Source organism: Pseudomonas sp. 2822-17, from assembly GCF_002742485.1.
Lineage (GTDB): Bacteria > Pseudomonadota > Gammaproteobacteria > Pseudomonadales > Pseudomonadaceae > Aquipseudomonas > Aquipseudomonas cyclaminis.
In genome coordinates this window covers 112,746-225,150 of the sequence record NZ_LJRZ01000926.1, presented here as the reverse complement: position 1 = coordinate 225,150, position 112,405 = coordinate 112,746, and the positions used below count along the sequence as shown (strand labels likewise).

The 112,405-nt window shown below is 59.6% G+C and carries 111 protein-coding genes and 1 pseudogene (2 of these 112 only partly in view); 56 read left to right on the top strand and 56 right to left on the bottom strand.

Features of this window, described 5'->3' with window-relative positions:
• Positions 1-340 carry the final stretch of an HNH endonuclease gene (locus AOA60_RS30870; RefSeq protein WP_099587487.1) on the top strand. Its footprint begins 344 nt before the window's first position, so only the last 340 of its 684 coding nucleotides appear in the window; its start codon lies off the left edge, out of view; the stop codon is at positions 338-340.
• Between the two features lie 273 nt (positions 341-613).
• On the opposite strand, the gene AOA60_RS30865 is transcribed toward AOA60_RS30870, so the two are convergent.
• The 3 genes from AOA60_RS30865 to AOA60_RS30855 all read right to left on the bottom strand — a co-directional run bounded on the left by AOA60_RS30865 (position 614) and on the right by AOA60_RS30855 (position 1,843).
• Complete coding sequence (locus AOA60_RS30865) at positions 614-1,240, bottom strand: recombinase family protein (protein ID WP_099587486.1); 627 nt, start codon at positions 1,238-1,240, stop codon at positions 614-616.
• A 133-nt stretch (positions 1,241-1,373) separates the two neighbouring features.
• Positions 1,374-1,589 (bottom strand): hypothetical protein, encoded by a 216-nt coding sequence (locus AOA60_RS30860; protein ID WP_099587485.1) that lies wholly within the window; start codon positions 1,587-1,589, stop codon positions 1,374-1,376.
• Positions 1,590-1,621: 32 nt separating this feature from the next.
• The gene (locus AOA60_RS30855; RefSeq protein ID WP_099587484.1) at positions 1,622-1,843 is read right to left on the bottom strand and encodes a helix-turn-helix domain-containing protein; all 222 of its coding nucleotides are present in this window, start codon (positions 1,841-1,843) and stop codon (positions 1,622-1,624) included.
• A gap of 100 nt (positions 1,844-1,943) precedes the next feature.
• Here AOA60_RS30855 and AOA60_RS30850 point away from each other — a divergent pair, with 100 nt between their 5' ends.
• Entirely contained in the window at positions 1,944-2,264 is a 321-nt protein-coding gene (locus tag AOA60_RS30850) for a DUF4234 domain-containing protein (protein WP_065877084.1), read from the top strand.
• A gap of 580 nt (positions 2,265-2,844) precedes the next feature.
• On the opposite strand, the gene AOA60_RS30845 is transcribed toward AOA60_RS30850, so the two are convergent.
• A complete protein-coding gene (locus tag AOA60_RS30845; RefSeq protein ID WP_099587483.1) occupies positions 2,845-3,717 on the bottom strand; it encodes a helix-turn-helix domain-containing protein in 873 nt (290 codons plus the stop codon).
• 662 nt (positions 3,718-4,379) lie between these two features.
• On the opposite strand from AOA60_RS30845, the gene AOA60_RS30840 reads away from it, so the two are divergent.
• Positions 4,380-5,099: a hypothetical protein gene (locus tag AOA60_RS30840; RefSeq protein WP_099587482.1), complete on the top strand. Its 720-nt coding sequence runs from the start codon at positions 4,380-4,382 to the stop codon at positions 5,097-5,099.
• A 22-nt stretch (positions 5,100-5,121) separates the two neighbouring features.
• Here AOA60_RS30840 and AOA60_RS30835 read toward each other — a convergent pair whose 3' ends face one another.
• On the bottom strand, positions 5,122-6,591 hold the full coding sequence (locus AOA60_RS30835; RefSeq protein WP_099587481.1) for a tyrosine-type recombinase/integrase: 1,470 nt from the start codon (positions 6,589-6,591) through the stop codon (positions 5,122-5,124).
• Positions 6,592-6,989: 398 nt separating this feature from the next.
• Between AOA60_RS30835 and AOA60_RS30830 the strand changes: the two genes are divergently transcribed.
• The 3 genes from AOA60_RS30830 (at position 6,990) to AOA60_RS30820 (ending at position 10,062) form a co-directional block, all read left to right on the top strand.
• Positions 6,990-7,244, top strand: a complete 255-nt coding sequence (locus AOA60_RS30830; RefSeq protein WP_099587480.1) for a hypothetical protein — start codon at positions 6,990-6,992, stop codon at positions 7,242-7,244.
• Between the two features lie 171 nt (positions 7,245-7,415).
• Positions 7,416-9,041: a methyl-accepting chemotaxis protein gene (locus AOA60_RS30825; protein ID WP_099587479.1), complete on the top strand. Its 1,626-nt coding sequence runs from the start codon at positions 7,416-7,418 to the stop codon at positions 9,039-9,041.
• 118 nt (positions 9,042-9,159) lie between these two features.
• A complete protein-coding gene (locus AOA60_RS30820) occupies positions 9,160-10,062 on the top strand; it encodes a LysR family transcriptional regulator (protein WP_099587573.1) in 903 nt (300 codons plus the stop codon).
• On the opposite strand, the gene AOA60_RS30815 is transcribed toward AOA60_RS30820, so the two are convergent.
• Positions 10,054-10,812 (bottom strand): substrate-binding domain-containing protein, encoded by a 759-nt coding sequence (locus AOA60_RS30815; protein ID WP_099587572.1) that lies wholly within the window; start codon positions 10,810-10,812, stop codon positions 10,054-10,056. The genes AOA60_RS30820 and AOA60_RS30815 overlap by 9 nt on opposite strands.
• Positions 10,812-12,116 carry an MFS transporter gene (locus AOA60_RS30810; RefSeq protein WP_099587478.1) on the bottom strand — a complete coding sequence of 435 codons (1,305 nt, stop codon included), beginning with the start codon at positions 12,114-12,116 and terminating at the stop codon, positions 10,812-10,814. Before AOA60_RS30810 ends, AOA60_RS30815 begins: the two co-directional genes overlap by 1 nt.
• 245 nt (positions 12,117-12,361) lie before the next feature.
• On the opposite strand from AOA60_RS30810, the gene AOA60_RS30805 reads away from it, so the two are divergent.
• Positions 12,362-13,285, top strand: coding sequence for a LysR substrate-binding domain-containing protein (locus tag AOA60_RS30805; RefSeq protein ID WP_099587477.1), 924 nt, complete (start codon positions 12,362-12,364; stop codon positions 13,283-13,285).
• 45 nt (positions 13,286-13,330) lie between these two features.
• Positions 13,331-13,693, top strand: coding sequence for a 5-carboxymethyl-2-hydroxymuconate Delta-isomerase (locus tag AOA60_RS30800; RefSeq protein ID WP_099587476.1), 363 nt, complete (start codon positions 13,331-13,333; stop codon positions 13,691-13,693).
• A 16-nt stretch (positions 13,694-13,709) separates the two neighbouring features.
• On the opposite strand, the gene AOA60_RS30795 is transcribed toward AOA60_RS30800, so the two are convergent.
• The 4 genes from AOA60_RS30795 to AOA60_RS30775 all read right to left on the bottom strand — a co-directional run bounded on the left by AOA60_RS30795 (position 13,710) and on the right by AOA60_RS30775 (position 19,494).
• Positions 13,710-14,645, bottom strand: coding sequence for a LysR family transcriptional regulator (locus AOA60_RS30795; RefSeq protein WP_099587475.1), 936 nt, complete (start codon positions 14,643-14,645; stop codon positions 13,710-13,712).
• Positions 14,646-14,782: 137 nt separating this feature from the next.
• Entirely contained in the window at positions 14,783-15,970 is a 1,188-nt protein-coding gene (locus tag AOA60_RS30790; protein WP_099587474.1) for a cyanate transporter, read from the bottom strand.
• 459 nt (positions 15,971-16,429) lie between these two features.
• A complete protein-coding gene (locus AOA60_RS30780) occupies positions 16,430-17,872 on the bottom strand; it encodes an aldehyde dehydrogenase family protein (protein ID WP_099587473.1) in 1,443 nt (480 codons plus the stop codon).
• The gene (locus tag AOA60_RS30775; RefSeq protein ID WP_099587472.1) at positions 17,869-19,494 is read right to left on the bottom strand and encodes a 5-guanidino-2-oxopentanoate decarboxylase; all 1,626 of its coding nucleotides are present in this window, start codon (positions 19,492-19,494) and stop codon (positions 17,869-17,871) included. Before AOA60_RS30775 ends, AOA60_RS30780 begins: the two co-directional genes overlap by 4 nt.
• 110 nt (positions 19,495-19,604) lie before the next feature.
• Between AOA60_RS30775 and AOA60_RS30770 the strand changes: the two genes are divergently transcribed.
• A complete protein-coding gene (locus tag AOA60_RS30770) occupies positions 19,605-20,483 on the top strand; it encodes a LysR substrate-binding domain-containing protein (protein WP_099587471.1) in 879 nt (292 codons plus the stop codon).
• Positions 20,484-20,537: 54 nt separating this feature from the next.
• Here AOA60_RS30770 and AOA60_RS30765 read toward each other — a convergent pair whose 3' ends face one another.
• Positions 20,538-21,152, bottom strand: coding sequence for an NAD(P)-dependent oxidoreductase (locus AOA60_RS30765; RefSeq protein ID WP_099587470.1), 615 nt, complete (start codon positions 21,150-21,152; stop codon positions 20,538-20,540).
• Positions 21,153-21,186: 34 nt separating this feature from the next.
• Positions 21,187-22,053, bottom strand: coding sequence for an MBL fold metallo-hydrolase (locus AOA60_RS30760; protein WP_099587469.1), 867 nt, complete (start codon positions 22,051-22,053; stop codon positions 21,187-21,189).
• Positions 22,054-22,160: 107 nt separating this feature from the next.
• Between AOA60_RS30760 and AOA60_RS30755 the strand changes: the two genes are divergently transcribed.
• Entirely contained in the window at positions 22,161-23,066 is a 906-nt protein-coding gene (locus tag AOA60_RS30755) for a LysR family transcriptional regulator (RefSeq protein ID WP_099587468.1), read from the top strand.
• Positions 23,067-23,166: 100 nt separating this feature from the next.
• On the top strand, positions 23,167-23,343 hold the full coding sequence (locus AOA60_RS33130; RefSeq protein ID WP_177411513.1) for a hypothetical protein: 177 nt from the start codon (positions 23,167-23,169) through the stop codon (positions 23,341-23,343).
• On the opposite strand, the gene AOA60_RS30745 is transcribed toward AOA60_RS33130, so the two are convergent.
• Entirely contained in the window at positions 23,336-24,214 is an 879-nt protein-coding gene (locus AOA60_RS30745) for a helix-turn-helix domain-containing protein (RefSeq protein ID WP_099587466.1), read from the bottom strand. The two genes, AOA60_RS33130 and AOA60_RS30745, sit on opposite strands and share 8 nt — an antisense overlap.
• Positions 24,215-24,403: 189 nt before the next feature.
• Between AOA60_RS30745 and pobA the strand changes: the two genes are divergently transcribed.
• Together pobA and AOA60_RS30735 are read left to right on the top strand one after the other, a co-directional pair.
• A complete protein-coding gene (gene pobA / locus AOA60_RS30740; protein WP_178075441.1) occupies positions 24,404-25,588 on the top strand; it encodes a 4-hydroxybenzoate 3-monooxygenase in 1,185 nt (394 codons plus the stop codon).
• Positions 25,589-25,654: 66 nt separating this feature from the next.
• Positions 25,655-27,172: an MDR family MFS transporter gene (locus tag AOA60_RS30735; RefSeq protein WP_099587464.1), complete on the top strand. Its 1,518-nt coding sequence runs from the start codon at positions 25,655-25,657 to the stop codon at positions 27,170-27,172.
• A gap of 71 nt (positions 27,173-27,243) precedes the next feature.
• On the opposite strand, the gene AOA60_RS30730 is transcribed toward AOA60_RS30735, so the two are convergent.
• A complete protein-coding gene (locus tag AOA60_RS30730) occupies positions 27,244-28,083 on the bottom strand; it encodes a cache domain-containing protein (protein WP_099587463.1) in 840 nt (279 codons plus the stop codon).
• Positions 28,084-28,131: 48 nt separating this feature from the next.
• Positions 28,132-28,905, bottom strand: coding sequence for a transporter substrate-binding domain-containing protein (locus tag AOA60_RS30725; protein WP_099587462.1), 774 nt, complete (start codon positions 28,903-28,905; stop codon positions 28,132-28,134).
• A 343-nt stretch (positions 28,906-29,248) separates the two neighbouring features.
• Here AOA60_RS30725 and AOA60_RS30720 point away from each other — a divergent pair, with 343 nt between their 5' ends.
• The 5 genes from AOA60_RS30720 to AOA60_RS30700 all read left to right on the top strand — a co-directional run bounded on the left by AOA60_RS30720 (position 29,249) and on the right by AOA60_RS30700 (position 33,906).
• On the top strand, positions 29,249-30,619 hold the full coding sequence (locus AOA60_RS30720) for a glutamine synthetase family protein (protein WP_099587461.1): 1,371 nt from the start codon (positions 29,249-29,251) through the stop codon (positions 30,617-30,619).
• Positions 30,620-30,720: 101 nt separating this feature from the next.
• Positions 30,721-31,320 carry a class I SAM-dependent methyltransferase gene (locus AOA60_RS30715; RefSeq protein WP_099587460.1) on the top strand — a complete coding sequence of 200 codons (600 nt, stop codon included), beginning with the start codon at positions 30,721-30,723 and terminating at the stop codon, positions 31,318-31,320.
• A gap of 122 nt (positions 31,321-31,442) precedes the next feature.
• On the top strand, positions 31,443-32,576 hold the full coding sequence (rnd, locus tag AOA60_RS30710; protein ID WP_099587459.1) for a ribonuclease D: 1,134 nt from the start codon (positions 31,443-31,445) through the stop codon (positions 32,574-32,576).
• A complete protein-coding gene (locus AOA60_RS30705) occupies positions 32,573-32,866 on the top strand; it encodes a YcgL domain-containing protein (protein WP_099587458.1) in 294 nt (97 codons plus the stop codon). The genes rnd and AOA60_RS30705 overlap by 4 nt, the downstream gene beginning before the upstream one ends.
• A gap of 107 nt (positions 32,867-32,973) precedes the next feature.
• A complete protein-coding gene (locus tag AOA60_RS30700; protein ID WP_099587457.1) occupies positions 32,974-33,906 on the top strand; it encodes a D-2-hydroxyacid dehydrogenase in 933 nt (310 codons plus the stop codon).
• A gap of 47 nt (positions 33,907-33,953) precedes the next feature.
• Here the strand turns inward: AOA60_RS30700 and AOA60_RS30695 are convergent, their stop codons facing one another.
• On the bottom strand, positions 33,954-34,538 hold the full coding sequence (locus AOA60_RS30695; RefSeq protein WP_099587456.1) for a nitroreductase family protein: 585 nt from the start codon (positions 34,536-34,538) through the stop codon (positions 33,954-33,956).
• Positions 34,539-34,691: 153 nt separating this feature from the next.
• Between AOA60_RS30695 and AOA60_RS30690 the strand changes: the two genes are divergently transcribed.
• On the top strand, positions 34,692-35,141 hold the full coding sequence (locus tag AOA60_RS30690; RefSeq protein ID WP_003172524.1) for a YcgN family cysteine cluster protein: 450 nt from the start codon (positions 34,692-34,694) through the stop codon (positions 35,139-35,141).
• A gap of 13 nt (positions 35,142-35,154) precedes the next feature.
• Positions 35,155-36,375, top strand: a complete 1,221-nt coding sequence (locus AOA60_RS30685) for a hypothetical protein (RefSeq protein WP_099587455.1) — start codon at positions 35,155-35,157, stop codon at positions 36,373-36,375.
• 60 nt (positions 36,376-36,435) lie between these two features.
• On the opposite strand, the gene AOA60_RS30680 is transcribed toward AOA60_RS30685, so the two are convergent.
• The 3 genes from AOA60_RS30680 to AOA60_RS30670 form a co-directional block, all read right to left on the bottom strand.
• The gene (locus AOA60_RS30680) at positions 36,436-36,786 is read right to left on the bottom strand and encodes a DUF2892 domain-containing protein (RefSeq protein WP_099587454.1); all 351 of its coding nucleotides are present in this window, start codon (positions 36,784-36,786) and stop codon (positions 36,436-36,438) included.
• Positions 36,787-36,853: 67 nt separating this feature from the next.
• Positions 36,854-37,321, bottom strand: coding sequence for an RNA methyltransferase (locus tag AOA60_RS30675; protein WP_003189607.1), 468 nt, complete (start codon positions 37,319-37,321; stop codon positions 36,854-36,856).
• A 96-nt stretch (positions 37,322-37,417) separates the two neighbouring features.
• Positions 37,418-37,792 (bottom strand): YajD family HNH nuclease, encoded by a 375-nt coding sequence (locus tag AOA60_RS30670; protein WP_003210675.1) that lies wholly within the window; start codon positions 37,790-37,792, stop codon positions 37,418-37,420.
• Between the two features lie 101 nt (positions 37,793-37,893).
• Here AOA60_RS30670 and AOA60_RS30665 point away from each other — a divergent pair, with 101 nt between their 5' ends.
• A complete protein-coding gene (locus tag AOA60_RS30665) occupies positions 37,894-38,814 on the top strand; it encodes a ParB/Srx family N-terminal domain-containing protein (RefSeq protein ID WP_099587453.1) in 921 nt (306 codons plus the stop codon).
• A gap of 85 nt (positions 38,815-38,899) precedes the next feature.
• Here AOA60_RS30665 and AOA60_RS30660 read toward each other — a convergent pair whose 3' ends face one another.
• Positions 38,900-39,586, bottom strand: a complete 687-nt coding sequence (locus AOA60_RS30660) for a spermidine synthase (RefSeq protein WP_058411058.1) — start codon at positions 39,584-39,586, stop codon at positions 38,900-38,902.
• A 78-nt stretch (positions 39,587-39,664) separates the two neighbouring features.
• On the opposite strand from AOA60_RS30660, the gene AOA60_RS30655 reads away from it, so the two are divergent.
• Positions 39,665-39,943 carry a hypothetical protein gene (locus AOA60_RS30655; protein ID WP_032888738.1) on the top strand — a complete coding sequence of 93 codons (279 nt, stop codon included), beginning with the start codon at positions 39,665-39,667 and terminating at the stop codon, positions 39,941-39,943.
• On the opposite strand, the gene AOA60_RS30650 is transcribed toward AOA60_RS30655, so the two are convergent.
• Together AOA60_RS30650 and AOA60_RS30645 are read right to left on the bottom strand one after the other, a co-directional pair.
• Positions 39,940-40,413: a cyclic nucleotide-binding domain-containing protein gene (locus AOA60_RS30650; RefSeq protein ID WP_099587452.1), complete on the bottom strand. Its 474-nt coding sequence runs from the start codon at positions 40,411-40,413 to the stop codon at positions 39,940-39,942. The two genes, AOA60_RS30655 and AOA60_RS30650, sit on opposite strands and share 4 nt — an antisense overlap.
• Before the next feature lie 59 nt (positions 40,414-40,472).
• Positions 40,473-42,515 (bottom strand): S9 family peptidase, encoded by a 2,043-nt coding sequence (locus AOA60_RS30645; protein WP_099587451.1) that lies wholly within the window; start codon positions 42,513-42,515, stop codon positions 40,473-40,475.
• Positions 42,516-42,539: 24 nt separating this feature from the next.
• On the opposite strand from AOA60_RS30645, the gene AOA60_RS30640 reads away from it, so the two are divergent.
• The 3 genes from AOA60_RS30640 to AOA60_RS30630 are packed head-to-tail and all read left to right on the top strand — an operon-like array spanning position 42,540 to position 44,425.
• Positions 42,540-43,073 (top strand): MFS transporter, encoded by a 534-nt coding sequence (locus AOA60_RS30640; RefSeq protein WP_099587450.1) that lies wholly within the window; start codon positions 42,540-42,542, stop codon positions 43,071-43,073.
• A 21-nt stretch (positions 43,074-43,094) separates the two neighbouring features.
• Complete coding sequence (locus AOA60_RS30635; RefSeq protein ID WP_024074057.1) at positions 43,095-43,871, top strand: class II glutamine amidotransferase; 777 nt, start codon at positions 43,095-43,097, stop codon at positions 43,869-43,871.
• An 11-nt stretch (positions 43,872-43,882) separates the two neighbouring features.
• On the top strand, positions 43,883-44,425 hold the full coding sequence (locus AOA60_RS30630) for a DUF2937 family protein (RefSeq protein WP_032888750.1): 543 nt from the start codon (positions 43,883-43,885) through the stop codon (positions 44,423-44,425).
• A 74-nt stretch (positions 44,426-44,499) separates the two neighbouring features.
• Here AOA60_RS30630 and AOA60_RS30625 read toward each other — a convergent pair whose 3' ends face one another.
• From AOA60_RS30625 to AOA60_RS30615, 3 genes are all read right to left on the bottom strand, one after another.
• Positions 44,500-45,678, bottom strand: coding sequence for a VWA domain-containing protein (locus AOA60_RS30625; protein ID WP_099587449.1), 1,179 nt, complete (start codon positions 45,676-45,678; stop codon positions 44,500-44,502).
• Positions 45,678-46,523, bottom strand: a complete 846-nt coding sequence (locus AOA60_RS30620) for a MoxR family ATPase (RefSeq protein ID WP_003210690.1) — start codon at positions 46,521-46,523, stop codon at positions 45,678-45,680. The genes AOA60_RS30625 and AOA60_RS30620 overlap by 1 nt, the downstream gene beginning before the upstream one ends.
• Before the next feature lie 105 nt (positions 46,524-46,628).
• On the bottom strand, positions 46,629-47,705 hold the full coding sequence (locus AOA60_RS30615) for a DUF748 domain-containing protein (protein WP_099587448.1): 1,077 nt from the start codon (positions 47,703-47,705) through the stop codon (positions 46,629-46,631).
• 125 nt (positions 47,706-47,830) lie between these two features.
• Here AOA60_RS30615 and cysK point away from each other — a divergent pair, with 125 nt between their 5' ends.
• Together cysK and AOA60_RS30605 are read left to right on the top strand one after the other, a co-directional pair.
• Complete coding sequence (gene cysK / locus AOA60_RS30610; protein WP_099587447.1) at positions 47,831-48,805, top strand: cysteine synthase A; 975 nt, start codon at positions 47,831-47,833, stop codon at positions 48,803-48,805.
• A gap of 85 nt (positions 48,806-48,890) precedes the next feature.
• Positions 48,891-49,829, top strand: coding sequence for an aspartyl/asparaginyl beta-hydroxylase domain-containing protein (locus AOA60_RS30605; protein ID WP_099587446.1), 939 nt, complete (start codon positions 48,891-48,893; stop codon positions 49,827-49,829).
• 274 nt (positions 49,830-50,103) lie between these two features.
• Here the strand turns inward: AOA60_RS30605 and acnA are convergent, their stop codons facing one another.
• Complete coding sequence (gene acnA, locus AOA60_RS30600; protein ID WP_099587445.1) at positions 50,104-52,845, bottom strand: aconitate hydratase AcnA; 2,742 nt, start codon at positions 52,843-52,845, stop codon at positions 50,104-50,106.
• 190 nt (positions 52,846-53,035) lie between these two features.
• On the opposite strand from acnA, the gene rlmM reads away from it, so the two are divergent.
• Positions 53,036-54,112, top strand: coding sequence for a 23S rRNA (cytidine(2498)-2'-O)-methyltransferase RlmM (gene rlmM / locus AOA60_RS30595; protein ID WP_099587444.1), 1,077 nt, complete (start codon positions 53,036-53,038; stop codon positions 54,110-54,112).
• 13 nt (positions 54,113-54,125) lie between these two features.
• On the top strand, positions 54,126-54,377 hold the full coding sequence (gene tusA / locus AOA60_RS30590) for a sulfurtransferase TusA (protein ID WP_099587443.1): 252 nt from the start codon (positions 54,126-54,128) through the stop codon (positions 54,375-54,377).
• Here tusA and AOA60_RS30585 read toward each other — a convergent pair.
• The gene (locus AOA60_RS30585) at positions 54,374-55,768 is read right to left on the bottom strand and encodes an MATE family efflux transporter (protein ID WP_099587442.1); all 1,395 of its coding nucleotides are present in this window, start codon (positions 55,766-55,768) and stop codon (positions 54,374-54,376) included. The two genes, tusA and AOA60_RS30585, sit on opposite strands and share 4 nt — an antisense overlap.
• Positions 55,769-55,933: 165 nt before the next feature.
• Between AOA60_RS30585 and pdxB the strand changes: the two genes are divergently transcribed.
• Positions 55,934-57,076: a 4-phosphoerythronate dehydrogenase PdxB gene (gene pdxB, locus AOA60_RS30580; RefSeq protein ID WP_099587441.1), complete on the top strand. Its 1,143-nt coding sequence runs from the start codon at positions 55,934-55,936 to the stop codon at positions 57,074-57,076.
• Between the two features lie 53 nt (positions 57,077-57,129).
• On the opposite strand, the gene AOA60_RS33125 is transcribed toward pdxB, so the two are convergent.
• Positions 57,130-57,303, bottom strand: coding sequence for a PA1571 family protein (locus tag AOA60_RS33125; protein ID WP_032888780.1), 174 nt, complete (start codon positions 57,301-57,303; stop codon positions 57,130-57,132).
• A gap of 236 nt (positions 57,304-57,539) precedes the next feature.
• Between AOA60_RS33125 and AOA60_RS30575 the strand changes: the two genes are divergently transcribed.
• Together AOA60_RS30575 and AOA60_RS30570 are read left to right on the top strand one after the other, a co-directional pair.
• On the top strand, positions 57,540-59,315 hold the full coding sequence (locus AOA60_RS30575) for an ABC transporter ATP-binding protein/permease (RefSeq protein ID WP_178075440.1): 1,776 nt from the start codon (positions 57,540-57,542) through the stop codon (positions 59,313-59,315).
• A gap of 63 nt (positions 59,316-59,378) precedes the next feature.
• A pseudogene (locus tag AOA60_RS30570) lies at positions 59,379-60,143 on the top strand (Fic family protein); the annotation flags it as partial.
• Positions 60,144-60,211: 68 nt separating this feature from the next.
• Here the strand turns inward: AOA60_RS30570 and AOA60_RS30565 are convergent.
• A complete protein-coding gene (locus AOA60_RS30565) occupies positions 60,212-62,140 on the bottom strand; it encodes a transglycosylase SLT domain-containing protein (RefSeq protein ID WP_099587439.1) in 1,929 nt (642 codons plus the stop codon).
• A gap of 213 nt (positions 62,141-62,353) precedes the next feature.
• On the opposite strand from AOA60_RS30565, the gene AOA60_RS30560 reads away from it, so the two are divergent.
• Positions 62,354-64,273, top strand: coding sequence for an ATP-binding cassette domain-containing protein (locus AOA60_RS30560; protein WP_099587438.1), 1,920 nt, complete (start codon positions 62,354-62,356; stop codon positions 64,271-64,273).
• A 181-nt stretch (positions 64,274-64,454) separates the two neighbouring features.
• On the opposite strand, the gene AOA60_RS30555 is transcribed toward AOA60_RS30560, so the two are convergent.
• On the bottom strand, positions 64,455-64,895 hold the full coding sequence (locus AOA60_RS30555; protein ID WP_099587437.1) for a universal stress protein: 441 nt from the start codon (positions 64,893-64,895) through the stop codon (positions 64,455-64,457).
• Between the two features lie 105 nt (positions 64,896-65,000).
• Here AOA60_RS30555 and AOA60_RS30550 point away from each other — a divergent pair, with 105 nt between their 5' ends.
• The 7 genes from AOA60_RS30550 to AOA60_RS30510 all read left to right on the top strand — a co-directional run bounded on the left by AOA60_RS30550 (position 65,001) and on the right by AOA60_RS30510 (position 73,465).
• Positions 65,001-65,438, top strand: a complete 438-nt coding sequence (locus AOA60_RS30550) for a hypothetical protein (RefSeq protein WP_099587436.1) — start codon at positions 65,001-65,003, stop codon at positions 65,436-65,438.
• 482 nt (positions 65,439-65,920) lie between these two features.
• Positions 65,921-68,068, top strand: a complete 2,148-nt coding sequence (gene fadB / locus AOA60_RS30535) for a fatty acid oxidation complex subunit alpha FadB (RefSeq protein WP_099587434.1) — start codon at positions 65,921-65,923, stop codon at positions 68,066-68,068.
• Positions 68,069-68,097: 29 nt separating this feature from the next.
• Entirely contained in the window at positions 68,098-69,273 is a 1,176-nt protein-coding gene (gene fadA / locus AOA60_RS30530; RefSeq protein WP_026136849.1) for an acetyl-CoA C-acyltransferase FadA, read from the top strand.
• Between the two features lie 97 nt (positions 69,274-69,370).
• A complete protein-coding gene (locus AOA60_RS30525; protein WP_099587433.1) occupies positions 69,371-69,607 on the top strand; it encodes a DUF1653 domain-containing protein in 237 nt (78 codons plus the stop codon).
• Positions 69,608-69,721: 114 nt separating this feature from the next.
• A complete protein-coding gene (gene topA / locus AOA60_RS30520; protein WP_099587432.1) occupies positions 69,722-72,343 on the top strand; it encodes a type I DNA topoisomerase in 2,622 nt (873 codons plus the stop codon).
• Between the two features lie 248 nt (positions 72,344-72,591).
• Positions 72,592-73,113 carry a DUF6586 family protein gene (locus AOA60_RS30515; protein ID WP_099587431.1) on the top strand — a complete coding sequence of 174 codons (522 nt, stop codon included), beginning with the start codon at positions 72,592-72,594 and terminating at the stop codon, positions 73,111-73,113.
• A gap of 118 nt (positions 73,114-73,231) precedes the next feature.
• The gene (locus tag AOA60_RS30510) at positions 73,232-73,465 is read left to right on the top strand and encodes a hypothetical protein (protein WP_032889274.1); all 234 of its coding nucleotides are present in this window, start codon (positions 73,232-73,234) and stop codon (positions 73,463-73,465) included.
• Positions 73,466-73,572: 107 nt separating this feature from the next.
• Here the strand turns inward: AOA60_RS30510 and sulA are convergent, their stop codons facing one another.
• Positions 73,573-74,046 carry an SOS-induced cell division inhibitor SulA gene (sulA, locus tag AOA60_RS30505; protein ID WP_099587430.1) on the bottom strand — a complete coding sequence of 158 codons (474 nt, stop codon included), beginning with the start codon at positions 74,044-74,046 and terminating at the stop codon, positions 73,573-73,575.
• A 10-nt stretch (positions 74,047-74,056) separates the two neighbouring features.
• Positions 74,057-74,665 carry a transcriptional repressor LexA gene (lexA, locus tag AOA60_RS30500; RefSeq protein ID WP_003172575.1) on the bottom strand — a complete coding sequence of 203 codons (609 nt, stop codon included), beginning with the start codon at positions 74,663-74,665 and terminating at the stop codon, positions 74,057-74,059.
• Between the two features lie 263 nt (positions 74,666-74,928).
• Between lexA and AOA60_RS30495 the strand changes: the two genes are divergently transcribed.
• Positions 74,929-75,636, top strand: coding sequence for a TetR/AcrR family transcriptional regulator (locus tag AOA60_RS30495; RefSeq protein WP_099587429.1), 708 nt, complete (start codon positions 74,929-74,931; stop codon positions 75,634-75,636).
• Between the two features lie 144 nt (positions 75,637-75,780).
• A complete protein-coding gene (gene nagZ, locus AOA60_RS30490) occupies positions 75,781-76,791 on the top strand; it encodes a beta-N-acetylhexosaminidase (protein WP_099587428.1) in 1,011 nt (336 codons plus the stop codon).
• A gap of 80 nt (positions 76,792-76,871) precedes the next feature.
• On the opposite strand, the gene AOA60_RS30485 is transcribed toward nagZ, so the two are convergent.
• Genes AOA60_RS30485 through mfd form a run of 3 tightly spaced genes read right to left on the bottom strand, consistent with a single transcriptional unit; the run spans position 76,872 to position 83,599 of the window.
• Positions 76,872-79,562, bottom strand: coding sequence for a DEAD/DEAH box helicase (locus AOA60_RS30485; protein WP_099587427.1), 2,691 nt, complete (start codon positions 79,560-79,562; stop codon positions 76,872-76,874).
• Between the two features lie 9 nt (positions 79,563-79,571).
• Positions 79,572-80,138: a CsiV family protein gene (locus AOA60_RS30480; RefSeq protein WP_099587426.1), complete on the bottom strand. Its 567-nt coding sequence runs from the start codon at positions 80,136-80,138 to the stop codon at positions 79,572-79,574.
• Positions 80,139-80,149: 11 nt separating this feature from the next.
• A complete protein-coding gene (mfd, locus tag AOA60_RS30475; RefSeq protein WP_099587425.1) occupies positions 80,150-83,599 on the bottom strand; it encodes a transcription-repair coupling factor in 3,450 nt (1,149 codons plus the stop codon).
• Positions 83,600-83,939: 340 nt separating this feature from the next.
• On the opposite strand from mfd, the gene AOA60_RS30470 reads away from it, so the two are divergent.
• Positions 83,940-85,403: a glyceraldehyde-3-phosphate dehydrogenase gene (locus AOA60_RS30470; RefSeq protein WP_099587424.1), complete on the top strand. Its 1,464-nt coding sequence runs from the start codon at positions 83,940-83,942 to the stop codon at positions 85,401-85,403.
• A 174-nt stretch (positions 85,404-85,577) separates the two neighbouring features.
• Here AOA60_RS30470 and AOA60_RS30465 read toward each other — a convergent pair whose 3' ends face one another.
• Positions 85,578-86,111, bottom strand: coding sequence for a chalcone isomerase family protein (locus AOA60_RS30465; RefSeq protein WP_099587423.1), 534 nt, complete (start codon positions 86,109-86,111; stop codon positions 85,578-85,580).
• A 214-nt stretch (positions 86,112-86,325) separates the two neighbouring features.
• Here AOA60_RS30465 and sthA point away from each other — a divergent pair, with 214 nt between their 5' ends.
• Positions 86,326-87,720, top strand: coding sequence for a Si-specific NAD(P)(+) transhydrogenase (gene sthA, locus AOA60_RS30460; protein WP_003189670.1), 1,395 nt, complete (start codon positions 86,326-86,328; stop codon positions 87,718-87,720).
• 42 nt (positions 87,721-87,762) lie between these two features.
• Here the strand turns inward: sthA and AOA60_RS30455 are convergent, their stop codons facing one another.
• Both AOA60_RS30455 and AOA60_RS30450 read right to left on the bottom strand, forming a co-directional pair.
• Positions 87,763-88,485, bottom strand: a complete 723-nt coding sequence (locus AOA60_RS30455) for a glycerophosphodiester phosphodiesterase family protein (RefSeq protein ID WP_099587422.1) — start codon at positions 88,483-88,485, stop codon at positions 87,763-87,765.
• A gap of 44 nt (positions 88,486-88,529) precedes the next feature.
• Positions 88,530-89,108, bottom strand: a complete 579-nt coding sequence (locus tag AOA60_RS30450; protein WP_099587421.1) for a PilZ domain-containing protein — start codon at positions 89,106-89,108, stop codon at positions 88,530-88,532.
• 94 nt (positions 89,109-89,202) lie between these two features.
• Between AOA60_RS30450 and AOA60_RS30445 the strand changes: the two genes are divergently transcribed.
• Genes AOA60_RS30445 through AOA60_RS30435 form a run of 3 tightly spaced genes read left to right on the top strand, consistent with a single transcriptional unit; the run spans position 89,203 to position 92,449 of the window.
• The gene (locus tag AOA60_RS30445) at positions 89,203-90,453 is read left to right on the top strand and encodes a lipoprotein-releasing ABC transporter permease subunit (protein WP_099587420.1); all 1,251 of its coding nucleotides are present in this window, start codon (positions 89,203-89,205) and stop codon (positions 90,451-90,453) included.
• A gap of 7 nt (positions 90,454-90,460) precedes the next feature.
• On the top strand, positions 90,461-91,144 hold the full coding sequence (lolD, locus tag AOA60_RS30440) for a lipoprotein-releasing ABC transporter ATP-binding protein LolD (RefSeq protein ID WP_024074097.1): 684 nt from the start codon (positions 90,461-90,463) through the stop codon (positions 91,142-91,144).
• 60 nt (positions 91,145-91,204) lie between these two features.
• The gene (locus AOA60_RS30435) at positions 91,205-92,449 is read left to right on the top strand and encodes a lipoprotein-releasing ABC transporter permease subunit (RefSeq protein WP_099587419.1); all 1,245 of its coding nucleotides are present in this window, start codon (positions 91,205-91,207) and stop codon (positions 92,447-92,449) included.
• A 53-nt stretch (positions 92,450-92,502) separates the two neighbouring features.
• Here AOA60_RS30435 and AOA60_RS30430 read toward each other — a convergent pair whose 3' ends face one another.
• Together AOA60_RS30430 and AOA60_RS30425 are read right to left on the bottom strand one after the other, a co-directional pair.
• Entirely contained in the window at positions 92,503-93,858 is a 1,356-nt protein-coding gene (locus AOA60_RS30430; RefSeq protein ID WP_099587570.1) for a heavy metal sensor histidine kinase, read from the bottom strand.
• Positions 93,855-94,535, bottom strand: a complete 681-nt coding sequence (locus AOA60_RS30425) for a heavy metal response regulator transcription factor (RefSeq protein ID WP_099587418.1) — start codon at positions 94,533-94,535, stop codon at positions 93,855-93,857. The genes AOA60_RS30430 and AOA60_RS30425 overlap by 4 nt, the downstream gene beginning before the upstream one ends.
• A gap of 156 nt (positions 94,536-94,691) precedes the next feature.
• Between AOA60_RS30425 and AOA60_RS30420 the strand changes: the two genes are divergently transcribed.
• Together AOA60_RS30420 and queF are read left to right on the top strand one after the other, a co-directional pair.
• The gene (locus AOA60_RS30420) at positions 94,692-95,204 is read left to right on the top strand and encodes a plastocyanin/azurin family copper-binding protein (protein WP_099587417.1); all 513 of its coding nucleotides are present in this window, start codon (positions 94,692-94,694) and stop codon (positions 95,202-95,204) included.
• Positions 95,205-95,329: 125 nt separating this feature from the next.
• Positions 95,330-96,160 (top strand): NADPH-dependent 7-cyano-7-deazaguanine reductase QueF, encoded by an 831-nt coding sequence (queF, locus tag AOA60_RS30415; protein ID WP_099587416.1) that lies wholly within the window; start codon positions 95,330-95,332, stop codon positions 96,158-96,160.
• Positions 96,161-96,219: 59 nt separating this feature from the next.
• On the opposite strand, the gene AOA60_RS30410 is transcribed toward queF, so the two are convergent.
• Both AOA60_RS30410 and AOA60_RS30405 read right to left on the bottom strand, forming a co-directional pair.
• The gene (locus AOA60_RS30410; RefSeq protein WP_099587415.1) at positions 96,220-96,486 is read right to left on the bottom strand and encodes a DUF4404 family protein; all 267 of its coding nucleotides are present in this window, start codon (positions 96,484-96,486) and stop codon (positions 96,220-96,222) included.
• 110 nt (positions 96,487-96,596) lie between these two features.
• A complete protein-coding gene (locus AOA60_RS30405) occupies positions 96,597-97,205 on the bottom strand; it encodes a phosphatase (RefSeq protein WP_099587414.1) in 609 nt (202 codons plus the stop codon).
• Positions 97,206-97,400: 195 nt separating this feature from the next.
• On the opposite strand from AOA60_RS30405, the gene AOA60_RS30400 reads away from it, so the two are divergent.
• Positions 97,401-98,090 carry a VacJ family lipoprotein gene (locus AOA60_RS30400; protein ID WP_099587413.1) on the top strand — a complete coding sequence of 230 codons (690 nt, stop codon included), beginning with the start codon at positions 97,401-97,403 and terminating at the stop codon, positions 98,088-98,090.
• A 63-nt stretch (positions 98,091-98,153) separates the two neighbouring features.
• Here AOA60_RS30400 and AOA60_RS30395 read toward each other — a convergent pair whose 3' ends face one another.
• Positions 98,154-98,450 (bottom strand): PilZ domain-containing protein, encoded by a 297-nt coding sequence (locus AOA60_RS30395; protein WP_099587412.1) that lies wholly within the window; start codon positions 98,448-98,450, stop codon positions 98,154-98,156.
• Positions 98,451-98,727: 277 nt separating this feature from the next.
• Between AOA60_RS30395 and rssB the strand changes: the two genes are divergently transcribed.
• Together rssB and rssC are read left to right on the top strand one after the other, a co-directional pair.
• On the top strand, positions 98,728-99,909 hold the full coding sequence (gene rssB / locus AOA60_RS30390) for a two-component system response regulator RssB (protein ID WP_099587411.1): 1,182 nt from the start codon (positions 98,728-98,730) through the stop codon (positions 99,907-99,909).
• The gene (rssC, locus tag AOA60_RS30385) at positions 99,909-100,391 is read left to right on the top strand and encodes an anti-sigma factor antagonist RssC (protein ID WP_003172602.1); all 483 of its coding nucleotides are present in this window, start codon (positions 99,909-99,911) and stop codon (positions 100,389-100,391) included. Before rssB ends, rssC begins: the two co-directional genes overlap by 1 nt.
• A gap of 192 nt (positions 100,392-100,583) precedes the next feature.
• Here rssC and tal read toward each other — a convergent pair whose 3' ends face one another.
• Complete coding sequence (gene tal / locus AOA60_RS30380) at positions 100,584-101,510, bottom strand: transaldolase (protein WP_099587410.1); 927 nt, start codon at positions 101,508-101,510, stop codon at positions 100,584-100,586.
• A gap of 286 nt (positions 101,511-101,796) precedes the next feature.
• Entirely contained in the window at positions 101,797-102,816 is a 1,020-nt protein-coding gene (dusA, locus tag AOA60_RS30375) for a tRNA dihydrouridine(20/20a) synthase DusA (RefSeq protein WP_099587409.1), read from the bottom strand.
• A 102-nt stretch (positions 102,817-102,918) separates the two neighbouring features.
• Here dusA and AOA60_RS30370 point away from each other — a divergent pair, with 102 nt between their 5' ends.
• The 3 genes from AOA60_RS30370 (at position 102,919) to AOA60_RS30360 (ending at position 105,555) form a co-directional block, all read left to right on the top strand.
• Complete coding sequence (locus AOA60_RS30370; protein ID WP_099587408.1) at positions 102,919-104,049, top strand: site-specific integrase; 1,131 nt, start codon at positions 102,919-102,921, stop codon at positions 104,047-104,049.
• Between the two features lie 80 nt (positions 104,050-104,129).
• Positions 104,130-105,059 carry a hypothetical protein gene (locus tag AOA60_RS30365; RefSeq protein ID WP_099587407.1) on the top strand — a complete coding sequence of 310 codons (930 nt, stop codon included), beginning with the start codon at positions 104,130-104,132 and terminating at the stop codon, positions 105,057-105,059.
• A 1-nt stretch (position 105,060) separates the two neighbouring features.
• On the top strand, positions 105,061-105,555 hold the full coding sequence (locus tag AOA60_RS30360) for a hypothetical protein (protein ID WP_099587406.1): 495 nt from the start codon (positions 105,061-105,063) through the stop codon (positions 105,553-105,555).
• Positions 105,556-105,594: 39 nt separating this feature from the next.
• On the opposite strand, the gene AOA60_RS30355 is transcribed toward AOA60_RS30360, so the two are convergent.
• The 9 genes from AOA60_RS30355 to AOA60_RS30310 all read right to left on the bottom strand — a co-directional run bounded on the left by AOA60_RS30355 (position 105,595) and on the right by AOA60_RS30310 (position 110,851).
• The gene (locus AOA60_RS30355; protein ID WP_093527508.1) at positions 105,595-105,864 is read right to left on the bottom strand and encodes a pyocin activator PrtN family protein; all 270 of its coding nucleotides are present in this window, start codon (positions 105,862-105,864) and stop codon (positions 105,595-105,597) included.
• The gene (locus tag AOA60_RS30350) at positions 105,861-107,606 is read right to left on the bottom strand and encodes a DNA cytosine methyltransferase (RefSeq protein WP_099587405.1); all 1,746 of its coding nucleotides are present in this window, start codon (positions 107,604-107,606) and stop codon (positions 105,861-105,863) included. The genes AOA60_RS30355 and AOA60_RS30350 overlap by 4 nt, the downstream gene beginning before the upstream one ends.
• On the bottom strand, positions 107,603-108,292 hold the full coding sequence (locus AOA60_RS34105) for a hypothetical protein (RefSeq protein ID WP_256592908.1): 690 nt from the start codon (positions 108,290-108,292) through the stop codon (positions 107,603-107,605). Before AOA60_RS34105 ends, AOA60_RS30350 begins: the two co-directional genes overlap by 4 nt.
• Positions 108,289-108,831: a phosphohydrolase gene (locus tag AOA60_RS30340; protein WP_099587404.1), complete on the bottom strand. Its 543-nt coding sequence runs from the start codon at positions 108,829-108,831 to the stop codon at positions 108,289-108,291. The genes AOA60_RS34105 and AOA60_RS30340 overlap by 4 nt, the downstream gene beginning before the upstream one ends.
• Positions 108,828-109,049: a hypothetical protein gene (locus AOA60_RS30335; RefSeq protein WP_044286771.1), complete on the bottom strand. Its 222-nt coding sequence runs from the start codon at positions 109,047-109,049 to the stop codon at positions 108,828-108,830. The genes AOA60_RS30340 and AOA60_RS30335 overlap by 4 nt, the downstream gene beginning before the upstream one ends.
• Positions 109,046-109,447 carry a hypothetical protein gene (locus AOA60_RS30330; RefSeq protein WP_099587403.1) on the bottom strand — a complete coding sequence of 134 codons (402 nt, stop codon included), beginning with the start codon at positions 109,445-109,447 and terminating at the stop codon, positions 109,046-109,048. The genes AOA60_RS30335 and AOA60_RS30330 overlap by 4 nt, the downstream gene beginning before the upstream one ends.
• A 46-nt stretch (positions 109,448-109,493) precedes the next feature.
• Positions 109,494-109,820 (bottom strand): pyocin activator PrtN family protein, encoded by a 327-nt coding sequence (locus AOA60_RS30325; RefSeq protein ID WP_099587402.1) that lies wholly within the window; start codon positions 109,818-109,820, stop codon positions 109,494-109,496.
• A 155-nt stretch (positions 109,821-109,975) separates the two neighbouring features.
• Entirely contained in the window at positions 109,976-110,260 is a 285-nt protein-coding gene (locus tag AOA60_RS30315; protein ID WP_099587401.1) for a phage antirepressor KilAC domain-containing protein, read from the bottom strand.
• Between the two features lie 9 nt (positions 110,261-110,269).
• On the bottom strand, positions 110,270-110,851 hold the full coding sequence (locus AOA60_RS30310; protein WP_044286775.1) for a hypothetical protein: 582 nt from the start codon (positions 110,849-110,851) through the stop codon (positions 110,270-110,272).
• 383 nt (positions 110,852-111,234) lie between these two features.
• Between AOA60_RS30310 and AOA60_RS30305 the strand changes: the two genes are divergently transcribed.
• Positions 111,235-112,257, top strand: a complete 1,023-nt coding sequence (locus AOA60_RS30305; protein ID WP_044286776.1) for a hypothetical protein — start codon at positions 111,235-111,237, stop codon at positions 112,255-112,257.
• A gap of 8 nt (positions 112,258-112,265) precedes the next feature.
• On the opposite strand, the gene AOA60_RS30300 is transcribed toward AOA60_RS30305, so the two are convergent.
• Positions 112,266-112,405: the end of a LexA family transcriptional regulator gene (locus AOA60_RS30300; protein WP_044286778.1), read on the bottom strand. The gene runs 592 nt beyond the window's last position; the window shows 140 of its 732 coding nt (coding positions 593-732); the start codon falls outside the window, past its right edge — the gene reads right to left on this strand; it ends in the stop codon at positions 112,266-112,268.

Below are 112,405 nucleotides of genomic sequence, written 5' to 3'. Positions count from 1 at the left end.
TGATCCTTATGTCAAGACACCGTCTGACCATTTTCGAATAGTTGGTCCGCTTATTTTCGGCGTGCCCGGCGACGATGATGCACGGCTTACGGAACTTACTCTTAAACTAAATAGGCCTGCTCTTATAGAAAGGCGTCAACAAAAAATAAATTATCTTCGCGAGCAAGTTGAAGTGATCGCCCGAGCCCCGGCCCGGTTACAATCTTTGCTAAAAGAAAATTTACAGGCGGAAATATTGGGTGATCAGGAGTATTCTGCTATTGCGAGTGAATACCTAGCTCCATATATTAGGCATAGCCCACCACCAGTATCGATTGCCTTGGGGGCTGCTGCTCCGTAATTTCGCGTAATAAGAGAATGTAGCGGCATAAAATAAGTGCCGTTACATTATATGCGGTATTATAAAGTTTGCTTTTAGGGTTAGGCTCTTCTCCGGTTTTTTCGCTGCGTCGGTTCTAGCGCTAAAATATGTTGGTTAGGAGTAATGTTGGATACAAACCTGTGGTGCTAAGCGAAGGGCCACGGCTTAGTGAAGCTCGGGCTGTAATTTTAAATAACTTTAAGCTATTGGCGCCACCGCTATTGGTGCGAGCAACGGGGTGATTATCGCTTTTCAGAAGGGTTTCGTTTCTTTCTTGATCCTGTACACCGTAGCGACACCACAGTCTGCCAGCTTAGCGATCTGGTCGGCAGACATGGTTGGATGTTTTTGCATTAGGGCCTGTACCTCGGCCCACTTGGCAGCGTTCCTGCCTTTGCCTGACGGCTTCCAATCAGGATCAGCAGCCTTTTTGTTTTCCAATCCTTGCTTGATGCGCTCCACACGCTTCTCTTGATCCAGTCGTGCCATGGTTGCCATCAGGTCAATCAACATGTTGTTGATCACATCCATGATTTGGCCGGTGATTCCTTTCGCTTCAACCAGCATGTGACTCGTAGGTAAATCAGCAACAACCAGACGCAAGCCTTTGGCCTTGATAGTGGCCTTGAGAGTGTCCCAGTCTGCTTGTGAGAGGCGGCTCAGGCGGTCTACGGACTCAACCAATAGCACGTCTCCACCTTTCGCTTTACCAAGCAAGGCGAGCAGCTCGGGACGGTTGAGCTTGGTGCCGCTGATGTTCTCGGCATACACGCCAACGATGTTCAAACCCTTCTCGGTAGCGAACGATTCCAGAGCAACTCTCGCACGGTTGGCATCTTGATCTTTGGTCGATGCTCGGAGGTACAAGTGGGTGTTCATGGGGTGCTATCCTTTGTCATTTTATTTGATAGTCTAATGATAATATGATCGTATAGCTTTCAGCAATAGACTATTGATAGTTATTGCCTGACAGTGCTTGGACTACCGTATAGGTCTACTTCTTTGATAGCGATTATTGCCGAAGCTTAAGAATTCCAGCTGTGATGGCGGAGGCGTTCGCATCGAGAGTCTGCAATGCAGTGACGGCGTTCTCATGGACTTCGTTTGAACCACTGGCTCTAGCCCATAGAGCCACTTCTTCGATTGCGGCGGCTAGCGCGTGCTGGTTGTGCAGCAGAAGGGTTAACACGTCTGCTGTTGCTATGCGGGCATCTGTTTTATCTGGCACGGCTCATTCCTTGAGTTTGTCTTTGGAGGTCGTCAGAGCCCTTTCAGCAGCTCCGACAGTGTCATCCCCAAACCCCCAGCAAGCACGTTGGTAGCTTCAAGGCTGGGGTTGGCTGTGCCCGTCTCAATGCGAGACATATAGGTGCGAACAAAGCCGCACTTGTCGGCGAACGCTTCTTGGCTGAGGCCTTGGCTGCTGCGAAGCTCGCGGATTCGCTGGCCAAAGGCTTTTCGTAACTGTTGGTTTATCTGCATTCACGAATGATGGTGGGATGTGCCCTGATCGTGAACACACTGAGTGATGACACACTAAGTGATACAATCATTCCATCAGTCTGGCACGAGGTATGTCCCCATGAACGAGAAAATCTTTGTACTCGCAAATCAGAAGAAAACGACCAGCCACGTGCTGCATCTCGTTCTCTCAATTATTACCTGTGGTATCTGGTTGATCGTTTGGGCTGCTATCGCGGCGAGTAACAGTCGCCATAACAAGAAGATCGCTGGAGAAATGAATCACATTCTCTATTACAAGGAGCGAGGGCTCGATGATATAGCTGCCGCTAAACAGGCGAGGGATGATATTGCTCAGGCCGCAGCAGTCCATCGTAGAGCCTTGATTGTTGTTACAGTGGTCGTTCTGCTATACCTGTTGTCGACACAAGTGAAGCACTGAGCCCGTTCGCCAGTGCGGTGGTATGCAGTACTACCTGTGATCGTCGTTATACGTTGAAAGCGCAGCTTTGAGCTAGATGCCCTGATCAGCTTCGCTGGTTAATCGCACCGAAAGCGTCAAGCTTTCAGTGGTCCATGATCAATGATTAGGCACTGCTGACCTGACGGTCGAAGAGAGCACCAAGAACAAATCATCACAAATCCAGCTTTTGCCTTTGATCTTGATTGTTGGTGCAAGGTGGTTAGCGACAGCTAACGATGGTATCCCGTTCAAGCTTCGCTTGGCTGGTTGCACGTCAAGGCGGCAAGCCTTGGAGAAGTGAGGGGGTGAAATTTACAAATCATTCACCCACCTTCCATTTCAGTAGAGTCAACGCTGTAAGCGTCGCTTAAACGGGGTACCCATCCAAGTACATCAAGGTCAAAAGCGAGAAGCTTTGGAGTGTGCTGATGCTATTGGATTGGATGGTGTGCTGAGCCAATATCGGGACGATACGGTATTTGTATCTCTTATTTATCTGTCGTTAATTAAACTTACTGACCCCCTAACGATCTTCTCGTCAGGGGCGAGCAGTGTTGATTTACGCGGCCTGCAACTCTACTTGCCACTTCTTGACAGTGGTCTTGGATACGCCGGTTTGTCGTGCAATCGCTTTTATCGCCTCACCTTCGCTCAGCAGTTGTAGCACTTCCTTTCGCTTCGGGTGCTCTACCCGCATAGTCTGCTTTTCCTCGATCACGTTGGTCGGCCAGAGCTGGTCAAAGTCAATCTTCAAGTCAAATTGAAGAAGAGTCTCTGGGTGGCGCTCAACGTACAGTGCAATGCCCCTCAGGGCGACCCTTGCGGCTTCTACGACCCGTTGAACCTGTCTTACGCTCATCAGTTCGTGATCGTGATTCAGCAGGTATTTTGAGGCGCTCTCTACTGAAAGTTCAGGCAGGTAAAGCAGCTTGGTGACATCAGTAGGAGAAACGCTGTACTTACCGTTTATCAAGCCCGGCCCCATGTTGATAGCTCCATGTACGTAGTGGTCCAGCCAAGGCAGACGAACCTCTTCGATTTTGGCTGCCCACATCAGCTCGCACAGTCCACTCTCGATGACTCGTACTTTTCTTCCTTTGCCAGTCTTCGTCTCAGGGCGCGCAGCGACGGTGGCTTTGGGGAAGCTGAGAACTGGTGCTGTGAGTCTGGCATTCACAACTGGAGAGTGAACTGCGACTGGACTACCGTCTTCGACTATTACGAACGTAGTGTTTTCTTGAGCTGAGATGGCTGGGTAATCAAACGGCGCTGGAGTGTAATCGGAGCGGGTGTAGCTTCCCAATACCTCACCGGTTGCCTTGTCGATGACGAAGCTGTCGACGTTGGTGGTGCGGTACTTGGTCAGTGTGGGGCGAATGTCGTTAGCAGGTGTAGCGGCGGGAAGTGCTTTGTTACGGACGAGTTTGGTCATCGTTTTCTCCTTTGTTAGTTCACTGCGATAGGCGTTACCTCGGGTATTGCCGGTTGGTTTGGTGAGTCCCAGACACGAGGAAGCCTCCTTACAAGGGCACCAATTCGGTGGTTGCAGTGGAGGCTTCTGAGCTATCTGTCTACCTGCTGGGTAGACGACGAATTATACATTTTTTCGACGGATGGTCAAGTTAATTATTGACTTTGATGTTTTTTTCAGAAACTTGTTTTAATGGTGGGGAGCGCCCTCTGCTTAGTCCAGACTGCCAATGATCCCTGTAAACATTGGGCGGAATGGAGGTGGGTGATTGGAGCCTAACGAATTCAGTGCAGGTTATTCTGGAGTTTATGGAGGGTTTTTAACGAGTTTCCGGTGTCGTTTTGAGCCCCAACAAGACGCTCACTTTCTCCGCAGACGAACAATTTCCGAAGCATCTCGGCGATAGTCTCAACAGTCACACCGCAACCTTAGACATCAAAAGCTCTCGTGCCCGGCGAAGGGCAGCCCTTGCTTAGCTTTTTGTTTCCGGGGTGGCGGGTCGGATATGGGCACTCGTGACGCTCAATAGTTGTGTTCCCTGGATGCGCCGCTCTGGTTGGCTTTCAGACGATCGACTCAGTTAACATCCGCGACCTTAGGCGGGTACAGGAACAGGTGAAGAGATGCAGACGGACAACGCAAAGCAGGGCTCAGGATTGAAGAAAGTTGTAGGTTGGACGATAGCAACTATCGCGGCTGTCCCTGTGACAAAGATGGTCGAGAGCTACTTCGACGTTTCGTTTTTTACCTCAATGTTCGCGGCGGTGGGTGCGTGGTTAAGCCAGACGATACCGATACATCTGTGGTTGTTTTGGGTTGCGGGTATCGGTTCAGCACTGGCGATCGTGTTCGGGGTATGGGCGCTTTCGGAAAAACGTCTCGCGGTAGGCGTTGCAAAGGCCGAAGAGGAAAAGGCATATGCGAAGGCGAGGGAGGCTATCGGGAAGCTGAACGCCGTAGATGCCACGCTGAACGCGACCATGAAGGAGCTGAAAGTCACACGTGAGAAACTGGAAGCTGCTGAATCGGAGCGAGCTGAAGCCATCGAGAAAATTGCTGAGCTACAGACTCCCAAGGAACAAGTTCTAACTGAGCATCAACGTATCGTCCTTGCTGCCGTCGCGTATTACGACAACTCCAACGAGGAGTGCGATGTGATAGGCCTCAGCCAAAGGATCAAATTTACTGTGGTTCAGACTGAAGGTGCCGTTGATGTGCTGGTTAAACGTAAGCTCATTGATGAGTACTACGCCAGCTACGGCGGTAGGCTCATTTCCTTGTCTCCAGACGGTCGGGAACACGTACTTCACCCGGATTTTGACATGTCTTTCTTGCCTGCGTGATGAGGTCCGATGACAGGCGTTCTCATGCTGTGAAGGACGGGAGCTTGGAGATTGCTGCCAGCTTTTGTAGCGCGCTCGCGCCTTGTGAGTATACGTCGAAGGTCACCGTTCCAGTTTCATGACCTACCAGCTCGGCGATCAGAAGCCCTTGTACATCAGCCCTGTGAAGCTGGGTAATGACAGTTTTACGGATGGAGTGGAAAACGTGTTGGGGGCCATAGCCTTGGGCCTCCTTGAGTCTGCCAAAAGCCTTTGAGAGCGCGTCAGATCGTATGCCGTACTTGTTCTTGCTGTCAGAGGGGATCAGGTAGCCGTCCTTCGAATCCTTCTTTAAACGCTCGACAATGCTCGACAGGGCAGGGTGTACAGGTACGACGCGAATGCCCGCTGCGGTCTTCGAATCAACAATGTCGAAGCTCTCGATTCCATCTGGCTCAATCAGGTGCTCAACCCTTAACTGGCAAAGCTCTTCAATGCGTGCGCCCGTGTACGCACCCAAAAGGATCAAGTCAGCCAGTGTCGCGTGTTCAGCGGCTGACGCAGCAGCGTGAAGCTCTGCAATTTCTTTCGGCTGGAAGTCCTTTCGCTGACGGTCTGCACGTTCCTTACCTCGGGTTTGCGGCAGTTCATGATTTTCAAAAGGGTTGGCCTTGTCCTTGTAGTCTTCACGCCAGCGAATGTCGTGCTTCATTGCCCACTTCCAGAATACGTTGCCTGCCAAGAGGTATTGGGTGAGGGTCTTGCTTGCCAGCTTGAGGGAGTCGAGCCACGCTGATACGGCGTCGAAGTCGAGCGGTTTGCCTTCTTTTGTCAGGTATGCCGACAGTTTTTCTAGCTTCGACTGCTGCTGATCTACCGTCTTGGTCGCGACATTCCGCGCTTCACGATACTGGCGGAACGTGGCTATACGCTGCTTGGTGATCGGTGACCGAACTTTACGAATGCCGTCACCACCAGCCGCAATCATCCTGATCTGTTCCTTCTGATCGGCGTTCGGCGTGTAGTGAGTTTCAAATCGCTGAGCTACTGCGGTTTTGAACAATCCCCCCAATTCATCATCAAGCTTGAATAGACCCATGGGGGTTTGGCGTGCTTTCTGAATCATTACCTTGAGAGCGTTCACCATGGCAGGGTTGTCTTCCATGAACTTCGCCATTTCCGCTGGATCGGGTACGACATAAGGGGCAGGACCTGCTTCACCTATGCGGGTCATCTTGGAATGCTTCGTTACTCTATCCACCGTTTCGAGCATCCCAGTCAGCGACTCTTGCCAGTCCATTGGCAATGGCTTACCAGTCCGAGCCGTCGCGATATTAGCTTTCCAACCAGCGAGAACGGAGAGGCGTCGGGTCATTGCCTCTGATCGAAGGCCGGTCTTCAGTGACTGAATAAATGCTGCCTTTCCGCCGAACGCTTTACGCACGTCGGCAGGGATTGCGAGCTTCACATACCACGTGGATTCGCCCTTCTTCTGGATCAAATTGTCAGCCATGGGCACGCCACTGGAAAATGAGAGGTATATACCGAATTGTACTACTCATTTGTACTACCGTTGAAGCTGTAAGGCGCGTATTGCCGTGGATTAAGGGGTTGGTGGTAATATATGGTGAGTCCCTATCTCTCCGCCATTACACAGAACAAGCCCCGTAGCTGAATAAGCTACGGGGCTTTTTCGTTTCCGGCGTTTGCTTGGGCCGTTTGCCATTCGAAATTCGTACTACTCAACGGATGCATCTTTCTTCTGTGTTTCCACGATGCTGCCTACAGGTATACCGTTGTGGCCCCGCCTGCGCTTCACTATCGTTTGGTTTGTGCGAGACAGGCCCTACGTTCAGGGCTCTGGCTTCGTTGTCACGTGCGTCTCACCTCAAACGGCAAAGGAAATGCGTAATGAGCAAGAACACAAAACAAACCTCCGAAAAAATGGCGACCCTCGCAGCTGAAACCCTCGGTAATCCGAAGGCTTCAGCCATCGCCAAAAGTCTTGCCGCGTCAGCACTGGCCCAGAGTGGTACGTATAAGCAGACAAGTGCGGAGATGGAGGCGAAAGCTGGCAAGGCGCTTCACAGTGATAAGTACAGCGATGAGACGAAAGCCCTTGCCGCCTCGGTCCTCTCTCAATCCAATAAAGAGCGCAGAAGCTGAGCTAAGACCCTCTGGCCAAAGAACTCTTTACTCATGGACTGCCTTACTTGGCTAAGGCTGTCCATTTTTCACTAGGAATGCTCATCAGTTTCCGTCCCGCCTAAAGTCCTCCCTCACGCGGCCGAAATGCTGTCATACGATGTCGTATCCCTAATAAGAGTGCCCCCCTAAATGTCCCTTCGCAGCCTGTCCATCGCCCGCCGTGCGGGTTTGGGTTTTGCCTTGATTGCTTTGCTCGTGGCCCTGCTGGGTTTTTTTGCGCTGTCGAACATGGCAAGCATCCGCGCCAGTGCGGTGCAGGTGGAAAGCGGGCTGGTGCCGAAGATGCGGCTGGTGGCTGACATTCGCGAGATTATGTTGCGCATTCGTACGATTTCTTTGCGGATGGCGTTGGACCCCAGCCCTACGAGCCTCCCGCAATACCGCAGTCAGATGGATACCCGCAGCCAGGACCTGACGAAACGGCTGGCCGACCTCGATAAGGTGATCGACACGCCTGAGGTGCGCACGCTCTATGACCAGTTCCAGGTTTCGCTACGCCAGTACCAACAGGGCTTGGCGCAGTCGTTCATCCTTGCCGATAAACAGCAGGGCGCCGAACTCAACAAGCTGCTGCTGGTGGACATGAAAACTGTGGTCGATGGCTCCGGCGCCCAGCTCAACGCACTCGCCGACTACTACAACGCCCAGATCAACCAACAGGGGCAGGTGGCAGAGTCGCAGTACAGTCGTTCGCGCACCATGGTGTTTGGCTTCGTGATCCTGGCGGGCCTGAGCACGGTGGCCCTGGCCTGGCTCCTCACGCGTAGCATTGTCGGTCCGTTGGGGCAGGCCATGCGCGCAGCCGAAAACGTGGCCCGAGGCGACCTGACCCAGACGGTGGAGGTCAGTGGAAACGACGAGGTAACCCGCCTGCTCGTAGCCCTGCACTCCATGCAAGGCAGCCTGCGCAGCACCTTGCAACTGATCCGGCAGTCGGCGGCACAGATGGCGGCCTCTGCCACCGACCTCAACGGCATTACCGACCAGAGCAGCCGCAGCCTGCAACAGCAGACGGCTGAGATCGAGCAGGCGGCGACGGCGGTCAATGAAATGACTTCGGCCGCTGAAGAAGTCGCGCGCAATGCGGTATCCACCTCCGAATCCACCCGCCTGTCCAATGAAACCGCGCGTGAAGGCCAGCACCGCGTCGGTGAAACGGTCAGCGCGATTCAGGCCCTGAGCAGCAATATCGGCGAGACTTCGACCCTGGTGCAGAACCTGGCTGAGCAATCGCGGGACATCGGCAAAGTGCTCGATGTAATTCGTTCCATCGCCGAGCAGACCAACCTGCTGGCACTTAACGCCGCCATCGAGGCGGCGCGGGCCGGTGAGTCCGGGCGTGGCTTCGCGGTGGTCGCCGATGAGGTTCGTGCACTGGCCCATCGCACCCAGCAATCGACCCTTGAAATCGATCAGATGGTCACTGCCATGCGCACCGGCTCCAACGATGCATTGACCTCGATGCAGTCGAGCTCCCAGCGCGCCGCCGACACCCTGACCCTGGCCGAAGGGGCGGGTGGCGCCTTGAGTCAGATCACCAACTCCATCGACCAGATTCACCAACGCAACCTGGTCATCGCCAGCGCTGCCGAGGAGCAAGCCCAGGTGGCCAAGGAAGTGGACCGCAACATCGTCAATATCCGCGACCTGTCGGCGCAGTCGTCTTCCGGCGCCGGGCAGATCAACGGCTCAAGCCAGGAGCTGGCGCGGTTGGCGGTGGCGCTCAACGACGCGGTCGCACGGTTTCAGTTGTAGTGAGGTCAGGTTGAGGGCGTGCAGCCTACGCAGGTGCGTTTTTTTTCAATGCGCGTGGGCCATGCGCTAGCGCATTCGTAAGATAATGCCGGTCAAATCGACCACACTGGCGACTCCCGTGATCATCAACTTCGACCTCAACGACCTCCAAGCCTTCCGCGCCGTGGTGGACAAGGGCAGTTTTCGCGGCGCCGCCGAGGCCATCCGTATCTCGCAACCGGCCCTCAGCCGACGCATCGAAAAACTCGAATCCGCCCTCGACGTGAAGCTGTTCGAACGCACCACGCGGCGGGTCAGCCTGACCATGGTGGGCCGTGCCTTCCTGCCGCAAGTCGAGCGCATGCTCGACGACCTCGACATCGCGCTGATGGGCATCAGTAACGTCGCGTCCACGCGCATGGGCAATGTCACCATCGCCTGCGTGCCCTCGACTGCGTACTACTTCATGCCCCATGTGATCTCCGAATTCCACAAACTGTATCCGAAGATTCGCCTGCGGGTGCTGGACGCCAGTGCTGGCGAAGTGTGCCAGGCGGTGGAAAGTGGCGAGGCGGATTTTGGCGTGAGTTTCAGCGGCAGCCTGGCCGATGAAGTGGAGTTCGAATTGCTGTTGCAGGAGCGCTACGTGTTGGCCTGTCGGCGTGATCATCCGTTGGCAGAACGGGACAGCGTGACCTGGGCCGAAGCCTACGAGCACGACTACATCACCGTGGACAAGACCTCGGGCAACCGCTTCCTGTTGGACCAGGCCTTGCGCGGCGTGCGAGTGAAGAAGCCGAGTATCTGCGAGACGCACCACGTGACCACCATGATTGGTCTGGTGGAAGCGGGGCTGGGGGTGGCGATGGTGCCATCGATTGCGATGCCAGCGTGCGAACACCCGATTCTGGTCAGTGTGCCGCTGGTAGAGCCGCAGGTGATGCGCAATGTGGGCTTGATCAAACGCCGCGGGCGGACATTGCCGCCGGCGGCGCTGGAGTTGGAGCGGTTGGTGCGGGAGATGCCGTTTCGGTCAGCGTGACACCGAGTCCAGGCCGGTGGATTGCACCACCGGTTGCGCCTCGGGCGACGCCAGGTACTTCAGCAGCGCCTTGGCCTGCGCGGGGTGTTCGGCGTTCACCGGAATGCCTGCGGCAAAGCGCGTCACTGATTGCACGTCTTCGGGAATTTTTCCCACATAGGTCACGCCGGCTACCGGTAACAATTCCGCTACCTGCTGTAGACCCACTTCGTAGTCACCTTTGGCCACCTGTTCAGCCACCGGGATGCGTTCGATCATCGTGCCCTTGGCCGGCATGCCGAGCTTCTTGAACAGCTCTTTCTCGACATACACACCGCTGGCACTGTCCGAGTAGGCCACTGATTTGGCCTTGCTCAGCACCGCTTTCAATTCTGCGTCGGTGCTGATGGCGGGTTTCGCCGCGCCTGCCTTCACCACCAGGCCGATGCGCGAGTCTGCCAGTTCCACGCGGGACGCCGGGTCGACCTTGCCTTGTTTGATCAAGTCATCCAGTGCGTAGCCGACCATGATCACCACATCGGCGTGTTCGCCCCGGGCCAGGCGATTGGGAATCGCTTCCGGCGCCTTGCCCATGGACGGGCCGAGAATGGTATCGAGGGTGTCACCGCTGCGCTGGGCATACTGCGGGCCGAGCAATTTATAGGCGGCGGTGAAACCACCGGAGGTCATCACCTTGAGCTCCTCGGCCTGGGCCGTCAGCGCCAGCGCGCCAAGGGCCAGGCCCGCCAGGGTCTTGAACAGAGGCTGCATCATGCCGCCCCCTGCATCACTTGCCCGCGCGTGTTGGCGCGGCGGTACAACGCCAGGGTCGAACACAGCGCACACACTGCCGCAAACATCATCCAGTAGGCCGGCGAAGCCTTGTCTTCGGTGATGTGGATGAACCAGGTGGAGATCGCCGGGGTAAAGCCACCGAAGATCGCGGTTGCCAGGCTATAGGCCAGGGAGAAGCCCGCCACGCGCACTTCCACCGGCATGATTTCGGTCAGCGCCGGGATCATCGCGCCGTTGTACATGCCATAGAGGAAGGAGAACCACAGCAGGGTCTCCAGCATATGGCCGAAGCTCGGTGCATTTACCACGTAGGACAGAGCTGGATACGCGGTAAGAACCGTCAGCGCAGTCATGGCGATCAGTACCGGCTTGCGGCCAAAGCGATCACTCAAGGTGCCGCCGATGGGCAGCCAGACAAAGTTCGACACCGCCACCAACAAGGTCACCAGCAACGCGTCGGAGGTGCTCAATTGCAGCACGGTCTTGCCGAAGGTCGGCGCGTACACGGTGATCAGGTAGAACGCGGTGGTGGTCATGGCCACCATCAGCATGCCGCCGATCACGACGGTCCAGTTTTTTACCAGGGTGGCCAGCACTTCGCGCATGGTCGGGCGATGCTTGCGGTTGGCGAACTCTTCGGTTTCCTGCAGGTTGCGACGCAGCACAAAGATAAACGGGATGATCACGCAACCGACGGCAAACGGAATGCGCCAGCCCCAGTCGGCAACCACCGCCGGTTCCATCCACACGTTCAGGCCGTAGCCCAGCGCAGCGGCGACCACGATGGAGATCTGTTGGCTGCCCGACTGCCAACTGGTGTAGAAGCCTTTGCGGCCGGGGGTGGCCATCTCGGACAAGTACACCGACACGCCGCCCAGTTCCGCACCGGCCGAGAAGCCTTGCAGCAAGCGGCCAAGCAACACCAGCAGCGGCGCCCACAGACCAATGGTGTGATAACCCGGCACCAGCACGATCAGCAGGGTGCCGCTGGCCATGATCGACAGCGTTACGATCAGCCCTTTGCGGCGACCCACGTCGTCGATATAGGCACCCAGAATGATCGCGCCGAGGGGGCGCATCAGGAACCCTGCGCCGAACACGGCGAAGGTCATCATTAATGACGCAAACTCATTAGCGGCCGGGAAGAACGCCGCCGCGATGTAGGTGGCGTAGAAGCCGAACAGAAAGAAGTCAAACTGTTCGAGGAAGTTGCCCGAAGTAACGCGAAATACCGCGCCAATTTTCGAGCTGGCAGCGTCGGGCCGGGAAGGGCTAGTCATGGTTGTGTGTCTCCAGCGTTCTTTTTAAAGTGCTTGTTTCGCTTAAGACTGAGGATAGTGGCTGACACATTTAGAAATGATAAGTGAAAGATTTGGATTTATTGATGCGTTCAAGTTATCAATCGAAAATGCTGAAGCGTTTTGTGTGGCTGTCATTGCAGCGAGGGAGCACCCCACGATGCGCATAGACGCCGCACGCCGCGCTTTCTACACTGCGACCTGTCTTGGGGAAAGGGCAGGCGCCGATGAATCGCAATGAATTACGCAAGGCCGACATCAATCTGATGGTGGTCTTCGAAGCACTGATGCTGGAGCGCAATGTGACGCGGGTGGCCGAGAAGCTGTTTCTCGGCCAGCCGACCATCAGTTCGGCCCTCAACCGCCTGCGTACCTTGTTCAACGACCCGTTGTTCATTCGTGTCGGCCATCGCATGGAGCCCACCGCGCGCGCCGAGGAAATCATCCAGCATTTGTCGCCGGCCCTGGATTCGTTGTCGTCGGCCTTGAGCCTGACCCACGATTTCGACCCGTCCATCAGCACCATGACCTTTCGTATCGGCCTGTCCGATGATGTCGAGTTCGGTCTGTTGCCGCCGCTGCTGCGCGCATTGCGCCAGGAGGCGCCGCAAGTGGTGTTCGTGGTGCAGCATGTGGATTACTGGCGCATTCCCGACCTGCTCGCGTCCGGCGACATCACCGTAGGCATTACCCAAACCCGTGGCCTGCCGGCGAATGCCAAGCGCAAGTTGCTGCGCCATATCCGCCCGCGACTGCTGCGCGCCGATGCCTCGGACACGCCGCTGACCCTCGATGAATATTGCTCACGACCCCATGTGCTGGTGTCCCACACCGCCAACGTGTCAGGGTTTGCCGATGAGTGGCTGGCCGAGATCGGCCGCAAGCGCCACGTGGTGCTGTCGGTGCCGCAATACAGCGCGTTGCCTGCCTTGCTGGCCGGCACCGACCTGATCGCCAGCCTGCCGGACTACACCGCCGAAGCCATGGCGGTGTCGGGCAATCTGTTTTGTGAGCCGTTTCCGTTCGAGACGCCGACGCTGGATTTGTCCATGGTCTGGCTCAGCCACGTCGACACCGACCCGGCCGAGCGTTGGGTGCGCTCGCGACTGGAGGCATTCATGAGCGATAGAGGCTTGGGCACCAAGGCCTGACGCGATATATTCAAGAATCTTCCTACAACAAGCTCGGAGCAACCCATGCCACACCTGCACCTGGAATACACCGCCAACCTGACAGACCTGGCCGTCGATAAAACCCTGTTGCGGCTCAACAATGTGCTGATGGCGTCCGGTCAGTTCGGCTCCGAGCTCGATATCAAAAGCCGTGCGGTAAAGCTTGAGAGTTTTCAGGTGGGCACTTCCCTCAATCCGCGTGGCTTTATCGCGGTGAAGCTGTCGCTGCTCAGTGGGCGGTCACCGCAGGTCAAGCAGCAGTTGTCGCAAAGCCTGCTGGCGGCGTTGCAGGATCTCGGCGATTGGCCAGCGGCTTTACAGGTTCAATTGAGCGTCCAGTTGGTGGATATGGACCGTGATTCCTACAGCAAAGCCGCCATCGGCTGACACCCTTGCGCAGGGCTTAGAGTAATCCTTGGTCTGCGCAGACTTTCACCACCTGCTCGCGAAACCAGGTATTGGCACTGTCCTGTTCACTGGTTTCGTTCCACTGCATGTCCAGGGTGAACCCCGGCAACCCGTTGGGCGCCTCGCAATGGCCGAACACCGCCGCTGGCGCCAACAGCTTTTGCACGCGGCGCGGCAGGGTGACGATAAAGTCGGTGCCGGTGATCATCTTCAAGGCGGCGCTGTAGCTGTTGGCCCGGGCAACCACATGACGCTTGTGGGCCTGGCGCGCCAGCCAGCCGTCAATCATGTTGGTGTCGGAGGTCCACGGCGTGGGGAACACGTGGCGTCGTTCGACGAAGGATTGCAGGCTGAATGCCGGCTCCCTGGGCGCCGAGCGTTTATCGAAGACGCACACCAGGTCGTCCTCCAGCAGCATCTGGGTCTTGAAGTCTTTGTGGGCGCGATGAAAGTGCGGGCCGAAGCAGATCACCAGGTCCAGGCGGCCTTCGCGCAGGTCATCGGCGGGGATCTGGGTTTCCAGCTTCTGCACATTGACGATCACCGGCAGGTCAGCACGGTCGAAGCTTTTCAGCAGGCGCGGCAGGATCAACTGTTCGAAGTATTCCGGTGCACAGACGTTGAAGGTCACCGCCTTCTGGGTCGGATCGAAGGCCTGGCCACCGGCGTGGCACAGGTTGATGCTTTCGAGGATTTTCTGCACATGGCCGTACATGGTGGTGGCCTTGTACGTAGGACGCATGCCCGCCCGGGTGTTGATAAACAGCTCGTCTTCAAAGCTGGTGCGCAACTTCTTCAGGCTGTAGCTCACGGTGGACTGGCTGACGAACAGCGTTTCGGACACCTCGGTAACGCTGCTCTGGTCGTAGACGGCGATAAACACCATCAAGTCCTGCATATCGAGTTTTCTGAGCAAGTTACTGTTTAACATCGGTTTCGTCCGTAAACCCTTTGTACCGAATTCAGTACAAGACAGCGCAAAAGCTTAACGGAACGTACGTGCCAATAGAAAGCTCTGTAGGGCGTTTCTATGTTTGCCGTGGGACAAATAATGTTTGCAACACGACCTCAGCGGATATGGTGCGCGTAGTGCCTTGGGTTGAAGCGCGTGACGATCAGCAGCATCAGTACAACCACCGCGGTCAGCGACCACCAGGCCCATTCGAAACTGCCCAATTGGTCACGAATCATCCCGGCGATCAGCGGCGACAAGCCTGCAATCAGGTAGCCGATGCCCTGCACGAAGGCCGTGAGGCCGCCGGCACGGCGCGGGTTGTCCAGGTGATCGAGGGACAGGATCAGGCTCATGGGGAACAGGCCGCCGATGCCCAGGCCGAGCAGGCACGGCCACAGCAAACTCAGGGCTTGCGGGCTGAGAATCAGGCCGCAGAAACCGATGATGATCAGCACCAGCAACACCGCCACCACGCCGCGTTTATCCCGGCGACGGTTGGCGATGGCGGGTGTGATCAGGCCGGAGACCACTTCCATGGCCGTCAGGAAGCCCAGCAGCAGCCCGGCGTTCTGCTCGCTCCAGCCTTGCTCCACGTAGTACGGCGCCAGCCACGCAAGAACACAGGTGTAGGACGCGGTGCCCAAGCCAAAAAAGATCGCCAGCAACCAGGCACGACGGTTGCCAAAAAATGACGCCTGCGGACCGGAACCGGCCTGGGGCAATGGCGGCATAGTTGAGCGCTGGGCGAGCCAGAACACCAGGGCGAGCAACGCCAGCACGGCCCAGATCGCCAGGCCGATACGCCAGCTGCCGGTGCGCATTTGCACGAAAGGGGAGAACGAAGCCGCCAGCGCCGCGCCGCCCATGATGGCGGTGACGTACAGGCCCATGAACAGTGACACGTTATCGCTGAAGCGCGACTTGATCAGCGCTGGCATCAACGCCTGGATCATTGCAATACCGACCCCCGCTGCAATGGCGCTGACGATCAGCTCCAGCGCCGAATCCAGAAACAGCCGCGACAGCGTTGCCCCGCCAATCACCAGCAGCGACAGCACAATGCTGCGGTGCTCGCCGAAACGCCTGGCCAGGCCCATGCCTAGGAACATCGCCAGGCCCATGGCCATGACCGGCAGCATGGTCAACAACGCCGCGCTGCTGAAACTCAACGGCACATCGCCACGAATCGACGACAACAATGGCCCCACGGCCGCCATCGACGGGCGCAGGTTAAGGGCGACCAGCACCACGCTGATCATCAGCCAAACGGCGGTGGTGGGTTTTGCCTGAACGTTTTCCATGGGCCGACCTTGAGTGAACAAGGGCGAATCAGGCCACGCATGGAGGCGGGGGGCAAATGAGAAAGTCGCAGGGAGTATCTAAAAAATGCATTTCCCACAAACACCGCAAATCGAAATGTGGGAGGGGGCTTGCCCCCGATAGCCGTGTTTCAGTCTAAGCATCTGTAACTGATCCACCGCTATCGGGGCATGGGTATCTACACAACTCTCAAAGGCTTATACATAACGCTGTGGTGAGCGGGCTTGTCCCGCGCTGGGCTGCGCAGCAGCCCCAAAACCAGGCAACTTGGTTTTTCTGAAAAAACGCGGTGGCTTTGATGGGGCTGCTTCGCAGCCTAGCGCGGGACAAGCCCGCTCACCACAACAGCCCAGTTGCCATAGATTCAGCATCCACGGGAAGTTGTGTAGATACCTATGGCTATCGGGGTCAAGCCCCCTCCCACATGGGTCGCAGCGGTGTCAATTAGACCGAATCACATGCTTGATCTCCTGGAACGCCGCCAACCCCCACGGCCCCAACTCGCGGCCGATGCTGCTCTGCTTATAGCCGCCCCACGCGGTCTGCGGGAAGATCACTTGCGGTGCGTTGATCCACACCAGCCCGGCCTGCAAGGCATTCGCCACCCGTTCGGCGGTCCCGGCGTCGGCGCTGACCACACTGGCCACCAGGCCGAAATCGCTGTCGTTGGCCAGGGCAATCGCCTCATCCTCAGTCGCGAAACGTCGTACACACAGCACCGGGCCGAAGATTTCCTCGTTCCATAACGCGCTGTCCAGCGGCACCTCGGTGAACACGGTCGGGCGGATGAAAAAACCTGTCGCCAGAGCTGCCGGACGTTCACCGCCGCACAGCAATCGCGCGCCGTCCTCGATGCCACGCTGGATATGCGCCTGTACCCGTTGATACTGCGCGCGGTTGATCAGCGCGCCCATTTCCACGTCCTCGGCAAACGGGTCCGCCACGTGAATCCCTTCAGCCCGCACCTGCAGGCGTTGCAGGAATTCATCCGCCAGGCTGTCGGCCACCAGTACGCGACTTGTCGCGGAACACATTTGCCCGGCATTGAAAAATCCACCGCCACACGCCAGTTCTACCGCCAAGTCCAGATCAGCATCCGCCAGCACCAGCAACGAAGATTTTCCGCCCAGTTCCAGGCTGACGCCCTTGATGGTTTCGGCGGCGCGTTGCATCACCTGCACGCCCACTGCATTGCTGCCGGTGAAGGAAATCTTCGCCACGCGACGGTCCGCTGCCAGTGGCGCCCCGACCGCCAGGCCCGTGCCGCAGACCAGGTTGAACACGCCGGCGGGCAGCCCGGAATCGGCGATGATCCGCGCCAATTGCAGCTCCGTCAGCGGCGTGACCTCCGAGGGTTTAAGCACCACGCAGCAGCCGGCGGCGAGGGCGGGGGCGAGTTTCCAGGCGGTGGTTACCATGGGGAAATTCCACGGCACGATCAGCCCCACCACGCCACAGGGTTCACGGCGCAGGCGAGCGCTGAAATCATCGCCGGGCAGCGCCACCGGGCGGTCTTGCCCGGCGTCCAGGTCCTCGGCGACAGCTGCGTAGTACTCGAAGGTGGCAATCACGTCGTCCACATCGATGCCGGCCTCAAACAGCGGCTTGCCGTTGTTGCGCGACTGCAGGTGCATCAACGGTTCGCGCTGTTCGCGCACGCCCTGGGCGATGTTGCGCAACAGGGCACCGCGTTCGTGGCCGGTGGTTTTTGACCACTCGGTAAACGCCCGGCTGGCGGCGTCGACGGCCTGGGTCACGGCAACACTGTCGCCTGCGCTGACCTCGGCCAAGCGGGTTTCGGTCGCCGGGTTGATCACCTCCAGCACGTCATGGCCTGCACGCCATTCGCCGTCGATATACACACCGTTTATGACTGCGTTCATACCGCGACCTCCTTCATCCAAAGCCCCTGGTCGATTTCAATCAGCGTCGGCCCTTGGCGCTCAGCGGCGGCCAGCAGTGCGCTGTGCAAAGATCCGACGCCCTGGATGCGTTCAGCCGCGCAACCCAGGGCCTTGGCCACGCCGATAAAGTCCGGCGTGTAGATGTCTACGCCGACCGGCTCGATGGCGCGGTTGAGCATGTATTTCTTGATCTCCTCATAGCCCTGGTTATTCCACAGCAACACGATGATCGGCGTGCGGGCTTCCACCGCGCTGGCCAGCTCCGGCAGGCTGAACTGCAGGCCGCCGTCGCCGATCAGGCACACCACCGGTTGCCCATCGCCGCGCCCCAGCCAGGCGCCGATGGCGGCGGGCAAAGCGTATCCCAAGGTGCCGTAGCCGGTGGAGGAGTTGAACCAGCGGCGCGGGTGGTCGAGGTTGAGGGTCAGGTTGCCGCTGTACACCGGTTGGGTAGAGTCGCCGACCATGACGACGCCGGGCAGTGTCTCCAGGACCGTGTTGAGCAACAGGGTTTGCGCGCGGGTCGCGGCGTCCCAGGTGGGCGTCAGTTCAGCCCACAAACGGGCGACGCGCTCGCCGCCCCAACTGCTGCAGCGCGGCGGTAACGATGTGCTGTCCAACTCGGCCAGCAAGGCTTCGGCGGCGATTTGCGCATCGGCGACCAATGCAACTTGAGGGGGGTAGTTGCGCACGGTCTGGTCGGGGTCGATGTCGATGCGCAGCAGCGCGCCGGGAATGTCAAAGCCGCCGGCGAAGGTCACGTCGTAATCGGTTTCCCCAAGCTCCGTGCCGATGGCCAGCACCACGTCGGCTTCGGCGACCAATGCGCGGGTGGCGACCAAAGTCTGTGTCGAGCCGATCAGCAACGGGTGCGCGGCGGGCAGCAGGCCTTTGGCGTTGATGGTCAGCGCCACTGGCGCGCCGAGGGTTTCGGCGAGGCGGGTCAACGCGCAGGCGGCATCGATGGCGCCGCCTCCGGCGAGAATCAGCGGACGCTTGGCGCAGGCCAGTAACTGAGCCATCTGTTTGATCGCCGCAGGTGCGGCACCCGCACGCGCCACGTTGATCGGCTCGCTGCCCAGCAGGGCGTCGGCGTTTTCCACCAGTACATCCAACGGGATCTCGATATGCACCGGGCGCGGCCGACCTGCCTGGAACAGCGCAAACGCCCTTGCCAGCACACCTGGCAACTCCGCCGCCGACATCAAGGTATGGGAGAACGCCGCCACGCCCGCGATCATCGCGCTCTGGTTCGGCAGTTCATGCAACTTGCCGCGCCCGCCGCCCAACTGGCTGCGTGATTGCACGCTGGAAATCACCAGCATCGGGATCGAGTCGGCGTAGGCCTGGCCCATGGCCGTGGTGATGTTGGTCATGCCGGGGCCGGTGATGATGAAACACACGCCGGGCTTGCCGCGGGTACGCGCATAGCCGTCGGCCATGAACCCGGCGCCTTGCTCGTGGCGCGGGGTGACGTGACGGATGCTGGAACGGGCCAGGCCACGATACAGTTCCACGGTGTGCACGCCGAGGATGCCAAACACCTGGTCCACGCCGTAGCCTTCGAGGAGTTTGACCAACACTTCGCCGCAGGTCGCCATACAGGTCGCTCTTGTTATGGATTCGAGGCGGTATTGGAACGGCTGGCCCATAGCGGCAACAATCGATTAAAAGTCATACTAGCCATGTCCTCACGTCATGGCTGAACCCGATGAAACGCCTTCCACCGCTGCCCGCGCTGCACACCTTCTGGGTCACGGCCCAGTGCTGCAATTTCACCCGCGCAGCCGAGCAACTGCACATTACCCAGGGCGCGGTGAGCCGGCAGATCGCCGGGCTGGAAAGCCACTTGGGTTACGCCCTGTTCCAGCGTCAGGCGCGGGGCTTGAGCCTGACCGAAGAGGGGCGCGAATGGTCACTGCGGGCGCAGCAGGTGTTTGGCTTGCTCGGTGACGCCGTGGAGCTGATCGGCAATCGCCGCCAGACCTTGCAGCTCAAGGCGTCCACCTGCGTGATGCGCTGGTTGCTGCCGCGCTTGATGCAGTGGCAAAAGGAGCGTCCGGACGTGCCGGTGGAGCTCACCACCACCGTGGCCTACACCGTGGATTTTCGCCGCGAGCAGTTCGACGCAGCGGTGATCTACGCACCCATCGCCGAACAGTCCGCCGAGGCGCGGCATTTGTTCGACGAGCAACTCACGCCAGTCTGCGCGCCGGGTTTACTGACGGGCTTGCACGCACCGCAGGATTTGCAGCAACAGGTGCTGCTGCATCCCACGCGGGATGAGCGGGATTGGGCGTTATGGTTGAAGGCGGCGAATACCCATGTGAGCAACCTGAGCCAGGGTCATCATTTCGAAACGCTGGACTTGGCAATGACGGTGGCCTCCCAGGGTTCCGGGGTGGCGATTGGCGATAGCGCGTTGATTGGCGAGGACGTGAAGGCGGGACGGTTGGTCATGCCGTTCGCACTGCGGGTGTCGACGGGGATGGGGTATTACCTGGTGTATCCGCCGGGGACGAAGCCGTCGACCGGGCTTGAAGCGCTGATGGATTGGTTGGTGAGCCAGGCGCAATTTCCAGAACACTGAAAGGCAAATGTGGGAGGGGGCAAGCCCCCTCCCACATTTCTTGACCTAGTTGTGTCAGTAACCGACGGTGAAGCGCTGACGCGAATTTTTTGGCGTTTCTACTTCGTCGATTAGTGCAATCGCATAGTCGGAGAAGCTGATCCAGCTTCTTCCTTTCTCACTTATGAGCAAGTGGTCTTGCCCCAACCTGAAGTCGCCAGTGCGGAGACCTTCAACGAACTCCGCAGAGGGCGAGAGAAAGGACCAATCCAACTCCTTTTCTTGACGCAGTTTGTCGAGAAACACACTGCCAGCACTTGCTTCAGCCCGATATTCCTCAGGGAATCCGGCGCTGTCGATGACGCGCTCTCCCGTCGGCAACAACAACGAGCCAGCGCCTCCCACTACCAATAGGCGCTTCACACCGGCGTTCTTCACCGGACCGATCAACGCCTCGGCTGGCACGGTCGCGAAGTGTGCGGCACTGATTACCACATCACTTCCACTGACAGCTTTTTGCAGCTCGTCAGCATTCAAGGCATCAGCTTTTTTGACGGTCACACCTGGCTTCACATCGATGGATTCGGTATTGCGCGCGATAGCCACCACGCTGTGTCCACGACGCAACGCTTCTTCCAGCAATTGACTGCCGGCACGGCCTGTGGCCCCAATGATTGCGATCTTGCTCATGACGTTCTCCAGTACGGTTAAGGTGTGAGAGGTTTCACCACTTCATTTCGCCCTTGGCGACTTTTGCACTCAGCTCCAGGGAGCTTTCGTCGGCCAGGGTGGGGTAACGCGTTTTCATGGCTGCGATGAGGGCGGTGGAGTCTTTGGCCTTGGCCGTTTCTACGTCGAAGGCCTTGATGTAGTCAGCAGTAAATTTGACCGAAGCCAGGGACGGCGTACCCAGGTAGTGACCGGGAATCACGGTGCGCGGTTTCAGGTTTTCGATGCGTTGCAGGGTGGCCAGCCAGTCCTTGTGGGATTGCGCGCCTTGGGTGTCGGCCATCCACAGGTGAATGTTTTCGGCGACCACGACGCCACCAACCACGGCCTTGATCGACGGGATCCATACAAAGCTGCGATCCGGCTGCGGGCCGTCCAGGCCGATCACCTCCAACTGCTTACCTTCCAGCGTCAGGCTGTGGCCTTGCAGCACCTGCGGCACGATGGTTTTAGCCGGTTTGTCGGCGCCCATTTTCGGGCCCCAGAACTCAAGTTTGCCGGCCACGGTGGCGTTGATATGGTCGACCACCGGTTGTGGCGCGAGCACTTTGGCCTCCGGGAACGCAGCCGTCAGGGTGTCGAGGCCGAAGTAGTAATCCGGGTCGCCATGGCTGATGTAGATGGTGGTCAGGTGTTTGCCGCTGGCGCGGATCTTCTGTACCAGTTGCTCGGCCTGGCCTTTGCCGAATTGTGCGTCCACCAGGATCGCGTCTTTGGCGCCGCTGACCAGCACCGAGGTCACTGGGAAAATCGCCGCTTCGCCAGGGTTGTACACATCGAGGGTCAGGTCGGCCGCCGACGCATGGGCGGCAAATGCCAGGGCGGCGGTGGCCAGAGTCAAGCGCTTGAGGGTTGAGAACATCGGACAGCTCCAGCAATCGGTTCAAAGGATGCACAGAGCTTAGTTGCACCAAACGGGACTAAAAATGCGATGCTGGAACATAGTTTGTTTCTGAAATCGGGCAAATCATGGATCGTCTTCAAGCAATGCGCGTGTTTGTCACCGTGGTGGACCTGGGCAGCCAGTCTGCCGCCGCCGACCACCTGGACCTGTCGCGCCCGGTCGTCTCACGTTACCTGGCCGAGCTGGAAGACTGGGTTGGTGCGCGTCTGATGCACCGCACTACGCGCAAACTCAGCCTCACGGCGGCGGGCAGCGAAACCCTGCCGCGCTGCCGACAATTGCTGGAGTTGTGCGGCGACATGCAGGCCGCCGTCAGCGAACCGGATGACGCGCCCCGTGGCCTGCTGCGCCTGAGCGTCAGCACCTCGTTCGGTCAGGCGCAATTGGCCGAGGCCATTGCCGACTACGTCAAGCGCTACCCCTTGGTCACTGTCGACCTGCAGATGCTCGACCGCACGGTGAACCTGGTGGATGAACGCATCGACCTGGCCATCCGCACCAGTAATGACCTGGACCCGAACCTGATCGCACGGCGCCTGACGGTCTGTCGCTCCGTGGTCTGCGCCACCCCGGCGTACCTGCGCGAGCTTCCGGCCCCGCAAAAAGTCGAAGACCTGGCCCGGCACAACTGCCTGACCCACTCGTACTTCGGCAAAAACCTGTGGCATTTCGAGGAGCATGGCGAGCACGTGTCGGTGCCAGTGCACGGCAATATCACGGCCAACGAGGCCAGCACGCTGTTACGCCTGACGCTGGCCGGCGCCGGGGTGGCCATGCTGCCCAGTTACCAGGCCGGCGATCACATCCGCCGTGGCGAACTGGTGCGCCTGCTGCCCCACGCCGAGCCTCGGCAGATGAATATCTACGCGGTCTACGCCTCACGCAAACACATGCCGTCGGCGCTGCGCAGCCTGCTGGATTTCCTGGTATTGAGATTCCCTGAAGAGCCGGCGTGGGACGTCGGTCTGTAAGGCGACATAAGCCTGTTGAATGTCGTCCAATAATGGCAACTCGTCCTGGCTGGCCTATGCTTTAAACAGCACCGTGTGGATCCGTCCAGAGGTCTGTGCCATGAGCATTAAAACCAGAAAATACCTGATGATTGTCACCCTCTGCGCCTTGGCCAGTGCGCTGTACGGGACTGCCGCCTACCGCGTCGAACAGACCCGCATGCAGCCGACCTTTGCGATCAGCTGCCATCAGGACCAATGCGTGCCCCACACCGGCAGTTTCAGCGCGCTCAGGTAGCCGGCGATTCGGCTTTGAGTTGCTCGCGAAACGCCTTGGGTGAGAACCCGACGCGTCGGCGAAACAGCCGAGAGAAGTTGGTCGGGTCGGAGAACCCCAGCACCTCCGACATTTCATTGATGGTCATGCTGGTGTAAGTCAGCAGGCGCTTGGCCTCCAGCAATTGGCGGTCATGCATGATCTGCAACGCAGGCTGCCCACCCAGTTCCCGACATGTTCCATTCAAGTGTGAGACCGAGATACCCAGCTTGTGGGCCAGATCCTCAATCTTCGGGTGTTCCCGATAGTGCTGTTCGACCAATTGGGTAAACCGCCGGAAATACTCGCGGCCCCTTGGCGCGCGCGGATGGCGGCGCTGGATGGCCTGGCGGCTGACCCACACCAGCAGCACGCTGACCAGGGCGTGCATCATCATGTCCCGGGCCGGTTGGTCGTCGGCGTATTCGTCCTGCAGGCGGGCGAACTGGGCGTTGAGGTAGTCACTGTCCTTGCCGGCCGGGTAACTTCCCAAGGTTTGCAAACCGCCCGCCGTGGCACCCAGTTGTGCCTGCAAGTGGCTCACCAGTGGCGCTGAGAGTGTCACCACATACCCTTCGACATCTTCGGCAAAACGAAAGCCATGCACGCACAACGGCGGCAATACCTGCAGCGTGGCTTCGTTGAGCGTGGTGCGCTGGCCTTCGATTTCCAGTTGGGCCTGGCCCTTGTGCACATACAGCAGCTGGCACAGATCCGCGTGCCGGTGGGGTTGGATTTCCCACTGGTATTCCCGACTGCGCCGGGAAATGGTTTCGCAGTGCAACAAATCGGGGGTCGGCCATTGCTGGTTTTCCCCGTAAAGCTTGAAGACCGGAATCGCAGTGTCTGTCATGGTTTCAATCCGATACTCAGGACGGTTGTGCGGTAATCGCCCAAATTGGCAAAAAGCGCAGGGTTTGTCGCAGTTTTCACCTTCTTATGCCGTTCACTCAAGTGAAAAATGTCAGCCATAAGATCAATGACAACTCTTTCACTTGATCCGTTCGAGTGGAACTTGCGGGCGATAAAAATAATGAAAACGCTGAAAACCCAAGTCGCCATTATCGGCGCCGGTCCTTCTGGACTGTTGCTCGGCCAGCTGCTGCACAATGCCGGCATCGAGACCCTTATCCTAGAGCGCCAGAGCGCCGATTACGTGCAAGGCCGCATCCGCGCCGGGGTGCTGGAGCAAGGCATGGTCGACCTGCTGCGCCAGGCGGGTGTCAGCCAACGCATGGATGCCGAAGGCCTGGTGCATGATGGCTTTGAGTTGGCGCTGGACGGGCATCTCACCCACATCGACCTCAAGGCCCTGACCGGCGGCCAATCGGTGATGATCTACGGCCAGACCGAAGTCACCCGCGACCTGATGGCCGCCCGTGACGCGGCCGGCGCCGTCACGTTCTACGAAGCACGTGACGTGCAGCCCCATGATCTTAAAACTGATCGACCCTGGCTGACCTTCGAACACCAGGGCGAGGCGTTCCGTCTGGAGTGCGATTACATCGCCGGCTGTGATGGTTTCCACGGCGTGGCGCGCCAGTCGATCCCGGCTGAGTCACTGAAAATCTTTGAGCGCGTCTACCCCTTCGGCTGGCTGGGCATCCTCGCCGACACCCCGCCAGTACACGACGAACTGGTGTACGCCAAGCACCCCCGTGGCTTTGCCCTGTGCAGCATGCGCTCGCCGACCCGCAGCCGTTATTACCTGCAAGTGCCTGCCGAAGAACCGTTGGACGAATGGTCGGACGAACGCTTTTGGGATGAATTGAAACCCCGCCTGCCCAGCCGCCTGGCCGAGCAGTTGGTCACCGGCCCATCGATTGAAAAAAGCATCGCGCCGCTGCGCAGTTTTGTGGTGGAACCGATGCAGTACGGGCGCCTGTTCCTGCTCGGGGATGCCGCGCATATCGTCCCGCCCACCGGCGCCAAGGGCCTGAACCTGGCGGCCAGTGATGTGAGCACCTTGTTCCGGATTCTGCTCAAGGTCTATGGCGAGGGGCGCGTGGATTTGCTGGAGCGCTATTCGGCCATTTGCCTGCGCCGGGTGTGGAAGGCCGAGCGGTTTTCGTGGTGGATGACCTCGATGCTGCATCAATTCCCGGAGGCGGACGGTTTCAGCCAGCGCATCGCCCAAAGTGAACTGGAGTACTTCATCCACTCCGAAGCCGGGCGCAAAACCATTGCGGAAAATTACGTCGGGCTTCCTTACGAGGCTATCGAATAGCCTGCTATCGTATTCAGCATTCCCGTGGGCCGTCTTTTCCTACGGGCCTTGCTTGAAGGTTCTGTCGTGACTCAGCTCAATCAGCCTACGCCACCGCTCCCGGCGGTGCGCAGTATCCTCGCCTCGTTGATGATGGCGATCTTTCTCGGCGCCTTGGACCAGACCATCGTCGCCGTGTCCATGCCCGCTATCTCCGCGCAATTTCACGACGTCAACCTGCTGGCCTGGGTGATCTCCGGCTACATGGTGGCAATGACGGTGGCGGTGCCGATCTACGGCAAGCTCGGCGACCTGTACGGGCGCCGGCCGATGATGCTGATCGGCATGGGCTTGTTTACCGTAGCATCGCTGTTCTGTGGCATGGCGCAAAACATGGAGCAACTGGTGCTGGCGCGGGTGCTGCAGGGCATCGGTGCTGGCGGCATGATCTCGGTGAGCCAGGCGATCATCGGCGACATCATCCCGCCCCGTGAGCGTGGGCGCTACCAGGGCTATTTCAGCAGCATGTACGCAGTGGCCAGCGTGGCCGGGCCGGTGTTGGGCGGTTACATGACCGAGTATCTGTCGTGGCGCTGGGTGTTCTTGATCAACCTGCCGCTGGGCGCCGGCGCCTGGTATGTGGCGCATCGCACGCTGGTAGGGCTGCCGGTGCCGCAGCGCAAGCCGATCATCGATTACCTCGGCACCGTATTGATGATCGTCGGCCTGACCGCCTTGTTGCTGGGTATTACCGAAATCGGCCAGGGCCATCATTGGCGTGACCCTGAGGTGCTGGGCCTGCTGGCCTGCGCGCTGGTGGCGTTGACGCTGTTTGTGTGGCACGAGCGCCGTGCGCGGGAGCCCTTGCTGCCGATGCACTTGTTCGTCAACCGCAGCGCAGTGTTGTGCTGGTGCACGGTGTTTTTCACCAGTTTCCAGGCGATTTCCCTGACGGTGCTGATGCCCCTGCGCTTTCAGACCGTAACCGGGGGCGGTGCCGACAGTGCGGCCTTGCACTTGTTGCCCCTGGCGATTGGCTTGCCGATTGGCGCGTATTCCGCCGGGCGCATGACCTCAGTGACCGGGCGCTATAAACCGATGATTCTCAGTGGCGCACTGTTAAGCCCGCTGGCAATCCTGGGCATGGCCTTCAGTGCGCCCCAGGATGTGCTGCTGACCGGTGTGTTCATGCTGCTGTGCGGGATCGCCGCCGGGATGCAATTCCCCACCTCCCTGGTGGGCTCGCAAAACTCGGTGGAACAGCGCGACATCGGCGTCGCCACCAGCACCACCAACCTGTTCCGTTCCCTTGGCGGTGCGGTGGGCGTGGCGTGCATGTCGGCGCTGCTGCTGGCGTTGTTGCAGGATTCGAGCTTCGCGCATCTGGCCAGCGGTGCGCTGGTGGCCGAGGGCAGTTCTGGCAATGTGCTGCTCGACGGTCTGAACGCCGCGCCAGGCCCGGCGCAGGATGCACTGCGCGGGGAGTTGGGGGTGACGTTCAGGCATTTGCTGATGGTCAGTGCGGCGGTGTCGTTGCTGGGGTTGGCGGCGGCGATTGCGATGCCGAATCGGGTGCTGCGCGGGCGGGAAGACAAAGCGAAGTAACTGGCGCGATAGAGCTCAACGTGTGGGAGGGAGCAAGCGCCCTCCCATAATTTCAGGCATCCGCGTCCAGATCACGGGCTGTAGTAACCCACCGCAACCATGAAATGCCCGGCCTTGCGCACATAGGCATGCTTGTTCTCGACCTTGTCCGTCACCGGGTTTTTCCAGCGGTATTTGTACTCCCCCTGATCCTGCTCCGCCATCAGCTTGAGGATCGGCTCCCCCACCGGTCTGCCGTCCGGGTCCTTGATCTTGCTGAAGTCGGTGTTGATCAGCCGCAGGGTGGTGCCGTGGGCCACGTAGCGTTGGGTGTCCAGGTCGACCACGAACACATAGAGATCATCCTGCAGGAAGCCGCCCTGCAATGAGTTGATGGCCTTGAGCGTACCGGCTTCATCCTTGAGCAACGCGTTGACCGCTTTGTTGCGCAAGGCCCGGGCCTGTTCCGGGGTCGCCCGTGGCAGGTAATAGCCCACGGCCAGGATGCGTTCACCCACCCGCTGATAAAACACGTGCTTGTGCTCGACCTTGCCGTCGTTCCAGTTCTGCCAGCGATAATCCGCCTGCTGGATGCCCTGGCCTTGCGGTGTCGTGAGCGCGGTCTTGAACGACTCGCGCAAGTCCGGCCCCAATACCTCGTTGACGTCCCGGCCGATCAACGCGGAGGAGGGACCGCCGCTGGCCAGCAGTACGCCCTGGGTATCGATCACGAACACGTAACGGTCCTGGTCGATAAATTCCCCTTGGCGGCTGAACGCGGCAAAGGCCTTGTCGCCATTGCTCTGGTAGTAGGCCAGGGCTTTTTCCAGCAGGGCCTTGGCCGCCTGCGCGTCCTCATCCTGAGTTGTGGCGGCGTGCACTTGGCTGAAACACAACAGCAGCAGCCAGGTGACGCGGAGCATTCCCTTCATGGTCCGTCCTCGTTTTTATTGATGTGACAAGAGCGTAGACGGCCTTGGCTAGGGCGCTGCCAACCATTGGTCGACAATGCCTTGGTACACACCGGTCGCGACGCTCAGGTGCAACCACTGGTCGACATAGCTTTTCCAGGCCACGTCATCGCGGGGCAGCAAAAAGGCTTTTTCGCTGTACTGCATCTGCCGCTCAGGGTTGACTGCACACAGGCCGGGCTTTTGCTTCTGCTGGTAACGGGCTTCGCTGGCGTCGGTGATCATGACGTCTGCCTTGCCAGCGAGCAGTTCGTCGAAGATGGTCACGTTGTCGTGCAGGCGGATCTGCGCCTGGCCCAGGTGGGCACGGGCAAACACTTCATTGGTGCCGCCTGCCGGTTCGATCACCCGTACCTGGGGCTGGTTGATCTGCTCGACAGTCTGGTAGCGCTGCACATCGGCGCAGCGCACCAGCGGAATCTTGCCGTCGACGCCAAGGGACTGGCTGAAGAAGGCTTTTTTCTGACGCTCCAGGGACACCGAAATCCCCCCGACGGCGATATCGCAGCGTTGCGCGAGGAAGTCCGGCATCAGGGTTTTCCAGGTGGTGGGCACCCAGGTGATCTTCGCGTTGAGGCTCTTGGCCAGGGACTCGGCCATGGCAATGTCGATGCCTTCATAGGTGCCATCAGCGCGCAGCTTGGTGTAGGGCGTGTAGTCGCCGGTGGTGCATACGCTGAGGGTGCCGCGCTGGAGCACCTCGTCGAGGCGTGACGGGGCAGTGTCGGCAAGGGCGCTGGTGGCCAGGCTCGCCAGTACACACAGGGCTAAGGGTGCTTTCATGCGGTCGAGTCCTTGGGGCAGGTGGGGGCAGCCATTATTTCCAGCGCGGGGCAGGGTGGCAAGGCGTGGCGAATGTTTAGCCGGCGCGTAACCAAACTCCGTCATCCCTGAATTTACGCGCCTATCCCGGCGTGTGAGGCTGCGGGCATCTCCATCACCGTGATGCGCCCATGGACGGTTCCGCCGCCACCCACCTCGCGACACTGCCGTCCATACTGGCATTCTGGGCGCTGTTCCATTGCCGGCATGCGCGCCCGCCGGATGCCTTTCTCCTACGTTGATTTACCCCATGGATGACGCGCCTGTGTGCGCATCTGCCTGAAGCAAACGTATGAGAAACCCTATGCGCGATTTCGCCAGCCTGCACGAAGCCCACTCTTTCCTTGAGCAGCACCCGGACATCGAAATGTTCGAGCTGTTTATCCTCGACAACAACGGCGTACCGCGTGGCAAGTTGCTGCACCGCGATGAACTGCTGGCGGTGTATGAAAGCGGCCGGCCATTGCCCAGCACCATCCTCGGCCTGACCATCAATGGCGATGACGTCGAGAACTCCGGCCTGGTGTGGGAGGTGGGTGATATCGACTGCCGCGCCTACCCCATCAGCGGCAGTTTGCAGCGCATGCCGTGGCGGCTGATCCCCACCGCAGCGGTGCAAGTCAGCATGCACCCCACCGAAGGCCTGCCCGCCACCGTGGCCGACCCCCGGCATGTGCTGGCCAGGGTCATCGATGGGCTCAACGCCGATGGCTATTACCCGGTGATGGCGGCCGAGCTGGAGTTCTACCTGCTCGACCAGAAGCCCGACAGCCACGGCCGCCCGCAACCAGCGCGGGATAGGGATGGCGGTCGCCCGCGTTCGACCCAGGTCTACGGCCTGCGCGAACTGGAGCAGATCGAGCCCTTCCTCGCCGACCTCTACAGCGCCTGCAAGCTGCAAGGCATCCCGGCGCGCACGGCCATCTCCGAATACGCCCCCGGCCAAGTGGAAATCACCCTGGAACACCGCGCCGATGCGCTGCAAGCCATGGACGAAGCAGTGCGCTACAAGCGCCTGGTCAAGGGCGTGGCGCACAAGCACGGGATGACGGCGTGCTTCATGGCCAAACCGTTCGACGATCTGGCAGGCACCGGCATGCACATGCACGTCAGCCTGGCGGATGCCCAAGGCCATAACCTGTTCGCCAGCGAGGCGGCCGACGGCACGCCGCTGCTGCGTCAGGCCGTGGGCGGGATGCTCGGCACCTTGCTCGATTCCCTGCTGATGTTCTGCCCCAACGCCAATTCCTATCGCCGCTTCCAAACCAACAGCTACGCGCCCCTGGCCGTCACCTGGGGCGTGGACAACCGCACCGTCAGCCTGCGCGTGCCCGGTGGCCCGGCACATTCGCGGCATATCGAACACCGCATCTGCGGCGCTGACGCCAACCCTTATCTGGCCGCTGCCGCGATCCTGGCCGGCATTCACCGAGGTATCCGCGAACAGCGCGACCCCGGCGCGCCGGTGGAAGGCAACGGCTACGCCCAGGCCACGGAGTTTCTGCCCACCGATTGGCTCACCACCTTGCGTGCGCTGGAAGGCTCAAGCTGGGCCAGAGAGGCGTTTGGCAGTGAATTCCTCGGTGTGTACCTGGCGGTAAAACGCGCTGAGTATCGCCAGTTCATGGGCGAGGTGGGCGAGCAGGATTGGCGTTGGTACCTGCATCAGGCCTGAGTAGATGAAGGGGAGTGGACGCTTCGACCTTTTTTTCACGTTGCGCTGGTTAAGCTGCGAATCAAGGTCGTTCACCCCTGTTTAACCCCAATGAGCCCGTGATGTCGCCACAACCACCATCCTCCATCGAGATCGAATACGCCGAGCGCTGCGGCCTTGAACATGCCAAGGTCTGCGCAGACACGCGCCCACCGGGACTGCGTCGGCGGCTGGCGTCGTGGCGTGACGAGTGGCTGGTGCGCCAGGCGCTCAAGGTTGCCGGCGAACCGGGGTTGATCCTTGACCTGGCCTGCGGTTCAGGGCGTTTCTGGCCGGTGTTGGCCGAACACATCAACCGGGTGATCCTCGCCTCGGACAATTCCCAGGACATGCTCGACCACGCGTGCACCCACCACCCGGCGGCGTTGCTCAAGCGGGTCAAGACCTTTCAGGGTTCGGCGTTTTCCATCGGTTTGTCGGAGAACGCGGTGGACTGCATCTTCTGTTTGGAGTTGTTTCGCCATGTGCCCAACAGCGAGGGACGCCTGGCGTTGCTGCGCGAGTTTCACCGCGTGAGCCGCGATACGGTGATTGTCTCGGTCAATTCGCGCACTGCGGTAGACGACGAGTTTCGCCAGGCCGGCTTCAAAGTCCTGAACCAGCAGGAATTCATGCCAGGCTCAAACCTATGGCGGGTCTATGTGCTGCGTAAGAAAGGATAACTCCGTCCCGTAGGGCTATTCTTCATCTCCTGTCTGAGTTTTCATGGTTGCCAGTGCACTGCGGATGCTCGCTAGCCCCTTTCGCGATATATACTGCGCGCCATTCTTCAAGGGAGAGCCGTGTGGCCATCGATATTCACTGGATCTGCGACAACGATAGCCTCGGCCAGCATTGCGCCGAATGGCAGCAGTTGCCATTCGTCGCCCTCGACACCGAATTCATGCGGGTCGACACCTTTTATCCCATTGCCGGGCTGATCCAGATCGGTGATGGCGTACGCGCTTACCTGATCGATCCCCTGACCATCGACAACTGGCAACCCTTGGCCGACCTGCTGGAAAACCCGGCGGTGATCAAGGTGGTGCACGCCTGCAGCGAAGACCTCGAAGTCCTGCTGCGCCTGACCGGCAGCCTGCCGGTGCCGTTGTTCGACACCCAATTGGCAGCCGCGTACCTGAATCTCGGTTTCTCCATGGGCTACTCGCGCCTGGTCCACGCCGTGCTCGACATCGATCTGCCCAAGGGCGAGACCCGCTCGGACTGGCTGCAGCGACCATTGTCCGAGACCCAGGTCAGCTATGCCGCCGAAGACGCGGTGCACTTGGCCGAGGTCTACATTCGCCTGCGTCCGCAGCTGTCGGACGATAAATACGCCTGGGTGCTGGAGGACGGCGCCGAACTGGTGGCCAACCTGCGTCGCGAAGTCGACCCGTACGAGGTGTACCGCGACGCCAAGCTGGCGTGGAAACTGTCTCGCGCCCAACTCGCCGTGCTGCGTGAACTGTGCGCCTGGCGCGAACAGCAAGCCCGCGCCCGTGACTTGCCGCGCAACCGCATCGTTCGCGAGCACTCGTTGTGGCCCCTGGCCAAATCCCAGCCGGATAACCTCGCGGCCCTGGGCAAGATCGAAGACATGCACCCGCGCACCGTGCGTCAGGATGGCCAGTTCCTGCTGGACCTGATCAAACGTGCCGGCAGTGTGTCCATGGACCAATGGCCGCCGGCCGTGGCGGAACCGCTGCCGGTGGACGCCGCCAACCTGATCAAGCAACTGCGTGCCCTGGGCCAGACGTTCGCCGAACGCCTGGAGATGGCGCCGGAACTGATGCTGCGCAAGAAAACCCTCGAAGCCCTGGTTAAAAGCGGCTACCCCGATGGGCCTTATAAATTGCCAGACTCGCTGCGTGGCTGGCGCCGCGAGTTGATGGGCCAGGCGCTGCTCGACAGCCTGGCCACTGCCGGAGAACAGCCTTGAAACGTATTTGCTCCATCTACCGCAGCCTGAAAAAAGACGGCATGTACCTCTACGTGCTCAAGAGCGATGCCCTTGAGCGTGTGCCGGAACCGTTGATGGCCGCCTTCGGCAAGGCCCATCTGGCGTTCGAGATGATCCTGACGCCGGAGCGCAAGCTGTCGCGCGAAGACATCCTGGTGGTCCTGGAAAACCTCGACAAACAGGGCTACCACCTGCAAATGCCGCCGGCCGAGGACGAGTACATCGAACACTTGCCCGAAGAGCTGCTGCGCCGCAACGACCCGATGTAATCGGTCAGTGCCTGCTTCAGGGCACAGGTTTCAATGGAATCGTATTAGTGGGCGGTGGCCGTAAGGATGCGGGCGGCCGTCTGCATTGTTTTTGAAAGGTTTGAACCATGCGTGTTCTGATTGCTGAACAGGATCACCCGCTCTACGCCCAACTGCTCAACGATGTGGCGCCGGACCTTGAGGTGCTCACCAGTGGCGACTCGGCCGAACTGTCACGCCTGGCCGCGGATTGCCCGGTCTGGCTGGGCCAGCCGGACCTGCTGGCGACATTGCTGCGCCAGGGCCACCAACCCCAATGGCTGCAATCGACCTGGGCCGGTATCACGCCCCTGCTGGCTGAAGGCTTGCCCCGCGACTACCGCCTGACGCGCGCCGTCGGCATTTATGGCCAGGTCATGGCTGAGTTTGTCCTCACGTATATGCTCGGCCATGAGCGCGAAGTGCTGGCGCGGCTGGTCAGCCAGGTCGAACGCAAGTGGGACAGCCGCACCGGCCAGAGCCTGGCGGGGCGCAAGGCATTGATCGTGGGCACCGGCGATATTGGCCAGAGTGTGGCCGAGTTCCTGGTGCCGTTTGGCGTCAAGCTGTATGGCATTGCCAGTACTGAGCGTGAGCAAGCGCCGTTTATCGAAGTGGCCGGGCTTGATCAGCTCGGGCGTCTGGTGGGCGAAGTGGACTACGTGATCAACCTGTTGCCCAACACGCCGAACACCCACGATCTGTACGACGCGGCGCTGTTCAAACAATTCAAACCGACCGGCTTGTTCATCAATGTCGGGCGCGGTGTGGCGGTGGTGGATGCTGATCTGGTCGAAGCTCTGAAAGAAGGGCACCTGGCCGGCGCCGTGATCGACGTGTGCCGCCAGGAACCGCTGCCACAGCGCCATCCGTTCTGGACCGCCTGGGGTTTGCTGTTGACCGGGCACAGCTCTGCGCCGACGTCGCCGCCGATGATGGTGGAGTTGTTTCTGGAGAACCTGCGGGCCTATAAGGCCAATGAAGCGCTGCGCGGAACCGTGGATTTCGAGCGGGGTTACTGAACTGTGGGAGCGGGCTTGGCCCCTCCCACAGTGGCAAAGCGTCCGTCTTAAAGGCTGAAGTCACCTTCCGATACCAGCTCGCTCAGCGGCTTGCGCGGGCTTGGCGCTTCACGACCTTGCAGATACTCCGGCAGGGTCGACTTGTCTCCCAGCTTGCCAACGGCCACGGCGGCATGCAGTGCATAGCCTTCTGGAATCTTCAGTTCCTTGCGGGTCAGCTCCTGGTCGAAACCGGCCATGCCGTGGGTGTGCCAGCCGCTGAGGCTGGCTTGCAGCGCCAGGTGGCCCCAGGCCGAGCCCGTGTCGAAGGTGTGCCACAGCGCCGGGGTTTCTTCGGTGGCGCCGGGGGCGACGAAGTCGGTTTTCGAGGCGATGATCACCAGGGCCGAGGCATGCTGCGCCCAACCGCGGTTGAACTCGTTGAGCAGACCCAGGAAACGTTCCCAGTCCGGCGTGTCACGGCGCGCGTAGAGAAACCGCCACGGCTGTGAGTTGTAGGCCGACGGTGCCCAACGGGCGGCTTCGAAGAAGCTCAGCAGGGTCTCTTGCGAGATGCCCTCGCCGGTAAACGCGCGGGGCGACCAGCGGTCGGTGAACTGGGTATGGATCGGATGGTCGGCAACACGTGTCATGAGCGGTTCCTGATCGTCAATTCGGCGCTCAAAGCTACTGCGCGCCCGCTAGACTGACAAGTCTTGTTACACCGCCAGTCGTAAGCGCTTGGTTCCAAGGGGCTTGGGCACTAGACTGGCGGCCTTTTCACCTACCGATACTGATGTTGAGCCATGGCCGCCAAAGTCGAACCTTTCTGGATACGCAAAACCCTCGAACACCTCGACCAGGAGGAGTGGGAATCGTTGTGCGACGGCTGTGGCCTGTGCTGCCTGCAAAAGCTTGAGGACGAAGACGACAACAGCGTCTATTACACGCGCATCGCCTGCAAACTGCTCGACCTCAAGACCTGCCAGTGCACCGATTACCCCAACCGCCGCGCCTCGGTGCCCGACTGCATCCAGCTCACCCCAGGCCAGGCCGACCAGTTCAAATGGCTGCCGCCCACCTGTGGCTACCGCCTGGTCAGCGAGCGCAAGGACTTGCCGCTGTGGCACCACCTGGTCTGCGGCGACCGCGACGCCGTGCACCACGAACGCATTTCCCAGTCCGGGCGCATGCTCAGCGAAGGCAGCGTGCCCGAAGACGACTGGGAGGATTACCTGATCTTCCGCGCAGGCTGAAAAAGGAGTGTGTATGAAGGTGGCAACCCAGCTGGCGGCAAGCCTGGTGCTGCTGGCGCTGAGCGTGCCTGCGTGGTGCGCCAGGAAAGTCGACCTGGATTATCACGTCAAACTGCTGCCCCAGAGCGATCAGGCCGAAGTGCGCCTGAGCCTGTCACAAGGCTCGGCGGTGCGCAGCCTCGACTTCGACCTGGGCCGCACCGGCAGTTACAGCGACTTCAAGGCCGATGGCCAGTGGCAGGTCAGCGGCGAGCGTGGCGTGTGGCAACCCAGCGCCGACAAGGCCAGCCTGACCTACCGCGTGCACCTCACCCAAGCGCGCAAGCCGGGCAGCTATGAAGCGCGCATGACCCCGAGTTGGGCGCTGTTTCGCGGCGAAGACCTGGTGCCGACCGCGCGGCTCGACCAGCAGGATGGCGTCGAGTTGGTCTCGCGCCTGGTGTTCGAACTGCCGGCGGGCTGGAAAAGCGTCGAAACCGCCTGGCCGCGTATCGGCAAGCACAAATTCCGCATCGACAACGTTTCCCGCCTGTTCGACCGGCCCACCGGCTGGATGCTCGCCGGCACCTTGGGCAGCCGCCGCGTGCGCCTGGGCGAAACCGAAGTCACCGTAGCGTCGCCCAAGGGCCAGGCCATGCGCCGCATGGATGTGCTGACGTTGCTGACCTTTGTCTGGCCGCAGGTCGAGGCTGCGTTCCCGCGTCATCCGGCGAAGCTGTTGGTGGTGGGCGCCAGCGACCCGATGCGCCGGGGCGTGTTCTCGGCCCATGACTCGATCTACCTCAACAGCCGCACGCCGCTGGTCAGCGAAAACGGCAGCAGCCCGTTGATTCGTGAAGTGGTGCAGGCGATTGCACGCTTCAACGATCACGACACCAGTGACTGGATCAGCGAAGGGTTTGGCGAGTATTACGCCATCGAACTGCTGCGCCGTGCCGGCGGAATCACTGATGAGCGATATCAGGCAATACAGGTGCGCTTGAGCAAGGAAGGCAAGGACGTCACGACGTTACGTGGCGAGCACGTCAGCGGCGCAACCGTGGCGCGCGCAGTGGTGGTATTGCAGGAGCTGGACCGCGAGATTCGGGTGAAAACCCATAACAAGCGCTCGCTCGACGACCTTGCGCAGGCAGTGATGCGGGCCAATAGCATTACGACGAAAGAGTTTGTGCAACTGGCCCAAAGCATCATTGGCGAGTCGTCGGTGGTGCTGGACAGCAAGTTACTGCGCTGAAGTCCCCGTCATGCACGAAACAAAATGTGGGAGGGGAATTGCCGCCTCCCACATTTGAATCTAACCAGTGGTTTTAACGGCCTTCTCAGCCGCCACTTCAGCTTTGGTCTTCAGGTTCTTCAGCTCTGCCCCGGCACGCTCGACCTTGGTGCGCAGGCTGTTCATTTCCTGACGACCCTGTTCCAGCTTGTCCTTGAGCGAGCTGTGCCCGGTAAAACCACGGGCCAGTGCCACACCGCCAATCGCCACCTGAATCAAACCGAAAATCCCGCCACGGCGCAGGCCTTTGCCCACCATCATCACGCCACCGGCCACCGAGCCGATGCGTTCCCAGCCGTGCACGTTTTGCGTGGGCTGAGTCTGGAACGGCGTGTGTTCGATGATAGGTCGCACGTTTTTGCTGTCGCTCATGATCTGTCTCCAACAAGGGCAAGTGTAAGTAGCTGACTGCTGGCGGGCGTCGGATGTTCCCAAAAAATCAGTACTTGGGGCCCGAACGGGTGTTGTTGCCCTTGGCCAGGCGGTCATAAAGCACCACGTTGACCGTCGCGGCGAGGTTCATGCAACCGGTGGTCGGGATGTAGACCACGTCTTCGCACCAGTCACGAATCTCTTTGTCCAGCGAACCGTCTTCCGGGCCGAAGATATACAGGGCGCGGTCGGGGTGGGTGTACTCGGGCAGCGGGCGGGCGCCTTCCACCAGTTCCACGGCGACCGGGATGCAGCCCAGGGGCAGGATTTTTTTCAGGTCATCGATGCCGATCAGCGGAATGTCGTGATGGACCTTCTTGGTGTCGGTAATGAAGTCCCGGGCGCGCTCGTAACGCACGCCGGTGTAGAACACCGAGGCCACGCCGTAGCAGCCGGCGGCACGCATGACCGAGCCGACGTTTTCGGGGGATTTGGGGTTATACAGGCCGATGCAGCTGTAGCGTTTATTGCCCACGGGAGTGCCTTTAAAAAGGCAGCATTATAGCGGCAAGCTACGAGCTGCAAGTTAAAAGCAGGGCGGCTTTTTCTTGCAGCTCCCAACTTACAGCTTTCAGTCGTCCTTCTTCATCAACCCCGCCAACGCCGCAAACGGGTTGTGCGTCGCCTTGGCAATCGTCGGGCTGCTGGTGGAGCCTTCGCCGAAGTACTGCTGGTCGGTGTAGCGCGAGTGTTCGTTGTCGTGGCAATACAGGCACAGCAACTCCCAGTTGGAGCCGTCCTGGGGGTTGTCATCATGATTGTGGTTACGGTGGTGTACGGTGAGTTCGCTCAGGCGCTTGCCGGCGAATTCACGGGCGCAGCGGCCGCACACGTGGGGGTACATTTTGAGGGCTTTGTCGCGGTAGCCCATTTCCCGGTCGCGCTGGGCATCGGCCAGGATGCGGTCCAGCTTGGCGGTGTGGGAGGGCGGGTTGGTCGAGCTCATCATGGCTCCTGGCTATTTGGTGGGTCACGGATAGCGTTGATTCTAGCCGTCGGCGGGCGTTTGTAGTATCGGTTCATTCATTTCACAAGGATCTGAAACCTATGCGTTGGCACACATGGACAGTTGCACTGCTCTTCGGCGCCCTGGCGGCTCACGCCCAGGCGTTCTCCACACCTCAGCCGGGCCAGGTGATCGAGGTCGCCCTCGAACAGTTGCACCCGACCCAGGCCGTAGTGGGCTTCGATCAGATCTATTACAGCCTCGGGTTGTTTGCCGACAAACCTACCAAAGCCTTCGATGAATACTGCGAGACCAATGGTCAGGGCGAGGCCGACAAGGTGCCCAAGAACGCCAAGCTGCTCCAGCCCACCAGCTTCACCTGCAAAGACCCGGTAGGCACCCACCCCGACGATATGAAAACCGTAGTGGTCGGCCCCGGCGGCCAGTTGTACCTGACCGATGGTCATCATAGCTTCACCACCCTGTGGGAAACGCCGGGGGCCGGCCCTCGATTGAAAATGTGGGTGAGGGTGACCGACGATTTCAGCAGCAGCCCAGACCTTGCGACCTTCTGGCAGCGCATGGAAGCGGCCCGCAAGGTCTGGCTCAAGGACAATCAGGGCCAGACCCTGCCGCCTGCGCAACTGCCGGCCCACCTGGGGTTCAAGAACCTGCAGGACGACACCTTTCGCAGCCTGGTGTATTTCACCCGCAAGGCTGCCTACGGCAAGCCGGACGCGGGGGAGGTCGCACCGGAATTTCTGGAGTTCTATTGGGGCAACTGGCTGCGCACGCAGATTGATCTGGGCCAGTACGACCTGAACAAAAAAGGCGGCTACAAGGCCGCTATCGAAGCGGTGGCCAAGCGCATGGTCAGCCTGGCGCCCGGCTCACAGGTCGGGGACAGCGGTTTCACTGCGCAGCAACTGGGCGGCATGAGCAAACTGGATCGCGATGAGCTGGAAAAGACCTTCGATAAAAAAGTGCCGTATGTCATCGACTACCGCAAATCCCACAACTGACCAGGGATCAAAAATGTGGGAGGGGGCAAGTCGAATCGTCGCACCGCCCCTCCCACATTAGATTTACGCTGTCGGGGACGCATGCTCAGCCCTTGAGCTTTTCCGCAATCCAGATGGTGTGACGCGTGCCCTTGTTGCCATGGGCAAACACCTGCACTTCCTCGGCCTTGAAACCGGCCTTGCGCAGTTTGTCGCTGAACAGTTTGTCGGCGCTTGCCGACCACACCGCCAGCACGCCCTTGGGCCGCAAGGCCTTGGCGCAGGCTGCGAGGCCACCGGCGGAGTAGAGCCAGCTGTTGGCTTTTTGCGTCAGGCCTTCGGGGCCGTTGTCCACATCCAGCATGATCGCGTCAAAGCCCTGGGGCTCGGCTTGCAGCACCTTGGCCACGTCTTCCATACGGATCACGGTGCGCGGGTCCAGCAGTGGACGGCCGGACTTTTCCCCCAGCGGCCCACGGTTCCATTCCACGACGCCCGGCACCAGTTCGGCCACGACCACTTCGGCGGTTTTGCCCAGATGCTTGAGCGCCGAGGCCAGGGTAAAGCCCATGCCCAGACCACCAATCAACACCCGAGACCCCGGACGACCGGCAACCTTGCGGCAGGGGATCTCTGCCAGCGCATCTTCGGAGCCGTGCATGCGCGTGTTCATCAACTGGCCGCCGTCACCGCCCTGGATCTTGATGACAAAATCCTCGCCGTATTCGAACAGGCACAAGGCACCGCCGTTGTCGGGGATCGGGGTGGTGTCCAGCAGAACGAAACGTTTCATGGAAATCTCATTGGGAAGGGCATTCTTGCGCGGTTGGGAGTAGCCTTACGACATTCCGGTCAGGCCATGGAGCCATCGATGAAGTGCAGCATTCTAACGGTCATTGTGTTGAGCGCGCTCGCATTGGGTGCGGCGCAGGCTCAGGAGTTGCAAACCGTACCGGTCGCGCCCGCGCCAACCCCAGGTGCGCCGGGTACGCCGACACCGACGCTGTATCCCCAGGTCAGCCCGCCAGCGCTGCCCAAGACCAACGGCTCGCCGCCCTTGGCGCCCATCGTGCTGCCGACGCCACCCAAGGACCAGACGGTGCCCGGCCTGCAGCAGAACGACAGCAAACCGAAAACCCCCGGCGGTTAAAACGGTTGGGACAGTAACTGCCCATCCGCCATGCGCAGGCGCTTGGACAAGGCAATCGCAATCGCCCGGATGATCTTGGCGGCCACCCGTGGTGTTTCGTTGAGCATTTTTTCCAGGGAGTCCTTGCCCAGGTTCAACAACACGCAGTCGCTGGCCGCCACGCAACTGGCGGAGCGCCGCTCGCCGTCAAGTACCGCCATCTCACCAAAGGCCCGACCACTGCGCAGGGTGGCGATGGTCAGGCGCTGGCCGTCGTGATTGGTTTTCTGCACCGCCACCTGGCCGCTGTGGATGATGCACATAAAGGTGCCGGCATCGCCTTCGAGGAAAATCGCTTCGTCCTGGGCAATGCTGCTGATATTGAAGTAGCCGGCGGCGACGTGAAAATCCTCCGGCAACAGAGGGTCGAACAGGCCGCAGTCCATGAGCATGTCGCGGATTTCATCGTTCAGTAAAGTCGGTTGTGGCATGACTGGTCCATCAATCGGTAAGCGGTCCTGTGTTCAGACAGAACCGCCGCACTAAGTTCCTAAATTAACCCCAGCGCCTTGAACACAAATGCATATTCGAGCGCTACGTCACGTAATCCCTGGTAACGACCGCTCATCCCACCATGGCCGGCGCCCAGTTCGGTCTTGAGCAACAGCAGGTTGTTGTCGGTTTTGGTGTCACGCAGCCTGGCCACCCACTTGGCGGCTTCCCAGTACTGCACGCGGCTGTCGTTGTAGCCGGCGATCACCAGCAGATGCGGGTAGGCCTGGGCCTGGACATTTTCGTAAGGCGCGTAGGCCTTGATGCGCTCATACACCTCGGGCTCTTCGGGGTTGCCCCACTCGTCGTACTCGGTGATGGTCAGCGGCAGATCCGGGTCGAGCATGGTGTTGAGCACATCGACGAACGGCACTTCGGCAATCGCCGCCTGGAACAACTCCGGACGCTGGTTGAGCACCGCGCCGATCAACAGGCCGCCGGCACTGCCGCCGCTGATGGCCAGTTGCTTGGCGGTGGTCAAGCCTTGGGCGATCAGGTGTTCGGCGCAGGCGATAAAGTCACTGAAGGTGTTCTGCTTGTGTTCCTGCTTGCCGTTGCGGTACCAGGCTTCACCCAGCTCGCCGCCGCCACGCACGTGGGCAATCGCAAACGCGACGCCACGGTCGAGCAGACTGAGGCGCGCGTGGGAAAACCACGGGTCGAGGCTTTGGCCGTAGGCGCCGTAGCCATACAGGTAAAGCGGCGTGGTTTTGCCGAGCTGGTCGCGCTTGACCACCAGGCTGATCGGCACCTGGGTGCCATCGGCAGAGGTGGCCCACAAGCGCTGGCTCACGTAATCGTCGGCATTGAACACGCCGAGCACCGGGGTTTCCTTGAGCACCTGTTGCGCGCCGCTGGCCAGTTCCAGCTGACGCACCTGGGCCGGGCGATTGAGGGCCTCATACCGCAGGCGAATTTTGTCGCTGACGAATTCCAGGCTGTTCTGTACGTAGAGGCTGTAGGCGGCGTCGGGCAATTCCACGCGATACGCGGGCAGGCCCTGCGGGTGCACTTCGATCACCGGCAGGCCACCGATGCGCAGGCTCAGGGTCATGGCGCCGGTATTGAGGCTCACACCGTCGAGCATCACGTCATCGCTGTGGGGGATCAGGTTTTGCCACTCATCCTCGGTGGGCACATCGCCAATGTCGGTTGCAACGAACAGCGCATAGTTGATGCCATCCCGGTTGCTGCGGATAAACCAGGTCCACGCGCCATTCAGTTGGCCGTGGTCGACGTCGTATTCGTGGTCCTCGACCCGAGGCGCCAGGCAGGTGAAGGCCAGGTGCGGCTGGTCGGCGTCGAGGGCCCAGATTTCGCTGGTGGTCTTGCTGCCCAGGGCCAGCAGCAACTGGCGCTCGGAGCTGGAGCGGTAGCAATGCAGGAAGAAACGCCCGTCGGGCTCGTGGAACACTTCCTGCGCTGCCGTGCCGTCCAGGCGATAGCGATACAGTTTGTGCGGACGGTGGGTGTCGTCCAGTTCGCCGAAGAACAGGGTCAGGCTGTCGTTGGCCCAGGTCATGCTGCCGTCGCAGTCCTGGAACTCCAGTTCGCTGACCTTGCCTGTTGCCAATTCCTTCACGAACAGGGTGTAGATCTCATCGCCACTGGTGTCCAGGCTGTAGGCCAGGCGCTGGTGGTCGGGGCTGATGCTGAACGCGCCGAGGGAGAAAAAGCCGCCATTAGCCAGTTCGTTCGGGTCCAGCAACAGCTCTTCGCTGCTGTCGTCGACCTGGTTGCTGTCATCGGCCGGACGGCGGCAGCGGTAGTGCCGGGCGTACTCGTCACCGGCGGTGGTGCGGGTGTAATAGAGGTACGGGCCCCACGGGGAGGGCAGCGACAGGTCGGTTTCGAGGATGCGGCCCTTGATCTCTTCGAACAGGCTTTCGCGCAAGTCTGCCTGATCGGCGAGCTGGGCTTCCTGCCAGGTATTTTCGGCCTTGAGGTAATCGAGCACCTCAGTGCTGTCGCGTTCTTGCAGCCAGGCGTAAGGATCCTGGCCTGGGGCCTTGCGGGCAATCGGGGGGCGCGATACAGGCATGGATTATTCTCTATCTGGCGGACGGTGGCAGGCTTTGCAGCCGCGACACGCAAAAGCCGTTATCATAGCCGCCTCTTTGCCAGCCTTGCCATGGACACCATGACCGAGAACGACTATCTGACCGCTTGGGGCCTTTACGCCTTCGCCGCTTTGGGCTGCCTGTTGGTGTGGTGGCGCATGACGCGCTGGATCTGGCGCTGGCTGCGCGAGCCGCTGCAATTGCTGATGGCCGTGTTGCTGTTCAGCCCGACCATCGTCGACCCGGTCAAGACCCAGTTCGCACCGGCCGTGGCCATTACCGCCCTGGACCTGGTGCTCAAGGTCGGCAACAACGCCTGGCGGGCGATTTCCGATTTGTTCATGTACACCATGATCGCCTTTGGCGTGTACCTGGTGATTGTGTTGATCCGCTGGCCCATCGAGCGCGCCGCCAATGCGCGTCGTGAGCGCAAGGCCGCCACCGATGCAGCCCTGGCCGCTGAAGCGGTGGAAGAAGACGACGAGCCATTCCGCCGTCCGGCGCCTGTCAGCGGCATGCGGGTCGAACCGCGCCTTTAACGTTGCAGCGAGAGCCCTGGCATGTGTGAATTATTGGGCATGAGTGCCAACGTCCCCACCGATATCGTGTTCAGCTTTACCGGGCTGATGCAGCGCGGTGGGCGCACCGGCCCCCACCGCGACGGTTGGGGTATCGCCTTCTACGAAGGCCGTGGCCTGCGCCTGTTCCAGGACCCGGCCGCGAGCAGTGAATCGGAAGTCGCGCTGCTGGTGCAGCGTTATCCCATCAAGAGTGAAGTGGTGATCGGCCATATCCGCCAGGCCAATGTGGGCAAAGTGAGCCTGGCCAATACCCACCCGTTCGTGCGTGAACTGTGGGGTCGCAACTGGTGTTTCGCCCATAACGGCCAATTGGCGGACTTCAACCCGCGCGCCACGTTCTACCGCCCGGTCGGCGATACCGACAGCGAGGCAGCCTTCTGCGATTTGCTCAACCGCGTGCGCGAGGCCTTTCCCGAGCCGGTGGACATCGAGCAGATGCTGCCCGACCTGATCGCCGCCTGTGCCGAATACCGCAGCAAAGGCGTGTTCAACTGCCTGCTCAGCGATGGCGACTGGCTGTTCTGCTACTGCTCGACCAAGTTGGCGCAGATCACCCGGCGTGCCCCGTTCGGCCCGGCGCGGTTGAAGGATGTCGACGTGATCGTCGATTTCCAGGCCGAAACCACACCCAATGATGTAGTGACGGTGATCGCCACCGAACCGTTGACCGACAACGAAAACTGGACCCGTTACGAACCGGGCCAATGGAGCCTGTGGCGACGCGGTGAATGCGTCAGCCAGGGCATTACTGAGTAAGGATATCGACCATGTTGCTCAGCTATCTGCGGTTGGTGCTGTTTGCCATTGGCCTGTTGGTCGGCGTGCAAGTGCCGGGTTTTATCAACGACTATGCCAAGCGCGTCGAAGCCCACCTGATCGAGGCCCAGACGGGGCTGAGCGGGTTTGAAACCACTGCGCGGCAGTTCTTCAACGGTGATTTGAAAGCGTTGGTGGCGCATTACCGCGCCAGTGACGACCCCGTGTTCCAGAGCGACGCCAATAGCCTGGGCGCGATGCTTGATCGCCAGGTGGCGCTGGACAAGCAATTCCAGGCCATGCAAGGCCCGTGGTACATCCGCGCCTTGCAAGTGGCGGTGGCTGCCGACCCGGATATCCGCCAGGAAACCTGGAACGGCTACAGCTACCAGATCCTGCTGACCCCTGAAGCCATGGGCTGGGGCCTGGGCGGGGCGATGCTGCTGTCGTTTGGGTTGGAATGCCTGTTCCGCCTGATCGACTGGGTGGTGTTGGGCGGCAAGCGCCTGCGCCAGAGCCGGCCGATTGAAGAGCGGGACCTGAAAGGTCTTTAACGCCCAACCCGGTCCAATGTGGGAGGGGGCTTGCCCCTCCCGCATTAGATCTCCTGCATTATGGGGATCGGCGTTTATTTCGACAGGAAGCGCATGCCTTCTTCCAGCCCGCGCAGGGTCAGCGGGTACATCTGATCCTCCACCAACTCCCGCACAATCCCCGTCGACGCCGTAAAGTCCCAAGTGTCCTTCGGATACGGATTGATCCAGATCAGCTTCTTGTACTTGGCCATGAATCGCTGCATCCACACATAGCCCGGCTCTTCGTTCCAATGCTCGACGCTGCCGCCGGCCTGGGTGATTTCATACGGCGCCATCGATGCGTCGCCGATAAAGATCACTTTGTAGTCGGCGCCATACTTGTGCAGCAGGTCCTGGGTGGAAGTGCGCTCCGAGGTGCGGCGCTGGTTGTTCTTCCACACCGACTCATACACGAAGTTATGGAAGTAGAAGTACTCCAGGTGTTTGAACTCGGTCTTGCAGGCGGAGAACAGCTCTTCGCAGATTTTCACGTGGGCATCCATCGAGCCGCCGATATCGAACAGCAGCAACAGCTTGATGGTATTGCGCCGTTCCGGGCGCATCTGGATATTCAGCAAGCCGGCGTCGCGGGCGGTGTGGTCGATGGTGCCGTCGATGTCCAACTCGTCGGCGGCACCCTGGCGCGCGAATTTGCGCAGGCGGCGCAGTGCAATCTTGATGTTGCGCGTGCCCAGTTCCACCTGATCGTCGAGGTTCTTGTACTCGCGCTGGTCCCAGACTTTCACCGCCTTGCCCTGGCGCTTGCCGGCGTCACCGACGCGGATGCCTTCGGGGTTGTAGCCACCGGAGCCAAACGGGCTGGTACCGCCGGTGCCGATCCATTTATTGCCGCCGGCGTGGCGTTCTTTCTGTTCTTCCAGGCGTTTCTTGAACTCTTCGATCAGCTTGTCGAGGCCGCCGAGGGATTGGATCTGCGCGCGTTCTTCGTCACTCAGCGAACGCTCGAATTCCTTGCGCAGCCACTCTTCGGGGATCAGCGCCTGCAAATGGTCGTCGAGCTTTTCCAGGCCGTTGAAATAGGCGCCGAAGGCACGGTCGAACTTGTCGAAATGCCGCTCGTCCTTGACCAGGATCGCCCGGGCCAAGTAGTAGAACTCGTCCATGTCGGCGAAGGTCACGCGCTGCTTGAGCGCGTTGATCAGGTCGAGCAACTCGCGCACCGACACCGGCACTTTGGCGGCGCGCATCTCGTTGAACAGGTTGAGCAACATCAGCGATTACCGCGACGGCTCATGAACGCCAGACGCTCCAGCAATTGCACGTCTTGCTCGTTCTTGACCAAGGCGCCGGCCAGCGGCGGGATGGCTTTGGTCGGATCGCGTTCGCGCAGCACCGCTTCACCGATATTGTCGGCCATCAGCAGCTTGAGCCAGTCGACCAGTTCGGAGGTGGACGGTTTTTTCTTCAGGCCCGGGACTTTGCGCACGTCGAAGAACACGTCGAGGGCTTCGCTGACCAGGTCTTTCTTGATGTCGGGGTAGTGCACATCCACGATCTTCTGCAGGGTGGTGCGGTCGGGGAAGGCGATGTAGTGGAAGAAGCAACGGCGCAGGAATGCGTCCGGCAGCTCTTTTTCGTTGTTGGAGGTAATGATGATGATCGGGCGCTTCTTGGCCTTGATGGTCTCGTCGATTTCGTAGACGTAGAACTCCATCTTGTCGAGTTCTTGCAGCAGGTCGTTGGGGAACTCGATGTCGGCCTTGTCGATTTCATCGATCAGCAGGATCACCCGTTCTTCGGACTCGAACGCTTCCCACAACTTGCCCTTCTTCAGGTAGTTGCGCACATCGTGCACCTTGTCCACGCCCAACTGCGAGTCGCGCAGGCGGCTGACCGCATCGTACTCGTAGAGGCCCTGGTGGGCCTTGGTGGTGGACTTGATGTGCCAGGTGATCAGCTTGGCACCGAAGGATTCGGCCAGTTGCTCGGCGAGCATCGTCTTGCCGGTGCCCGGTTCGCCCTTGACCAGCAACGGCCGCTCCAGGGTGATGGCGGCGTTGACGGCCAGTTTCAGGTCATCGGTAGCCACATAGGCCTGGGTGCCTTCGAACTTCATCGGTGTTTCCTCGCATTCATCAATGCCCCGACTATACCGCGCAGCCCCGGCGACTGTGAACGCAGACGGGTTATTCAGTATCTGAATGGCCGGTCACATGGGATATCAGTCTGCCGATGGCTTGGGTTGCTCATAACGTGCATTGAACGCCTGGATAAAACCATTGCGCAAAATCCCCAAAAATGCAGAGAACGCGCTGACATTTTGTTGATGTACGCTGCCACTGAGCTCGACGCGGGTGGCGAACTGGTTTTTCTGCTGGTTCTTCAGCACCGTCTCGCTGGTGCCAACCACCGCCTCCCAGATCGAGCGGAAGATGTTCTTGTCCTTGTTCTCCACGTCCTGCTGCCAGTCAAACACTTCCACATCCCTTAACAACGGCTTGATGTAGCCGGTCAGTTGGCCTTTTTCGGCCTGGGCTTCGATCACCACGTCGCCGTTACCGGCCTTGAAGTCGAACTTGCCGTAGGCCGAGGCGAAGTCATTCATGCGCTTGAGCTGCAGGTCCTTGGCGCGGAAACGGAATTCGAAGTTCTCGAAATTGCTCAGTGGGTCAAAGGTGGCGCTGGCTTCCAGTGGGGCCTGGCCTTGCAGCAGGGCCTTGCCGTCGAAGCGGGCGTCGCGCTTGCCTTTGACGTCGACCACGTTGGTCAGGTTGTAGAAGCTGGCGTTGACGTCAGTGGCATCGATTTTTACCGCAGGTTTGGAGCTGAAGTTGTGGAAGGCGATCTTGCCGTCTTCGATGCGCACTTCATCGAGGGTGATGGGTGCCAGCTTGCTCAACTGCTCGCGCCAGTCGGTGCCCTTACCCGTCTGGGACGCCTGCTTGTTGGCGCCGCCGTCGACGAAGTTCACCTCAGGCTTGATAAACCGCACCTTGGCGACCACTGCATGGTCGTACCACAGCGAATGCCAGCTCACCGCCAGGTCGATCAGCGGGGCGTTGACGAACGGTACGGGCACTTTGCCGTCGACCTTCACGATTTCAAGGCCGTTGATCCGGTACGCGCCCCGCCATAGCGCCAGGTCCACGTCGGTCACCTGGCCTCGGTAATCGCCCATATTGGCGAGTTTGTCATTCAAATAATTGCGCACCAGGTAGGGCAGGGCGATGCTCAAGGCGACCAGGACCACCAGCACTCCGGCGACGGTCCATAGTGGCCAGCTGTAGCGACGTTTCATCGGGCAGTTCTCCTTGCAGATGAAACATGGACTGTCTTGATCCGCGCAACGTTCCTCTGACTGGACGCTTTGTACTACGAGGCATACCCTTGTTGCCTTCTTGAAATTGCCTACAAGGACCCGTCATGAGCCGCATTTTTGCAGACAACGCGCACTCCATCGGTAACACGCCCCTGGTGCAGATCAACCGCATCGCCCCGCGTGGCGTGACCATCCTGGCGAAGATCGAAGGGCGTAACCCGGGTTACTCGGTAAAGTGCCGCATCGGCGCGAACATGATCTGGGACGCGGAAAGCACCGGCAAACTCAAGCCGGGCATGACCATTGTCGAGCCGACGTCGGGCAATACCGGCATCGGCCTGGCGTTTGTCGCCGCCGCCCGTGGCTACAAGTTGCTGCTGACCATGCCGGCGTCCATGAGCATCGAGCGCCGCAAAGTGCTCAAGGCCCTCGGTGCCGAGCTGGTACTGACCGAGCCGGCCAAAGGCATGAAGGGCGCTATCGAAAAGGCCGGCGAAATCGTCGCCAGCGACCCGGCCACCTACTTTATGCCGGCCCAGTTCGAAAACCCGGCCAACCCGGCGATCCACGAGAAAACCACCGGCCCGGAAATCTGGAATGACACCGACGGTGCGGTGGATGTGCTGGTAGCGGGCGTGGGCACCGGCGGCACCATCACCGGCGTATCGCGCTATATCAAGAACACCGCGGGCAAGCCGATTCTGTCGGTGGCCGTTGAGCCGGTGGTGTCGCCGGTGATCACCCAGGCGCTGGCTGGCGATGAGATCAAGCCGAGCCCGCATAAAATCCAGGGCATCGGCGCCGGTTTTGTACCGAAAAACCTCGACTTGTCGATGGTTGACCGCGTGGAGCTGGTGACCGACGACGAATCCAAGGCCATGGCCCTGCGCCTGATGCAGGAAGAGGGGATTCTGTGCGGCATCTCCTGCGGTGCCGCCATGGCGGTGGCCGTGCGCCTGGCCGAGAAACCGGAAATGCAGGGCAAGACCATCGTGGTGATCCTGCCGGACTCCGGTGAGCGCTACCTGTCGAGCATGCTGTTCAGCGATTTGTTCACCGAGCAGGAAAACCAGGCTTGATGTATGTCAGCGCCGATACCTTGGGCCTTCTGCATACTGGCCCAAGTGTTTATGATGCCCGGCGCATATTTCCAGGAGTTGCTGCATGACCTTTTCTTTGGCCGCCAAACTGTCGGTGCTGCTGCTGTTTATCGGCAGCACACTGTATGTCCACTTGCGCGGCAAGGCCCGTCTACCGATGTTGCGCCAGTTCGTAAACCATTCTGCGCTGTTCGCCCCGTATAACGCCTTGATGTATCTGTTTTCGGCGGTGCCGTCCAAACCCTACCTGGACCGCAGCAAGTTCCCGGAACTGGATGTGCTCAAGGACAACTGGGAGGTGATCCGCGAAGAGGCCATGCACCTGTTTGACGAGGGTTACATCCGCGCCGCCGAAAAGAACAACGATGCCGGTTTCGGGTCGTTCTTCAAGAAGGGCTGGAAGCGTTTCTACCTCAAGTGGTACGACAAACCCCTGCCATCGGCCGAGGCGCTGTGCCCGAAAACTGTGGCACTGGTGAGCAGCATTCCCAACGTCAAGGGCGCGATGTTTGCGCTGTTGCCGGGCGGCAGCCACCTCAACCCGCACCGCGACCCTTTTGCCGGTTCCCTGCGTTATCACCTGGGGCTGTCCACGCCCAACTCCGATGCCTGCCGCATCTTCGTCGACGGCCAGGAATACGCCTGGCGCGACGGCGACGACGTGATGTTCGACGAAACCTACGTGCACTGGGTGAAGAATGAAACCGAACAGACCCGCGTGATTCTGTTCTGCGACATTGAGCGTCCCCTGAGCAACCGCGTGATGACCCGCCTCAACCGTTGGGTCAGCAAGCAACTGGGCCGTGCGACCGCGCCGCAGAACCTGGATGACGAGCGCGTAGGCGGGATCAACCAGGCGTATGCCTGGAGCAAGACCTTCAGCGACAAGTTCAGCGGCCAGGTCAAGCAGTGGAAGCGTAAACATCCCAAGGCTTACCGCATTGCGCGGCCGGTGTTGGCGGTGGTCGTGCTGGTACTGCTGTGGAAATGGCTGTTCGGCTGATCTGAAAGTTTAAACGCGGTCAAAAATGGGGAAGGGGGCTTGCCCCCGATGACAGTGGGTCAGCTACAGATTTATCAGCTGACACACCCTCATCGGGGCATGGGTATCTACACAGCTCTTAAAGGCTGGCATAAAACCCTGTGGCAAGCCCGCTCACCACAAGACCCTCGTTCGCTAAGGGTACGTTTTCACCAAAGATGTGTAGATACCCATGCTCATCGGGGGCAAGTCGAATCGTCGCACCGCCCCTCCCACATTTGATCTCCAGTGATCTTTAGCTGGCGATCAGTTGGCGCAACACGTAGTGCAAAATCCCGCCCGCCTTGAAGTACTCCACCTCATTGAGCGTATCGATCCGGCACAGCACCTCGACCTTCTCGCTGCTGCCATCCTCTCGCGTAATCACCAGCGTCAGGTTCATGCGCGGCACGATCTCCACCTCGCTCAGCCCAAGAATGTCGATCTTCTCCTTGCCACTGAGCTTGAGGGTCTTGCGGTTCTGATCGAGTTTGAACTGCAACGGCAGCACGCCCATGCCCACCAGGTTGGAACGGTGAATTCGCTCGAAGCTCTCGGCGATCACCGCCTTGACGCCCAGCAGGTTGGTGCCCTTGGCCGCCCAGTCGCGGCTGGAGCCGGTGCCGTACTCTTGCCCCGCAACCACCACCAGCGGGGTGCCCGACGCCTGGTATTTCATCGACGCATCGTAGATCGCCATTTTTTCGCCGGTGGGGATGTACAGCGTGTTGCCGCCTTCTTCGCCACCGAGCATTTCGTTGCGGATCCGGATATTGGCAAAGGTGCCGCGCATCATCACTTCATGGTTACCCCGGCGTGAGCCGTAGGAGTTGAAGTCCCGCGGTTCCACGCCTTGCTCGCGCAGGTATTGGCCGGCGGGGCTGTCGACCTTGATGTTGCCGGCGGGGGAGATGTGGTCGGTGGTCACCGAATCCCCCAGCAGGGCCAGTACGTTGGCGCCCTTGATGTCCTCGATCACCGGCAACGGGCCGGCAATGTCGTCGAAAAACGGCGGATGCTGGATGTAGGTGGAATCCTTCTGCCACACGTACGTCGCAGCCTGAGGCACTTCAATGGCCTGCCATTGCGCGTCGCCGGCAAACACCTCGGCGTATTCCTTGTGGAACATGCCAGTGCTGACCTGCGCCACCGCGTCAGCGATCTCCTGGCTGCTCGGCCAGATGTCCTTGAGGTAGACCGGCTTGCCGTCCTTGTCGTTACCCAGCGGCTCGCTGCTGATGTCGATGCGCACCGTGCCGGCCAGCGCATAGGCGACCACCAGCGGCGGCGAGGCCAGCCAGTTGGTTTTCACCAGTGGGTGTACGCGGCCTTCAAAGTTGCGGTTACCCGACAGCACCGAGGCCACGGTGAGGTCGGCTTTCTGGATGGTTTTTTCAATCGGCTCGGGCAATGGCCCGGAGTTGCCGATGCAGGTGGTGCAGCCATAGCCCACCAGATCAAAACCGAGCGCGTCCAGGTAGTGGGTGAGGCCGGCGGCGTTGTAGTAGTCGGTGACCACCTTGGAGCCGGGCGCCAGGGAGCTTTTGACCCACGGCTTGCGCGTCAGGCCTTTTTCCACGGCTTTCTTGGCCACGAGCCCGGCGGCCATCATCACGCTGGGGTTGGAGGTATTGGTGCACGACGTAATCGCGGCGATGACCACCGCGCCGTTTTTCAGGCGGTAGGTGTTGCCTTCGTATTCGTAATCGGCTTCGCCCACCAGATCGGCATTGCCCACGGCGACACCGCCGCCGCCTTCGCTTTCCAGGCGGCCTTCTTCCTTGTTGGTGGGTTTGAATTGCAGGTCGAGGAAGTCGCTGAAGGCCTGGCCGACATTCGGCAGCGCCACGCGGTCCTGCGGACGTTTCGGCCCGGCAAGGCTGGCTTCGACGCTGCCCATGTCCAGGGCCAGGCTGTCGGTGAACACCGGTTCTTGGCCGGCAATACGCCACAGGCCCTGAGCCTTGGTGTAGGCCTCGACCAATTTCACGGTTTCTGTCGGGCGGCCGGACAGGCGCAGGTAGTCCAGCGTCACTTCATCCACCGGGAAAAAGCCGCAGGTGGCGCCATATTCCGGGGCCATGTTGGCGATGGTAGCGCGGTCAGCCAGAGGCAGATCGGCCAGGCCATCGCCGTAGAACTCAACGAACTTACCGACGACGCCTTTTTTGCGCAGCATCTGGGTCACGGTCAGCACCAGGTCGGTGGCGGTGATGCCTTCCTTGAGTTTGCCGGTGAGCTTGAAGCCAATCACTTCCGGGATCAGCATCGACACCGGCTGGCCGAGCATCGCCGCTTCCGCTTCGATGCCACCCACGCCCCAGCCAAGTACGCCAAGGCCGTTGATCATGGTGGTGTGGGAATCGGTGCCGACCAGGGTGTCGGGGAAGGCGTAGGTGCGGCCGTCTTCGTCCTTGGTCCACACGGTGCGGCCCAGGTACTCCAGGTTGACCTGATGGCAGATGCCGGTGCCCGGCGGCACCACGCTGAAGTTGTCAAAGGCGCTCTGGCCCCAGCGCAGGAAGGCGTAGCGTTCGCCGTTGCGCTGCATCTCGATATCGACGTTTTGCTCGAAGGCATCGGCATTGCCGAACTTGTCGACCATCACCGAGTGGTCGATCACCAAATCCACCGGGGAGAGCGGGTTGATGCGCTGCGGGTCGCCACCGGCCTTGGCCACGGCGGCGCGCATGGCGGCCAGGTCGACCACGGCGGGTACGCCGGTAAAGTCTTGCATCAGCACGCGGGCGGGGCGGTACTGGATCTCACGGTCGGACTGGCGCTCTTTGAGCCAGGCGGCAATGGCCTTGAGGTCGGCGCCGGTGACGGTCTTGTTGTCTTCCCAGCGCAGCAGGTTTTCCAGCAGCACCTTGAGCGACATCGGTAGCTTGTCCAGGTCGCCCAGGCTCTTGGCGGCTTCGGGCAGGCTGAAGTAGTGGTAGGTTTTGTCGTCGATTTGCAGGGTTTTAAGGGTTCTCAGGCTATCAAGCGATGACATGACGCGACTCCTTATGGTCCGCACGGCTACGGACCTGACGGGACGAACAGAGCTATCAAACTAGCCCCGTTTTCATTAGCAGGCTAATAACTGGACTCTATGGGCAAGTCCAAGGTTCCGAACTCGGCTATCATGCGCGCGTTTTCATGACAGGCATTGCGATAGAGCAAGCCAGTTGCCAGGAGATTCAATGAACACCCTTTTTATGCACTGCCGCCCGGGTTTTGAAGGCGAAGTCTGTTCCGAGATCGCGGACCTCGCTGCGCGCCTGAACGTTTCCGGCTACGCCAAGGCCAAGACCGGCAGCGCCTGCGCCGAATTTGTCTGCACCGAAGAAGACGGCGCCCAGCGCCTGATGCACGGCCAGCGCTTTGCCGAGCTGATCTTCCCCCGGCAGTGGGCGCGCGGGGTGTTTATCGACCTGCCGGAAACCGACCGCATCAGCGTGATCCTCGCTCACCTGCGCGAATTCCCGGTGTGCGGCAGCCTGTGGCTGGAGATGGTCGACACCAACGATGGCAAGGAACTGTCGAACTTCTGCAAGAAATTTGAAGTGCACCTGCGCAAAGCCCTGCTGGGTGCCGGCAAGCTGGTGGACGACCCGAGCAAGCCGCGCCTGCTGCTGACCTTCAAGAGCGGCCGCGAAGTGTTCATGGGCCTGGCCGAGTCGAACAATTCGGCCATGTGGCCGATGGGCATCCCGCGCCTGAAGTTCCCGCGTGACGCGCCAAGCCGTTCGACGTTGAAGCTGGAAGAGGCCTGGCACCACTTTATCCCCCGCGACCAATGGGACGAGCGCCTGCACGGCGACATGACTGGCGTCGACCTCGGCGCTGCGCCGGGCGGCTGGACCTGGCAACTGGTCAACCGTGGCATGCTGGTGACCGCCATCGACAATGGCCCCATGGCCGAAAGCCTGATGGACACCGGCCTGGTACAGCACTTGATGGCCGACGGCTTCACCTTCGTGCCCAAGCAGCCGGTGGACTGGATGGTGTGCGACATCGTCGAGAAACCGGCGCGCAACGCCGCGTTGCTGGAAACCTGGATCGGCGAGGGGCATTGTCGCGAGGCGGTGGTGAACCTGAAGTTGCCGATGAAGCAGCGCTATGCCGAAGTCAAGCGCCTGCTGGAGCGTATCGAAGAGGGCTTCAAGGCCCGCGGCATTCGCGTGGAAATCGGCTGCAAGCAGCTGTACCACGACCGCGAGGAAGTGACCTGCCACCTGCGCCGCCTGGTGGATGCGAAGAAAACCAAGGCCCGTTAACGAGGAGTCATCAATGAGCGATATCAACGAAAGCCCTGTCGACGGCATTCTCGATGCCACCGGCCTCAACTGCCCGGAACCCGTGATGATGCTGCACCAGCACATCCGCGACCTGCCGGCAGGCGGTTTGCTCAAGGTGATCGCAACGGACCCGTCGACCCGTCGCGATATACCCAAGTTCTGCGTGTTCCTGGACCACGAACTGGTGGATCAGCAGGAACAGGCTGGCACTTATCTGTACTGGATTCGCAAGAAGGCCGACTAACCCCGCGCCTTGTCCGCCCGGATACGCCGGCGTGCACTGCGCGCCAGGCGTACCAGCAACATCCCCGCCGCACAGCTCAGGCCCACGATCAGCCCTTGCCACAAACCGCTGGGGCCGCTTGGGGCGCCGAGCCAGTCGGTCAGCCCCAGGGCATAACCCACCGGCAGCCCCACGCCCCAGTAGGCGAACAAGGTCAGCACCATGGTCACGCGGGTGTCCTGGTAGCCACGCAAGGCGCCGGCTGCCGTGACCTGGATCGAGTCCGAGAACTGGAACAGCGCCGAGAACACAATCAGCGTCGAAGCCAAGTGAATCACCACTGGGTCCGGGGTGTAGATCGTCGCGATCTGCTCACGGAACAACAGCATCAGGCTGCACGACAGGCACGCATACGCCAGCGCGGTGCCCATGCCGACACCGGCGGCGAAGCGTGCTTCCCGTGCCTCGCCACGGCCGAGGGCCTGACCGACGCGCACGGTGACGGCCATGCTCAGGGAGTAGGGGATCATGAACACCAGCGAGCTGACGTTCAGTGCGATCTGATGCCCGGACACCACCGTGGCGCCCAGGCTGCCGAGCAACAGGGCGATTACCGCAAAAATGCTCGATTCGGCGAAGATCGCGACGCCAATCGGCAGGCCAATCCCCAGCACACGCTTGATGACTGCCCATTGCGGCCAGTCAAACCGTTTGAACAATTCACTGCTCTGATAGGCCGGGCCCCAGCGCGTCCAGACGGCCAGGCCGAGCATCATCACCCACATCGCAATGGCCGTGGCCCAGCCGCAGCCCACGCCGCCCATGGCCGGCACGCCAAAGTGGCCGTAGATGAAGATGTAGTTCAGCGGAATATTCAGCGCCAGGCCGACCAGGCCCATGACCATGCTCGGCCGCGTGCGGCCCAGGCCATCGCTGAAACAGCGCAGCACGTAATACAGCGCAATCGCCGGCATCCCGGCGGCGATGCCGTGCAGGTAGCCCATGGATGGTTCGATCAGGTCGGGCTCGACCTTCATGGCATGCAGGATCGGTTCGGCGCACAGCAGCAGCAATGCGCCGATGATCCCCACGACCACCGCCAGCCACAACGCCTGGCGCACCAGCGGCCCGATCTCGGTGAACTGGCCTGCCCCGTAGCGCTGGGCGACTTTCGGCGTGGTGGCCAGCAGCGTGCCGCTCATCAGCAGGTACACCGGGATCCAGATCGAGTTGCCCAGGCCCACCGCCGCCAGGTCCTGGGGGCTGACCCGCCCGGCCATGACTGCGTCGACAAAACTCATGGCGGTGGTGGCCAGTTGGCCGATCATGATCGGCAGGGCGAGCGTCAGCAGGTCGCGCACTTCCCGGCTGATGCGGGCGGGGCGGGTGAGGGCGGTGGCGGCAGTGTTCACGTACAGGTGTCCAATTGAGAGGAGCGCAAGGACGGCGGATTCTACGCCCTGACGCAATGGTCAGGAAAAAACCTGTGTTGGGGATTTGTAAGCAACCTGCCAGGCCGCCTCCCACATTGAATCCACGCAAGCCTGTACACTGCGGGTCCGCCAAAGGAGCCTGCCATGCTGATTGTTGCCGACGAAAATATCCCGCTGCTCGATGCCTTCTTCCAAGGATTTGGCGAGATTCGCCGGGTGCCCGGCCGTTCTCTTGACCGCGCCACGGTCGAGCAGGCGGATGTGCTGCTGGTGCGCTCGGTGAGCAACGTCAATCGCGCGCTTCTGGAGGGCTCCAACGTGCGCTTTGTCGGCACCTGCACCATCGGCACCGATCACCTGGATTTGGACTACTTCAAGCAAGCCGGTATCCAGTGGTCCAGCGCCCCCGGCTGCAATGCCCGTGGGGTAGTGGACTACGTGCTGGGCAGCCTGCAGACCCTCGCCGAGATCGAAGGCGCCGACCTCAATAAGCGTACTTACGGCATCGTCGGTGCCGGTGAAGTCGGCGGGCGCCTGGTCAAGGTGCTCAAGGGCCTGGGCTGGAACGTGCTGGTGTGCGACCCGCCACGGCAGATCGCCGAAGACGGCGACTATGTGAGCCTGGCGCAGATCGTCGAGCAGTGCGACGTGATCAGCCTGCACACGCCGCTGACCAAGTCCGGCAATGGCTCGACCTGGCATTTGTTCGACCGCCAGCGCCTGGAGCAGCTCAAGCCCGGCACCTGGCTGATCAACGCCAGCCGCGGCCCGGTGGTGGACAACGCTGCCCTGCGCGAGGTGTTGCTGGCGCGCGAAGACCTGCAAGCGGTGCTGGATGTATGGGAAGGCGAGCCCGAAGTGGATGCGGACCTGGCCGACCTGTGCGTGCTGGCCACGCCGCATATCGCCGGTTACAGCCTGGAAGGCCGTCAGCGCGGCACGGCGCAGATCTACCAGGCGTTTTGCGCGTACCTGGGCCAGGCACCGAGCATCCACTTGAGCGAACTGTTGCCGGCGCCGTGGTTGTCTGAAGTGCACCTGAATGCTTCGACCGACCCCGCCTGGGCGCTGGCGACCTTGTGCCGCAGCGTGTACGACCCGCGCCGGGATGATGCGGATTTCCGTCGCAGCCTGGTGGGAACTGTGGAAGCACAGCGTAAGGCGTTCGACCTGCTGCGCAAGCATTACCCGGAGCGTCGGGAGATCGAGGGCTTGAAGGTACGTATCAATGGGGAGTCGGAGGCGCTGTTGAAGATTGTGTCCGCATTGGGCGCAGTGGCTATTTAAGCGCCCATAAAAAACCCGGCCATCGCGGCCGGGTCTGAAAGAGCTTGGGCGTTTCAGCCTTGCTGGGCAGGCTTGACCAGTTTTTCTTCCAGTTCGCGGCACGCTTGCTGGATCATCTCTTCGGTGATCTGAACCTCATGGCCTTGGGCGTCGATGACGGAGCAAGGCAACTGCTGGGGTTGGCGGATCACTTCAATCTTGGCATCGCTGCTGTTTTGCAAGGTCATGGCCTGTCTCCTCATCAGGTTGTGTACCTACTTTGAACCCCCCGCGTGACCGCGCTGTGACAACTCCCTGCACTACCACCGGTTCGAACATCCAGTCCACCAGAAACCGCTGTCGATTTCCAGCCGGGTGTTAGACCGATAGCCTCTAGGGGCCAGCATCGGCGGGCATAATTAACCTGACTCATTGTTATTTACCCAAGTTCCCCCAATGTTGAGGTATAGACCCCTCATCGGTGATGCCCTCCATGTTCTCAGTCCGTCAACGCCGCGCAATTCGCCTGGCCAGCCGCTTTATCGCGCCCTATCGCTGGCAGGCGCTGGGCGCCCTGTTGGCGCTGATCGTCACCGCCGGCATCACCTTGTCCATGGGGCAGGGCATCCGCCTGCTGGTGGACCAGGGCTTCATGACCCAGTCGCCGCATCTGCTCAACCAGTCCATCGGCCTGTTCATGATCCTGGTGCTGGGCCTGGCGGTGGGTACTTTTGCACGGTTTTACCTGGTGTCCTGGATTGGCGAGCGGGTGGTGGCGGATATTCGTCGGCAGGTGTTCAACCACCTCATCTACTTGCACCCCGGCTTCTACGAGAACAACCGCAGCTCCGAAATCCAGTCGCGGCTGACCACCGACACCACCTTGTTGCAATCGGTGATCGGCTCGTCGCTGTCGCTGTTCCTGCGCAATGCCTTGATGGTAATCGGCGGCATTGTGCTGCTGTTCGTCACCAACCCCAAGCTCACCAGTATCGTGGTGGTGGCGCTGCCGCTGGTGCTGGCACCGATCCTGATTTTCGGTCGCCGCGTGCGTAGCCTGTCGCGCCTGAGCCAGGACCGGATTGCCGATGTGGGCAGCTATGTGTCCGAAACCCTCGGCCAGATCAAGACCGTGCAGGCCTACAACCACCAGGTCCAGGACGAACAACGCTTTGCCGTGACCGTCGAAGAAGCCTTTGCCACGGCGCGTAAACGTATTGCCCAGCGGGCCTGGCTGATCACCTTAGTGATCATGCTGGTGCTCGGTGCCGTGGGCGTGATGTTGTGGGTGGGCGGCATGGACGTGATCAGTGGGCGTATTTCCGGCGGCGAACTGGCGGCGTTTGTGTTCTACAGCCTGATCGTCGGCAGCGCCGTCGGCACCCTGAGCGAAGTGCTCGGTGATCTGCAACGCGCCGCCGGTGCAGCCGAGCGCATTGGTGAGCTGTTGCAGTCGACTAACGAAATCCAGGCGCCGGCCGCGGGCACGGTGCAGTTGCCGGCGCGGGTCAGTGGGCGTATGGAGCTGCAGGACTTGCGTTTTTCCTACCCGTCACGGCCCGACAGCTACGCCATCGACGGCTTGAATCTGACGATCAACCCCGGCGAAACCCTGGCCTTGGTCGGGCCATCCGGCGCGGGCAAGTCGACCATTTTCGACCTGCTGCTGCGTTTCTACGACCCCCAGCACGGCCGCATACTGCTCGAAGGTCACCCGCTGACCGAGCTCGACCCCCTGGATCTGCGCCGCCATTTCGCCTTGGTGTCCCAGAGCCCGGCGCTGTTTTTCGGCAGCGTCGAAGAAAACATCCGCTACGGCAACCCGAGCGCGACCCGCGAGCAGGTCGAAGCCGCTGCGCGCATCGCCCACGCCCATGATTTCATCCTGCAAATGCCCAACGGCTACCAGACTCACCTGGGCGACGCTGGCCAGGGCCTCTCCGGCGGCCAGCGCCAGCGCCTGGCCATCGCCCGCGCCTTGTTGGTCGACGCACCGATCCTGCTGCTGGACGAAGCCACCAGCGCCCTCGATGCCCAGAGTGAACACCTGATCCAGCAAGCCTTGCCGCAACTGATGCAAGGGCGCACCACGCTGGTGATCGCCCATCGCCTGGCCACGGTGAAGAATGCTGATCGGATCGCCGTGATGGACCAGGGCAAGCTGGTGGCGGTGGGCACGCATCAGCAGCTGATTGCGAGCAATCCGCTGTATGCGCGGTTGGCGGCGTTGCAGTTCAGTGCTGGTGGGGATATGGAATGAAGCTGCGGTGTGCTTGCTCCTTAAGGCATTATGCAATCTTTCGCTATTGATCTGGATGAGGACATGAGCCGCTATCAACCTCCGTTGACACTGACCACAAAGATGCTGGCCCTGGTGGCTGATATCAGTGAGCAGATTGGTCAGCTCTCAGTCGGTGACGACACCCGTCAGACGCCACAGCTCAGGCGGGGTAATCGAATCCGTACGATTCAGGCCTCATTGGCGATCGAGAACAATACCCTCAGCGTCGAGCAGGTGACTGCTGTTCTGGAAGGCCGACGAGTATTGGGGCTGCCTAGAGAAATCCAGGAAGTGCGTAATGCGTTTGCTGCCTACGAGGCAATGCCGCAGTGGCTGCCGAGTAATCGCGCGGATGTGTTGAAGGCTCACGAACTGCTGATGTATGGCTTGATCGACGATGCCGGACGGTTTCGGCAGGCGGGTGTTGGTATCTATCGTGGCGAGCAATTGGTACACATGGCTCCGCCCGCGAGCCGTGTAACGCATCTGGTGGATGACCTGCTCCAATGGTTGTCGGTTTCCGATTGGCACCCGTTGATCGCCAGCTGTGTATTCCATTATGAGTTTGAATTTATCCACCCTTTTGCGGATGGTACTGGGCGCATGGGACGGCTCTGGCAAACGCTGATTCTCAGCCAATGGCGTCCTGTATTGGCCTACCTGCCAGTGGAAGCGGTTATTCGTGAACAGCAGGACGCTTACTATGCCGCGCTTTCAACTGCAGACCGGCAGGCCGAGGCCACGCCCTTCGTTGAGTTCATGCTGCAGGCGTTGAGCCTGGCCTTGGCTGAAGCCGTGCAAAGCGAGCCTCGGGCAGGCTCATAAAAAATGCCCGCATTTTTCAATGCGGGCATTTTTCCTTTCCGTTTCAAGTGTTACTGATCATCAAAATACCGCTCATGCCAATCCACCAGCGGCTGTGGCGAGTTGAGCTTTTGCCCGTAGATCACTGAATAAGACAGCACGTTCTGCACATACTGGCGGGTTTCGTCGAATGGGATGCTCTCCACCCATACATCGAAACTCAAGTGATCGGCACCGCGCAACCACTGGCGCACGCGGCCAGGGCCGGCGTTGTAGGCGGCGGAGGCGAGTACGCGGTTGCCGTTGAATTGGCTGTGCACCTGGCTCAGGTAGGCGGCGCCGAGCTGGATGTTTTTGTCGGGGTCCAACACCTGGGCCGGGGAGGCCAGGGGGATGCTGAATTTGCGCGCGGTTTCCTTGGCGGTGCCGGGCATCAGTTGCATCAGGCCGCTGGCGCCAACGCCGGAGCGGGCATCGTCCATAAAGGCGCTTTCCTGGCGGGTGATGGCGAATACCCAGCTCGAATGCAGGCCACGAACCTTGGCTTCACGCACCAGGGTGTCGCGGTGGGCCATCGGGAAGCGGATGTCCAGATCGTCCCAGTACTGGGCCTGGCTGATGGTGCGGATCGCCGGGAAGTACCACTTCATGTCGTACGCCAGCTTGGCTTGGGCGACCATCTCATCGCGGTTGAAGTGGCGGCTGACGTGGTACCACTCGCGGCGACCGTCCACGATCTGCCCACGGGCGTAAAACTCCAGGGCGCGGCGTACGCCGGGGGTGTTACGGACTTTATTGACCAGCGCCTGGCTCATCACCAGCGGCTTGTTGTTCAGTTGGTACGGGGCTTTGGAGCGATCAGCCGCGAGGAATCCGTAGAAGTCCCGCTCCCGCGACAGGTTCTTGTAGAGCACCAGGGCTTGCGGGTTCTTCGGCTCGGCCAGTTCCAGGCTGCGGGCCTGCCAGTAGCGCCAGCGGTTGGTGGTGGCCAGGTCTTGTGGGAGTTTGCGCGTCAACTGGTAGGCATCTTCCCAGCGTGCCAGGCGCAACAGCAAGCGCAGGCGCCACTCGGAGACGGTGTTGTCGCGCAGCTCGGGGTCGTACTTGGTCATCACCTCAAGGGCGCGTGGGTCGAAGCGCTTGGCCAGGGTCAGGCCGATTTCGCGGGCGATCGACACTTTTTCGTCACGGGAGAAGTGCATGCTGCTGGCGTAGCCGTCGAGCAGGGCCATGGCCTTGTCCGGGTCCTGGCGGGCCAGGCGACGCAGGCCCAGGCCCACGGCGTCAGACATAGCCTCGGTGGCCGGCTGGAAGCGCGATGGATCGCTGAGCATGTCGGGCTTTTGCGCCACATCCACCATCAGGCGGCCTTGGGCGCCGAGGGTCGGCAGGGTTTTCACCAGGCTGTTGGCGAGCGCGTAGTTGCGCGCTTCGGCGGCGAGCTTGGTGCGGTCCCAGATTTTCTGTTCGGTGAGTTGGCCGTCGGCGGCCCACTGGCCAAAGGTGGCATCACAGGCGGCAGGTTGGGATTTGCCGGTCATCCACAGCTTTTCGGCGGTCTTGTAGCCTTCGGCCTTCAGGTTGTGGGTGAGCTGGTATTGGCCGTGCAGGCAGTCCAGTTCGACGAAATTGAGTTTGGAGTCGTAGTACTTTTCAAAGGTCTGCCAATCGCCACGCTCGGACAGCCAGCGTAACCAGCGCAGCTTCATCCAGTTGGCCTGGGGCAGGTCGCCGTTTTTGGCGAGAAACTGCTCGATTTCCTGATTACTCGCGGTTTTCAGGCGCGCGGTCAGCTCGTCGTAGGCCAGGTACGGCGTCAGCGGGTAGTCGGCCAGGGCCTGGCTGTATTGCATATAGGGGCCGGTATCGCCCTTGGCCAGTGCGCGCTTGGCTTCATCGTAATATTGACGTTGGGTGGTGAGGTCCACGGCCTGGGCGGATTGAACGGCGGTGGCGGAAAGAAGCAGACAAGATAAAAAGTTGAAAAGGCGACTGCGCATGAGACGTCCGTGCAGAGAAATCACGACTAGCGCCGGCACCGCCGACGCTGATTGCCCCTAGCTTAGCCTTTTGCCAGCGACCGGCGAAAGCTTTGCCGGCCGGTTCGTTCAGGTTTACCGGAAATGTCCTACAGAACGTGTCGGCCTTGAAAATGCTGGCCGCATCCCACCCTCAAGTCAGGTAGAATGCGCGCCCAGTTTTTGGAGAAGCGTATGACCCTGCTCAAATTCAGCGATGTGTCCCTTGCTTTCGGCGCTATGCCGTTGTTGGACAAGGTGTCCTGGCAGATCGCCCGTGGTGAGCGGGTGTGCATCATCGGCCGCAACGGCACCGGCAAGTCCAGCATGATGAAGCTGGTCAAAGGCGACCAGAAGCCCGATGACGGCTCTGTCTGGCGCGCCCCAGGCCTCAAGATTGGCGAATTGCCGCAAGAATTGCCGGTGGCCGACGGACGGACAGTGTTCGACGTGGTTGCCGAAGGCCTGGACGGCGTGGGTGAGTTGCTAGCGCAATACCATCACCTGGCGCAGAACTGCGTCACCGAGGAAGACCTGGACAAGCTGATGCACGTCCAGCAGGACCTCGAAGCCCGTGACGGCTGGCGCCTGCAGCAACTGGTCGACAGCACCCTGAGCCGCCTGCAACTGCCTGCCGACAAGACTCTCGCCGAATTGTCCGGCGGCTGGCGTCGCCGCGTGCTGCTGGCCCAGGCCTTGGTGTCCGAACCGGATTTGCTGCTGCTCGACGAGCCCACCAACCACCTGGACATCGGCGCCATTGCCTGGCTTGAAGAAGCCATCAAGGACTTCCAGGGCGCCGTGCTGTTCATCACGCACGACCGTGCCTTCCTGCAGAGCCTTGCCACGCGCATCCTCGAACTGGACCGTGGTGGCCTGATCGACTGGAACGGCGACTACGCCAGCTTCCTGGTGCACAAGGAAGCGGCGCTGTCGGCTGAAGAAACCGCCAACGCCCTGTTCGATAAAAAACTGGCCCAGGAAGAAGTCTGGATCCGCCAGGGCATCAAGGCCCGCCGCACCCGTAACGAAGGCCGTGTACGCGCGTTGAAAGCCCTGCGCGTTGAGCGCAGCGAACGTCGCGAGCGCACCGGCAAGGCCAATATCCAGCTGGATACCGCCGACAAGTCGGGCAAGCAGGTGATGGTGCTGGAGAACGTCAGCTTCCATCACCCGGATGGCCCGTTCCTGATCAAGGACTTCTCCATGGTCCTGGCTCGCGGCGACCGTATCGGTCTGCTGGGCGCCAACGGTACCGGCAAGACCACTTTGCTCAAGCTGATGCTTAATGGCCTGCAACCGACCAGTGGTAAAGTCGAAGAGGGCACGCGCATCGACGTGGCCTACTTCGACCAGTTGCGCCATCAGTTGGACCTGGAAAAAACCGTGATCGACAACGTGGCGGAAGGCCGCGACTTTATCGATATCGACGGCCAGAGCCGCCATGTGTTGAGTTACCTGGGCGACTTCCTGTTCAGCCCGCAGCGTGCACGTACGCCGGTCAAAGCGTTGTCCGGTGGTGAGCGCGCACGCCTGCTGCTGGCGAAGCTGTTCAGCAAGCCGGCCAACCTGCTGGTACTCGACGAACCAACCAACGACCTCGACGTAGAAACCCTCGAACTGCTGGAAGAGGTCCTGTTGACCTTCAACGGCACCGTGCTGATGGTCAGCCACGACCGGGCATTCCTCGACAACGTGGTTACCAGCACCCTGGTCTTCGAAGGTGAAGGCAAGGTTCGCGAATACGTCGGTGGTTATCAGGACTGGCTGCGCCAGGGCGGTTCACCGCGCCTGTTGGGCGTGACCGAGAGCAAGTCCGGCAAGGCCGACTTGACCTCGGCGGTGGTAACACCGGTTGCCGCCGCGGCTCCTGCACCCGAAGCTGCGCCGGCGGCCAAGAAGAAGCTCAGCTACAAGCTGCAGCGCGAGCTGGAAGCGTTGCCGGGTGATATCGACGCCAAGGAAAAGCAGATTGCTGCTGTTGAAGCGGACATGGCTGATGCGGGTTTCTACCTGCGTCCGGCAGCGGAAACTGCCAAGGTCATTGCTTCCCTGGAGGCGCTGAACCAGGAACTGGAAGTGCTGATGGAGCGTTGGGCCGAGCTGGATGCCTGAGTGATCCGCATGCAATAAAAAACCCGGTGTTCACTAGTATGAACACCGGGTTTTTCATATGAATGCAGTTCAAATGTGGGAGGGGGCTGGCCCCCGATGGCGGTGTATCAGTCTCCAAATGTATCAACTGACAGACTGCTATCGGGGGCAAGCCCCCTCCCACATTTGGTCCTCATTCGCCTTATGAGGTTTTTACAAGCTTCACGGCCAGCACATCGCACGGCGCGCCGTGCAGTACATCATTGGCAGTAGAACCCAGCAACAACGCCAAGCCGTGACGACCATGGCTACCCACCACGATCAAGTCGCAAGCCTTTTCCTTGGCCAAGTGATGGATTTCCTGGCGCGGTTGGCCGTATGTCAGGTGGCAGTCTTCCTTTTTCAGGTGCGGGTATTTGAGAATCAAACGATCCAGGCGCTCCTTGGCCTGGTCAAATTGTTGTTGCTGCAACTGGGAAAGGTCCATCGGCACGTCACCGCCAAAGGCCATGGCCATGGGCTCGACGATATGCACCAGCGACAGTATGGCGCCATTGGCCAATGCAGATTCCTGCGCGCGCTTGATCACTGGATCGCACTCTTCGGTCAGGTCGACAGCGACCAGAATATGTTGGTAGGGCATGAGGCGTTCCTCCAGGGGACTGCAATAAATTAAGTATGGCTGCTTTCAAGCGGATCGGGTTGTATCCGGTCAAATCCGCTCATCTAGAAATTCGGGAGTACACATATGACGGTCTGGATAGTGGTGTCAATCCTTGTGGTGGTTCTGAGCCCTTTGGCATGGCTGCGCCCGTCGCGCCATCAGAGCGGGCGGATGGCCCTGCGCATGGAGGCGCGCCGCATCGGGCTGGCCATGCAGTTGGCACCCCAGGAGTGGCCGCACTGGCTCAAACAGGAGCCGCCGAGCCCCTGCGCGCAGTACTGCCGGCCACGGCGCGGCAGCACGCCAGCCATCTGGAGCTACTGGCAATTGGAGCCGGGGATGTGGGTCAACCAGTGGCGCGAAGTCTGTGAGGACGAGAAGTTGTTGCCGTATTTTGCAACGCTGCCGGCCAACGTCTACAAAGTCGAGGCTGACAAGCAGATGATCGCCCTGTATTGGGGCGAGAAGGGCGAAGCGAGTGATCTGCTCGCCATTGACGCACTGCTCAAAGCGTTGGCATGAAAGCCAGGCAATAAAAAGCCCGACATCATCATCGGGCTGGAGTTGGCCAGGCAGGCCGGTAAATCTCTGGTTGCCGCGTCGGATGTTCATCCAGGCGCGTTACGGTTGCGGCTAGCCTAGCCGGATATCCCGTTCTGTACAGTCTTTTCCCACATCTTTCCTATAATTGATTTCGTGAATATTTGAATATTGGCGAAGCGTGGGCCTATGGTTGGGGTTCTGAAATGACTGGAAAGTCGCGTTTTTCCTAGCCTTTCGAGCGATTGACAATTGCCTGGAATTGGATGAAGGTGGCGTACCCAAATCAAACGGGCGTATGAATTGAGCGTTTGTCTGTCAGACTGCTCATACATGCATCCCGACTATCGCATTGGCGGGTGTGCCTGGCGGATTGGAGTGAGCATTGACCTAGCGGCCAGTGTCCAACCAGAGGCCAGCGTCCAATGTGTACTGTTCAGCTTCCATATCGTGGAGATCAGTTGATGATTTACGAAGGTAAAGCCATCACGGTTAAGGCTCTTGAAAGTGGCATCGTCGAATTGAAATTCGACCTCAAGGGTGAGTCCGTCAACAAGTTCAACCGTCTAACCCTGAACGAGCTGCGTCAGGCTGTAGACACCATCAAAGCAGATGCTTCGGTCAAGGGCGTGATCGTTTCCAGCGGCAAGGACGTGTTTATCGTCGGCGCTGACATCACCGAATTCGTCGACAACTTCAAGCTGCCCGATGCCGAGCTGGTGGCTGGCAACCTCGAAGCCAACAAGATTTTCAGCGATTTCGAAGACCTCAACGTACCGACCGTTGCCGCGATCAATGGCATCGCGCTGGGCGGCGGCTTCGAAATGTGCCTGGCCGCAGACTTCCGCGTCATGTCGGCCACTGCCAAGATCGGCTTGCCTGAAGTCAAGCTGGGCATCTACCCAGGTTTCGGCGGCACCGTACGTCTGCCGCGCCTGATCGGGGCCGACAACGCCATCGAATGGATTGCCGCAGGCAAGGAAAACCGTGCTGAAGATGCGCTGAAAGTCGGCGCTGTCGACGCCGTGGTTGCCCCGGACAAACTGGCCGAAGCTGCACTTAACCTGATCAAGGGCGCCATCAGCGGCGAATTTGACTACAAGGCCAAGCGTCAGCCGAAGCTGGAAAAACTCAAGCTCAACGCCATCGAACAAATGATGTCGTTCGAAACCGCCAAAGGTTTCGTGGCTGGCCAGGCCGGCCCGAACTACCCGGCGCCGGTTGAAGCGATCAAGACCATCCAGAAAGCCGCGAACTTCGGTCGCGACAAGGCACTGGAAGTAGAAGCGGCAGGCTTCGTCAAACTGGCGAAAACCTCGGCGGCCCAAAGCCTGATCGGCCTGTTCCTGAATGATCAAGAACTGAAGAAAAAGGCCAAGGCCTACGACGAAATCGCCAAGGACGTGAAACAGGCCGCCGTACTCGGCGCCGGTATCATGGGCGGCGGTATCGCCTATCAGTCGGCGTCCAAAGGCACGCCGATCCTGATGAAGGACATCAACGAGCACGGTATCGAGCAAGGCCTGGCCGAAGCGGCCAAGCTGCTGGTAGGTCGCGTTGATAAAGGTCGCATGACCGCTGCAAAAATGGCCGAAGTGCTTAACGGCATTCGTCCTACGCTGTCCTACGGCGATTTCGGCCATGTCGACTTGGTAGTCGAGGCCGTTGTCGAGAACCCGAAGGTCAAGCAGGCGGTACTGGCTGAAGTTGAAAGCCACGTCAAAGACGACACGATCCTGGCGTCGAACACCTCGACCATTTCCATCTCGCTGCTGGCCAAGGCCCTCAAGCGTCCGGAAAACTTCGTCGGCATGCACTTCTTCAACCCGGTGCACATGATGCCGCTGGTGGAAGTGATCCGTGGCGAGAAGTCCAGCGAACTGGCCGTTGCCACCACCGTGGCCTACGCCAAGAAAATGGGCAAGAACCCGATTGTGGTCAACGACTGCCCGGGCTTCCTGGTCAACCGCGTGCTGTTCCCGTACTTCGGCGGTTTCGCCAAGCTGGTCAGCGCCGGTGTGGACTTCGTGCGTATCGACAAAGTCATGGAAAAATTCGGCTGGCCAATGGGCCCGGCGTACCTGATGGACGTGGTCGGCATCGACACCGGCCACCACGGTCGCGACGTAATGGCTGAAGGCTTCCCGGACCGCATGAAAGACGACCGCCGCTCGGCGATCGACGCGCTGTACGAGGCCAAGCGCCTGGGCCAGAAGAATGGCAAGGGCTTCTACGCCTACGAGGCGGACAAGAAGGGCAAGCAGAAGAAAGTCGCTGATCCATCGGTGCACGAAGTACTCGCGCCGGTCATCTACGAACAGCGTGAGGTGTCCGACGAGGACATCATCAACTGGATGATGATCGCCCTGTGCCTGGAAACCGTGCGCTGCCTGGAAGACGGCATCGTCGAGACCGCCGCCGAAGCCGATATGGGCCTGGTGTACGGTATTGGCTTCCCTCCATTCCGTGGCGGTGCGCTGCGTTACATCGACTCGATCGGTGTGGCTGAATTCGTTGCCCTGGCTGATCAATACGCTGATCTGGGCCCGCTGTACCACCCGACCGCGAAGCTGCGTGAAATGGCCAAGAATGGCCAGAGCTTCTTCGGTTAAGCGCCCAGACGACTAGAGCGAGAATATTTATGAGCTTGAATCCAAGAGACGTGGTGATTGTCGACTTCGGTCGCACGCCGATGGGCCGCTCCAAGGGCGGCATGCACCGCAACACCCGCGCTGAAGACATGTCCGCGCACCTGATCAGCAAACTGCTGGAACGCAACGTCAAGGTCGACCCGAACGAAGTCGAGGACGTGATCTGGGGCTGCGTCAACCAGACCCTGGAGCAAGGCTGGAACATCGCGCGCATGGCCTCCTTGATGACCCAGATCCCGCACACTGCGGCGGGCCAGACCGTCAGCCGCCTGTGCGGTTCGTCGATGAGCGCGCTGCACACCGCCGCCCAGGCGATCATGACCGGCAACGGTGATGTGTTCGTGGTCGGTGGTGTGGAGCACATGGGCCACGTCAGCATGATGCACGGCGTTGATCCTAACCCGCACATGTCCCTCTACGCGGCGAAAGCCTCGGGCATGATGGGCCTCACCGCGGAAATGCTCGGCAAAATGCACGGCATCACCCGCGAAGCCCAGGACGCGTTCGGCGTACGCTCCCACCAACTCGCCCACAAGGCGACGGTGGAAGGCAAGTTCAAGGATGAAATCATCCCGATGAACGGCTACGACGAGAACGGTTTCCTGAAACTGTTCGACTACGACGAAACCATTCGTCCGGATACCACCCTGGAAAGCCTGGCAGCCTTGAAACCTGCCTTCAATCCAAAGGGCGGCACCGTGACAGCCGGCACTTCGTCGCAAATCACCGATGGTGCTTCGTGCATGATCGTGATGTCGGCGCAGCGTGCCCAGGACCTGGGCATCCAGCCACTGGCGGTGATCCGTTCGATGGCCGTGGCGGGTGTGGACCCGGCAATCATGGGCTATGGTCCAGTACCGGCCACACAAAAAGCCTTGAAGCGCGCGGGCCTGACCATCTCCGATATCGACTTCTTCGAGCTCAACGAAGCTTTCGCCGCACAGGCCCTGCCAGTGCTGAAAGATTTGAAAGTACTCGACAAGATGAATGAGAAGGTTAACCTGCACGGCGGTGCGATTGCCCTGGGCCACCCATTCGGTTGCTCCGGTGCACGTATTTCCGGCACTTTGCTTAACGTGATGAAGCAAAATGGCGGCAACCTTGGGGTTGCCACCATGTGCATTGGTCTCGGCCAAGGCATTTCCACCGTCTTCGAACGCGTCTAAGCGTTGAGTTGACGGAAGCCGGGGCCCAGTGCCCCGGTTTTTGTTTTTGGGTGGTCTTGTATTTTTTTTTTAACAAATTTTGTAAGAGGGCCAGAGCATGAAAGTTAAACCAGGGCTCTACCAACATTACAAGGGGCCGCAGTACCGCGTTTTTAATGTGGCACGGCACTCTGAAACTGAAGACGAAGTGGTGTTCTACCAAGCGCTGTATGGTGAATACGGCTTTTGGGTACGCCCCTTGAGCATGTTCCTGGAGACCGTCGAAGTTGACGGCGAACAGGTCCCGCGCTTTGCTTTGGTCCAGGCCGAACCCAGTCTTTTTTCAGGGCAATAACGGCAGGCCGCGCAGAATGCTGCGCTTGACCTCACCTTGTTGCCACTATATATAGCGTTGCCGCGTCAGGCGCCAACTGCCTTTCACTTCTCGAATTCAGGAATTTTCCGATCCATGGGCAAATCGCTGGTCATTGTGGAATCCCCGGCTAAGGCCAAGACCATCAACAAGTACTTGGGTAACGAGTACGTGGTGAAGTCGAGTATCGGCCATATCCGAGACCTGCCCACCAGCGGTTCGGCTAGCGCCAGCAAGGAGCCTGCCGCCAAGCGCGGCAAGGCGGCTGCGGGCGAAGGCCCGGTGCTCACGCCAAAAGAGAAAGCGCGCAAGCAGCTGGTCTCGCGCATGGGTGTGGACCCGGATCATGGCTGGAAGGCCAAGTACGAAATCCTTCCGGGCAAGGAAAAGGTCATCGAAGAGCTGCGCCGGCTCGCCAAGGATGCTGACACCATCTATCTCGCAACGGACTTGGACCGCGAAGGGGAAGCCATTGCCTGGCACCTGCGGGAAGCCATTGGCGGTGACGACAGCCGCTACAAGCGTGTGGTGTTCAACGAAATCACCAAGAAAGCCATCCAGGAAGCCTTCTCCAAGCCAGGTGAGCTGGACATTGACCGCGTCAACGCCCAACAGGCCCGTCGTTTCCTCGACCGCGTCGTGGGTTACATGGTCTCGCCGCTGCTGTGGGCGAAGATCGCCCGTGGCCTGTCCGCCGGCCGTGTGCAATCGGTAGCGGTCAAGCTGGTGGTGGAGCGTGAGCGTGAGATTCGTGCGTTCAACCCTGAGGAATATTGGGAAGTCCACGCCGACCTCGGTACTGCCAAGGGCAACAACGTCCGTTTTGAAGTGGCCCGCGAGAAAGGCGAAGCCTTCAAGCCGCTGAACGAAGCCCAGGCCATGGCCGCGCTGGAAAAGCTCAAGGCGTCCAGCTACAGCATCGTCAAGCGCGAAGACAAACCGACCAGCAGCAAGCCGTCGGCACCCTTCATTACTTCCACCCTGCAACAGGCCGCGAGCAACCGCCTGGGCTTTGGTGTGAAGAAAACCATGATGATGGCCCAGCGTCTGTACGAAGCCGGCTACATCACTTATATGCGTACTGACTCCACCAACCTGTCGCAAGACGCGGTGGCGATGGCGCGCACGTATATTGAAAGCGAGTTCGGCAAGAAGTACCTGCCGGAAAAGCCGAACGTCTACAGCAGCAAGGAAGGCGCCCAGGAGGCTCACGAAGCGATTCGTCCTTCCGACGCCAACACCGAGCCAAGCAAGCTGAGCGGCATGGAGCGCGACGCTGAGCGCCTCTACGAGCTGATCTGGCGCCAGTTCCTGGCCTGCCAGATGCTGCCGGCGCAATACCTGTCGACGACCGTCAGCGTGGGTGCTGGTGACTTCGAGCTGCGTGCCAAGGGCCGTATCCTCAAGTTCGACGGTTACACCCGCGTAATGCCGCAAATCGCCAAGCCGGGTGACGACGATGTGTTGCCGGACATGGCCCAGGGCGACACGTTGAAGCTGATCAAGCTCGACCCGTCCCAGCACTTCACCAAGCCGCCGGCGCGTTACTCCGAAGCGAGCCTGGTGAAGGAGATGGAGAAGCGCGGCATCGGTCGTCCTTCGACCTACGCGGCAATCATCTCGACGATTCAGGACCGTGGCTATGTGGCGCTGCATAACCGTCGTTTCTATTCGGAGAAGATGGGCGACATCGTGACTGAGCGCCTGTCCGAGAGCTTCTCCAACCTGATGGACTACGGCTTTACCGCCGGCATGGAAGAGAACCTCGATGACGTGGCCCATGGCGAACGCGACTGGAAAAACGTACTCGACGAGTTCTACGGCGACTTCAAGAAGAAACTTGAGGTAGCTGAAAGCCCTGAGAGCGGCATGCGTGCCAACCAGCCGGTGATGACTGACATCCCGTGCCAGACCTGTGGCCGTCCGATGCAGATTCGTACCGCGTCCACCGGCGTGTTCCTCGGTTGCTCGGGCTACAGCCTGCCGCCGAAAGAGCGCTGCAAGGCCACGGTCAACCTGGTCCCTGGTGATGAAATCGCGGCCGACGACGAGGGTGAGTCCGAGTCGCTGGTATTGCGTGGCAAGCACCGTTGCCCGATCTGCAGCACGGCGATGGACGCCTACCTGCTGGACGAGAAGCACAAGTTGCACATCTGCGGTAACAACCCGGATTGCAACGGCTACGAGATCGAAGAGGGCACTTACCGCATCAAGGGCTACGAAGGTCCGAGCCTGGAATGCGACAAGTGCGGCAGCGAGATGCAGCTCAAGACCGGCCGTTTCGGCAAGTTCTTCGGCTGCACCAATCCGACCTGCAAGAACACCCGCAAACTGCTGAAAAGCGGTGACGCAGCGCCGCCGAAGATGGACCCGGTGAAGATGCCTGAACTCAAGTGCGAGAAGGTCAACGACACTTATATCCTGCGTGACGGCGCCTCGGGGTTGTTCCTGGCAGCGAGCCAGTTCCCGAAAAACCGCGAGACCCGTGCGCCGTTGGTGCTGGAGATCGTGCCGCACAAGGACGAGATCGATCCTAAGTACCACTTCCTGTGTGAAGCGCCGAAGAAGGACCCGGATGGTCGTCCAGCCGTGATCCGCTACAGCCGCAAGACCAAGGAGCAGTACGTGCAGACCGAAGTGGACGGCAAGCCTACCGGCTGGAAAGCGTTCTACGACGGCGGCAAGTGGAAGGTCGAAGACAAGCGCCAGGGCGCTTGATCCGCCGAATACCCCGAAGATCCAATGTGGGAGGGGGCTTGCCCCCGATAGCGGTGCATCAGTCAGACACATGTCGGCTGATAGACCTCTATCGGGAGCAAGCCCCCTCCCACATTTGCATCGGCGTGTTTGTGTAAGTGAAGTTCCTTCTCACGTAAGCAGCCGTACATGGCACTTGCAGTCGACTCGGCTGATCCGTGACACTGTTCAGCCAGCATCACGCCTATTCGTTGTGGAGATTTGCCGTCATGGCCAACGAACTCTATACCCGTACCAACCAGAAAATTTACTTCGCGGGTTTGTCCCTGGAAGCCCTTGGCCGTGCCGAGGAAGGGAAGGAGATGAATGCTATCGCGTTGGTCCAGGCGGGGCGTGAAGCAGCTTTATTTCACCTGTACGGCGCGTTGCTGGGGCTGTGTCATGAAATCGCCGGCTTCTACCGTTTGCCACAGGCCGGTTCGCCCCGTGCGGAAATGATCATGAACCGTGAAGTGCTGGAGAGCATGGCGATTCCTGAGCTGTCGGAACTGGTAGAAATGGCCCAGAGCCCGGACAGCTGGGTGGCGCGCCTGCTCAAGGCCCATGCCGATATGTTCCAGCCGCCGCGTGTTCCCCACGTACCTAAGGGGGATGTGACTCAGCCGTTGATCGTGGCAATTGCGCTGGAAGAGGACGAGCCGAAGCCGCTGAGCCGGGAAGAGTTGGAAGGCTGGCGTCAGGAGCTGAAAAAGATGGCGCTGCGCTTTCGTGAAGGCCTGAACGAGTGTTGAAGCTTGGGCGGGCGCAGAAAGCACCGTTCATCAAGCTGTAAAGAAACCTCGCCAGAACCTCAACGAGGCTGGGAGGATGACTGATATAATCCCGGCCTTTGGTGGAGAACAGACTTTTATGCCGACGTCCTTTCTGGAAATTGTTGAGTTGCCTGACGGCCGAATCGAGCTGCGCCGGGCTGAGGACGAGGGTTCTCTGGTTATCCTGGATTTTTCCGAGGACGCAAAAGCGTTCCTGCAAGGCCAACACGTGGAAGTGGCAAAAGCCATGTTGAGCGTGGGCGTGCAGATGGCTGGCCGCCTGGCGGAAGGCGAACCGGAAAAAGAGGATGGTTCGCGGGTTCTCCACTGAATGTGGATTCGCTGTTGTGGTGATCGGGCTTCTGTGGTGAGCGGGCTCACCATAATGAGCATGCTCACCACAGAAGCCCGCTCCGTTCCCTTATAAGGCCTGGCCTTTTATCCCAATCGAATATTCAAACTCTGTGCATCGCCCGTGCGTGCTGCGCTGACCAATTGCTGCTTGGCTGCCGCATTCAGCGGGTTCAGCCAGCTCACCACAGTATGGCTACGACCCAGGCGCAACGCCTCACATGTCAGCTGCTGCGCACTTTGCGCACCACGCGGTTGTAGCAGCAGGATACGCTCACGGTTAAGACCGGCGTCCCGTAGCCAGGCCTGGGTCAGGCTGGCGGGTGGGGCGATCAGGGTCAGCCAGCGTGCATCCTGCTCTTCGCTCAGATCACGAAGAATCGGCGCCAATAGGCTCAGGCAGCTCCCAGCCGCACCGCGCAACGACAGTTCACTGAACGCCTCGGGTTCGGCGCTCCAGGGCGCCTCGACCGTTTCCTTGAGAATGGGCGAAAGGGGTTGGGCCATAAAGGCCTCGAACAGCGACAGTTGAGTGTGTTGTGGGGTGTGTATGAGCTGCATGGTGCCTCCTCTAGCGGCGAATGACGCCTACGCTCAAGCCTTCGATCACCAGGTCCTGATCTTTCAGGTTCACTTCAATTGGAGCGAACTCAGGGTTCTCAGCCAGGAGCCAGACCTTGCTGCCTTCGCGCTTGAAGCGTTTAACGGTGACTTCATCGCCGATGCGAGCGACGACGATCTGGCCATTGCGGGCTTCGCGGGTGGTGTGGACGGCCAGCAGGTCGCCATCAAAGATGCCCACGTCTTTCATGCTCATGCCGTGTACCCGCAACAGGTAGTCGGCACGCGGATGGAAGAAGGTGGGGTTGATGTTGCAGGACTCCTCGACGTGCTGCTGTGCCAGGATCGGCGCACCAGCGGCAACACGGCCGATGATCGGGAGTGTCGATTCGTCGGCCTTGGCTTCGAAGCCAGGGATACGAATACCGCGCGAGGCACCGGGCGTCATCTCGATCGCGCCTTTGCGAGCGAGGGCCTTGAGGTGTTCTTCAGCGGCGTTGGGGGACTTGAACCCCAGTTCCAGCGCAATTTCGGCTCGTGTCGGCGGGTAGCCGTTGTCATCGAGGCAGCGCTTGATAAAAGCCAGAATCTCAGCTTGGCGTGGCGTCAGTTTTAGCATGTTGATCGCTCTGTCTTTTTATACAGTGACTGGGATTATATACAGTGGACTGCGCTTGGCAATCATCCTTTTGTTCGCCTCCGCTGGACGGTCGTTCGCCATCCTTCCTACAGTGCAGAGATAGCGCTGCCTACAGACCCGTAAGGATGTGATTAAATAGTGATGAAATAGATGACTACCCGGCCGGAAAGCGAACCCGCAGGCTTGACAAGACACACCCTGAAACGTATGTTTCAAACAAGTGTTTGTCAGGCGGAGTAGTCATGGCCCAGTCGGAAACCGTTGAACGCATTCTCGATGCTGCCGAGCAATTGTTCGCGGAAAAAGGATTTGCTGAAACTTCATTGCGGCTGATCACCAGCAAGGCCGGGGTCAACCTCGCTGCCGTGAACTACCATTTCGGCTCGAAAAAAGCCCTGATCCAGGCGGTGTTCTCGCGCTTTCTAGGGCCGTTCTGCGCCAGTCTTGATCGTGAACTTGAGCGTCGCCAAGCCAAGGCCGACCACAAACCCAGCCTCGAAGAGCTGCTGGAGATCCTCGTCGAGCAGGCCCTGGTGGTTCAGCCTCGCAGCGGTAACGACCTGTCGATCTTCATGCGGCTTCTAGGCCTGGCGTTCAGCCAGAGCCAAGGCCACTTGCGGCGCTACCTGGAAGACATGTACGGCAAGGTTTTCCGTCGCTACATGTTGCTGGTCAACGAAGCGGCGCCGCGTATTCCTCCTATCGAACTGTTCTGGCGCGTGCACTTCATGCTCGGTGCGGCAGCGTTCAGCATGTCCGGGATCAAGGCATTGCGTGCGATTGCCGAGACCGATTTCGGCGTCAACACCTCCATCGAACAGGTCATGCGCCTGATGGTGCCGTTTCTCGCCGCCGGCATGCGCGCCGAGACCGGCGTGACCGACCCTGGCATGGCCGCCGCGCAACTGCGCCCACGCAGCAAATCTGCACCAGCCCCCGCCAAGGTTTGACGCTGCCGGGTGTGCGCGGCAGCTTGCATCCGCTAAGCTAGCCGCCATGTCGAATTCAGCTATTTACTCGCAACCCGTTGTGCTTGCTGCGCTTATCGCGTGAAGCAAGGGCAACGGGTTGTTTGCGTTATTTAAGGAAGGTTTATGACTGCTGCCCTGCAAGGTTCTTTGATGGTCGACGTTGCCGGTACCTGGCTGACGGCCGAGGATCGCCACTTGTTGCGCCAGCCTGAAGTGGGCGGCCTGATCATTTTTGCGCGCAATATCGAGCACCCGCGTCAGGTGCGGGAGTTGAGTGCGGCGATTCGTGCCGTGCGCCCAGACCTGCTGCTGGCCGTCGATCAGGAAGGCGGTCGTGTACAGCGCCTGCGCCAGGGATTTGTGCGCCTGCCGGCCATGCGCGCACTGGCGGACAACTCCAACGCTGAATACCTCGCCGAGCAGTGCGGCTGGGTCATGGCCACGGAAGTGCTTGCCGTCGGCCTGGACCTGAGTTTCGCCCCGGTACTCGACCTGGACTATCAGCGCAGCGCCGTGGTCGGCACCCGTTCCTTCGAGGGCGACCCCGAGCGTGCCGCCGTGCTCGCGGGCGCCTTTATTCGTGGCATGAACAGCGCCGGTATGGCCGCCACGGGCAAGCACTTTCCGGGTCATGGTTGGGCTGAGGCCGATTCCCACGTCGCCATTCCCAATGACGAACGCAGCCTGGAACAGATTCGCGCCAATGACCTGGTGCCTTTCGCACGCCTGAGCAAGCAATTGGCAGCAGTGATGCCGGCGCACGTCATCTACCCACAGGTTGACGCCCAGCCCGCCGGCTTCTCGCGCCGATGGTTGCAGGACATCCTGCGCGGCGAGCTGCAATTTGACGGCGTGATTTTCAGCGATGACCTGTCCATGGCCGGTGCCCATGTGGTCGGCGATGCGGCCAGTCGTATCGAAGCGGCATTGACGGCCGGTTGTGACATGGGGCTGGTGTGCAATGATCGTGCAGCAGCCGAGCTTGCCCTGACTGCGGCGCAGCGGATGAAGGTCACACCGTCTGCCCGTATTGCGCGGATGCGCGGGCAAGGGATTGCTTCGGCGGAGTACAAGCAGGATCCGCGCTGGTTGGCAGCGCTTAGGGCGTTGCGGGATGCTCAACTGATCGACTGAAGACTGAGTCGCTTCTATCGGGGGCAAGCCCCCTCCCACATTTGTATGTGGGGGGCTTGCCCCCGATGGCGATCCGCCAGTCAGCGCTTCTCTTGCTTATTGGGCAGCGGCGCAAACAACGCTTCAATGTCCTCGTTGGCCAACTGCCAATCCCCGGTGGTTCGTCCATCCAGCACACCCGCCGCCAGATCGGACTTTTCTTTTTGCAGGTGCTGGATTTTCTCTTCCACCGTGCCTCGGGCAATCATCTTGTAGACGAACACCGGCTTCTCTTGCCCGATGCGATACGCACGGTCGGTCGCCTGGTTTTCCGTTGCGGGGTTCCACCACGGGTCGTAGTGGATCACCGTGTCTGCTTCTGTGAGGTTCAGGCCTACACCGCCGGCCTTCAAGCTGATCAGAAAAATCTGCAACTTGCCGCTCTGGAAGTCCTTCACTGGCGTGCGCCGATCCCGGGTTTGACCGGTGAGCAGTGCGTAGGCAATGCCGCGCTTTTTCAGTTCGACTTCGATCAGGCTCAGCATCGAGGTGAACTGGGAAAACAGCAGGATCCGCCGGCCTTCGGCAAACAGCTCGTCGAGCATGTCCAGCAGGCTGTCGAGCTTGCCCGAGCTGCTGCCACGGGCGGGCAGGGTGGCGTCGTTGACCAGGCGCAAGTCGCAGCACACCTGGCGCAGCTTGAGCAGCGCTTCAAGGATGATGATCTGGCTGCGCGCCACACCTTTGCGGGTGATCTCGTCGCGGACCTTTTTGTCCATGGCCAGGCGCATGGTTTCGTACACATCGCGCTGGGCTTCGTTAAGGTCGACCCAGTGGATGATTTCGGTCTTGGGCGGCAATTCTGTCGCCACTTGTTCCTTGGTGCGGCGCAACAGGAAGGGTTTTATCCGGCCGTTGAGGTGCTGCAATCGCACTTCGCTGGCGCGCTTTTCGATGGGCACGCGGTAGTCACGGTTGAAGCTTTTTACGTCGCCCAGCCAGCCCGGCAGCAGGAAGTGGAACAGCGACCACAGCTCGCCCAAATGATTTTCCAGCGGCGTGCCACTCAGACACAGGCGCTGCCGTGCATTCAACTCACGCGCTGCCTGGGCCGCTTTGCTCGACGGGTTCTTGATGTATTGGGCTTCGTCGAGGATCAGCACATGCAAGGGCAGGGCAGCGAGGGTGTCGATGTCCTTTGGCAGCAGCGCGTACGTGGTAAGCAGCAGGTCATATTCCTGCAGATTGGCGAAATGTTTCTTACGTGTCGCGCCGTACAGGGCTTGCACCCTGAGTTGCGGAGTGAAGTGGGCTGCCTCGTCGAGCCAGTTAGGAATCAGGCTGGTGGGCATCACCACCATGCACGGTCGATCCAGGCGCCCGGCGATCTTTTCGCTGAGGATATGCGCCAAGGTCTGTAGGGTTTTGCCTAGGCCCATGTCATCCGCAAGAATACCGCCGACGTCCAACTGGCGCAGCGACTGCATCCAGCTCAGGCCTTCCAGCTGGTATGGGCGCAAAGTCGCGTTCAACCCTTCGGGCGCGACGCAGGTGAAGTCCTTGATATCCCGCAGACGTTGGGCAAAGTTGCGGATCTTCTCACCGCCTTCCCATTGCAGCGGCAGGTCTTCCAGCGGGTTCAACCGAATCGCATCGGCCTTGGCCAAGCGCAGCGTGGTGGTGCCGGCTTCCTGTAGGTAAAACTCGCCAAGCGTCGCCAGTACTGGCTTCAGGCGTCCGTAAGGCAATGCCACTTGCAGTGGGCCGTGGCCGTTGGGCAGGCCAGGAATGTTCACCAGGATCAGTTCGTCATCGCGACGGCGTGCGAGTTTCTCCGGGTTGAGAATCTCGGTGTGAGAGCGCATCAGGTTCAGCAGAATCGGCAACAGGCTCAGCCGTTCACCGTTGACGATGATCCCCAGTTCCAGGTCAAACCAGTCGCGCTCCGGCCCTTCGTCGACGGTGGCGTACCAGTCGTCCACCGTGCTCAGGTCGAAACCGAAATCCTCATCAATCTGCAACTCCCAACCTTCGGTGCGCAAAGTGGGCGAAACGTTGAGGGTGAAGTTCAGCCAGGCACTGTCATTGACCATCTCGAACAGCTCGCCAGCGCTTTCCGGCAGTGCCTTGCTCTGGCGTGTGGCGATCTTGAAGCCCAGCAGGCGCAGTTGTTCGCGATAGGGTTGTTCCAGCCCCGGGTGGCGCTTGATGCGCAGGCTCTGGGTTTCCTGGCGTACGATAATGTCGGCGTTCTTTTGCCCGCTGACATAGTGGCCCAAGTAGTTGAACGACAGCGCCGCACGGTGCTGGATATAGCGCTGCATCCTGCCGTTGCGCGGTTCGAACGCACTGAACTCGACACTCGCCAGCCACAGGCGCGGGATCGGCAGCACGTCTTCCATCACCACCTGCGGTAACACCACGCGGTTGTCCAGCACAGCCTGGAGCTTCTCCAGCAGCTCGGCATCCTGGGCGGCGGCCGGGTAGGCCAGGGTTTCCTGGACCTTGAGCAAGACGGCGGCGATATGTTTGCAATTGGTATGCACCGGGCAGGTGCAGCGGCTGTCCACCAGGATCAGCGAGCCCTTGGCCGATTCGCGCAGCGAGATGGTCTGTCGGTAAACGTTGCCGCCCGAGCCTTCGCAGTTGGCGATGATGGTGCTGTCACCGGATTCGACGATGCGTACCCGATTCTCCAGCGCATAACGTCGCCCGCGCTCCAGGCTCTGCTCTTTGAAGCGATTGGCCCACGAAGGGGCCAGGGGTTTGGTCAACGACGACGTCTGGGGCATGGCGCTGGATCAGTCCTGAATGTCAGGCGGGGGTGCGCTGGGCGGCTTGGCGGTCAGCGAAGTGATCTTGATCAGCAGTGCGAGGTGACCACCATCCAGGTAGTTGAGTTGGTTGTTCTTGGTGCGCACGTCGGTCTGGTTCAGGTGCTCGCTGGCAATCACGCTGCCGTTGCTGTCGAACTGATTGACCCAGAATTGCGCGTCGATATCGGTAAAACGCCCCAGTTGCAGGTTCAGCGTGCCCTCGATAGGGAACTGGCCGAACTGTTCCTGGCCGTCGGTGATCGCGATTTTGACCGGTTGTTCGCCGAGGTTCTGTTCCCAGGCCTTGTGCGCCAACACGGTGTAGCTGTTATCGGCGCTGAGCTTGTCGACGATGTTGTTCAGGCGCGGCGGGCTCATTTTATCGCCCAGGCGCACGGCCCCGGCATCCCAGTTTTCCGGCGCGGCGCGGCTGTTGATCACCGGCTCCGCATTTTGGCGCACCAGGATCATTTCTACCTGGTAGGGGCTGTCGGCAAATGCCGAAGGCGCCAAGACCACCAACAACAAGCTCAGCATGCGGAACAGGCGCATTGGGGCGTCCTTCAAACGGATTTCGGGATGAGGCGCTCAAACAGCGCCTCCAGGGTATTAAAGCGTTCTTCGGCACGTTCCATCGGCACCATGAACTTGAACAGCGTAGCCCCTTCGAACTTGTAGCGGTTGGGCTGGCCCTGGATCAGCTTGATCAGCACCAACGGGTCTACCGGCGTCTGCGCTTCGAACTCAATACGCCCGCCCTGCGGCCCAGCGTCGACTTTCTTTATACCGAGCTGCTCGGCCTGCAATTTAAGCAGGGTCAGGCGCACCAGGTTCTTGGTCGGTTCCGGCAGCAGGCCGAAGCGGTCGATCATCTCAACCTGCAAGTCCTTGAGGCCTTCTTCGTCGGTGGCCGAAGCGATGCGCTTGTACAGGATCAGCCGTGCGTGCACGTCCGGCAGGTAGTCTTCGGGAATCAACGCCGGCAAGCGCAGGTTGATTTCCGGACCGCCGCCCAAGGGTTGGTCAAGGTTCGGTTGCTCGCCCTTGCGGATGGCTTTCACCGCACGTTCGAGCATCTCCATATAGAGGGTGAAACCCACTGCCTGGATCTGCCCGCTCTGGCCGTCGCCCAGCAGTTCGCCGGCGCCACGGATTTCCAGGTCGTTGGTGGCCAGTACAAAACCGGCGCCGAGGTCCTGGGTGTTGGCGATCGCTTCCAGGCGCTTTTCGGCGTCGGACGTGATCTGTTGGCGCGGCGGCGTCAGCAGGTAGGCGTAGGCCTGGTGGTGACTGCGACCGACGCGGCCACGCAGTTGGTGCAACTGCGCCAGGCCGAATTTATCGGCGCGCTCGATGATGATGGTATTGGCGCTCGGCACGTCGATACCGGTCTCGATGATGGTCGAGGCGATCAACACGTTGAAGCGCTTGTGATAGAAGTCGCTCATCACCTGTTCGAGTTCACGTTCGCGCATCTGCCCGTGGCCGATGGCGATCCGCGCTTCCGGCACCAGTTCGGCGAGGTCGGCGGCGCATTTCTCGATGGTTTTCACGTCGTTGTGCAGGTAATACACCTGGCCGCCGCGCAGCAATTCCCGCAGCAGGGCTTCTTTTACCGTGCTTTTGTTCTGCTCCATGACGAAGGTGCGCACCGAGAGGCGGCGCGCCGGCGGCGTGGCGATGATCGACAGGTCGCGCATGCCCGACACCGCCATGTTCAGCGTGCGTGGGATCGGCGTTGCTGTGAGCGTAAGAATATCGACTTCACTGCGCAGGGCTTTGAGCTGCTCTTTCTGGCGCACGCCGAAGCGGTGTTCTTCGTCGATGATCACCAGGCCCAGGTTCTTGATCTTTACGTCGTCCGACAGCAGCTTGTGCGTGCCGATCACGATGTCGATCTTGCCTTCGGCCAAATCGGCGACGGCAGCGTTCACTTCCTTGGCCGACTTGAAGCGGCTCATCACTTCCACGGTCACCGGCCAGTCGGCAAAGCGGTCGCGGAAGCTGTTGTAGTGCTGCTGGGCGAGCAGGGTGGTCGGCACCAGGATCGCGACCTGGCGGCCACCGTGTACGGCGATAAAGGCGGCGCGCATGGCCACTTCGGTCTTGCCGAAACCCACGTCGCCACACACCAGGCGGTCCATCGGCTTGGGCGCGAGCATGTCGGCGCGCACGGCTTCGATGGTGGTTTGCTGGTCCGGGGTTTCTTCGAACGCGAAGCCGGCGCTGAAGGTGGCGTAGTCGGCTTTCGGGTCGGCGAAGGCATAGCCTTCGCGGGCGGCGCGGCGGGCATAGATGTCGAGCAGCTCGGCGGCAACATCGCGAACCTGCTCGGCAGCCTTGCGCTTGGCCTTCTGCCAGGTCTCGGAGCCCAGGCGGTGCAACGGCGCCAGGGCGTCGTCGCTGCCGGTGTAGCGGGCAATCAGGTGCAGGCTGGCGACCGGCACGTAGAGCTTGGCGCCCTCGGCGTATTCCATGGTGAGGAATTCGGCGGCCTGGTTATCGATCTCCAGGGTCTGCAAGCCGAGGTAGCGACCCACGCCGTGGTCGATGTGCACCACCGGTGCGCCTTCGCGCAGTTCGGTGAGGTTTTTGATGACTGCGTCGTTGTTGGCGTCGGCACGTTTTTCGCGACGGCGACGCTGCATCACGCGCTGGCCGAACAGTGGGCTCTCGGCAATCAACGCCAGGGCCGGGTCATCCAGCAGCAGGCCTTCGTCGAGCGGGGCGATGGTGATCGCCAGGCGCTCTTTGCCTTTTACAAAATCCGGCCAGCTGTCGACGGTTTTTGGCCGCAGCTTCAGGCGCTCCAACAACTCCAGCAACACTTCACGGCGGCCGGCGGACTCGGCGGTAAACAGCACGCGGCCGGGGAAGTCACTGATGAAGTTGGACAAAGCCTCCAGGGGCTGCGTGGCTTTGGCTTGAATCGCCAAGTCCGGCAGCGTTGCCGCCGGGAAGCGCTCACGGCCGCTTCCGGCTTCCACATCCTGCTGGCTGGCCACCACGCGCGGCCAATTTTTCAGGCGGGCGAAGCAGTCTTCCACCGGCAGGAACAGCTCGGCCGGCGGCAATAGTGGACGGGACGGGTCGACGCGGCGCTCTTCGTAACGGTTGCGCACGTCGTTCCAGAAGTTTTCCGCGGCTTGCTCGATGCCCGGCAGCGAGAACACTTGGGTGTCCTGGGGCAGGTAATCGAACAGGGTCGAGGTTTCGTCGAAGAACAACGGCAGGTAGTACTCGATACCGGCCGGGGTAATCCCGCTGCTCAAGTCCTGGAAGATCGGGCAGCGACGGAAGTCGACATCGAAGCGTTCACGAAAGCGCGCCTTGAAGCGGGTGACCGCGTCCTTTTGCAGCGGGAATTCCCGTGCGGGCAGCAGCTTGACCGAGTCGACCTTGTCGATGGAGCGTTGGTTTTCCGGATCGAAGGTGCGCAGGGTCTCGATTTCGTCATCGAACAGGTCGATGCGGTACGGCAACTTGCTGCCCATCGGGAACAGGTCGATCAGCGCACCGCGCACCGCGAACTCACCGTGCTCGTACACCGTGTCCACGCAGCGGTAGCCGCTGGCTTCGAGGCGCGTGCGCATCTGTTCCACGTCGAGCTTCTGGCCGATATCCAGCACCAGGCTGCTGCCCAGCAGGAACTTGGTCGGGGCCAGGCGATGCAGCGCCGTGGTAATCGGCACCACCAGCACGCCGTGGGCCAGTTCCGGCAGACGGTACAGGCTGGCGATGCGCTGGGAGATGATGTCCTGGTGCGGTGAGAACAGGTCATAGGGCAGGGTTTCCCAGTCGGGAAAATGCAGCACCGGCAAATCGGGGGCGAAGAAGCTCAGCTCCTGCTCCAACCGTTCGGCACTTTGGCTGTCGGCGGTGAGCAGCAGGGTAAAGCGCTTGGCTGCGCTGGCAGCCTCGGCAATGGCCAGGCTCAGGGCGGCACCGGGCAGATTGCCCCAGTGCTGTTTACCTGCCGCGGCAGGGAGTAGCGGTAGACGCAGAACGGGCACGGAAGGTTGAGCTCCAAGCGTTGCGACAAAGTCGGTAATTGTAACGGGCCAAGGTGCCGCCTGTCAGTTGCTGACTGTGCCTATTACGGTTTGTAGGAAATGTAGTGGCTAAGACAAACAATGGTGTGTTTTGACTCAATATGTAGTGCCAAAAAGCGCGAATGTTTAGGAGGGTTACGGACAAGTCGGACGACTCGTCCAACTAGTGGCCTTCTGGAACCCGCGTATTTACTGGGCTGCAGCGGGGCGGTATTTTTTAGCAAGGACTTTTTGTTGGCTGGCGCGCATTGCGACGAGGGCGGTCGGGCGGCATAATGTAGCCCCTTTTTTCAGCCCCTACATGTGGAAGGTTCCCGTGACTCAGAAGCCCGACCAGTGTCTTGGTGAATGGATCGACCGTGAAGCACTCGCAGAAGCGATGATCCCGCTTATCGGTCAGCTGTACCGCAATAACAATGTGGTGAGCTCGATCTATGGCCGCAGCCTGATCAACCAGTCCGTCATCGCGATTCTCAAGGCGCACCGCTTTGCGCGCCATCGCTCTGCCGACGACAGCGAACTCTCCGTCCACGAAACATTCCCACTGCTCAAGGCCATGAGCGAGCTCAAGCTCGGCGCGGCCTCGGTAGACCTGGGCAAGTTGGCGTACAAATTCCGCAAGGAAGGCGCCGGCCGCACCGCCGAGCAGTTCGTGCGTGAAGAAATGGCCGATGTGGTTGGCCAGCAAAACGCAGCAGCCCGCAAAGGCACTGACGTTGTGTTGTACGGCTTCGGTCGTATCGGCCGCCTGCTGGCGCGTATCCTGATCGAAAAAACCGGTGGCGGCGACGGCCTGCGCCTGCGTGCCATTGTTGTGCGCAAAGGCGCCGACAACGACCTGACCAAACGCGCCAGCCTGCTGCGCCGCGACTCGGTACACGGTCCGTTCAACGGCACCATCGTCATTGACGAAGAAAACAACACCATCACCGCCAACGGTAACCTGATCCAGGTGATCTACGCGAAGAACCCGTCCGAGGTGGATTACACCCAGTACGGCATCAAGGACGCCCTGCTGGTGGACAACACCGGCGTATGGCGTGATGCCGAAGGCCTGGGCCAGCACCTGGCTTGCCCTGGTGTTGATCGCGTTGTTCTGACCGCGCCTGGCAAGGGCAAGCTGAAGAACATCGTGCACGGCATCAACCACGGTGAAATCACCGCTGACGACAAAATCGTCTCCGCCGCTTCCTGCACCACCAACGCCATCGTGCCGGTGCTCAAGGCTGTGAACGACAAGTTCGGCATCGTCAACGGTCACGTCGAAACCGTTCACTCGTACACTAACGACCAGAACCTGATCGACAACTTCCACAAAGGCGATCGTCGTGGCCGTAGCGCCGCGCTGAACATGGTTATCACCGAGACCGGTGCTGCTACCGCTGCTGCCAAGGCGCTGCCTGAGCTGGCCGGCAAGTTGACCGGTAACGCGATCCGCGTTCCTACGCCAAACGTGTCGATGGCCATTCTCAACCTGAACCTTGAGACTGCCGCCAGCCGTGAAGAGATGAACGAGTACCTGCGCTACATGGCGCTGCACTCCGATCTGCATAAGCAAATCGACTTCGTCAATTCCCAGGAAGTGGTATCCACCGACTTCGTCGGTTCGCGCCACGCCGGTGTGGTGGATGCCGAAGCGACCATCAGCCAGGACAACCGTGTTGTGCTGTACGTGTGGTACGACAACGAGTTCGGCTACAGCTGCCAGGTGGTTCGTGTGATGGAAGACATGGCCGGGGTCAACCCGCCTGCGTTTCCGCGCTAAGCATCAGCAGTAGATGAAAAAGCCCCGACTGGTTCGGGGCTTTTTTATGGCTGTGGGTTTCGGGCTGCCTGTGAGGGCCTCATCGGGGGCAAGCCCCCTCCCACAGTTTGATTTGTGAATATATTCAAATGTGGGAGGGGGCTTGCCCCCGATAGCGGTCGTTCAGCCGACGCATCAATTGAGCAACTGCCCGCGCAAACTGTCCGACAACCCCTTCGGCGCGAGCCAGATACCCATATAGGCTTTCGCCAATTCAGTATCTCGACTGCTGAACACCACCTGGCCATTGATCTCCAAGTTCAAACCGCGCCCCGACCGAAAATCCAGGGCGTAACGATCCCCGCTGCGGATATTGCGAAAGCGCGCATGCAGTTGATCCAGCTCAGGCTTCAAACGAGCACTGGCTTGCTGGCGCTCCAACGTCGCGGTGGCGGCCTTTATCACATCGTTGCGGTCGATGTCGCGAAAGTAATACAGCACAAGGCGCAGGTCCTGTTGTTGTGACCAGGCCTGTCTGGCGCTCACATCCGCAGAGGCATACAACGCGGCAGCGTACACATCGGCCCACAGGTAGGTGAGCACCGCCTGGTTTTTGCGGGCCAAGCCCTCGAACTGTGCGGGGAAATCAGCCTGCTTGAGTCGGTCGGCGTCATTGGCGTGAGCCGTGATCGACATCATCAGCATCAAACAGATAAAGAGTTGTCGCATAATGGCTCATCCTGAAATTGGCGCTGATTTGCGTCATGTAGTATGGCAAGACTGGCCTACGACGCGACCAAGGGTTAATGTGCGCGGCGTTGACCCTTATATAGACTGTGCCCCGGTTCACACACTTGAGCCAAATTGTCCTTCATGACCGCTGGCCGCGGCATGATTTAGCCAGGCGTCCAACCGTACGCCTGGCCTGTTCTGAGGAGTACGCATGGCTGTCTACAACTACGACGTGGTGGTACTGGGTTCCGGCCCGGCTGGAGAAGGTGCGGCGATGAACGCCGCGAAGGCAGGGCGCAAGGTGGCGATGGTCGATAGCCGTCGCCAGGTCGGCGGTAACTGCACCCACCTGGGTACCATCCCGTCCAAGGCCTTGCGTCACTCGGTCCGCCAGATCATGCAGTTCAACACCAACCCGATGTTCCGGGCCATTGGTGAGCCGCGCTGGTTCTCGTTCCCGGACGTGCTCAAGAGCGCCGAGAAAGTCATCTCCAAACAAGTGGCTTCGCGTACCGGCTACTACGCCCGTAACCGCGTCGACCTGTTCTTCGGCACCGGCAGTTTTGCCGACGAGCAAACCGTCGAAGTGGTCTGCGCCAACGGTGTGGTCGAGAAGCTGGTGGCCAAGCACATCATCATTGCCACCGGGTCGCGTCCGTATCGTCCGGCGGACATCGATTTCCACCACCCGCGTATCTACGATAGCGACACCATCCTGAGCCTGGGCCACACCCCGCGCAAACTGATCATCTACGGCGCCGGCGTGATTGGCTGTGAATACGCCTCGATCTTCAGCGGCCTGGGTGTATTGGTGGAGCTGGTGGATAACCGCGATCAGTTGCTGAGCTTCCTCGACTCGGAAATTTCCCAGGCGTTGAGCTACCACTTCAGCAACAACAACATCACCGTGCGCCACAACGAAGAGTACGAGCGGGTCGAAGGCCTGGATAACGGCGTGATTCTGCATCTCAAATCCGGCAAGAAGATCAAGGCCGACGCTTTGCTGTGGTGCAACGGTCGTACCGGCAACACCGACAAGCTTGGCATGGAAAACATCGGGGTCAAGGTCAACAGTCGTGGCCAGATCGAAGTGGATGAGAACTACCGCACCTGCGTGCCGAACATTTACGGCGCTGGTGACGTGATCGGCTGGCCAAGCCTGGCCAGTGCGGCACATGACCAGGGCCGTTCGGCCGCTGGCAGCATTGTCGACAATGGCAGCTGGCGCTACGTGAACGACGTACCGACCGGGATCTACACGATTCCCGAGATCAGCTCGATCGGCAAGAACGAGCACGAGCTGACCAAGGCCAAGGTGCCTTACGAAGTGGGCAAGGCGTTCTTCAAGAGCATGGCGCGTGCGCAGATCGCCGGCGAGCCCCAGGGCATGCTGAAGATCCTGTTCCATCGCGAGACCCTGGAAGTGCTCGGCGTGCATTGCTTCGGCTACCAGGCTTCGGAGATCGTGCACATCGGCCAGGCCATCATGAACCAGCCGGGCGAGCAAAATACCCTCAAGTATTTTGTGAACACCACGTTCAACTACCCGACCATGGCTGAAGCCTATCGGGTAGCGGCCTACGATGGCCTCAATCGGCTTTTTTGAGCGGCTCCGGCCGGTGGCCTGAGCCGGCCGGGGAGACCGATTTCAGTAATTCCCGAGAGTGGCAGTGGCCAAACCGGGAAAGTCTGTAATCAGGCTATCTACGCCGAAGTCGGCGAGCCTGCGCATCAGCGCAGGTTCGTTGACCGTCCACACCGACACATGCAGACCCTGGCGCTGGGCTTTCTCCAGACGTTCAGGGGTGCACAGCGTCCAGTTCAACGCCAGATACTCACAGCCATAGTTCTGCGCGACCTTCAGCGGGTCGAGCCAGGCGTATTCGGCCACCAGTCCACGTGACAGGTCCGGGGTGAGATCAACCGCCGCTTTCAACACTTCCCGCGAGCTTGAGGTCACGGTGACCTTGTCCATCAAGCCGAAACGTACCGCCATCTCGCGGATTGCCAGCACCGTAGTTGCGGCGCGGGTGCGCGAGGCGCTTTTGACTTCCAGTTGCCAGTGATCGAAGTCGCATTGTTCGAACAGCTCTTCCAGACGTGGGATCGGGCAGGGTTTGACCCAGCCTGGGCCGCCTTTGCGGGCGTCCATCTTCACCAGGTCTGCCGCCGAATACTCGACGACCTTGCCGCGCCGGTCGGTGGTGCGCTTGAGGGTCGGGTCGTGGATGACCATCAGCTCGCCGTCCATGGACAGGTGCAGATCCAGTTCGCAGCGGCGTACGCCGTGCTTGAGGCACTCCTGGAAGCTGGTCAGGGTGTTTTCCGGTGCTTCGCCTTTGGCACCGCGGTGGCCGTAAATCAGGGTCACAGTTGCTCCTATGCGCCAGGCTGGCTGGCGGAGTGAATACGAATTCAGAGATCGTCGCTTTGTTCCCGCGCCAGGCGGCGTTCCTGGGCCTGTTTCTGCAGGATGTAGCGGGCCAGCAATTGGCGCTGGGCATCGGTCATGGACTCGAATTCCGTGCCTACGTCAAAGCCATCGCCCTTGGGATCGCAATGGGTGACCCGCGCCCGCAGCAGCAGGCCGAGCGCCTGGGGCATCAGTACCAGCTTGACCGCCAGATGGACGCCGGTGGCCAGGGGGGCAGGGTGCTGGAAGTCGATGCCGCCTTCGGAGATGATCACCGGCTGCGGTGCGCCCACCTCGTCCAGCAGGCCGCGCGCCATGATCTGGCTGAGCAGGTCCACGCGTTTGTTCTGCACACGCAGGAAGGCGGCGAGGGTGCGGTCCTTTTCGCTCAGTTGGCGCAGCAGGTGCTGGGCTTCGAACTCGCTCAGGTGCAGCTCACTGAGCAGGTTGAACAGCGGTGAATCATCCAGCAACACTTCCTTGCTCGCCGCTTCGGGGGCCGACAGGCTTTTGATTTGGAGTGCGATCATGTCGTCGATACGGTAGTATTCGCGGCGCTCTTCTTCATCTAATGTCGACATGGCGAACCCCAGGTAACGGTAATGGTCAGAGTGTAAAGCTGCTTACCAGACCCCGCCACCGGGACGTCTTCTTTTCCTCCGAACAAGCCCCGACATGTTCAGACCTCTCTTCGTATTTATTGGCACGCGTTATACCCGTGCAAAGCGCCGCAATCATTTTGTGTCGTTCATTTCCTTGACCTCGATGATCGGGCTCGCCTTGGGCGTGGTCGTGATGATTGTGGTGCTGTCGGTGATGAACGGCTTCGATCATGAGATGCGCACCCGCGTGCTGGGCATGGTGCCCCACGCGACCATCGAGTCCGGTGAGCCGATTAACGACTGGCAAAGCCTGGCCGCCAAGGTCAAGCAGAACCCCAAGGTCGTCGCCGTTGCGCCGTTTACCCAGATGCAGGGGCTGCTGACCCATGATGGCAAGGTGCAGAAGATCCTGCTCAATGGCATCGACCCGGCCCAGGAACGTAACGTGTCGATCATCGACAAGTTCATGTTGCAGGGCAAACTCGACGACCTGGCCCCCGGCAGCTTCGGCATCGTGATCGGCGACAAGGCGGCGGCCAAGCTCGGCGTGGGCCTTGGCGACAAGCTGACCTTCGTCGCGCCGGAAGTCACCGTGACCCCGGCCGGCATGTTCCCGCGCATGAAGCGCTTTACCGTGATCGGTACCTTCCATGTGGGCGCTGGCGAAATCGACGGCTACCTCGGCCTGACCAACCTCACCGACCTGGCCCGCCTGCAGCGCTGGCAGCCGGACCAGGTGCAGGGCCTGCGCCTGAAGTTCAGCGACCTGTTCGACGCCCCGCGCGGCGCCTGGGACATTGCCCAGCACTTGGGTGAAACCCAGTATTACGCCCGTGACTGGACCCGTACCCACGGCAACCTGTACCAGGCCATCCGCATGGAAAAAGCCATGATCGGCCTACTGCTGCTGCTGATCGTCGCTGTCGCCGCGTTCAATATCATCTCCACGCTGGTGATGGTGGTGAACGACAAGAAAGGCGATATCGCCATCCTGCGTACCCTTGGCGCCACGCCGGGGCAGATCATGGCGATCTTTATGGTGCAAGGCACCGTGATCGGCGTGGTCGGCACTTTGATCGGCACCGCGGTGGGCATTCTGGCCGCGCTGAACGTCAGCGCCGCCATCGCGTTGCTAGAGAAAGTGATCGGCCACAAGTTCCTCAACGCCGACGTCTACTTCATCGACTACTTGCCGTCCCAGGTTCAGGCCCAGGACGTGTTGATGGTGGGCGGCGCTGCGTTGGTCCTGAGTTTCCTTGCCACCCTGTATCCAGCCTGGCGCGCGGCACGTACCCAGCCAGCACAGGCCTTACGTTATGAGTGAATCGGGCATGAGTGAAAAAGCAATCCTGAGCTGCCGCAACCTGGGCAAATCCTACGAGGAAGGCCCGGAGTCGGTGGTGGTGCTGTCCAACCTGCAACTGGAACTGCATCCGGGCGAACGCGTGGCGATCGTCGGCAGTTCCGGCTCCGGCAAAAGTACCTTGCTGAACCTGTTGGGCGGCCTTGATACGCCGTCCCAGGGCAGCGTGTGGCTGGCCGGCGAAGAGTTGTCGGCGTTGAATGAAAAGGCCCGAGGCCAACTGCGCAATCGTTCGTTGGGTTTTGTGTATCAGTTCCACCACCTGCTGCCGGAATTCACCGCCCTGGAAAACGTGTGCATGCCGCTGCTGATCGGCAAGACTGCGATCCCGGAAGCCCGTCAGCGTGCCAAGGCGCTGCTGGAGCGCGTCGGCCTCGGCCATCGCCTGGAGCACAAGCCGGCCGAGCTGTCCGGCGGCGAGCGCCAGCGTGTGGCAATTGCCCGCGCCCTGGTGAACAACCCAGGCCTGGTAATGCTCGACGAGCCCACCGGCAACCTCGACTCCCACACCGCCCAAGGCATCAAGGACTTGATGCTGGAACTGAGCACCCAGATGCGCACCGCGTTCCTGGTGGTGACCCATGACATGAGCATGGCCCGCCAGATGGACCGCGTGCTGCACCTGCAGGAAGGTCATCTGGTCGCCATCTGACCCGTTTCAAGTCCGACGCCTGGCGTCGGGCTTTTTCAATTTTTCAGGCGGTGCCCGCGAATGTTCAGACCGTTATCGATTTTCATCGGCACGCGCTATACCCGCGCCAAGCGCCGCAATCGTTTTGTTTCATTTATCTCGATGACCTCGATGATCGGCCTCGCCCTGGGCGTGTTGGCGATGATCGTGGTGCTGTCGGTGATGAACGGCTTCCAGCGCGAAATGAGCTCGCGCATCCTCGGCATGGTGCCCCACGCCACTATCGTCGGTGTGAACCCGATTGATGATTGGCAGCCGGTGGCCGCCGCCGCGATGAAGAATCCACAAGTCACCGCTGCGGTGCCATTCACGCAGATGGACGGCATGTTCTCCTACAAGGGCGCCATGCAGCCGATCGAGATCAGCGGCGTTGACCCGGCCCAGGAAGGCAAGGTGTCGATCGTGGCCCAGCACATCGTGCAGGGCAAACTCGAAGACCTGAAGCCCGGCGAGTTCGGCGTGGTGGTCGGCGAAATCACTGCACGGCGTTTTCGCTTGAATGTGGGCGACAAGCTCACCCTGATCGTGCCGGAAATCAGTACCGCGCCAGGGGGTATCACCCCGCGTATGCAGCGCTTGAACGTGGTCGGGATCTTCAAGGTCGGCGCCGAGCTGGATGGCTCCATGGCGTTGATCCACATGGCTGACGCGGCGGAAATCCAGCATTGGCAGCCGAACCAGGTGCAGAGCGTGCGTCTGGCCGTGAAGGATTTGTACGCGGCGCCCAAGGTGTCGACGGACATTGCCACCGGCCTCGGCGCGGCCTACAAGGCGGATGACTGGACCCACACCCAAGGCAGCCTGTTCAGCGCGATGAAGATGGAAAAGACCATGATCGGCCTGTTGTTGCTGATGATCGTTGCCGTGGCGGCGTTCAACATCATCGCTACGTTGATCATGGTGGTAAACGACAAAGGCGCGGACATCGCGATACTGCGCACCATCGGCGCCACGCCCCGGCAGATCATGGCGATCTTCATGGTGCAGGGCACTGTGATTGGCATTGTCGGCACCTTGATCGGCGGCGTGTTGGGCGTGATTGCAGCGCTGAACGTGAGCGAACTGGTGGGCTGGGTCGAGCGGGTGAGCGGGCAGCATATCTTCAGTTCGGATGTGTATTTCGTCAGCAACCTGCCTTCGGAGCTGCAGGGTGGGGATGTGCTGCTGATCTGCACGGCGGGCTTTGTGTTGAGCTTTTTGGCGACGTTGTATCCGGCGTATCGGGCGGCGAAGATTGAGCCGGCGCATGCCTTGAGATACTCCTAGTGTTTTAGACCGCTATCGGGGGCTTGCCCCCGATAGCGCCCGCCCAGCTTGCATCAATCCTGGTTGGGCAACTCAATCACAAACCGAGTAACCCCCGCCTCGGACTCACAAAAAATCCTCCCCCCATGCGCCCGCACAATCGACTGGGTAATCGCCAGCCCCAGCCCCGCGTGCTCGCTGCTGCCTTCATGCCGTGCCGGATCGGCCCGGTAGAACCGATCAAACAGCCTCGGCAGCACATTCGCCGGGATGCCTGCGCCGGTATTCTCCACGGTCAGTTTCGCACCCCGTTCATCTTCGCTCATGCGCACACGCACCTCGCCGCCTGCCGGGGTAAACCGCAGCGCGTTATCCAGCAAGTTCGACAAGGCCCGGCGCAACATGCCGCGATCTCCCGCTGTATGGGCAGTGCCTTCGCGCACCAGCGAGACCTGCGCGTCCTCCGCCAGCAACGCAAAAAACTCCAACAACGCCTCCACTTCATCAGCCAGTGCCAAAGGTTCGCGCTTGGGCACCAACAAACCATGATCCGCCTTGGCCAGGTACAGCATGTCGTTGACCAGTTGCGCCATCCATTGCAGCTCTTCGAGGTTGCTGTGCAGCGCCTCGCGGTAGTCCTCCAGCGGCCGCGGCTGGGTGAGGATGACCTGGGTCTGGGTCAGCAGGTTCGACAGCGGCGTGCGCAGTTCGTGGGCGATATCGGCAGAGAACGCCGACAGGCGCTGGAACGCATCGTCCAGTCGTCCCAGCATGGCGTTGAAGGCCTGGGCCAGCTCAGCCAGTTCCACCGGCATATGCTGCTGAGGCAGGCGTTGGGTGAGGGAGTGGGCCGACACACTGGCGGCCACTTCACCCATGCGCCGCAACGGCCGTAACCCGCTGCGTGCAGCCCAGGCGCCGAGGAGCGCGGTGGCCAGGGCGCAGAGTCCGACCGTGAGCCAGATCAAATGCTGCATGCGTTGCAAGAAATGTTGATGGTGAGTGATGTCGAGCATCAGGCTCAGTTGCGGTGAGTCGGCTTGGCCAGCGTTGAGGGGCGCGTTGTAGACGCGGTAGTCGGTGCCGGCGTTTTGCAGGTTATGCAGGCCAGGCGCGGAGGGCAGGGTGACGCTCGGCGCATCGTCCAGCCAGCGCTGGCCGGCGTAGGTAATGCGCAGTGCAAGGTCGGGCTGTCGGTTGAGCTCAGCGCGCAGTTGCGCCTCACGTTGGCTGAAACCTTGCAGCGAGTCTACGCCCTGCAAAGTGCTGCGCAACGCCACCAGTTTGCTGTCGAGTTGCTGCTGGTCCAACTCGATAAAGTGCGCCTCACTGGCTTGATTGAACAGCACCCCTGCAATCAGCGAGACCACCGCCGTGCAGGCGGCAAACAACAGCGCCAGGCGGCTGGCGAGGGACAGGTGCTTGATCAATTGCAACGTTCCTCCAGCACATAGCCCATGCCGCGCACGGTGTGGATCAGTTTAGTCGGGAAGCTGTCATCGACCTTGAGGCGCAGGCGGCGGATCGCCACTTCGATGATGTTGGTGTCGCTGTCGAAGTTCATGTCCCACACCTGGGAGGCGATCAGCGACTTGGGCAGCACTTCGCCCTGGCGGCGCAGCAGCAGTTCCAGCAGGGCGAACTCCTTGGCGGTCAGGTCGATGCGTTGGCCGTCCCGCTCGACCCGGCGTCGAATCAGGTCCAGACGCAGGTCGGCCAGTTGCAGGGCGGTTTCCTGCGGTGCGCTGCTGCCGCGCCGCAACAGGCTGCGCACCCGCGCGAGCAGTTCGGAGAAGGCAAACGGCTTGACCAGGTAATCATCGGCGCCCAGCTCAAGGCCATGCACGCGGTCTTCTACCGCGTCGCGGGCGGTGAGGAACAGCACCGGGATATCCAGGCCCGCGCTGCGCACGGCTTGCAGGATCTGCCAACCATCGCGGCCAGGCAGCATCACATCGAGGATCAGCAGGTCGTAGTCGCCAGTCAGCGCGAGGTGCTGGCCGCTGGTGCCGTCGGCCACCAGTTCGGTGGTAAATCCCGCCTCGGCCAAGCCCTGGCGCAGGTAATGGCCGGTTTTCGGTTGGTCTTCGACGATCAGCAGTTTCATGGGCAACTCTTGGCAGCGGGTGACGAGGGGCTTTATACCGTGGAGGCGAGGGCAAGGGCGCAACCTGACAAAGTTGTAATCTAGCAGTCAGCTGGCTGGCAGCGGCGTAATCTTAAAGTGCCGCGCAGGCTGGTTTTATATTTTTGGAGAACAAAGATGACGTTGCGTACACCCCTGTTGTTGGCGGGTTGCCTGTTGGCGTTGAGTTTCAATGCGATGGCGGATGCCGCCCATACCTACGCGTTTGGTCAACCCGCTGCGGCTGACAAGGCCACGCGCACCGTGGAAGTGACGCTGCAGGACATTGCCTTTGCGCCCAAGTCCCTGGATGTAAAAGCCGGTGAGACGGTGCGCTTCGTATTGGTCAACAAAGGCCAGTTGCTGCATGAGTTCAACCTCGGCGACGCGGCGATGCATGCGGCGCATCAGAAAGAAATGTTGCAGATGCAGGCCAGCGGCATGCTCACGTCCACCGGCATGGGCAAGATGGACCACAGTGCCATGGGCCATGGTGCGATGAAGCACGATGACCCGAACAGCGTGTTGGTGGAGCCCGGTAAAACCGCTGAGCTGACCTGGACGTTCAGCAAGGCCACCGGCCTGGAGTTCGCCTGCAACCTGCCCGGGCATTACCAGGCTGGCATGGTCGGAAAGCTTAACGTCGAATGACCGCAACGTGCAGTTGCCCGGCGAGCTTCAAGGCGGTATCTACGGAGGGTGTGGGTAGTGGTGCGGTTTTTGAGGCAGCGCAAAGGCTGGTAGACTGGCGCGGTTTATTTAGCCAGGTTTCCGCCATGCATCCCGCAGCCGAACATTCGCCGCTGGGCAAGTCCAGTGAATACATCAGCACCTACACGCCTTCATTGCTGTTCCCGATTCCGCGCGCCGCCAAGTGGGCCGAGCTGGGCCTGAGTGCCGCGACCCTGCCTTACAAGGGCGTGGACTTCTGGAACTGCTTTGAACTGTCCTGGTTATTGCCGTCGGGCAAGCCGGTGGTGGCCATCGGTGAATTCAGTATCCCGGCAGACTCGCCGAATATCATCGAATCCAAGTCCTTCAAGCTGTACCTCAACTCGCTGAACCAGACGGCCTTTGCCGATACCCAAAGCCTGGAAGCCACACTGTGCGCCGACCTGAGCGCCGCCGCCGGCAAGCCGGTGACCGTGCGCATCCGCCGTCTGGCCGAGATCGAGGCCGAAGGGGTGATGGCGTTGCCGGGTGTGTGCATTGACGACCTCGACATCAGTGTCAGCAACTACGAGCACCCGCGGCCGGAACTGCTGCGTTGCGATGACTCGCGGATCGTCGAGGAGAGCGTGCACAGTCATCTGCTCAAGTCCAACTGCCCGGTCACCAGCCAGCCGGACTGGGGTAGCGTGGTCGTGGAGTACCGTGGTCACGCGCTGGATCATGCCAGCCTGCTGGAGTATATCGTGAGCTTTCGCCAGCACTCGGACTTCCATGAGCAGTGTGTGGAGCGCATCTTCCTGGACTTGCAGCGCCTGCTGAAGCCGGAGAAATTGACGGTGTATGCGCGGTATGTGCGACGCGGCGGGTTGGATATCAACCCGTATCGCAGTACGGAGGATGTGCCGTTCCAGAATGTGCGCCTGGCTCGTCAGTAAGTAAATGTGGGAGGGTGCCCCCTCCCACATTTTAGTGTTGTCCTTGGCTTGGGTTCGGGTTAGATGCCCATATTGCCCAAGGTGATCATGATATTGCGCAGCGTCCCGGAAATCACCGGGTGCTCCTCATCGAACTCTATGGCCGCTTTATTCACATCGTCGGAAATGCTGGGTGTTTGAGTGGCAGGTTCCATCTCCAGCTGTACGTTGAACTTGGCGATCAGCTCTTCCAATGCTTGACGTTTCTCGGGGGGCAACTCGGGATGGTTCTCCAGTTGCTCACGCACAATATCGGCCTGCTGTTGTAATTTCTCGCGATCAGGCATGACGTTCTTCCTTTTATCGATAGGCACTGGCATAGACCGCGGCACGCCGAGAAAGGTCTATGGGCTGACCTGCAGATTAATCCACCGGCGCCGACTGTGCATGATCTCGATCAGGGCTTTTCGCCTTTGAGCTGGCGCAGGCTGATGTCCGCCAGGCAGGTGCCGAGTTCGCCGAGGTGGTCGATCACCGAATGTACGCCCAGCCCATACAGCGCCACGGTGGCTTTACCACGCTTGTGTTCCCGTTCCTTGTCGCTCAGCGCTTGCCATTGCGCGGGTGGCAGTCCGCATAGCGAGCCGCAGGAGGCGAGGCCGATGGTCCACAGCCCGGCGTTGAGCCCCGATTGCAGCAATCGCGGTTCGCCACTGACCAGTACGCAGCCTTCAAGGCGTTGAATGTTCAGTTCCATCAAGGCTTCCCAACAGGCATGGGGCGCGGGCCAGCGGATGGAAGAGGGAGAGGCGGCCTTGAGCCAACCAGGTAATACGGCGGCCAATGGTGTGGTCACCGAAGGCGGCAGCTCATCCAGCCAGGCGCAGGGGACACCTTGCTCCTTGAGGCTGCGCAGGATTTTCAGGGCGCCGGGCGTGGCTTGGGAGTCCTGGGAGGGTGAATCGGTACGCGCCTGGGAACCAAAGTCCACCAGGCAACCACTCAGGCCAAACAGAACAGCAGTCAAGGCGGGTGCGCTGGCGATGGCTATCTCGGCGTGAGGCATGTCGACATCCCTGAAATAGCTGTGACGCTATCGGGGTCGGATGACAAGCCGATGACAGGGAGGTTAATTGTAGGAATTTTGTCCATTTTCTGTGTGTCGTTTCCTGACGACTGCCTAAATGGACGCTTCCGTCATATACTGACGGCCTCATTCAGGGCATAGCGCCCATGACAGACCATTCAAGGAGCAAAAGCTATGCGCTGGAGCCATTACTTCGCTCAGCTGTCGGTGTGTGCCACCGTCATGCTGGCCCCGTTCGCTGCCCAGGCTGCGACGGAAGATGATCCATGGGAAAGCGTCAACCGCCCGATCTTTACCTTCAACGACACCGTTGATACCTATGCCCTCAAGCCTTTGGCCCAGGGGTATGAGTGGATCACGCCGCAATTTGTCGAAGACGGTATCCACAACTTCTTCCGCAATATCGGCGATGTCGGCAACCTGGCCAACAATGTGCTGCAACTCAAGCCGCATAACGCAGGCGTTGATACGGCGCGTTTGCTGGTCAACACCACCTTCGGCGTGCTCGGCTTCATTGATGTCGGCACCAAAATGGGGCTGCAACGCAGCGATGAAGACTTCGGTCAGACCCTGGGTTACTGGGGCGTGGGCAGCGGTCCCTACGTGATGCTGCCTTTGCTGGGCCCGAGCACACTGCGTGATGCACCGTCCAAATACGTCGACAGCTACACTCAACCGTATCGCTACATGAACGATATCGGCTGGCGCAACAGCACCATGGGCCTGAACATTGTCGATACCCGTGCCAGCTTGCTCGACAGTGAGAAGCTGATCACCGGCGACAAGTACACCTTCATCCGTAACGCCTACCTGCAGAACCGCGAGTTCAAGGTCAAGGATGGCAAGGTCGTCGACGACTTCTAAGCCGTGATGTTTTGAAATGAAAAAAAGGCGACGCTTGGCGGTCGCCTTTTTTATGCGCGGGTTTCAGCGCATTTTCAGGATCTTGAGGCCTAGGTGCTGGTTTTGGCCCTCGTTCTTGGCCCATACCACTTGGGTATCTGCTTCCAGGCCGGCAAGGGCTGCATGCTCCGAATCGATGCGTACGGTCAGTTTATCGCCCACGATGAACTGGCGGGGTGCCTGCACCTGCATCCCAGAGCTGGAAAGGTCCACGCAAACCCCGGCAATCTCCTGCCCGGCGTGGATTAAAGACACCTCGGCATCCACTCGCATGCGGATGAAATCGCGTTTCTCGGCGTAGTCGCGCTCGCGTTCGCTCATGAGTTCCATCCTTACTTTGTGTTGTGGTCGTGGCTGTTCTTATAACTCCCGGTGATTTGCGATGTAAAGACGCCCGGCGACCATCGGCATGAGCTTGAAACACCTGGCGGATGGGAGTACCGTCTGCGCCTTAGAAGGGCACCTCTGCTTTACAGTTGTGCGTGGGCAATACGCCTATGCTTTGTAGGACAGAGAGGCTAGAAAGCGAATCCAGTAGCGTGATCCCGGCCATTGCCGAGTCGCCTACGCCAACCTACTTCTGGCGCCGTTTGCCCACATGCAAAAAACCAGTGCCACGCTGCTGATAATCGATGACGACGAAGTAGTGCGCGCGAGCCTCGCGGCCTATTTGGAAGACAGTGGCTTCAGCGTCCTGCAGGCCAGCAATGGCCAACAGGGTCTCCAGGTATTCGAGCGCGACCAGCCCGACCTCGTGATCTGCGATCTGCGCATGCCCCAGATGGGCGGCTTGGAGCTGATTCGCCAGGTGACCGAGATTGCCCCGCAGACGCCGGTGATTGTCGTGTCCGGCGCCGGCGTGATGAACGATGCTGTCGAGGCTTTGCGCCTGGGGGCGGCCGACTACCTGATCAAACCCCTGGAAGACCTGGCGGTGCTGGAGCACTCGGTGCGCCGCGCGTTGGATCGTGCACGTTTGCTGGTCGAGAACCAGCGTTACCGCGAAAAGCTCGAAACCGCCAACCGCGAACTCGAAGCCAGCCTCAACCTGCTCCAGGAAGACCAGAACGCCGGTCGCCAGGTGCAGATGAACATGCTGCCGGTCAGCCCCTGGACCATCGACGAGTTCAAGTTTGCGCACCAGATCATCCCCTCGCTGTACCTGTCGGGTGATTTTGTCGACTATTTCCGTGTGGATGAGCGACGTGTGGCGTTTTACCTGGCCGACGTTTCGGGCCACGGCGCGTCTTCTGCTTTTGTCACCGTGTTGTTGAAGTTCATGACCACGCGGCTGTTGTTTGAATCCAAGCGCAATGGCACCTTGCCGGAGTTCACCCCGTCCGAGGTGCTGGGCCACATCAACCGAGGCCTGATCAGCTGCAAGCTGGGCAAGCACGTGACGATGGTCGGCGGCGTTATCGATGAAGAAACCGGTCTTTTGACCTACAGTATTGGCGGTCACCTGCCGATGCCTGTTTTATACACTCCCGACAGTGTGCGTTACCTGGAAGGGCGTGGTCTGCCCGTCGGCTTGTTCAATGAAGCCACCTACGAAGACCACATCCTGGAACTGCCGCCGACCTTCAGCCTGACGCTGATGTCCGACGGCATCCTGGACCTTCTTCCAGAGCCTACACTCAAAGAGAAAGAAGCCGCCTTGCCCCAACGGGTCAAGGCAGCGGGCGGCAGCCTGGATGGCCTGCGGCAGGTTTTTGGATTGGCCACGCTAGGGGAGATGCCGGATGATATCGCCCTATTGGTGTTGAGCAGGAATCTTTGATGAGTACCGGAAGAATCCAATTCGCTGAGCAAGACGGGACCTTCGTCCTGAAATTTGTCGGTGAAGTGCGCCTGACCTTGTGTTCGGCGCTGGATGCGACGATTGAGCGGATCTTCACTGCGCTGAATTTCTCGGCGATCGTGATCGATCTGACCGAAACCCGCAGCATCGACAGCACCACCCTTGGCCTGCTGGCCAAGTTGTCCATTCTGTCTCGGCAGAAGGTCGGCCTCTTGCCGACGGTCGTCACCACCCACGAAGACATCACCCGGCTGCTGCAATCCATGGGCTTCGACCAGGTGTTCAACATCGTTGATCGCCCGATCCCGTGCCCGGAATGCCTGACCGACCTGCCTTCCCAGGACCAGTCCGAGGAAGTCGTGCGGGTGAAGGTGCTGGAAGCGCACAAAATCCTGATGGGCCTCAACGAGTCCAATCGCGAAGCGTTCCACGACCTTGTGAATGCCCTGGAACGTCACTGATCCCAATTCAAACGCTATCAAACAGTGACAGGGGGCTTGCCCCCGATGGCGGAGTGTCAGTTACAAATAAGTTGACTGACCCCCTGCTATCGCGAGCCCCCTCCCACATTTAGTTTGCGACTGGCTTGAGACTGGCGCACAAAAAAAGGGCGGTACCCCCAAAGGTACCGCCCTTTTTGCCGCTATCCGCCTTTACAGCTTGGCCGACAACAACGCCTCCAGCTTCTCCTGGTCCCGCGCGAACTGACGAATCCCCTCCGCCAGCTTCTCAGTCGCCATCGCATCCTCGTTGGATTCCCAGCGGAACTGCGCTTCAGTCATATGCACCCGCGCTTCACCGGCATGCCCTGGCGACAACTTGCGTTCCAGCTTGCCTTCATCCGCCGCCAGCTTTTCCAGCAGGTCCGGGCTGATGGTCAGGCGGTCACACCCGGCCAGCTCTTCAATCTGGCTCAGATTACGGAAGCTCGCACCCATCACCACGGTCTTGTAGCCATTGGCCTTGTAGTAGTTGTAGATGCGCGTCACCGACTGCACGCCCGGATCATCGGAACCGGTGTAGTCGTTGCCATTGGCCTTCTTGTACCAATCGTAAATACGGCCCACGAACGGCGAAATCAGGAATACCCCAGCCTCGGCACACGCCACGGCCTGGGCAAAGGAGAACAGCAGCGTCAGGTTGGTCTGGATGCCTTCTTTTTCCAGCTTCTCCGCCGCGCGGATGCCTTCCCAGGTGGAAGCGATCTTGATCAGCACGCGGTCACGGCCAACGCCGGCTTTGTCGTACAGGTCGATCAGACGGTGCGCACGCTTGAGAATCGCGCCTTCGTCGAAGGACAAGCGCGCATCCACCTCAGTGGAAATACGGCCCGGAACCACTTTCAGAATCTCTTGACCTACCGCCACTGCGAAACGGTCACTGGCCAGGCCCACATCACCGTTGCAATCTTGCACACACTCATCGAGCAGCTTGGCATAGCCCGGAATCGACGCAGCCTTGAGCAGAAGGGAAGGGTTGGTAGTCGCATCCTGCGGCTTGAGCTTGGCGAGGGTAGAAAAATCGCCGGTATCGGCTACGACAGTGGTGAATTGCTTGAGTTGTTCCAGCTTGGAAGTCATGGGCGTGCTCTGTCCTATGGGTCTGATGACATTACCCGAGCGCCGACAGGTGCTCAAGGGCGCAAATGCGTTCGATCGTTTGCGAGGGCAACAACCTGAAAACAGCCGGTTGAATGCTCGGCCATACTGCTCAATAGGAGGGCAAAACTGACCGCAGGTTCAACCCAACTGCCATGTGGGCAACGCGGTCCCGTGATGCACACTGTTAAAAATGTGGAAGGGGGCTTGTCCCTGATAGCACTGTATCAGTCGGTCCATACCCACTGACCCGCTGCAAGCCAACCAATCAACGCCCTTCCAACAAAGCCCCAGCCTGATCCAGCAAGGCCAACGGATCCGCAGCCTTATGAATATCCACCGACAACAACTGCCTGAACTTGCGCGCCCCAGGGAACCCGGTACCGAGCCCCAGCACATGCCGCGTAATATGATGCATCGTCCCGCCACCGGCCAAATGCTCAGCAATATAAGGCCTCAATTGCGCCAGCGCCTCAGCCCGGCTGATCACCGGCGCCTCACTGCCAAACAACTGCTGATCCACCTCCGCCAGCAGATACGGGTTGTGATAAGCCTCCCGGCCCAGCATCACCCCATCAAACGTCTGCAAATGCTCATGGCACTGCTCCAACGTCTTGATGCCCCCGTTGAGCACAATCTCCAACTCCGGGAAGTCCTGCTTCAACTGCGCCGCCACGTCATAGCGCAACGGCGGAATGTCCCGATTCTCCTTCGGCGACAACCCTTCCAGAATTGCAATCCGCGCATGCACCGTGAAACTGGTGCAACCCGCATCCTTCACCGTCCCGACGAAATCACACAGCTCGGCATAACTGTCCCGCCCGTTGATCCCGATACGGTGCTTCACCGTCACCGGAATCGACACCGCGTCACGCATCGCCTTCACACAATCGGCCACCAGAGCAGGGTGAGCCATCAGGATCGCGCCGATCATGTTGTTCTGAACGCGGTCGCTTGGGCAGCCGACGTTCAGGTTCACTTCGTCGTAACCAGCGGCTTCGGCCATGCGGGCGCAGGCGGCAAGATCAGCCGGGACACTGCCGCCTAGCTGAAGCGCCAGCGGGTGCTCGGCTTCGTTGTGGCGCAGGAAGCGGTCGTGGTCGCCGTGGAGGATCGCGCCGGTGGTGACCATCTCGGTGTAGAGCAGGGCGTGCTTGGAGAGTAGGCGGAGGAAGAACCGGCAGTGGCGGTCCGTCCAATCCATCATCGGAGCCACACTAAATCGACGTGACGGCTCTGAGCGGGAATGGCTAGCGTTTACTGGTGGTACGGCTTTTTCGGAATTCATTAATACTGATCTTTTATACAGCGGTTTTTACCCGTTTTTCCTTGTTTTCTAAAGTCGGTTGCTACATTGTAGCGATCGAATTCAGCAATGTAGCAACTGGAAATGGGCACGATCACAGCACGTAAGCGCAAGGACAACTCGACAGCCTACACGGCGCAGATACGGATCAATCGGGATGGCAAAACAGTTTATCAGGAAAGCCAAACCTTCGACCGTAAGCAGGTCGCCCAGGCCTGGATCAAGCGACGGGAGACCGAGCTGGCCCAGCCAGGTGCTATTGAGCGGGCGAATCGGAAAGGGGTGACGATCAAGAAGATGATCGAGCAGTACCTGGATGAGTACGAGAAGATCCGGCCGTTGGGGAAGACCAAGAGTGCGACGTTGAGCGCGATCAAGGAGACCTGGCTAGGTGAGTTGGACGATGCAGCGCTTAACAGCCAGAAGTTGGTGGAGTACGCGCAGTGGCGGATGAGCGAGGAAGGCGGCTGTGTGCAGGCGCAGACGGTTGGTAATGATCTGTCGCACCTGGGCGCTGTGTTGTCTGTGGCACGGCCTGCGTGGGGGTATGAAGTCGATTCTCATGCCATGCCTGACGCTCGCAAGGTCTTGCGCAAGCTTGGCATGGTCAGCAAGAGCAAGGAGCGTAATCGTCGGCCCACGCTCGATGAGCTGGACAAGCTCATGGGGCATTTTTTCGAGATGCAGCAGCGCCGGCCGGACTCTATACACATGCCGAAGATGATCGCCTTTGCGCTTTTCTCTACACGCCGGCAGGAGGAGATCACTCGTATCCGGTGGGAGGATCTCGATTGTGCTCGGCAGGCGGTCTTGGTGCGGGATATGAAGAATCCGGGGCAGAAAATCGGTAATGATGTGTGGTGTCACTTGCCGGACGAAGCTTGGGCGATACTGCATACGATGCCCAGGGTTGAGCGAGAAATTTTTCCTTATAACGCCAAATCGATATCGGCATCTTTCACGCGGGCATGTCCGATGCTGGGGATTGAAGACCTCCACTTTCATGATTTACGCCATGAAGGGGTCAGTAGGCTGTTTGAGATGGACTGGGATATACCGAGGGTGTCGAGTGTTTCAGGTCACCGGGATTGGAATTCGTTGCGTCGGTATACCCATCTGCGAGGAAGAGGAGATGCTTATGAAAAATGGGAGTGGAAAGACAAATTGATTCAGGTGAGTAGGCTAGGCGATCTCGGCCCCAATGACGAGGTGTGATTGCATATTGAGATCATGCCATAAAAAGGGTAGGTTGCCGATCCATGCTGATCATCTAATAGACGTTGAAGGATTGGGTTGTGAAAGGAATCAAGCCGTTTTTAGTGTTGCGATATTCATTGATCGAAAATAAACAAGGCGCCCTTGTGCCCCAGCCTTTACCGGTACCCAAGGGTGCAGTTGTTGTGTCAGCTCTTCAGGATGATGGTCGAGAGTTTGTAAAAAACAAAGTTCGTTATAGCTTTGTTGGGTTTTCTTATGTCGAACCTATGGGGGATGAGTTTCCCCGAGGCAGGTTTTTGGTGGGGAAAACTGCCAAGCATAAGATTACGAAAGTGGGAGATAAAATTCCCGGCGACATAGTTCCTCATGATGCAGATGATTGGGTTCCCGTAATCACCGTAGTCGATATTGTTGATCAATATATTTTTGTGCAACACGACTGGCGATTTGGTACGGAAGAGCAGATTGCGAACGCTATACATACAGGGCTTAAAGATCCTGTACTTGATGAATTTAATTATTCAATTTTTATTGAGCCAAAAACTATTAAAGGTGAGTTTTGGAATGTGATCAATTCTCATAAGAAGGTTTATGAAATTGAATTGGAGCTTATATCTCCAAATATTCTGGAAACCAATATCAAGGCTCGTGATGCTTTGAAGGCAATGAAGGAGCTTTTTGGTCAGGATGAAGTCAAAATAACCCTGATCAATGAGTACGGTGATCTGAAAGTTCCCCCGTCGCCAATTGAAGACTATGTGGATTATATTGAGGAGGGGGAGGGTAAGTGGAGTGTCACAACAGAGGATGATCACCATGGAAAGAAAGTTCATAAAAGTATATCTGCTATAGTTAAAATTGATTTGAATGTTCCCTCGGATGATGTGTTAGTCAATGAGGGGCAGCTGGAGCTGGAAACTGGACAGCCTGCACCTGGTCGTTTGGATAATGATGCTCGGATGGTGGCTGATGTTTATTCTGCTATAGGTGAGTTATTGAGGCGTTAGTATGCTCCGCCTGTTCTTCGTTTTTGTTACGTCGTTCGGTCTTTCTTTCCTGTCGCTGTGGGGGACGGCGGGAGAGGTGAGCCCGCTTTTTAGCAATATAAATGCTGTGTTGTTTGTCCTGTGTACGCTTTTTGGGGCTCTGTCGCTAGCCTTTTTCAATTATGTTGAAGGTGTCATGAAAGACGTTCCGAAGAAATTGAAATTGAAAAGTCCGAAAGTTTACTTGGTGGTTGTAGACGCTTTGACAGAGTTAAAGCGTGAGGTGATTCTTAATGTCATTGTGGTAGTGATGTTGCTCGTTTTGGCCTATGTCTTAGGTGAGTTGGCTGAAATGGCATTTATGCAGCGGCTGGCTTGCGCTGAGTTCTGGGCGTGGGGTGCGTTATCTGTTCGTGGTGCTTGTTTGTTAACTGTTCTTGTTGTGATGTTTGTTCAGGCAGCAGGGTTTGTGACTGCTAATAAGCTGCGAGCAGAGGTATCCATGTATGGTGAGTAATAGGGGGGAAGCAAGGCTGAATTAGCCTCGCTTCAATTGTTAAGCCGCTCTGCCCATCAGTTGATTTTGTTCCTTTGCCGCTTTTTCTCGTTGTCGATCAATATAGTCTGCTAAATCTTTGAGGTGAATTCCTAGTGCTGCCTTTTGGGTGTCTGCACCCAGCCTCACTACGGGGATATCTATTTCCCCATCTAGACGTTTGCGCTTAAATTTTTCTACGGTTAAGTGCATGTAGTCGGCGCAGACTCGATCTAATGAAATAACGGCTTGCCCCTCATACTGGGCCATCAGTAAAAAAAGCGTATTCATGCGACCTCCTTGAACAGTTCGCTTTCATATTGGTCGCTGTTCACCCTTACCAGTGCCATCATCGGCCACGGCGACACGGAGTTCCCTACCATCAATACCTGAGTCTTGTTGCTGAACTTGCGGCCATCGTGCCCACGGTCGATCACGTAGTTGTCTGGGAATCCTTGGGCACGGTAGAGCTCGCGAGGGGTGAGCATGCGCATGCCAATGTCGACGATCACGTATGGAGTGCCCTTAATCGTCACTGTGACGAGTGCTAGGCGGTCCCGTGTAGTGATGGTCGCAGCCGGGTCACGCAGGTCGTAGGTGTTGTCGCTGCCGTAGTAGCCCATCAGAAAGGCAGCAACACGCATGGCGCCGGCCTCGACCTCTGGCGCGAGCTTGTACTCGACCAGGGCGTGGTGCTCGGCACCGGCAGTAATTGTCGGTACTAGTTCATCCATGCCCCGGCCGATGCAATTCCTGCGGAGCGTCGATAGGTGTGCGGTGACTATCTGTTGCTGGCTGCCCGTAGTGGTAATTGCCGTCAGCGGTTTCGCGGGGTGGTGCCCTGGCGTTTCGTTGTACCCGCCGTTGTGCTGGGCGACGTAGGCCACGGCGAGTGCGAAGTGCCCGCCCTTGACGCCGCTGCAGATGGTTCGCAAAGGATCATCACCCGGCATATTGCGCTGGCTTCTGCCATTGGCATGTTCCGCGATGAAGGGCGCGAGCTGGGGCGTGACAAGTGCAAATCCCTGCGCGGCGGTGATGGTCTTCGCGGGATCTTCTACGGATTGGCAGCGCGCCAGGTCGTTGCCGCTGTGGTTAACACTGACAATGAATGGGTTCTTGTGCTCAAGGACGTAGCGCTTGGCGCCTTTGCGTAGGCGCTCCATGGTGTTGTTCACCAGCGGTCGTTTGACCCCTGCAGCACGGCCTTCTTCCTTGGAGAGGAAAATGCTCGGGCATGGGATCGACCAATCGATGCAACTGGCGGCAGTTCGGTAGGCTGACTGTCCCTTGGCTGGGTTCTTGAAGTGTGTCGGTTCCGGCCAGCGCAGTGGCTGGCCGTCACGCCGTGCAATAAGGAACAAGCGCTCGCGGGTGGTTGCTGCGCCAAAGTCGCAGGCCTTGAGTTTGCCGTACATCAGGTCATAACCCATGGACCGCAAAATGCTTTCAAAGCGGCGCCAGGTTCGTCCTTTGCACTTAGGGTCGGGTACCAGGTACTGATCTTGTACTGGCACACGCTCGCCGGCAGCGGCGACGGTCAGGTCGCGGCGGACCACACGGCCCGTTTTGCTGCAACGCTTCGCGATCAGTGGGCCCCACTGGAGGATCTGCACGACATTTTCCATGGTGATCATACGGGGGCTGGCTTGGCCACCCCACTTCAGGATGACCCACGATTGCGAACGGCTGGTGGTGCTGCGCGCCTGGCCGCCGGCAGCCAGGCTGTGGTGCGTGCATTCAGGGCTGGCATGCAGGTGGGCAACTGGACGACCACGAGTCGCCAGGCGCGGGCACACGTCGTAGACATCGGTGATGTAGTGTTCTGCGCTTGGGTGGTTGCGCTTGTGCATGCTGATGGCGTCGGGGTTGTGGTTGATGGCGATGTCGACCGGTATGCCAGTTCCCATCTCCTGGCCCATGGTTGCGCCGCCGCCACCAGCGAAGAGGTCGACGCGGATCTCGCCGGCGAAGTCGAGCCCGAACTGGGTTTTGACGGCTGATGTAATTGGGGTTGGATTGAAGGAAGTCATACCCGTTGCTCCCTGGCATGCAACGGATCCGCGCCGATGAACACTTCTTCCGGTGCCTCCGGCCATTCCTCGCGGATGGTGTCGAATTCGCCTTCGTTCCAGATTCGAAGGAACGTCATACCTTCTTCTGCTGAGAGAGCAAACTGGATTGCTGCTACTGATGCGTCGCTATCACTATTGAGAGCTGACTGATTGAATGCACCACAAGGCGGGTGTGTGTAGAGCGGGAGTTTGTATTTTGACACTGCGCCAGAGCGGACCACGGCGTGTCGATCTGTACCGCCTTGTAGGTACTCAAGATCCTTCAGGGCGATATGGCATATCGGCTGCGCATCAACTTGAGTCTCTGTGTGAACTCCATTGCTATCGGTAAGACGGAAACCTGCTGCATGGATTCTCTCCGCCATCTTACGGCCCACGCCGTTGATGTTCATTAGTACTGTGAGATCGGCGATATACCCCACGGCAGGCTGCGCGAGCGGGCGTACCTGAGCGTTTAGCGTTGCAACAGCGAGCGCTGCCCCGCGCAGCTTTTCGTGGGGTATAAGTGCCTCGGCAGTGGCGCTGATAGGAGCAATAATGCCTGCTGCTGCGCAGCAGAGACTGTTTGTTTCTAGCGTGTCGACGCCTTCAGTAGCGCGGAGCAAAGCGGGCATGGCATTGGTGTTGTCCAGGTGGTTCTTCATGCCGCTTTCCTCCGGTGTTCGATAGCGAGTTGGTCCATCAGGCGCTGGTGATAGGTGAGTCGAGCTTCTGCTGCAGGCCATGGGCGGATGGTTTCGGCCATGGGTTCGATGCCGACCAAGCAATTCCAGATAGCCGGATCGGTTGGCATGAGGTCGCGGCGCTCTGTCGCCAGTGCAATCAGGTCGGCCTTGTAGATGCAGGCGGGGAGTTCTGGAGCGATGTCGAACCGCTCGCAAATGCGCCACCAGATGCAATCCTCGAAGTGCTGGTAGGCGCTAATCCACTGCTTGAGTGGCCGCGTCATGTCGCCCACGTACGCCTCGGCGGCGTCGTGCAGCAAGGCCGCGAGTTTGTGTTCTTCCGGCACCAGCTCGGCGACGATGCAGCTGTGCTGGGCCACGCTGTAGAACTCGCGGGTATGGCCGTTGAAGCGGCACAGATGGGCCAGCGAGTGCGAGATGTCCCGTGGGTCGATCATGTCGGCGTCAGGTTCGAACAGGTCGAAGCGCTTGCCGGTAGAGGTGAGGATCCAGTTCATGCGGCTTCCCTCACGAGATCGGCGAGCAGCAGGGCGTTGTCGGTTGCCTTGTGCAATTGGCGCAGAGCCTCGTAGCCGATCAGAGCTTTCAACTGCCGGTCGAGCTCTTTGTTGTAGCGGGTCAGGGCTCGCAGTTCGTTGGTGGTTTTGGCGTGTTGCTGCTGCAGTGTGCCGGCGGCTTGAGGGGTTAGGCGCAGCATGGGGATGGCGCGGCTCATGCTGCATCCCCCTTCAGCTCGAAGTGATCCATTAGCGCAGCCATGTCTAGCGCCTGGTCACGTAGGGCAAGTGCCTGCGTTGCTTGGCTTTCGGATCTAACGGCGCGGAAGGTGTCAGCGGCGAGCTTCAGTTTCTCGGCGATGGCGAGAAGGGTGTAGCGGTCTTGTGGCTCCCTACTCAACAAAAGCTCAGTGCGTCGGCATTGGTCTGACATTTTTTGGAGAGAGGTTGCGTATGCCGCTGAAGCTTCGTCCCGCCCCATGGTGTATCCGTAAGAGTGCCCTTCGCCGTAGCCATCCTCTCGGCCATCGGCCAGCCCGCCGCGGTATCCGACCCAATAAAGAGTCGCGGCGGCGATAACGATACTGATCAATGCGCAGATTTGAATTGCAGTCATGTGGTGTGCTCCTGGTGGTGTTGGCTGGTGGTGGCAGCCGTCTGAGTTACTTGTCTTGCTCGCATGAATCGTTTTGCTGTCGCGGCATATCCTCGTCCGCCTTGTAGGCGCGGATGTCGATCAGTGCTGCGACATGCTTTATGTGGGCATACCGCAACGCCTTGACGCTGTGATCGAGGGTCGTTACCGGCAGTTGAATACGCCCGCTGTTGATCGCCTCAGTGAAGGTTTTTTCGTTGAGGTTCTTGAAGTAATGCACGCGCAGCTTTTCCAGTGGGATAAGCACGTCGCCGAAGAGTTGGTGAAGCATCTCGACGGTCGTGCTATCCGGTGCGGGTTGCAGTCGTAGCGGTGTTTGACTGATGTTGCTCATGGGCAGCGGCCTCCTTGCGTTTGAGTCGTGAAGGGTGGTTCCAGGCATTTAGGCAATGGCGTTTGGTCAGCTCCCGCAGATGCTCCGGCACTTCGAGGAGCGCAGCGTTGCGCTCCTCGCGTGTGCCCATGGCGACGATCTGTCGGGCGTACTCCCTAGGCCACGTCACGGTTATCTGCCGGGACGGCTGGCAGTTCGAGGCCGAGCTGATTCGCCAGCCAGGGCATGCCTGCTTGTCGGACCTTGGTTGACTGGCTGTACTGCATGCCGGCTTTGTCGTGGTACCAGTTGCTGTCCTTGACCCGCAGGTAATCGCGATCACGGAGGGGGAAGGCCGGTAAGTTGCTGTCGTTGAGCAAGCCCTTTTCACGCATGAGCGCGATCAGCTTGGGGCGGGTGAGACCGAAGTACTTGGCGGCTTTTTCCAGGCTACGTTCCATCGCGGCCTCCTAGGCTGCGTGCGCGGCGGGAGTCGCCACGGCAGCCAGGTGGGTGATGGACTCGGCCACCATGGAGTAGATCTCCACGTCACTCCCATACACCGTGAAGCACTTGGTGCGTGGCTTTCTGACGCCGATGCTCATGATGGTGGTGATGCCAGCGCGGGTTTTGTTGCGGTGAATTGCCAGGTTGATCGGTTGCTCGAAGCCCATGTCGAGGCTGAGGGCGCCGCCGGTTTGCACTAGGTTGAAGACCTGTTGCCTGTGGCCGGTCGCGAACACGCCATAGCTGCGTTCTGCATGCGGCAGAGACGACGGATCGGCAGAGGTGGTTGGCCCGTTGACGATCTCCTCAATGAAGTCCGCAAGCTTGAGGTGCATCTTCTTGGTATTGGTCAGGGTCAGCGTGTGGCGTTCACTACCCAGCTCAACGGTGAAGTGCGTGTCGACTTTGCGGCGCTCGACGTTCAGGCGAAAGGCCAGAGCCTCACGCTGTGTTTCGGCGCGCAGCAGGTGGTTGAAGGTTTGGGTCAGGCTGACCTGGGCCTTGAGCAAGGTCAGGGTGCGGTTGTCGAGTTGGTACTTTTTCATGCCGCATGCCCTCCGCCGTTTGGATCGAAGGGGGCGGGTGCGTAGCGCTGTTTCAGCTTGGGTTTGGATGCGATGAAGGCGCAACCGCAGTCTTGTGCCAGGCGGCGGATTTCGAAGATGCGGGAGGGGTTAGCAGCGGCCGGGTGGACGTGCAGGGTGGCTGTGGTGTGCATAGTGTTGCCTCGCTCTGTGGTGAAAGAGTGAGAGCAATATCAACCGTTGGTTTATTTTTGTCAACAACCATTGGTTGATATTTGTCGGTTCTGTTGAGTTTAAAGCGAAATCGAATTAGCATCATATTGACATCACATTTCTACTCTGCGCGCTTTAAAGAGTTTCGATAAAGCTTTCTAATTAAAATAACCTATACTGGTCCTCAATCGATGAAGCACTTGCCGTTACTTTTTTCAAAATATCTTTGGCTAGGAGTTATCCTGCTTCTGATCGCAATTATTTTTAATAAGTATTTTGGACAGGCAGGCTTTTTGCCTTATGTTGTGATACAGCTTATCCAAAGTGTTGCGGTCGCAATTATTGTTGCTTCGATTTTTACTTATACAATGGGTACCGCTGAATTTGTTGATAAAATAAAAGATCTGCTAGAGGATGTGGTTGTAAGCAGGCGCTTTCTTGGAAATTTAAGTTCCAAAGATAAAGAGGAGGCCCTGCATGCGATACTTAAGGCGAGTGACGCGGAAAGTAAAATATACTCCAATATTACAAGGTTCTATTCCCATCATGTAAGTAAAACTCTTGAAATTAGGGAGAAGTGTGTAAGGAGTAATTACACGATAACGGCTAGGGCTTTTTATGACAATAGTAAAAAGTTAGTTGCCGTTAGTGGTATTTATTCATACAGGCTCTTTCCAGGTGCTACGGGATATCAGCCGATCAAGGTTGGGTTTGATGAAGGTGATATTCACTCCCGCATAGAGAGAGTGATCGTACACAAACCAAACGGCGAAAGGCGAGTATTCGAGGCAATTGAGCTTTTTCCACAGGAAAACGTAGGGGCACACGACAGGTTGGGATCGGTAGCTACTGAGGAAATAGGAAAAGGTCAAGATCATTTAGATATCGAAATTCATGTGCTTGAGTACGGTCTAGATCATTGGTTTATGTTTACATTCAAGGCGTTGCAGCCTACCGATGGGTTTAGATTGAACCTTATTTGCACTAACGGGCTTGAAGTTAGAAAGCACTGTGTTTTTGATGATGGAAACGCTTATCACGTTGACTCGGATAGCCCGCAAGAGCTTAACATCGCATGCCATCAATGGATCAAGGAAGGAGTCGGTGTATCTATCTTAATATCAATCCCTCACTCTTTCGATGGTAAGGGGGTGTCTTCAGAGGAACAGTTAGTTGCGTCGGAAATAAGCATGCCGCTCAGAGCTGTTCAATAATACTGTAGTCACTCTGGTATGAATGAGCCCACTACTTTTCCACAGATGTGGGTTTCTTCGGTTATTTCGATTATCGGATATTGAGGGTTTATAGGCTTGAGAAACTGACGTCCAGTATCTTCAACAAGAACTTTGAAGGTAGCCTCAT

Coding starts and splice junctions, on each gene's coding strand:
- AOA60_RS30865 (WP_099587486.1), bottom strand. CDS start 1,240: ATGAACACCCACTTGTACCTCCGAGCATCGACCAAAGATCAAGATGCC.
- AOA60_RS30855 (WP_099587484.1), bottom strand. CDS start 1,843: ATGCAGATAAACCAACAGTTACGAAAAGCCTTTGGCCAGCGAATCCGC.
- AOA60_RS30850 (WP_065877084.1), top strand. CDS start 1,944: ATGAACGAGAAAATCTTTGTACTCGCAAATCAGAAGAAAACGACCAGC.
- AOA60_RS30845 (WP_099587483.1), bottom strand. CDS start 3,717: ATGACCAAACTCGTCCGTAACAAAGCACTTCCCGCCGCTACACCTGCT.
- AOA60_RS30840 (WP_099587482.1), top strand. CDS start 4,380: ATGCAGACGGACAACGCAAAGCAGGGCTCAGGATTGAAGAAAGTTGTA.
- AOA60_RS30835 (WP_099587481.1), bottom strand. CDS start 6,591: ATGGCTGACAATTTGATCCAGAAGAAGGGCGAATCCACGTGGTATGTG.
- AOA60_RS30830 (WP_099587480.1), top strand. CDS start 6,990: ATGAGCAAGAACACAAAACAAACCTCCGAAAAAATGGCGACCCTCGCA.
- AOA60_RS30825 (WP_099587479.1), top strand. CDS start 7,416: ATGTCCCTTCGCAGCCTGTCCATCGCCCGCCGTGCGGGTTTGGGTTTT.
- AOA60_RS30815 (WP_099587572.1), bottom strand. CDS start 10,812: ATGCAGCCTCTGTTCAAGACCCTGGCGGGCCTGGCCCTTGGCGCGCTG.
- AOA60_RS30810 (WP_099587478.1), bottom strand. CDS start 12,116: ATGACTAGCCCTTCCCGGCCCGACGCTGCCAGCTCGAAAATTGGCGCG.
- AOA60_RS30805 (WP_099587477.1), top strand. CDS start 12,362: ATGAATCGCAATGAATTACGCAAGGCCGACATCAATCTGATGGTGGTC.
- AOA60_RS30800 (WP_099587476.1), top strand. CDS start 13,331: ATGCCACACCTGCACCTGGAATACACCGCCAACCTGACAGACCTGGCC.
- AOA60_RS30795 (WP_099587475.1), bottom strand. CDS start 14,645: ATGTTAAACAGTAACTTGCTCAGAAAACTCGATATGCAGGACTTGATG.
- AOA60_RS30790 (WP_099587474.1), bottom strand. CDS start 15,970: ATGGAAAACGTTCAGGCAAAACCCACCACCGCCGTTTGGCTGATGATC.
- AOA60_RS30780 (WP_099587473.1), bottom strand. CDS start 17,872: ATGAACGCAGTCATAAACGGTGTGTATATCGACGGCGAATGGCGTGCA.
- AOA60_RS30775 (WP_099587472.1), bottom strand. CDS start 19,494: ATGGCGACCTGCGGCGAAGTGTTGGTCAAACTCCTCGAAGGCTACGGC.
- AOA60_RS30770 (WP_099587471.1), top strand. CDS start 19,605: ATGAAACGCCTTCCACCGCTGCCCGCGCTGCACACCTTCTGGGTCACG.
- AOA60_RS30765 (WP_099587470.1), bottom strand. CDS start 21,152: ATGAGCAAGATCGCAATCATTGGGGCCACAGGCCGTGCCGGCAGTCAA.
- AOA60_RS30760 (WP_099587469.1), bottom strand. CDS start 22,053: ATGTTCTCAACCCTCAAGCGCTTGACTCTGGCCACCGCCGCCCTGGCA.
- AOA60_RS30755 (WP_099587468.1), top strand. CDS start 22,161: ATGGATCGTCTTCAAGCAATGCGCGTGTTTGTCACCGTGGTGGACCTG.
- AOA60_RS33130 (WP_177411513.1), top strand. CDS start 23,167: ATGAGCATTAAAACCAGAAAATACCTGATGATTGTCACCCTCTGCGCC.
- AOA60_RS30745 (WP_099587466.1), bottom strand. CDS start 24,214: ATGACAGACACTGCGATTCCGGTCTTCAAGCTTTACGGGGAAAACCAG.
- AOA60_RS30730 (WP_099587463.1), bottom strand. CDS start 28,083: ATGAAGGGAATGCTCCGCGTCACCTGGCTGCTGCTGTTGTGTTTCAGC.
- AOA60_RS30725 (WP_099587462.1), bottom strand. CDS start 28,905: ATGAAAGCACCCTTAGCCCTGTGTGTACTGGCGAGCCTGGCCACCAGC.
- AOA60_RS30720 (WP_099587461.1), top strand. CDS start 29,249: ATGCGCGATTTCGCCAGCCTGCACGAAGCCCACTCTTTCCTTGAGCAG.
- AOA60_RS30715 (WP_099587460.1), top strand. CDS start 30,721: ATGTCGCCACAACCACCATCCTCCATCGAGATCGAATACGCCGAGCGC.
- AOA60_RS30700 (WP_099587457.1), top strand. CDS start 32,974: ATGCGTGTTCTGATTGCTGAACAGGATCACCCGCTCTACGCCCAACTG.
- AOA60_RS30695 (WP_099587456.1), bottom strand. CDS start 34,538: ATGACACGTGTTGCCGACCATCCGATCCATACCCAGTTCACCGACCGC.
- AOA60_RS30690 (WP_003172524.1), top strand. CDS start 34,692: ATGGCCGCCAAAGTCGAACCTTTCTGGATACGCAAAACCCTCGAACAC.
- AOA60_RS30685 (WP_099587455.1), top strand. CDS start 35,155: ATGAAGGTGGCAACCCAGCTGGCGGCAAGCCTGGTGCTGCTGGCGCTG.
- AOA60_RS30680 (WP_099587454.1), bottom strand. CDS start 36,786: ATGAGCGACAGCAAAAACGTGCGACCTATCATCGAACACACGCCGTTC.
- AOA60_RS30670 (WP_003210675.1), bottom strand. CDS start 37,792: ATGAGCTCGACCAACCCGCCCTCCCACACCGCCAAGCTGGACCGCATC.
- AOA60_RS30665 (WP_099587453.1), top strand. CDS start 37,894: ATGCGTTGGCACACATGGACAGTTGCACTGCTCTTCGGCGCCCTGGCG.
- AOA60_RS30660 (WP_058411058.1), bottom strand. CDS start 39,586: ATGAAACGTTTCGTTCTGCTGGACACCACCCCGATCCCCGACAACGGC.
- AOA60_RS30655 (WP_032888738.1), top strand. CDS start 39,665: ATGAAGTGCAGCATTCTAACGGTCATTGTGTTGAGCGCGCTCGCATTG.
- AOA60_RS30650 (WP_099587452.1), bottom strand. CDS start 40,413: ATGCCACAACCGACTTTACTGAACGATGAAATCCGCGACATGCTCATG.
- AOA60_RS30645 (WP_099587451.1), bottom strand. CDS start 42,515: ATGCCTGTATCGCGCCCCCCGATTGCCCGCAAGGCCCCAGGCCAGGAT.
- AOA60_RS30635 (WP_024074057.1), top strand. CDS start 43,095: ATGTGTGAATTATTGGGCATGAGTGCCAACGTCCCCACCGATATCGTG.
- AOA60_RS30630 (WP_032888750.1), top strand. CDS start 43,883: ATGTTGCTCAGCTATCTGCGGTTGGTGCTGTTTGCCATTGGCCTGTTG.
- AOA60_RS30625 (WP_099587449.1), bottom strand. CDS start 45,678: ATGTTGCTCAACCTGTTCAACGAGATGCGCGCCGCCAAAGTGCCGGTG.
- AOA60_RS30620 (WP_003210690.1), bottom strand. CDS start 46,523: ATGAAGTTCGAAGGCACCCAGGCCTATGTGGCTACCGATGACCTGAAA.
- AOA60_RS30615 (WP_099587448.1), bottom strand. CDS start 47,705: ATGAAACGTCGCTACAGCTGGCCACTATGGACCGTCGCCGGAGTGCTG.
- cysK (WP_099587447.1), top strand. CDS start 47,831: ATGAGCCGCATTTTTGCAGACAACGCGCACTCCATCGGTAACACGCCC.
- AOA60_RS30605 (WP_099587446.1), top strand. CDS start 48,891: ATGACCTTTTCTTTGGCCGCCAAACTGTCGGTGCTGCTGCTGTTTATC.
- acnA (WP_099587445.1), bottom strand. CDS start 52,845: ATGTCATCGCTTGATAGCCTGAGAACCCTTAAAACCCTGCAAATCGAC.
- rlmM (WP_099587444.1), top strand. CDS start 53,036: ATGAACACCCTTTTTATGCACTGCCGCCCGGGTTTTGAAGGCGAAGTC.
- tusA (WP_099587443.1), top strand. CDS start 54,126: ATGAGCGATATCAACGAAAGCCCTGTCGACGGCATTCTCGATGCCACC.
- pdxB (WP_099587441.1), top strand. CDS start 55,934: ATGCTGATTGTTGCCGACGAAAATATCCCGCTGCTCGATGCCTTCTTC.
- AOA60_RS33125 (WP_032888780.1), bottom strand. CDS start 57,303: ATGACCTTGCAAAACAGCAGCGATGCCAAGATTGAAGTGATCCGCCAA.
- AOA60_RS30575 (WP_178075440.1), top strand. CDS start 57,540: ATGCCCTCCATGTTCTCAGTCCGTCAACGCCGCGCAATTCGCCTGGCC.
- AOA60_RS30565 (WP_099587439.1), bottom strand. CDS start 62,140: ATGCGCAGTCGCCTTTTCAACTTTTTATCTTGTCTGCTTCTTTCCGCC.
- AOA60_RS30560 (WP_099587438.1), top strand. CDS start 62,354: ATGACCCTGCTCAAATTCAGCGATGTGTCCCTTGCTTTCGGCGCTATG.
- AOA60_RS30555 (WP_099587437.1), bottom strand. CDS start 64,895: ATGCCCTACCAACATATTCTGGTCGCTGTCGACCTGACCGAAGAGTGC.
- AOA60_RS30550 (WP_099587436.1), top strand. CDS start 65,001: ATGACGGTCTGGATAGTGGTGTCAATCCTTGTGGTGGTTCTGAGCCCT.
- fadB (WP_099587434.1), top strand. CDS start 65,921: ATGATTTACGAAGGTAAAGCCATCACGGTTAAGGCTCTTGAAAGTGGC.
- fadA (WP_026136849.1), top strand. CDS start 68,098: ATGAGCTTGAATCCAAGAGACGTGGTGATTGTCGACTTCGGTCGCACG.
- AOA60_RS30525 (WP_099587433.1), top strand. CDS start 69,371: ATGAAAGTTAAACCAGGGCTCTACCAACATTACAAGGGGCCGCAGTAC.
- topA (WP_099587432.1), top strand. CDS start 69,722: ATGGGCAAATCGCTGGTCATTGTGGAATCCCCGGCTAAGGCCAAGACC.
- AOA60_RS30515 (WP_099587431.1), top strand. CDS start 72,592: ATGGCCAACGAACTCTATACCCGTACCAACCAGAAAATTTACTTCGCG.
- AOA60_RS30510 (WP_032889274.1), top strand. CDS start 73,232: ATGCCGACGTCCTTTCTGGAAATTGTTGAGTTGCCTGACGGCCGAATC.
- sulA (WP_099587430.1), bottom strand. CDS start 74,046: ATGCAGCTCATACACACCCCACAACACACTCAACTGTCGCTGTTCGAG.
- lexA (WP_003172575.1), bottom strand. CDS start 74,665: ATGCTAAAACTGACGCCACGCCAAGCTGAGATTCTGGCTTTTATCAAG.
- AOA60_RS30495 (WP_099587429.1), top strand. CDS start 74,929: ATGGCCCAGTCGGAAACCGTTGAACGCATTCTCGATGCTGCCGAGCAA.
- nagZ (WP_099587428.1), top strand. CDS start 75,781: ATGACTGCTGCCCTGCAAGGTTCTTTGATGGTCGACGTTGCCGGTACC.
- AOA60_RS30485 (WP_099587427.1), bottom strand. CDS start 79,562: ATGCCCCAGACGTCGTCGTTGACCAAACCCCTGGCCCCTTCGTGGGCC.
- AOA60_RS30480 (WP_099587426.1), bottom strand. CDS start 80,138: ATGCGCCTGTTCCGCATGCTGAGCTTGTTGTTGGTGGTCTTGGCGCCT.
- AOA60_RS30470 (WP_099587424.1), top strand. CDS start 83,940: ATGTGGAAGGTTCCCGTGACTCAGAAGCCCGACCAGTGTCTTGGTGAA.
- AOA60_RS30465 (WP_099587423.1), bottom strand. CDS start 86,111: ATGCGACAACTCTTTATCTGTTTGATGCTGATGATGTCGATCACGGCT.
- sthA (WP_003189670.1), top strand. CDS start 86,326: ATGGCTGTCTACAACTACGACGTGGTGGTACTGGGTTCCGGCCCGGCT.
- AOA60_RS30450 (WP_099587421.1), bottom strand. CDS start 89,108: ATGTCGACATTAGATGAAGAAGAGCGCCGCGAATACTACCGTATCGAC.
- AOA60_RS30445 (WP_099587420.1), top strand. CDS start 89,203: ATGTTCAGACCTCTCTTCGTATTTATTGGCACGCGTTATACCCGTGCA.
- lolD (WP_024074097.1), top strand. CDS start 90,461: ATGAGTGAAAAAGCAATCCTGAGCTGCCGCAACCTGGGCAAATCCTAC.
- AOA60_RS30435 (WP_099587419.1), top strand. CDS start 91,205: ATGTTCAGACCGTTATCGATTTTCATCGGCACGCGCTATACCCGCGCC.
- AOA60_RS30425 (WP_099587418.1), bottom strand. CDS start 94,535: ATGAAACTGCTGATCGTCGAAGACCAACCGAAAACCGGCCATTACCTG.
- AOA60_RS30420 (WP_099587417.1), top strand. CDS start 94,692: ATGACGTTGCGTACACCCCTGTTGTTGGCGGGTTGCCTGTTGGCGTTG.
- queF (WP_099587416.1), top strand. CDS start 95,330: ATGCATCCCGCAGCCGAACATTCGCCGCTGGGCAAGTCCAGTGAATAC.
- AOA60_RS30410 (WP_099587415.1), bottom strand. CDS start 96,486: ATGCCTGATCGCGAGAAATTACAACAGCAGGCCGATATTGTGCGTGAG.
- AOA60_RS30405 (WP_099587414.1), bottom strand. CDS start 97,205: ATGCCTCACGCCGAGATAGCCATCGCCAGCGCACCCGCCTTGACTGCT.
- AOA60_RS30400 (WP_099587413.1), top strand. CDS start 97,401: ATGCGCTGGAGCCATTACTTCGCTCAGCTGTCGGTGTGTGCCACCGTC.
- AOA60_RS30395 (WP_099587412.1), bottom strand. CDS start 98,450: ATGAGCGAACGCGAGCGCGACTACGCCGAGAAACGCGATTTCATCCGC.
- rssB (WP_099587411.1), top strand. CDS start 98,728: ATGCAAAAAACCAGTGCCACGCTGCTGATAATCGATGACGACGAAGTA.
- rssC (WP_003172602.1), top strand. CDS start 99,909: ATGAGTACCGGAAGAATCCAATTCGCTGAGCAAGACGGGACCTTCGTC.
- tal (WP_099587410.1), bottom strand. CDS start 101,510: ATGACTTCCAAGCTGGAACAACTCAAGCAATTCACCACTGTCGTAGCC.
- dusA (WP_099587409.1), bottom strand. CDS start 102,816: ATGAATTCCGAAAAAGCCGTACCACCAGTAAACGCTAGCCATTCCCGC.
- AOA60_RS30370 (WP_099587408.1), top strand. CDS start 102,919: ATGGGCACGATCACAGCACGTAAGCGCAAGGACAACTCGACAGCCTAC.
- AOA60_RS30360 (WP_099587406.1), top strand. CDS start 105,061: ATGCTCCGCCTGTTCTTCGTTTTTGTTACGTCGTTCGGTCTTTCTTTC.
- AOA60_RS30355 (WP_093527508.1), bottom strand. CDS start 105,864: ATGAATACGCTTTTTTTACTGATGGCCCAGTATGAGGGGCAAGCCGTT.
- AOA60_RS30350 (WP_099587405.1), bottom strand. CDS start 107,606: ATGACTTCCTTCAATCCAACCCCAATTACATCAGCCGTCAAAACCCAG.
- AOA60_RS34105 (WP_256592908.1), bottom strand. CDS start 108,292: ATGAAGAACCACCTGGACAACACCAATGCCATGCCCGCTTTGCTCCGC.
- AOA60_RS30340 (WP_099587404.1), bottom strand. CDS start 108,831: ATGAACTGGATCCTCACCTCTACCGGCAAGCGCTTCGACCTGTTCGAA.
- AOA60_RS30335 (WP_044286771.1), bottom strand. CDS start 109,049: ATGAGCCGCGCCATCCCCATGCTGCGCCTAACCCCTCAAGCCGCCGGC.
- AOA60_RS30330 (WP_099587403.1), bottom strand. CDS start 109,447: ATGACTGCAATTCAAATCTGCGCATTGATCAGTATCGTTATCGCCGCC.
- AOA60_RS30325 (WP_099587402.1), bottom strand. CDS start 109,820: ATGAGCAACATCAGTCAAACACCGCTACGACTGCAACCCGCACCGGAT.
- AOA60_RS30315 (WP_099587401.1), bottom strand. CDS start 110,260: ATGGAACGTAGCCTGGAAAAAGCCGCCAAGTACTTCGGTCTCACCCGC.
- AOA60_RS30310 (WP_044286775.1), bottom strand. CDS start 110,851: ATGAAAAAGTACCAACTCGACAACCGCACCCTGACCTTGCTCAAGGCC.
- AOA60_RS30305 (WP_044286776.1), top strand. CDS start 111,235: ATGAAGCACTTGCCGTTACTTTTTTCAAAATATCTTTGGCTAGGAGTT.